The 115343-nt window shown below is 68.6% G+C and carries 98 protein-coding genes and 1 tRNA gene (2 of these 99 cut by a window edge); 34 read left to right on the forward strand and 65 right to left on the reverse strand.

What is annotated here, in order from left to right:
• Window positions 1-1063, reverse strand: the 5' portion of a protein-coding gene (locus AAHA49_RS07285; RefSeq protein ID WP_342037805.1) for an N-acetylmuramoyl-L-alanine amidase. The gene continues 665 nt to the left of window position 1, outside the view; 1063 of the gene's 1728 nt are visible here — the first part of the coding sequence; its start codon is at window positions 1061-1063; its stop codon lies beyond the left edge, outside the window.
• 151 nt (window positions 1064-1214) lie between these two features.
• Here AAHA49_RS07285 and AAHA49_RS07290 point away from each other — a divergent pair, with 151 nt between their 5' ends.
• On the forward strand, window positions 1215-2141 hold the full coding sequence (locus tag AAHA49_RS07290; RefSeq protein WP_342037806.1) for a DUF817 domain-containing protein: 927 nt from the start codon (window positions 1215-1217) through the stop codon (window positions 2139-2141).
• Window positions 2142-2164: 23 nt separating this feature from the next.
• Window positions 2165-4921 (forward strand): penicillin acylase family protein, encoded by a 2757-nt coding sequence (locus AAHA49_RS07295; RefSeq protein ID WP_342037807.1) that lies wholly within the window; start codon window positions 2165-2167, stop codon window positions 4919-4921.
• Window positions 4922-5036: 115 nt separating this feature from the next.
• Here AAHA49_RS07295 and AAHA49_RS07300 read toward each other — a convergent pair whose 3' ends face one another.
• Window positions 5037-6236, reverse strand: a complete 1200-nt coding sequence (locus AAHA49_RS07300) for an alpha/beta hydrolase family protein (protein WP_339392831.1) — start codon at window positions 6234-6236, stop codon at window positions 5037-5039.
• Window positions 6237-6387: 151 nt separating this feature from the next.
• Between AAHA49_RS07300 and msrB the strand changes: the two genes are divergently transcribed.
• Both msrB and AAHA49_RS07310 read left to right on the forward strand, forming a co-directional pair.
• Entirely contained in the window at window positions 6388-6804 is a 417-nt protein-coding gene (gene msrB / locus AAHA49_RS07305; protein ID WP_342037808.1) for a peptide-methionine (R)-S-oxide reductase MsrB, read from the forward strand.
• Window positions 6805-7323, forward strand: a complete 519-nt coding sequence (locus AAHA49_RS07310) for a GNAT family N-acetyltransferase (protein WP_342037809.1) — start codon at window positions 6805-6807, stop codon at window positions 7321-7323.
• Between the two features lie 61 nt (window positions 7324-7384).
• On the opposite strand, the gene AAHA49_RS07315 is transcribed toward AAHA49_RS07310, so the two are convergent.
• Window positions 7385-7855 (reverse strand): MarR family winged helix-turn-helix transcriptional regulator, encoded by a 471-nt coding sequence (locus AAHA49_RS07315; RefSeq protein ID WP_342037810.1) that lies wholly within the window; start codon window positions 7853-7855, stop codon window positions 7385-7387.
• Window positions 7856-7968: 113 nt separating this feature from the next.
• Here AAHA49_RS07315 and AAHA49_RS07320 point away from each other — a divergent pair, with 113 nt between their 5' ends.
• Entirely contained in the window at window positions 7969-8184 is a 216-nt protein-coding gene (locus AAHA49_RS07320; RefSeq protein WP_339392835.1) for a hypothetical protein, read from the forward strand.
• A 128-nt stretch (window positions 8185-8312) separates the two neighbouring features.
• Here the strand turns inward: AAHA49_RS07320 and hemQ are convergent, their stop codons facing one another.
• From hemQ to hemE, 3 genes are read right to left on the reverse strand one after another with little or no spacing between them, the layout of a single operon-like run.
• Window positions 8313-9023 (reverse strand): hydrogen peroxide-dependent heme synthase, encoded by a 711-nt coding sequence (gene hemQ, locus AAHA49_RS07325; protein ID WP_342037811.1) that lies wholly within the window; start codon window positions 9021-9023, stop codon window positions 8313-8315.
• A 59-nt stretch (window positions 9024-9082) separates the two neighbouring features.
• Complete coding sequence (gene hemG, locus AAHA49_RS07330) at window positions 9083-10504, reverse strand: protoporphyrinogen oxidase (protein WP_342037812.1); 1422 nt, start codon at window positions 10502-10504, stop codon at window positions 9083-9085.
• Window positions 10501-11556 (reverse strand): uroporphyrinogen decarboxylase, encoded by a 1056-nt coding sequence (gene hemE, locus AAHA49_RS07335; RefSeq protein ID WP_342037813.1) that lies wholly within the window; start codon window positions 11554-11556, stop codon window positions 10501-10503. The genes hemG and hemE overlap by 4 nt, the downstream gene beginning before the upstream one ends.
• A gap of 190 nt (window positions 11557-11746) precedes the next feature.
• On the opposite strand from hemE, the gene AAHA49_RS07340 reads away from it, so the two are divergent.
• The 3 genes from AAHA49_RS07340 to AAHA49_RS07350 are packed head-to-tail and all read left to right on the forward strand — an operon-like array spanning window position 11747 to window position 14120.
• Window positions 11747-12361, forward strand: coding sequence for a DUF3000 domain-containing protein (locus tag AAHA49_RS07340; RefSeq protein ID WP_342037814.1), 615 nt, complete (start codon window positions 11747-11749; stop codon window positions 12359-12361).
• Window positions 12358-13530: an HRDC domain-containing protein gene (locus AAHA49_RS07345; RefSeq protein ID WP_342037815.1), complete on the forward strand. Its 1173-nt coding sequence runs from the start codon at window positions 12358-12360 to the stop codon at window positions 13528-13530. The genes AAHA49_RS07340 and AAHA49_RS07345 overlap by 4 nt, the downstream gene beginning before the upstream one ends.
• Window positions 13527-14120 (forward strand): P-loop nucleotide/nucleoside kinase family protein, encoded by a 594-nt coding sequence (locus AAHA49_RS07350; protein ID WP_342037816.1) that lies wholly within the window; start codon window positions 13527-13529, stop codon window positions 14118-14120. The genes AAHA49_RS07345 and AAHA49_RS07350 overlap by 4 nt, the downstream gene beginning before the upstream one ends.
• Window positions 14121-14181: 61 nt before the next feature.
• Here the strand turns inward: AAHA49_RS07350 and dxs are convergent, their stop codons facing one another.
• Window positions 14182-16122 (reverse strand): 1-deoxy-D-xylulose-5-phosphate synthase, encoded by a 1941-nt coding sequence (dxs, locus tag AAHA49_RS07355; RefSeq protein WP_342037817.1) that lies wholly within the window; start codon window positions 16120-16122, stop codon window positions 14182-14184.
• A 704-nt stretch (window positions 16123-16826) separates the two neighbouring features.
• Window positions 16827-19511, reverse strand: coding sequence for an aconitate hydratase AcnA (gene acnA, locus AAHA49_RS07360; protein WP_342037818.1), 2685 nt, complete (start codon window positions 19509-19511; stop codon window positions 16827-16829).
• A 294-nt stretch (window positions 19512-19805) separates the two neighbouring features.
• Here acnA and AAHA49_RS07365 point away from each other — a divergent pair, with 294 nt between their 5' ends.
• Window positions 19806-20000: a hypothetical protein gene (locus tag AAHA49_RS07365; RefSeq protein ID WP_339392843.1), complete on the forward strand. Its 195-nt coding sequence runs from the start codon at window positions 19806-19808 to the stop codon at window positions 19998-20000.
• 96 nt (window positions 20001-20096) lie between these two features.
• Here AAHA49_RS07365 and AAHA49_RS07370 read toward each other — a convergent pair whose 3' ends face one another.
• Both AAHA49_RS07370 and AAHA49_RS07375 read right to left on the reverse strand, forming a co-directional pair.
• Window positions 20097-21497: a class I SAM-dependent RNA methyltransferase gene (locus tag AAHA49_RS07370; protein WP_342037819.1), complete on the reverse strand. Its 1401-nt coding sequence runs from the start codon at window positions 21495-21497 to the stop codon at window positions 20097-20099.
• A gap of 1 nt (window position 21498) precedes the next feature.
• A complete protein-coding gene (locus AAHA49_RS07375; RefSeq protein ID WP_342037820.1) occupies window positions 21499-23409 on the reverse strand; it encodes an APC family permease in 1911 nt (636 codons plus the stop codon).
• A gap of 138 nt (window positions 23410-23547) precedes the next feature.
• Here AAHA49_RS07375 and AAHA49_RS07380 point away from each other — a divergent pair, with 138 nt between their 5' ends.
• Complete coding sequence (locus AAHA49_RS07380) at window positions 23548-24222, forward strand: potassium channel family protein (RefSeq protein WP_339392846.1); 675 nt, start codon at window positions 23548-23550, stop codon at window positions 24220-24222.
• Window positions 24219-24884, forward strand: a complete 666-nt coding sequence (locus AAHA49_RS07385; protein ID WP_342037821.1) for a potassium channel family protein — start codon at window positions 24219-24221, stop codon at window positions 24882-24884. Before AAHA49_RS07380 ends, AAHA49_RS07385 begins: the two co-directional genes overlap by 4 nt.
• 134 nt (window positions 24885-25018) lie before the next feature.
• On the opposite strand, the gene AAHA49_RS07390 is transcribed toward AAHA49_RS07385, so the two are convergent.
• Genes AAHA49_RS07390 through dut form a run of 3 tightly spaced genes read right to left on the reverse strand, consistent with a single transcriptional unit; the run spans window position 25019 to window position 26715 of the window.
• The gene (locus AAHA49_RS07390) at window positions 25019-25393 is read right to left on the reverse strand and encodes a single stranded DNA-binding domain-containing protein (protein ID WP_342037822.1); all 375 of its coding nucleotides are present in this window, start codon (window positions 25391-25393) and stop codon (window positions 25019-25021) included.
• Window positions 25394-25398: 5 nt separating this feature from the next.
• Window positions 25399-26235: a DUF3710 domain-containing protein gene (locus AAHA49_RS07395; protein WP_342037823.1), complete on the reverse strand. Its 837-nt coding sequence runs from the start codon at window positions 26233-26235 to the stop codon at window positions 25399-25401.
• A 6-nt stretch (window positions 26236-26241) separates the two neighbouring features.
• On the reverse strand, window positions 26242-26715 hold the full coding sequence (dut, locus tag AAHA49_RS07400; protein ID WP_339392850.1) for a dUTP diphosphatase: 474 nt from the start codon (window positions 26713-26715) through the stop codon (window positions 26242-26244).
• A 65-nt stretch (window positions 26716-26780) separates the two neighbouring features.
• On the opposite strand from dut, the gene AAHA49_RS07405 reads away from it, so the two are divergent.
• Window positions 26781-27236 carry a DUF3093 domain-containing protein gene (locus AAHA49_RS07405; RefSeq protein WP_342037824.1) on the forward strand — a complete coding sequence of 152 codons (456 nt, stop codon included), beginning with the start codon at window positions 26781-26783 and terminating at the stop codon, window positions 27234-27236.
• A 96-nt stretch (window positions 27237-27332) separates the two neighbouring features.
• Here AAHA49_RS07405 and AAHA49_RS07410 read toward each other — a convergent pair whose 3' ends face one another.
• Window positions 27333-27632: a DUF4193 domain-containing protein gene (locus AAHA49_RS07410; protein ID WP_009376994.1), complete on the reverse strand. Its 300-nt coding sequence runs from the start codon at window positions 27630-27632 to the stop codon at window positions 27333-27335.
• Window positions 27633-27922: 290 nt separating this feature from the next.
• On the opposite strand from AAHA49_RS07410, the gene AAHA49_RS07415 reads away from it, so the two are divergent.
• Window positions 27923-28162 carry a hypothetical protein gene (locus AAHA49_RS07415; protein ID WP_339392852.1) on the forward strand — a complete coding sequence of 80 codons (240 nt, stop codon included), beginning with the start codon at window positions 27923-27925 and terminating at the stop codon, window positions 28160-28162.
• 188 nt (window positions 28163-28350) lie between these two features.
• On the opposite strand, the gene AAHA49_RS07420 is transcribed toward AAHA49_RS07415, so the two are convergent.
• Window positions 28351-29460, reverse strand: coding sequence for a ferrochelatase (locus tag AAHA49_RS07420; protein WP_342037825.1), 1110 nt, complete (start codon window positions 29458-29460; stop codon window positions 28351-28353).
• A 168-nt stretch (window positions 29461-29628) separates the two neighbouring features.
• On the opposite strand from AAHA49_RS07420, the gene sepH reads away from it, so the two are divergent.
• Window positions 29629-30738, forward strand: coding sequence for a septation protein SepH (sepH, locus tag AAHA49_RS07425; protein ID WP_342037826.1), 1110 nt, complete (start codon window positions 29629-29631; stop codon window positions 30736-30738).
• Here the strand turns inward: sepH and cydC are convergent.
• From cydC to AAHA49_RS07440, 3 genes are read right to left on the reverse strand one after another with little or no spacing between them, the layout of a single operon-like run.
• A complete protein-coding gene (cydC, locus tag AAHA49_RS07430; RefSeq protein ID WP_342037827.1) occupies window positions 30713-34240 on the reverse strand; it encodes a thiol reductant ABC exporter subunit CydC in 3528 nt (1175 codons plus the stop codon). The genes sepH and cydC overlap by 26 nt on opposite strands.
• Entirely contained in the window at window positions 34237-35259 is a 1023-nt protein-coding gene (gene cydB, locus AAHA49_RS07435; protein WP_342037828.1) for a cytochrome d ubiquinol oxidase subunit II, read from the reverse strand. Before cydB ends, cydC begins: the two co-directional genes overlap by 4 nt.
• Before the next feature lie 14 nt (window positions 35260-35273).
• A complete protein-coding gene (locus AAHA49_RS07440) occupies window positions 35274-36845 on the reverse strand; it encodes a cytochrome ubiquinol oxidase subunit I (protein ID WP_425286506.1) in 1572 nt (523 codons plus the stop codon).
• Between the two features lie 253 nt (window positions 36846-37098).
• On the opposite strand from AAHA49_RS07440, the gene AAHA49_RS07445 reads away from it, so the two are divergent.
• A complete protein-coding gene (locus tag AAHA49_RS07445) occupies window positions 37099-37461 on the forward strand; it encodes a BlaI/MecI/CopY family transcriptional regulator (RefSeq protein ID WP_342037920.1) in 363 nt (120 codons plus the stop codon).
• Window positions 37462-37480: 19 nt separating this feature from the next.
• Window positions 37481-38374, forward strand: coding sequence for a M56 family metallopeptidase (locus AAHA49_RS07450; protein ID WP_342037829.1), 894 nt, complete (start codon window positions 37481-37483; stop codon window positions 38372-38374).
• 38 nt (window positions 38375-38412) lie between these two features.
• Here the strand turns inward: AAHA49_RS07450 and AAHA49_RS07455 are convergent, their stop codons facing one another.
• Entirely contained in the window at window positions 38413-40524 is a 2112-nt protein-coding gene (locus AAHA49_RS07455) for a DNA gyrase/topoisomerase IV subunit B (protein ID WP_342037830.1), read from the reverse strand.
• A gap of 149 nt (window positions 40525-40673) precedes the next feature.
• On the opposite strand from AAHA49_RS07455, the gene AAHA49_RS07460 reads away from it, so the two are divergent.
• Entirely contained in the window at window positions 40674-41495 is an 822-nt protein-coding gene (locus AAHA49_RS07460; protein WP_342037831.1) for an N-acetylmuramoyl-L-alanine amidase family protein, read from the forward strand.
• A 164-nt stretch (window positions 41496-41659) separates the two neighbouring features.
• On the opposite strand, the gene AAHA49_RS07465 is transcribed toward AAHA49_RS07460, so the two are convergent.
• Window positions 41660-43174 carry an RNA polymerase sigma factor gene (locus AAHA49_RS07465; RefSeq protein WP_342037832.1) on the reverse strand — a complete coding sequence of 505 codons (1515 nt, stop codon included), beginning with the start codon at window positions 43172-43174 and terminating at the stop codon, window positions 41660-41662.
• 651 nt (window positions 43175-43825) lie between these two features.
• The gene (locus tag AAHA49_RS07470; RefSeq protein WP_342037833.1) at window positions 43826-45055 is read right to left on the reverse strand and encodes a DUF4192 family protein; all 1230 of its coding nucleotides are present in this window, start codon (window positions 45053-45055) and stop codon (window positions 43826-43828) included.
• A gap of 164 nt (window positions 45056-45219) precedes the next feature.
• Between AAHA49_RS07470 and AAHA49_RS07475 the strand changes: the two genes are divergently transcribed.
• Complete coding sequence (locus AAHA49_RS07475; RefSeq protein ID WP_342037834.1) at window positions 45220-46008, forward strand: spermidine synthase; 789 nt, start codon at window positions 45220-45222, stop codon at window positions 46006-46008.
• 143 nt (window positions 46009-46151) lie between these two features.
• Window positions 46152-48362, forward strand: a complete 2211-nt coding sequence (locus AAHA49_RS07480) for a HelD family protein (RefSeq protein WP_342037835.1) — start codon at window positions 46152-46154, stop codon at window positions 48360-48362.
• A 299-nt stretch (window positions 48363-48661) separates the two neighbouring features.
• Here the strand turns inward: AAHA49_RS07480 and nrdR are convergent, their stop codons facing one another.
• The 22 genes from nrdR to mraZ all read right to left on the reverse strand — a co-directional run bounded on the left by nrdR (window position 48662) and on the right by mraZ (window position 74249).
• Window positions 48662-49159 carry a transcriptional regulator NrdR gene (nrdR, locus tag AAHA49_RS07485; RefSeq protein WP_339392864.1) on the reverse strand — a complete coding sequence of 166 codons (498 nt, stop codon included), beginning with the start codon at window positions 49157-49159 and terminating at the stop codon, window positions 48662-48664.
• A gap of 1 nt (window position 49160) precedes the next feature.
• The gene (gene hisD / locus AAHA49_RS07490) at window positions 49161-50462 is read right to left on the reverse strand and encodes a histidinol dehydrogenase (RefSeq protein ID WP_342037836.1); all 1302 of its coding nucleotides are present in this window, start codon (window positions 50460-50462) and stop codon (window positions 49161-49163) included.
• A 42-nt stretch (window positions 50463-50504) separates the two neighbouring features.
• A complete protein-coding gene (gene dnaE / locus AAHA49_RS07495) occupies window positions 50505-54014 on the reverse strand; it encodes a DNA polymerase III subunit alpha (RefSeq protein WP_425286509.1) in 3510 nt (1169 codons plus the stop codon).
• A 181-nt stretch (window positions 54015-54195) separates the two neighbouring features.
• Window positions 54196-55122, reverse strand: a complete 927-nt coding sequence (locus AAHA49_RS07500) for an RluA family pseudouridine synthase (RefSeq protein ID WP_342037838.1) — start codon at window positions 55120-55122, stop codon at window positions 54196-54198.
• Window positions 55115-55651: a signal peptidase II gene (locus AAHA49_RS07505; RefSeq protein ID WP_342037839.1), complete on the reverse strand. Its 537-nt coding sequence runs from the start codon at window positions 55649-55651 to the stop codon at window positions 55115-55117. Before AAHA49_RS07505 ends, AAHA49_RS07500 begins: the two co-directional genes overlap by 8 nt.
• A 130-nt stretch (window positions 55652-55781) precedes the next feature.
• Complete coding sequence (locus tag AAHA49_RS07510) at window positions 55782-56579, reverse strand: DivIVA domain-containing protein (protein ID WP_342037840.1); 798 nt, start codon at window positions 56577-56579, stop codon at window positions 55782-55784.
• Window positions 56580-56749: 170 nt separating this feature from the next.
• Entirely contained in the window at window positions 56750-57049 is a 300-nt protein-coding gene (locus tag AAHA49_RS07515) for a YggT family protein (RefSeq protein ID WP_339392870.1), read from the reverse strand.
• A gap of 82 nt (window positions 57050-57131) precedes the next feature.
• A complete protein-coding gene (locus AAHA49_RS07520) occupies window positions 57132-57626 on the reverse strand; it encodes a cell division protein SepF (protein WP_342037841.1) in 495 nt (164 codons plus the stop codon).
• Between the two features lie 125 nt (window positions 57627-57751).
• Complete coding sequence (gene pgeF / locus AAHA49_RS07525) at window positions 57752-58483, reverse strand: peptidoglycan editing factor PgeF (RefSeq protein WP_342037842.1); 732 nt, start codon at window positions 58481-58483, stop codon at window positions 57752-57754.
• A 1-nt stretch (window position 58484) separates the two neighbouring features.
• The gene (gene ftsZ, locus AAHA49_RS07530; RefSeq protein WP_342037843.1) at window positions 58485-59687 is read right to left on the reverse strand and encodes a cell division protein FtsZ; all 1203 of its coding nucleotides are present in this window, start codon (window positions 59685-59687) and stop codon (window positions 58485-58487) included.
• 217 nt (window positions 59688-59904) lie between these two features.
• Window positions 59905-60651 (reverse strand): cell division protein FtsQ/DivIB, encoded by a 747-nt coding sequence (locus AAHA49_RS07535; RefSeq protein ID WP_342037844.1) that lies wholly within the window; start codon window positions 60649-60651, stop codon window positions 59905-59907.
• 5 nt (window positions 60652-60656) lie between these two features.
• Window positions 60657-62057, reverse strand: coding sequence for a UDP-N-acetylmuramate--L-alanine ligase (murC, locus tag AAHA49_RS07540; protein ID WP_342037845.1), 1401 nt, complete (start codon window positions 62055-62057; stop codon window positions 60657-60659).
• 2 nt (window positions 62058-62059) lie between these two features.
• Entirely contained in the window at window positions 62060-63160 is a 1101-nt protein-coding gene (locus AAHA49_RS07545; RefSeq protein WP_342037846.1) for a UDP-N-acetylglucosamine--N-acetylmuramyl-(pentapeptide) pyrophosphoryl-undecaprenol N-acetylglucosamine transferase, read from the reverse strand.
• A gap of 1 nt (window position 63161) precedes the next feature.
• Entirely contained in the window at window positions 63162-64679 is a 1518-nt protein-coding gene (ftsW, locus tag AAHA49_RS07550) for a putative lipid II flippase FtsW (RefSeq protein WP_342037847.1), read from the reverse strand.
• A 1-nt stretch (window position 64680) separates the two neighbouring features.
• Window positions 64681-66210, reverse strand: coding sequence for a UDP-N-acetylmuramoyl-L-alanine--D-glutamate ligase (gene murD, locus AAHA49_RS07555; RefSeq protein WP_342037848.1), 1530 nt, complete (start codon window positions 66208-66210; stop codon window positions 64681-64683).
• A complete protein-coding gene (mraY, locus tag AAHA49_RS07560) occupies window positions 66200-67291 on the reverse strand; it encodes a phospho-N-acetylmuramoyl-pentapeptide-transferase (protein WP_339392879.1) in 1092 nt (363 codons plus the stop codon). The genes murD and mraY overlap by 11 nt, the downstream gene beginning before the upstream one ends.
• Window positions 67288-68751: a UDP-N-acetylmuramoyl-tripeptide--D-alanyl-D-alanine ligase gene (locus AAHA49_RS07565; RefSeq protein WP_342037849.1), complete on the reverse strand. Its 1464-nt coding sequence runs from the start codon at window positions 68749-68751 to the stop codon at window positions 67288-67290. Before AAHA49_RS07565 ends, mraY begins: the two co-directional genes overlap by 4 nt.
• Window position 68752: 1 nt before the next feature.
• Window positions 68753-70318 carry a UDP-N-acetylmuramoyl-L-alanyl-D-glutamate--2,6-diaminopimelate ligase gene (locus tag AAHA49_RS07570; protein WP_425286507.1) on the reverse strand — a complete coding sequence of 522 codons (1566 nt, stop codon included), beginning with the start codon at window positions 70316-70318 and terminating at the stop codon, window positions 68753-68755.
• Entirely contained in the window at window positions 70315-72078 is a 1764-nt protein-coding gene (locus tag AAHA49_RS07575; RefSeq protein WP_342037851.1) for a peptidoglycan D,D-transpeptidase FtsI family protein, read from the reverse strand. Before AAHA49_RS07575 ends, AAHA49_RS07570 begins: the two co-directional genes overlap by 4 nt.
• Window positions 72079-72150: 72 nt before the next feature.
• Window positions 72151-72690, reverse strand: a complete 540-nt coding sequence (gene ftsL / locus AAHA49_RS07580; protein WP_342037852.1) for a cell division protein FtsL — start codon at window positions 72688-72690, stop codon at window positions 72151-72153.
• Window positions 72687-73649 carry a 16S rRNA (cytosine(1402)-N(4))-methyltransferase RsmH gene (rsmH, locus tag AAHA49_RS07585; RefSeq protein ID WP_342037853.1) on the reverse strand — a complete coding sequence of 321 codons (963 nt, stop codon included), beginning with the start codon at window positions 73647-73649 and terminating at the stop codon, window positions 72687-72689. The genes ftsL and rsmH overlap by 4 nt, the downstream gene beginning before the upstream one ends.
• A 168-nt stretch (window positions 73650-73817) precedes the next feature.
• A complete protein-coding gene (gene mraZ / locus AAHA49_RS07590; RefSeq protein WP_339392885.1) occupies window positions 73818-74249 on the reverse strand; it encodes a division/cell wall cluster transcriptional repressor MraZ in 432 nt (143 codons plus the stop codon).
• 442 nt (window positions 74250-74691) lie between these two features.
• Here mraZ and AAHA49_RS07595 point away from each other — a divergent pair, with 442 nt between their 5' ends.
• The 3 genes from AAHA49_RS07595 to AAHA49_RS07605 are packed head-to-tail and all read left to right on the forward strand — an operon-like array spanning window position 74692 to window position 79284.
• On the forward strand, window positions 74692-75681 hold the full coding sequence (locus AAHA49_RS07595; RefSeq protein WP_342037854.1) for an AAA family ATPase: 990 nt from the start codon (window positions 74692-74694) through the stop codon (window positions 75679-75681).
• Window positions 75682-75685: 4 nt separating this feature from the next.
• Window positions 75686-76834, forward strand: a complete 1149-nt coding sequence (locus AAHA49_RS07600) for a DUF58 domain-containing protein (RefSeq protein ID WP_342037855.1) — start codon at window positions 75686-75688, stop codon at window positions 76832-76834.
• Window positions 76798-79284 (forward strand): transglutaminase TgpA family protein, encoded by a 2487-nt coding sequence (locus AAHA49_RS07605; protein ID WP_342037856.1) that lies wholly within the window; start codon window positions 76798-76800, stop codon window positions 79282-79284. Before AAHA49_RS07600 ends, AAHA49_RS07605 begins: the two co-directional genes overlap by 37 nt.
• Before the next feature lie 45 nt (window positions 79285-79329).
• On the opposite strand, the gene AAHA49_RS07610 is transcribed toward AAHA49_RS07605, so the two are convergent.
• From AAHA49_RS07610 to dinB, 3 genes are all read right to left on the reverse strand, one after another.
• On the reverse strand, window positions 79330-79944 hold the full coding sequence (locus AAHA49_RS07610) for a YdcF family protein (protein WP_342037857.1): 615 nt from the start codon (window positions 79942-79944) through the stop codon (window positions 79330-79332).
• A 117-nt stretch (window positions 79945-80061) separates the two neighbouring features.
• Complete coding sequence (locus tag AAHA49_RS07615; protein WP_342037858.1) at window positions 80062-80475, reverse strand: DUF3040 domain-containing protein; 414 nt, start codon at window positions 80473-80475, stop codon at window positions 80062-80064.
• Between the two features lie 177 nt (window positions 80476-80652).
• Window positions 80653-81891, reverse strand: coding sequence for a DNA polymerase IV (dinB, locus tag AAHA49_RS07620; RefSeq protein WP_342037859.1), 1239 nt, complete (start codon window positions 81889-81891; stop codon window positions 80653-80655).
• 102 nt (window positions 81892-81993) lie between these two features.
• Between dinB and AAHA49_RS07625 the strand changes: the two genes are divergently transcribed.
• Together AAHA49_RS07625 and AAHA49_RS07630 are read left to right on the forward strand one after the other, a co-directional pair.
• Window positions 81994-82488, forward strand: coding sequence for a hypothetical protein (locus tag AAHA49_RS07625; RefSeq protein WP_342037860.1), 495 nt, complete (start codon window positions 81994-81996; stop codon window positions 82486-82488).
• The gene (locus tag AAHA49_RS07630; RefSeq protein ID WP_342037861.1) at window positions 82485-83615 is read left to right on the forward strand and encodes a polyprenyl synthetase family protein; all 1131 of its coding nucleotides are present in this window, start codon (window positions 82485-82487) and stop codon (window positions 83613-83615) included. Before AAHA49_RS07625 ends, AAHA49_RS07630 begins: the two co-directional genes overlap by 4 nt.
• A 54-nt stretch (window positions 83616-83669) precedes the next feature.
• On the opposite strand, the gene AAHA49_RS07635 is transcribed toward AAHA49_RS07630, so the two are convergent.
• Window positions 83670-84020 (reverse strand): Rv2175c family DNA-binding protein, encoded by a 351-nt coding sequence (locus AAHA49_RS07635; protein WP_342037862.1) that lies wholly within the window; start codon window positions 84018-84020, stop codon window positions 83670-83672.
• Window positions 84021-84150: 130 nt separating this feature from the next.
• Between AAHA49_RS07635 and AAHA49_RS07640 the strand changes: the two genes are divergently transcribed.
• Both AAHA49_RS07640 and pknB read left to right on the forward strand, forming a co-directional pair.
• A complete protein-coding gene (locus AAHA49_RS07640) occupies window positions 84151-85314 on the forward strand; it encodes a lytic transglycosylase (RefSeq protein WP_342037863.1) in 1164 nt (387 codons plus the stop codon).
• Window positions 85311-87254 carry a Stk1 family PASTA domain-containing Ser/Thr kinase gene (gene pknB / locus AAHA49_RS07645; RefSeq protein WP_342037864.1) on the forward strand — a complete coding sequence of 648 codons (1944 nt, stop codon included), beginning with the start codon at window positions 85311-85313 and terminating at the stop codon, window positions 87252-87254. Before AAHA49_RS07640 ends, pknB begins: the two co-directional genes overlap by 4 nt.
• Window positions 87255-87343: 89 nt before the next feature.
• On the opposite strand, the gene AAHA49_RS07650 is transcribed toward pknB, so the two are convergent.
• From AAHA49_RS07650 to gcvH, 4 genes are read right to left on the reverse strand one after another with little or no spacing between them, the layout of a single operon-like run.
• Complete coding sequence (locus tag AAHA49_RS07650) at window positions 87344-88738, reverse strand: class II 3-deoxy-7-phosphoheptulonate synthase (RefSeq protein ID WP_342037865.1); 1395 nt, start codon at window positions 88736-88738, stop codon at window positions 87344-87346.
• 13 nt (window positions 88739-88751) lie between these two features.
• Window positions 88752-89234: a bifunctional nuclease family protein gene (locus tag AAHA49_RS07655; RefSeq protein WP_339393731.1), complete on the reverse strand. Its 483-nt coding sequence runs from the start codon at window positions 89232-89234 to the stop codon at window positions 88752-88754.
• Window positions 89235-89244: 10 nt separating this feature from the next.
• Window positions 89245-90222: an FHA domain-containing protein gene (locus tag AAHA49_RS07660; protein ID WP_342037866.1), complete on the reverse strand. Its 978-nt coding sequence runs from the start codon at window positions 90220-90222 to the stop codon at window positions 89245-89247.
• On the reverse strand, window positions 90222-90626 hold the full coding sequence (gcvH, locus tag AAHA49_RS07665; protein ID WP_339393732.1) for a glycine cleavage system protein GcvH: 405 nt from the start codon (window positions 90624-90626) through the stop codon (window positions 90222-90224). Before gcvH ends, AAHA49_RS07660 begins: the two co-directional genes overlap by 1 nt.
• 233 nt (window positions 90627-90859) lie before the next feature.
• On the opposite strand from gcvH, the gene AAHA49_RS07670 reads away from it, so the two are divergent.
• Window positions 90860-90933: transfer RNA gene (locus AAHA49_RS07670), tRNA-Pro, on the forward strand.
• Between the two features lie 133 nt (window positions 90934-91066).
• Here the strand turns inward: AAHA49_RS07670 and AAHA49_RS07675 are convergent.
• Together AAHA49_RS07675 and AAHA49_RS07680 are read right to left on the reverse strand one after the other, a co-directional pair.
• A complete protein-coding gene (locus AAHA49_RS07675) occupies window positions 91067-92272 on the reverse strand; it encodes an integrase core domain-containing protein (protein WP_342037867.1) in 1206 nt (401 codons plus the stop codon).
• A 232-nt stretch (window positions 92273-92504) separates the two neighbouring features.
• Entirely contained in the window at window positions 92505-93722 is a 1218-nt protein-coding gene (locus AAHA49_RS07680; RefSeq protein ID WP_342037868.1) for an MFS transporter, read from the reverse strand.
• Between the two features lie 297 nt (window positions 93723-94019).
• Here AAHA49_RS07680 and AAHA49_RS07685 point away from each other — a divergent pair, with 297 nt between their 5' ends.
• Window positions 94020-95450, forward strand: coding sequence for a sugar porter family MFS transporter (locus AAHA49_RS07685; protein WP_342037921.1), 1431 nt, complete (start codon window positions 94020-94022; stop codon window positions 95448-95450).
• Between the two features lie 69 nt (window positions 95451-95519).
• On the opposite strand, the gene AAHA49_RS07690 is transcribed toward AAHA49_RS07685, so the two are convergent.
• Window positions 95520-96089, reverse strand: a complete 570-nt coding sequence (locus tag AAHA49_RS07690; RefSeq protein ID WP_342037869.1) for a DedA family protein — start codon at window positions 96087-96089, stop codon at window positions 95520-95522.
• Window positions 96090-96153: 64 nt separating this feature from the next.
• Window positions 96154-97368: a metal-dependent hydrolase family protein gene (locus AAHA49_RS07695; protein ID WP_342037870.1), complete on the reverse strand. Its 1215-nt coding sequence runs from the start codon at window positions 97366-97368 to the stop codon at window positions 96154-96156.
• A gap of 165 nt (window positions 97369-97533) precedes the next feature.
• Between AAHA49_RS07695 and AAHA49_RS07700 the strand changes: the two genes are divergently transcribed.
• A complete protein-coding gene (locus tag AAHA49_RS07700) occupies window positions 97534-101487 on the forward strand; it encodes a Pls/PosA family non-ribosomal peptide synthetase (RefSeq protein ID WP_342037871.1) in 3954 nt (1317 codons plus the stop codon).
• Entirely contained in the window at window positions 101426-102790 is a 1365-nt protein-coding gene (locus AAHA49_RS07705) for a M1 family metallopeptidase (RefSeq protein WP_342037872.1), read from the forward strand. Before AAHA49_RS07700 ends, AAHA49_RS07705 begins: the two co-directional genes overlap by 62 nt.
• On the opposite strand, the gene AAHA49_RS07710 is transcribed toward AAHA49_RS07705, so the two are convergent.
• From AAHA49_RS07710 to AAHA49_RS07730, 5 genes are all read right to left on the reverse strand, one after another.
• On the reverse strand, window positions 102761-103549 hold the full coding sequence (locus tag AAHA49_RS07710; RefSeq protein WP_342037873.1) for a GNAT family N-acetyltransferase: 789 nt from the start codon (window positions 103547-103549) through the stop codon (window positions 102761-102763). The two genes, AAHA49_RS07705 and AAHA49_RS07710, sit on opposite strands and share 30 nt — an antisense overlap.
• Entirely contained in the window at window positions 103546-104862 is a 1317-nt protein-coding gene (locus AAHA49_RS07715) for an MATE family efflux transporter (protein ID WP_342037874.1), read from the reverse strand. The genes AAHA49_RS07710 and AAHA49_RS07715 overlap by 4 nt, the downstream gene beginning before the upstream one ends.
• A 55-nt stretch (window positions 104863-104917) precedes the next feature.
• The gene (locus AAHA49_RS07720) at window positions 104918-106117 is read right to left on the reverse strand and encodes an acetyl-CoA C-acyltransferase (protein ID WP_342037875.1); all 1200 of its coding nucleotides are present in this window, start codon (window positions 106115-106117) and stop codon (window positions 104918-104920) included.
• A 101-nt stretch (window positions 106118-106218) separates the two neighbouring features.
• Window positions 106219-106962, reverse strand: coding sequence for an SDR family oxidoreductase (locus AAHA49_RS07725; protein WP_342037876.1), 744 nt, complete (start codon window positions 106960-106962; stop codon window positions 106219-106221).
• A 135-nt stretch (window positions 106963-107097) separates the two neighbouring features.
• Complete coding sequence (locus tag AAHA49_RS07730) at window positions 107098-107847, reverse strand: IclR family transcriptional regulator (protein ID WP_342037877.1); 750 nt, start codon at window positions 107845-107847, stop codon at window positions 107098-107100.
• 163 nt (window positions 107848-108010) lie between these two features.
• Here AAHA49_RS07730 and AAHA49_RS07735 point away from each other — a divergent pair, with 163 nt between their 5' ends.
• From AAHA49_RS07735 to AAHA49_RS07750, 4 genes are read left to right on the forward strand one after another with little or no spacing between them, the layout of a single operon-like run.
• A complete protein-coding gene (locus AAHA49_RS07735) occupies window positions 108011-109099 on the forward strand; it encodes an amidohydrolase family protein (protein WP_342037878.1) in 1089 nt (362 codons plus the stop codon).
• The gene (locus AAHA49_RS07740) at window positions 109083-109457 is read left to right on the forward strand and encodes a Rieske (2Fe-2S) protein (RefSeq protein ID WP_342037879.1); all 375 of its coding nucleotides are present in this window, start codon (window positions 109083-109085) and stop codon (window positions 109455-109457) included. The genes AAHA49_RS07735 and AAHA49_RS07740 overlap by 17 nt, the downstream gene beginning before the upstream one ends.
• Window positions 109454-110668, forward strand: coding sequence for an NAD(P)/FAD-dependent oxidoreductase (locus tag AAHA49_RS07745; RefSeq protein ID WP_342037880.1), 1215 nt, complete (start codon window positions 109454-109456; stop codon window positions 110666-110668). Before AAHA49_RS07740 ends, AAHA49_RS07745 begins: the two co-directional genes overlap by 4 nt.
• Complete coding sequence (locus AAHA49_RS07750; protein WP_342037881.1) at window positions 110665-110874, forward strand: ferredoxin; 210 nt, start codon at window positions 110665-110667, stop codon at window positions 110872-110874. Before AAHA49_RS07745 ends, AAHA49_RS07750 begins: the two co-directional genes overlap by 4 nt.
• A 50-nt stretch (window positions 110875-110924) precedes the next feature.
• Here the strand turns inward: AAHA49_RS07750 and AAHA49_RS07755 are convergent, their stop codons facing one another.
• The 5 genes from AAHA49_RS07755 to AAHA49_RS07775 all read right to left on the reverse strand — a co-directional run.
• Entirely contained in the window at window positions 110925-111551 is a 627-nt protein-coding gene (locus tag AAHA49_RS07755) for an L-threonylcarbamoyladenylate synthase (protein WP_342037882.1), read from the reverse strand.
• A gap of 227 nt (window positions 111552-111778) precedes the next feature.
• A complete protein-coding gene (locus tag AAHA49_RS07760) occupies window positions 111779-112870 on the reverse strand; it encodes an AI-2E family transporter (RefSeq protein ID WP_342037883.1) in 1092 nt (363 codons plus the stop codon).
• Window positions 112871-114382, reverse strand: a complete 1512-nt coding sequence (der, locus tag AAHA49_RS07765) for a ribosome biogenesis GTPase Der (RefSeq protein WP_342037884.1) — start codon at window positions 114380-114382, stop codon at window positions 112871-112873. It lies immediately after the preceding gene.
• Window positions 114379-115038 carry a (d)CMP kinase gene (gene cmk / locus AAHA49_RS07770; protein WP_342037885.1) on the reverse strand — a complete coding sequence of 220 codons (660 nt, stop codon included), beginning with the start codon at window positions 115036-115038 and terminating at the stop codon, window positions 114379-114381. Before cmk ends, der begins: the two co-directional genes overlap by 4 nt.
• A protein-coding gene (locus AAHA49_RS07775; RefSeq protein ID WP_342037886.1) for a prephenate dehydrogenase crosses the window boundary here: on the reverse strand, window positions 115035-115343 show its end. The gene runs 789 nt beyond the window's last position; only the last 309 of its 1098 coding nucleotides appear in the window; its start codon lies beyond the right edge, outside the window; its stop codon occupies window positions 115035-115037. The genes cmk and AAHA49_RS07775 overlap by 4 nt, the downstream gene beginning before the upstream one ends.

Genomic DNA, 115343 nt, shown 5'->3' on the forward strand with positions numbered 1-115343 from the left:
TCATCGACCCGGTGGGCGAGAAGGCGAACATGTTCGCCTTCCAGGCGACGACGCGTTCGACGGCCCGCTGTGCCGCGGAGCTCGGGGCGGAGCTGTTGTAGGTGCCGAGCACGGCCACCCCGATCGTGTACGAGTTGAAGCCCGAGGCGTGGGCACCGGTGATGGCTTTGTCGATGCTGCCCGCCCGGCCTTCGTAGATCGTGCCGAAGCGGTCGACGAGGAAGTTGTAGCCGATGTCGCACCACCCGCGGGACTGCGTGTGATAGGTGAGGTAGCCGCGGATGATGCCCGGCGCCTGCGCCTGCGTGTACGAGTTCGACCCGGCGGTGTGGTGGAGGAAGACGCCCTTCGCACTCGAGGTCTGGTCGGACCGGCAGCGCACGAGGCTCTCATCGGCACCCCACTCCTTGCGGGTGACGATGTTCGCCTTGAGCTCCTGATCGTAGATCTGCGGGGAGAGACCGTCGGCAGGATCCGGGGCCGGCGGCGGGGTGATCGCCTTGTCCGCGGCGGTCACCGGGGTCGAGACCGTGGTGATCTTCAGGTCCTTGGTCGCGGCCGACCCGTCGGTCGAGCGGACTTCGAGCTTGGTGGAGTCGAGGACGGGCACGGCTTCGGTCTCGGCGGGGCTCGCGGTCGCCTGCTTCGCCTCGGCGGAATCCTCATCGGGTCCGCCTTCGTCCTCGACGCCGAGCTCCTGCCAGTCCGACCACGCACCCGACTGCTGGGAGCGGAACTCGAGCTGCGGGTCCTCCCCCGACCATCGCGCGCCGAGGATGGTCACCTCGTCGGACTCGAGGTCGATGCTCGTGACGTCGCCCGGCTGGGCGGACTGCGTCTTCAGTGCGGTCCCGCCGGCCTGCTGCGCGGGTGCGGACGGACCGGTGCTCGTATCCGGCGCCGAGGTCGCAGCCGGGTCCGGCGCGGAATCGCTCGGGCTCGCGGGGGTGGTCGGATCGTCGGGGCTGCCGAGTTCGGCGGCGAGCGCCGAGGTGCCCACCGAGGCGGTGAGGACGAGTGCGGTGACGGCGGAGACGGTCAGGGACAGGGCTGAAGTGCGCATGATGCTTCCTCTCGGTGACGCCTGCGATGATACGCGGCTGAGAGTCCCTTGTGAAGACGATCACGGTGTGGGCGCACCGAAGGGGCACCTCGGTGGCCTGGGACGATGCCGGTAGTCTTGAGGTCCCGGACCGACCTGCCGAAGGACTCCCATGACGACCGACCGCACCGGCTCGCGGCCCGAACTCACGCGCTCGGAGATGCTCCTCGACCGCTTCGCCAACCGCTGGCTGACCCGGGTGCCCGCCGGGGTGCGCGAGTTCCTCGTCTTCGGCATCAAACAGGCCTGGGCGTGTCTCTTCGGCGCACTCATGCTCGCCGCCATCATCGCGACCTCCTGGTGGTATCCCGACGGTGCCGCACTCGACCGCAACGATCTGCTCGTCATCATCGCCGTCCTCATCCAGGCGGGCATGCTCGTCTTCCGCCTCGAGACCGGCCGGGAGTTCCTCGTCATCATCCTCTTCCACCTCGTCGGCACGGGGATGGAGATCTTCAAGACCTCGGTCGGATCGTGGAACTACGCCCCCGGCGGCGTCCTCCACATCGGCGCAGTCCCCCTCTTCACCGGGTTCATGTACGCCGCCGTCGGGTCCTACCTCGTCCGCGTGCACCGGCTCTTCGACCTCCGGTTCAGCCATTACCCGCCGAGGTGGATCACCGCGGTCATCGCCGCAGCGATCTACGTCAACTTCTTCTCCCACCACTGGCTGCCCGACATCCGTCTCGTCCTCGTCGCCGCCACCGTCGTCGTCTACGCCCGCTGCATGATGCACTTCCGCGTCCACACCCGCACCCTGCGCATGCCGGTACTCCTCGCCTTCCTCCTCGTCGCATTCTTCATCTGGCTCGCGGAGAACATCGGCACGGCCGCCGGCGCCTGGCTCTACCCGTCGCAGGCAGGCGGCTGGGAGCTCGTGCCGCTGACGAAGCTCGTCGCCTGGTTCCTGCTCATGATGATCTCCGTCGTCCTCGTCACGTTCGTCTACCCGCCGAAGCCCCCGGTGACCGGGACCCCGGCACCCGAACCCGCCGCGAGGAAGGCCGACCGCGGCAGGGGCGGAGCGCCTATACTCTGAGGTGACGACGTCGAAGGAGACTCATGGCTGCCGCGGATCCGGATGCGCAGAGCCCCCTGGAATCGGCCATGCGCCCGCCCAGCGGAACCTACCTCCACGTCAGCGGCAGGATCGTGCTCCGCGTCGCCGCCGGGGTCGTCGTCCTCCTCCTCATCGCGGTGCTCCTCGGCATCGGCGCAGTCCGCCGTTCCTTCCCCGTCACCGACGGGGAGATCAGCATCCCCGGACTCGACTCTCGGGTCACGGTCACCCGCGACGCCAGCGGCATCCCCCGCATCGAGGCCGACACCGCCCGCGACCTCTTCCTCGCCCAGGGCTTCGTCCACGCCCAGGACCGGTTCTGGGAGATGGACTTCCGCCGCCACGTCACCGCAGGCCGCCTCTCCGAGCTCTTCGGCGCCTCCCAGTTCCGCACCGACTCCTTCATCCGCACCCTCGGCTGGCGGAAGGTCGCCGAGGAGGAGGTCTCCCGCCTCGATGCGACGACGCTGAGCTATTACCAGGCCTACGCCGACGGGGTCAACGCCTACCTCGCCGACCGCTCCCCCACCGAGGTGTCCCTTGAGTACGGCATCGTCGGCCTCCAGGCGGGGCCGGTGACGATCGAGAAGTGGACGCCCGCCGACAGCGTCGCCTGGCTCAAGGCGATGGCCTGGGATCTGCGGTCGAACCTCGAAGATGAGATCGACCGGGCGATCTCGGCTTCGACGCTCGATGCGCAGCAGATGGCCGACATCTACCCCGACTACCCCTACGACGAACGCCCGACGATCATCGACGGCACAGTGCCGGACTCGGCCGAGCCGGCCGGTCCGACCCCGGCGTCGCCGCCCGGGCCGGGAGCCGCCTCGGCGAATGACAGCAACGCCGGCGACGGGACGGACGGCGAGGCGAACGCCGGAGGCACTGTGTCGGCCCCCACCGAGGCGGCCCCCTCCGAGACGGCACCCGCCGGCGGCGCCCCTCCCGGGCCGGGCACAGACAGCCCGGCCTTCGGGTCGCTGCCGTCCGACCTCGGGGAACTCGACGATCAGCTCCGCAGCCTTCCGGCCCTGCTCGGGAGGAGCAGTCACGACCTCGGGTCGAACTCGTGGGTGGTCTCCGGGCAGCACACGGCCACGGGCAAACCCCTGCTCGCCAACGACCCGCACCTCTCCCCGGCCATGCCCTCGGTCTGGTATCAGGTGGGGCTGCGGTGCCGGACGGTGGGCCCCGAATGCCCGTTCGACGTCTCCGGGTTCTCCTTCTCCGGCCTGCCCGGCGTCGTCATCGGGCACAACCAGAACATCGCGTGGGGGATGACGAACCTCGGCCCCGACGTCACCGACCTCGTCGTGGAGAGGATCGACGACGCCGAGGTGCTCTCCGACGCAGACAACGAACGCGTGCGGACACGGCAGGAGACGATCAGGATCGCGAAGGAGAAGCCGCGGACGATCACGGTGTGGGAGACGAAGCACGGGCCGATCATCTCCGACCTCGACAGCACATACCGCCGGGTCCTCGACACGACGACCGGAGAGGACTCGGCCACAGCCGGTGAGGGCATGGCCGGGCTGCGCTACCGGCTGGCCCTCGAATGGACGGCGCTCAAGCCCGGACGCACGGCGACGGCGATCTTCGCACTGAACAAGGCGACGAACTGGACGGAGTTCCGCGCCGCCGCCGAGCTCTTCGACGTTCCCAGCCAGAACCTCGTCTACGCCGACACGTCCGGCAACATCGGCTATCAGGCACCGGGGAGGATCCCCCGCCGCGGCACCGCCGACGGCATGATGCCCCGGCAGGGCTGGGAGTCGGCCCAGGACTGGCAGGGGTGGATCGGCTACGACGAACTGCCCTCCCTGCTCAACCCCGAACGCGGGTGGATCGTCACCGCGAACAATCCCGTCACCCGTCCCGGACAGTCCGTGCGGTTGGGCGATGACTTCGACGACGGCGATCGTGCGAAGCGGATCACCGACCTCCTCACCGAGGCGATCGATGCCGGTCCCGTGACCGCGCAGGACTTCGCCCGGATCCAAGGTGATGACCTCAACCCCATGGCCGACACGCTCCTGCCCCGCCTGCTCGCCGTCGACGCCGGTGGTGATGAGGACATCGCGGCCGGGCAGGAGCTGCTGCGCGGGTGGGACGGACGGGATTCGGCCGACAGCGCTCAAGCCGCCTATTTCAACGTCGTCGTCTCGACGATCCTCGACGAGGTCTTCCGCCCCAAGCTGCCCAAAGGCGTGGCGCCGTCGGGAGGCAGCCATTGGTACCGCGTCGTCGACAACCTGCTCACCGAACCAGACTCGCCGTGGTGGAAGGAAGGCGAGGTTGAGAACCGCGACGAGGCGCTCGCTCGGGCGCTGGGCTCGGCGTGGAACCGGACCCAGGACCTGCTCGGGCCGGAACCGGTGACCTGGCGGTGGGGCACCCTGCACGAACTGACGATCCGCAACGCCAGCCTCGGCGAATCCGGGATCTCGGCCGTCGAGAAGCTCTTCAACCGCGGGCCCTACGAGGTCTCCGGCGGCTCCGGCGTCGTCAACGCCACCGGCTGGGACGCCTCGGTGGGCTTCGCGACGGACTGGGTACCCTCGATGCGCCAGATCGTCGACCTCGGTGACTTCGACGACTCCCGCTGGATCAACCTCACGGGGGCGTCGGGACACGCGTTCAGCCCGCACTATGCGGATCAGACCGAGGACTGGGCGGCGAACCGGACGCGGCCGTGGGCGTACTCACCGGATGCCGTGGCCCGGAGCACCGTCGACACCCTCGTCCTCACGCCCTAGAGCGGCGTCGCGCAGTGTGCGATGACCGCGTCCTGATGCCTGCGGTCATCGCGGTGCCCGCGCCGAGGTGCCAGCGGTCATCACGGTGACAGGGCTCGCCGAGGTGCGGGCGGGCTCAGTCGTGCGGGAGGACCTTCGTCTCGAGGAAGTTCGCGACATCGTCCTCCCAGCGCACCGGGTCGATGTTCCATTCCTTCGTGTGCCTGGCCTTCGCGTACGGCGGCATCGTCACAAGGTCGCGGCGGACCGAGGCGAGCGCATGCGAGGGCGAGGAGGGAACGAACTCGTCGTCGTCGGAGTGGATGAGCAGGACGGGCACATCGAGCTCCGCGGCCCTGGTCACCCAGTCCATGCGGCTGAGATCGAGCGGGGTCTCGAGCCCGGTGATCGGACGCGCCCACGGCTGAGTGATCATCTCGAGCGTGAGCTTCGCGACGGGGGTCGGGAGCATGTTCTTCCGGGCCTGACCGTCGAGGACGTTGATCCAGTCGACGACGGGACCGTCGAGGACGAGGGCGGCGACGTGCTCGCGGTTGCGCCCCCGGGAGGCGGCCTGGAAGGCGATCGCCCCGCCCATCGACCAGCCGAAGAGGACGACCTGCTTCGCCCCGTGCTCGAACGCGTAGTCGATCGCGACGTCGACGTCGATCCATTCGGTGTCGCCGAGGCCGTAGCGCGAGGACGACTCGACCCTCACCTCGGCGTCGTTACGATACGACATCGCGATGGCGGGGACGCCGAGCGTGTTGAGTACGGGGGCGGCCCGAAGCCCTTCGGCGCGGGTGCTCGCCCGGCCGTGGATGAGGATCGCCCACGTGTCCGAGGGGTCGGGGTGATCGGTCGGCAGCAGCCAGGCGGGTAGGGAGCCGGCATCCGATTCCAGGGTGATGTCCTCGAACTTCACTCCGGCGGCGAGCGGATCGGGGTAGACGACGCCGGTCCACCGGCCGCGGCGGGCGCGGCGGATGTCGCCGCGGGTGACGGAGAGGATCTCACGGGAGACGGTGCGCGAGCGCGGATCGTATTCGACGATGTCGCCGATCACCGCGTGTCCGGCGCCCTGGTTGAAGTAGAGACCGTAGGTGCCGGGGACCGTCGTCTCCTCATCGGCGGGCAGGTGGATGCGCATATTGGGCGAGAAGCCGTCGATGTGGAGGATGTCGAGCTCTTCGGGCGCGTTCTCGGGAACGACGATGCGCCGTGCGAAGTACGCGGCGAGTCCCGAGGAAGCCACTGAGATCACGGCCCCGATGCCGGCGCCGACGCCGACCGCGGCGAGCAGCAGACGAGTGGGGAACTGAGAGTCGCGGACCATGTAAACCTCCTGGCATCATTGTCTCCCACGGAATGAGATCTCTCCAAACGCTGTTGAGCTCATGGAGGGGTCCGCCGAGGCGTCCGACCGGGACGATGGTCCGCACCGTCGTCGGTCCCCGACACCCACCCACACGACATCGGAGGTCACCATGAGCGAATCGAATGCCCGCACCGCTGACGGCGAGGAGGTCCGCTGGCAGGACGTGCTCAGCCCCGAGGAGTTCGCCGTGCTCCGCCAGGGCGGCACGGAGAGGCCGTTCACCGGCGAATACGTCGATACGACGACGGCGGGGATGTACCAGTGTCGGGCGTGCGGCGCCGACCTCTTCCCCTCGGACACGAAGTTCGCCTCCCACTGCGGGTGGCCGTCGTTCTACGCCCCTCTCGCCGAGGATCGGGTGCGCTACATCAAGGACTCCTCCCTGGGCATGGACCGCATCGAGGTCCGGTGCGCGAACTGCGACTCTCACCTCGGCCACGTTTTCTCCGGTGAGGGCTACGACACGCCGACCGATCAGCGCTACTGCATCAACTCGATCTCGCTGCGGCTCAATGAGGAGGGCTGAGTGTCCGATCTCGTCCTCAAGCGCTTCTCGGAACTGACGACGAGGGAGCTCTACGGCCTCCTCCAGCTGCGCTCGCAGGTCTTCGTCGTCGAACAGGACTGCGTCTTCCTCGACCTCGACGGCGTCGACACCCTCGAGGGCACACTCCATGCGTTCTATCCTGGTGAGGGAAGGATCATGGCGGACACGCACGGTGAACAGGGCGGTCGCAGTCTCATGCCCGCCGCGTACGCGCGGGTGCTGCCCGCCGACTTCACCGACGGACCGGCGGCGGAACCCGGAGCCCGCAGCATCGGTCGGGTCGTGACCGATCCGGACCTGCGCGGGGGCGGCTGGGGCAGGCGACTGCTGACCGACCTCGTAGCCGCCTTCCCCGGTGAGCCGCTCACCCTCAACGCGCAGTCTCACCTCGAGGGCTTCTATGCGGGGTTCGGGTTCTCGCCGAACGGTCCGCGCTTCGACGAGGACGGGATCGAGCACACGCCGATGTCACGGCCCATCGTCGCCGAGGTTCGCTGAGCGAAGCGCCGCACTGAGCCGGTCGGCCCGCTGAACGGGTCGGCCCACTGAGCGGGAAGGCTCAGGCCTTCTCCGCCGCTGCAGCTTCGGCGGCGTTCGAGGCGTCGACGGCGGCGATGAGGTCGGTCATCGTCGCATGGAGCGCGCGCAGGCCGGCCTCGTCCATGTCGAGCTTCTTCATCATCGCCGGCGGGATCGCTTCGGCCTGCGCGCGCAGCGCGGCCCCGGTCGCAGTGAGGTCGACCTCGACGATGCGCTCATCGGCGGCGCTGCGCGTGCGGGTGACGTAGTCGAGCGCCTCCAAGCGCTTGACCAGCGGCGAGACCGTGGCCGGTTCGAGGCGCAGCATCTCCGCGATCCTGCGCACAGGCAGGCGACCGTGCTGCCAGAGGGCGAGCATGACGAGGTACTGCGGATGGGTGAGGTGCAGCGGGTCGAGCACCGAACGGTACGCGCCGATGACGCTGCGCGAGGCCACCGCGAGGGCGAAGCAGATCTGGCTCTCCAGATCGAGTGGATCATGGTCGGTCATCGTGTCATTCCCCCAATTAGTTAGTGCACTAATATTCAGTGTACTATTGAACTGTCGGAGCGTCCGTGCACACCGGGATCCACCCGGTCGGAGAGCCCGAGGAGGACAGCCCCATGACCGAGGAACACGATCCCCAGCGCCACGTCGCGTGGCTCAATCGATTCTTCCGCAAGATCGTCGGACCCGCCCAGGTCGACAGCACCCGTCCCGGCGGCTACTTCGAAGACGCCGACCGCAGCGCCGAACGACTCGAGGCCCTCGGCCTCGAAGTCCGCACGGACGCCGCCGGCCATTCCTACGTCGTCAAGCGCACAGCGCAGACCGAGTGAGCGCTTGAGCAGCACCCAGGGTGAGCGCTTGAGCCGCGCCTGAGCTGAGTGCGACGCGGATCAGCGAAGAAGGGGGCCGAAGCCATGATGGCTTCGGCCCCCTTCGGCGTCTCCGCCGGCGCGAACCCTCAGCGCCAGTCGGTGATGATGTCGACGAGCTCGCGGCGCCGTCCCGTGTAGAACGGGATCTCCTCGCGCACGTGGAGGCGGGCCTGCGTGTTGCGCAGGTCGCGCATGAGGTCGACGATGCGGTGGAGCTCCTCGGCCTCGAACGCGAGCAGCCACTCGTAGTCGCCGAGTGCGAACGCCGAGATCGTGTTGGCCTTGATGTCCTTGTACGGCGCCGCGGCGATGCCGTGGTCACGCAGCATCTGCGACCGCTCCGCCGGGTCGAGGACGTACCAGTCGTAGGAGCGGACGAACGGGTACACGCAGATGTAGGAACCGGGTTCGTCGTCGGTGAGCAGGGCGGGCAGGTGGGCCTTGTTGAATTCGGCGGGACGGTGGAGTCCGACGACCGACCACACGGGTTCGAGGACTCCCCCGAGCAGGGTCTTCCGGAGTGCGGAGTACGCGGCCTGGACGAGTTCGATCGTCGGCGCGTGGTACCAGAACATCACGTCGGCGTCGGCGCGCAGGGCGGAGACGTCGTAGATGCCGCGGACGACGAGTCCCTGCTCACGCAGGGGCGCGAGCGCCTCGTCGACCTCGGCGGCGAGTTCGGCCCGGTCGGCGTCGCCGAGTTCGGCGGCCGCAGCGAAGACCGAGTACGCGATGTAGCGGGTCTCCTGGTTGGCGCGTTCGATCTGCTCTTCGGTGGGCTGCGTGTAGTCGCTCATGGCGTCTCCTTCGTGTCGTGTGTCTTCTCTGCGGTTAATCAGGCCGGGCTCGGTGGTGCTCAGGCGGTCCGGGCGAGCGTCAGGCGCTCGGCGACGGTGTGCGCGCGGGCGATGCAGGCGGGGATGCCGACACCGGCGTAGGCGGATCCGACGAGTTCGAGGCCGGGGATCCCAGCGATCTGCGCATCGAGGTCGTCCATCGCGCCGAGGTGGCCGGGCACGTACTGCGGCAGCGCGCGGTCCCAGCGTTTGACCTCGGAGACCGCGATCCGGTCGCCGGGGCGTCCGGTGATGCGCTGCCAGTCGGCGAACGCCCGGGCGGTGAGATCGGCGTCATCGAGGTCCTGCCAGGTGCCCGGGGCATCCCCGAACCGTCCGATGCTCATCCGCACGAGCGCGGTGTTCGCGGGAAGTCGATCGCGCATCCACGGCCACTTGTTCGAGGCGAACGTCGACGCCTTGATGAAGGACTCCTCGGTGGGCGGAACGAGGAACCCCGAGCCCTCGAGGTCACCGTCTCCGAGTTCGACGAGGGCGACGACGAGCGCGGTCGAGGCGTAGGGCACCTGACCCAGCGTCCGGGCGGGGCCGGGCGCCGCCTCGGCGAGGAGACCTGCCGTGACGTCGGCGGGGGTGGCGAGGATGACGATGTCGGACTCGATCGGACCCTCCGGGGTCTCGACGCTCCAGCCGTCACCGGACCGGCGCAGCCCGGTGACCGGGGTGTCCGTGCGGATCCGACCGCCGGCTGCGGTGATCGCCTCGGCGAGGGCGGGGATGAGAGCCCCGATGCCGCCGACGAGGCTGAGGAAGACCGGTTCGGGTTCGGGGTGCGCGGACTCAGTGCGGGATCCCTCGGTCCGCGCTGCCTCGGCGCGCGCGGCGAGCAGGGTTGCCGCCCGGTCGAGCACGGAGGTGCCGTCGAGGGCCGCGGGCAGCAGGGCGGGGACGGTCGCTGCGAGGGAGAGGTCGCGGCAGCGGCCGGCATAGACACCGGCGAGCAGCGGGTCGACGAGCGTGTCGACGAGGGCGTCGCCGAGGCGGTCCGCGAGGAACTCCCCCACCGAGGTGTCCTCACCGGGGATCGGTGCGGTGAGCTGTTCGGCGGCGACCCGGGCGGTGGCCTCGGGGCCGAGGAGTTCGGCGACGGTCTCGGGGTCGCCGGGCACACCCATGATCGTGGCCCGTGGGATCGGCTGGAGTCGACCGTGGCTGAGCACCTGCGAGCTGTGCTCCCGGGACGGGAAGACCGGGTCGAGTCCGAGAGCGGCGACGAGCTCCCGCGTCTCGGGACGGCGGAAGAGGCTCGCCTCGGCGCCGAGGTCGATGCCCTCGGTCACGGTTCCTCCCAGCGTCGAGGATTCCAGGCACCCGCCGAGGCGGGGGGCGGATTCGAGGACGAGGACCTCATGGTCGGGCGCGAGTCGGTGAGCGGCGACGAGACCGGAGACTCCGCCGCCGACGATCGTGATGCGGCTCATCGGTTCGGGTTCGCCTCCCCGAGGATCTCCGCGGACACGCGGTGGACCTCGGCGACGACGCGGCCGGGCACCTCGGGGTCGGTGTCGGGCAGGACGCCGTGGCCGAGGTTGAAGACGAAGCCGGGGTCGTGGGCGAGCCCGGCGCGCACGATCTCTCCGATGCGCGGGGCCAGTGCCTCCCAGGGGGCGAAGAGCAGCGCGGGGTCGAGGTTGCCCTGCAGCGCCTGGTCCGGCTTCACGCGGGTTGCGGCGTCGGCGAGGTCGACGCGGAAGTCCACGCCCATCGCGCTCGACCCGGCCAGTGACATCGAGGAGAGCAGCTCCCCGGTCTGGACGCCGAAGTGGATGCTCGGCACATCGTGGTCGGCCAGTGCCGCGAAGACGGCGGTCGAGTGCTCGAGGACGTGCTCGTCGTAGTCGCGGCGGCTGAGGTAGCCCGCCCACGAGTCGAAGAGCTGGAAGGCTCGGGCGCCGGCGGTCAGCTGCACGTCGATGAAGGTCGCGGAGATCCGGGCGAGCTTGGACAGGAGGAGGGCGAAGGTCTCCGGGTCGGCGATCATGAGCGACTTCGTCTTCTCATGGTTCTTGCTCGGTCCGCCTTCGATGAGGTAGCTCGCGAGCGTGAAAGGGGCTCCGGCGAAGCCGATGAGCGGGGTGGCCTCGCCGAGCTCTGCGACGATGCGGCCGATGGATTCGGCGATGTCGGGGATCTGCGCGGGATCGAGCTCCGGCAGGGCCTCGACGTCGGCGCGGGTCCGGATGGGTGAGGCGAGGACGGGGCCGCGTCCGGCGACGATCTCGACCTCGACCCCGGCAGCCTGGAGGGGGACGACGATGTCGGAGAAGAAGATCGCGGCGTCGACGCCGTGCCGGCGCACCGGCTGGAGGGTGATCTCGGTGACGAGTTCGGGGTCCCGGCACGAGGCGAGCATCGAGGTGCCTTCGCGCAGCTGCCGGTACTCGGGAAGCGAACGTCCGGCCTGCCGCATGAACCAGACGGGGGTGTGGTCGATCGGCTCTCCGCGGAGGGCAGGCAGCAAGGTTGAAGTCATGGCCCCATCCTCCCATTCCAGGTGCCTCGTCGCCCAACCGCGCGCGGTTTCAAGACGCAGCGTCTTGCGTCCGTCGGGCAGGGTCGGGCGAACCGGCGCAGGGCCGGCCGGTGCGGCGTCACACGATGACTTCGTCCCACCTCGGCGTGGATGATTCCGCAGGCTCGCACGCTGTTCTATCGTGTCGAGTGTGGTCAACACCTCGCCTCTCAACCGCATTCCGGCGGAGTTCAGCGCAGTGACATCGGTCCTGCGCGAAGCCCGGGACACGAACAACGTCTCGATCTCGGAGATCCCGGCTCCCGCGAAGCTCGCCCCCTACTCCTACGCCCTCGGCGCCGAGGTCACGGCCGATGAGAACTTCATCGCCGCGAGCGGCGAATCCATCGAGGAGCTCGCGACGGGACGCATCGTCGTCCTCTTCGACCCTGAGGCCCCCGAGGAGTGGGAGGGGTCGTTCCGGATCGTGTCCTACATCCGGGCCGAACTCGAACACGAACTCGGCAACGAGACGATGCTCGGCCATGTCGCCTGGTCGTGGCTCGAAGACGCCCTCGAAGCCAACGACTGCGAACTGCTGGCCGCGGGCGGGACGACGACGCGAGTGCTCTCGGAGAGCTTCGGCACCTTGGCCACGCGGCCGGCGACGATAGACTTGGAGCTGCGCGCCTCGTGGACCCCGATCATCACGGAACCGGAGATGATCGGCGATCACCTCGAGGCGTGGATCGACCTGCTGTGCACCGTCGCAGGTCTCCCACCGCTTCCTGAAGGAGTATCAGCCCTGCCCGGGCGCCGTCGATGACTACCGAACCACCGCTTCTCACCGCGCCCGCCCACGGCGTTCCCCCTGTCGTCGACTCTCCCTCGGCCTTCGCCGCGGCCCGGGAGGCTCTGGCTGCGGGGTCCGGGCCCATTGCGATCGATGCCGAACGTGCGTCGGGCATCCGCTACGGTCAGCGCGCCTTCCTCGTCCAGCTGCGCCGGGAAGGCTCGGGCACCGTGCTGCTCGACTCCGAGGCGCTCGGCGACCTGTCCGGTCTCAATGCCGCCCTCGGGGACGACGAGTGGGTCATCCATTCCGTCACCCAGGATCTCCCGTGCCTGCAGGACCGCGGCATGGTGCCTGCCGCGCTGTTCGACACCGAACTCGCCGCGCGGCTCCTCGGGTGGGAGAAGTTCGGGCTCGCCGCCGTCGCCGAACGCACCCTGGGCGTGCGACTGGCCAAGGAGCATTCGGCGGCGGACTGGTCGACCAGGCCCCTGCCCGAGGAGTGGCTCAACTATGCCGCCCTCGACGTCGAGGTGCTCCTGCCGATCCGCGACGTCCTCGCCGTCGAGCTCGTCGAGGCGGGACGGTGGGAGTATGCCCAGCAGGAGTTCGCTCATCTGCTGTCCTTCCAGCCGAAGGTCCACGCCGAACCGTGGCGGCGCACGCACGGTCTGGCGAAGCTGACCTCCCGGGCCGATCTGGCCAAAGTCAGGGAGCTCTGGCAGACCCGCGACGACATGGCTGCCGAGACCGACACCGCGCCCTCGAAGGTGCTGCGCGACCGGGAGCTCATCGACCTCGCCCGCTCCCGCGCCCGGTCGAGCGATGACATCCTCGCCCGCTGGCCCAGGCTCTCCCGCGCCGATTCCGCGAGGCTCTTCCGTGCCCTGCGCCGGGCGGGACGGCTGACCCCCGATGAGCTGCCGCCCAAGCGCGAACCGAGCCGGCTCCCCCGCTCGCCGTTCAGTCACACGGAGATCAAGGAGCGCACCGCCGCGCTCAAGGCGTCCGTCGCCGAGGTGGCCGAAGCCGAGGAGATGCCCCACGACGTGCTCCTCCAGCCGGCGCTCGTCAAGTCGTTGGCGGCGTCGGGACGTACGGATGTCGAGGTGTTCCTCACCGAGCACGGCGCCCGCCCGTGGCAGGTGGGGCTCACCGCACCGGCGCTGAGCGCGGCCTTGGATCAGCTCCCACGCGGATGATCGCGCACAGCGAGGGAACGCCCTGTCCGGGCGGCTCCGCAGCACGGCGACCAGCTGGCATCCGCCCGCCCGAACTCGTCCTCATGGTCGGTCTCGCCGGCGCCGGGAAGTCGACCCGGGCCGCGGAGCTCGCCGCCGCGCTGCCCGCCGTCCGGCTCTCCCCCGATGAGTGGATGCGCCCGCTCTTCTGTGACCCCGACCCGGACGGTCAGCGCCCGGTGCTCGAGGGCAGACTCATCGCTACGGCTGTCGAGATCCTCCGTGCCGGCGCCTCGGTGATCCTCGATTTCGGGCTGTGGAGGAGACAGGAGCGGATCGCACTGAGCTGGCTCGCCGCCCGCGTCGGTGCCGTGGCGCGCACGGAGTACCTCCCGATCGGTCGGGAGGCGCAGGCCGAACGGATCGCCGAGCGCCACCGCCGGTCCCCCGAGCGGGAATGGCCGGTCACGCAGGCCGAACTCGATGAGTGGCGGGAGATGCTCGATGAGCCGGGGCCCGCCGAGGCGGCCGGCGACTTCGGTGCCCGAGCTGCCGAGGACTGGAGCGAGTGGATAGCCGAGAAGTGGCCGACGGCGTTCGCCGAGACCTGAGGCTGCTCGGATGTCGCTGAGGTTCAGCCGACTGTCGCTGAGGTTCACACGACGCTGAGGCTCAGACTGCGCGGCGGCTGCCGTGTTCGGCGCGTCCGCGGACCTCTGCGGGCAGGGCGTTGACGATCTCGGAGACCATCGAGTCGACGTCGAGTCCGATGTACTCGAGGATCTCATCGCGGGTGCCCTGCGGGAGGAATTCGTCGGGCGCACCGAGTTCGACGACGCCGATGCGCGAGTCCGCGGCCCGCAGGTCGCTGCGGATCCGCGAGCCGATGCCGCCGAGGCGCACCCCGTCCTCGATGACGGCGACGAGGCTGTGCTCGCTCGCGAACTCGATGACGCTGTCCGGGACCGGCAGGACCCACCGGGGGTCGACGATCGTCGAGGACAGACCCTTGGCGGCGAGCACCTCGGCGACTTCCTGGGCACGGGCGGCGAAGGGTCCGACGGAGACGATGAGGATGTCCTTGGCGGCCCCTGCGGGGATCTCGCGGATGACGTCGACGCCGTCGGAGGTGCGGGACAGGGCCGGGATGTCGGCGCCGACGCTGCCGCGGGGGAAGCGGATGACGGTCGGGGCGTCGGTGACGGCGACGGCTTCGCGCAGCTCTTCGGTCAGGCGGGCGCCGTCGCGGGGGGCGGCGAGCTGGAGGCCGGGGACGATGCGCAGCATCGCCATGTCCCACACGCCGTGGTGGCTGGCACCGTCGGGACCGGTGATGCCGGCCCGGTCGAGGACGAAGGTCACGCCCTGCCCGTGGAGGGCGACGTCCATGAGGATCTGGTCGAAGGCGCGGTTGAGGAAGGTCGCGTAGATGCACACGATCGGGTGGAGTCCGCCGTAGGCGAGGCCGGCGGCCGAGGCGACGGCGTGCTGTTCGGCGATGCCGACGTCGAAGACCCGCTCCGGGTAGGCCTCGGCGAACTTCGCGAGCCCCACGGGCAGGAGCATGGCCGCGGTGACGGCGACGACGTCGTCGCGGTCGCGGGCGATCTCGAGGACTTCGTCGCCGAAGACCGAGGTCCACGAGGTCTGCTTCGACGGGGTCGAGCGGCCGGTGACGGGGTCGATGACGCCGACGGAGTGGAACTGGTCGGCATCGTCGTTGACGGCCGGGTCGTAGCCCTGGCCCTTCTGCGTGATCATGTGGACGATGACGGGGCCACCCTCGTACTGCTTGGCCAGGGTGAGCGCCTTCTCGACGCTGGTGAGGTCGTGGCCGTCGACGGGGCCTAAGTATTTGATGCCGAGTTCGTCGAACATCCCTGTCTGCTCGGCGCTGACCATGTCTTTCAGCCCCTTCTTCACTCCGTGGATCGCGGAGTAGGCGGCGCGGCCGGGGGCACCGGACTGCTGCAGGGTCGACTTGCCCCAGGACAGGAGCTTCTCGTAGCTCGACATCGTCCGCAGCTCGTCGAGGTGGGCGGCGAATCCGCCGACGGTGGGCGCGTAGGAACGGCCGTTGTCGTTGACGACGATGATGAGTTTGCGCGGCGGGGTCGAGGTGTCCGCGGCGATCGTGTTGAGCGCCTCCCACGCCATGCCGCCGGTCAGGGCTCCGTCGCCGATGACGGCGACGACGTGGCGGTCGCTCTCCCCCTTGAGCTGGTGGGCCTTCGCGATGCCGTCGGCCCAGGACAGCGACGCCGAGGCGTGCGAGTTCTCGATGACGTCGTGTTCGCTCTCGGCCCGGCTGGGGTAGCCGGAGAGGCCGTGGCGCTGACGCAGGCTGGAGAATTCGCTCATCCGCCCGGTGAGGAGTTTGTGGACGTAGGTCTGGTGGCCGACGTCGAAGAGGATCGTGTCGTGCGGGGAGTCGAAGACCCGGTGCAGTCCCATCGTCATCTCGACCACGCCGAGGTTGGGGCCCAGGTGGCCGCCCGTGCCCGCGACCGTCGTGACGAGGAAGTCACGGATCTCCTTCGCAAGGACCTCGCACTCGGCCGAGTCGAGTCCGCGCAGGTCCGCAGGGCTCTCGATCGACTCAAGGAATGTCATGCGGCCTCGCTTCTCGGGTTGGACGGCGATCGACGATCGGTCGACCGCTTTGGTGCGGGTGTTTCCACTCGGAACATTTTAGCGCGTTCGCTTGTCTCCACCCATCCCACCCGGCAGGATGTTCGCCCCGTCACACATTCCGCGCTTATCTGGGCCGGCGAGGCCGCGCACAACGCACCCTGCGTTAAGCACGCGGAGCACCCCCACCTCGGCGAATGTCCGGAGCAACTCACCCTACCCGGGGCTCCACAAACCACCCGGAGCACCACAACCTCGGTGGCGCTCCGCATCTCCTACCCGCAGCTCCACACACCACCCGTGGAAAGGTGGTTTATAACGCTAAGCATGACGGCTGCGATTCCGTGCTCTCCCCTATCCCACCTCGCCGAGGCGGACTGCGTCACCGCGCACCCGCAACCGCACGCACCACCCGGGGCTCCACACACCACCCGGAGCACCAAAACCTCGGTGGCGCTCCGCATCTCCTACCTTCAGCTCCACACACCACCCGTGGACAGGTGGTTTATGACGCTAAGAATGACGGCTGCGATTCCGTGCCCGCCACAGGCCCACCCCGCCGAGGCGGTCGTCCGTCCCAGCGTCAGCCCGCCGAGCCCAGGGGTTGCGTTCCATCACGCCGCCCGCACACGCGAACGTCCCCCGCCCGGGCCAAGGGCCTGGACGGGGGACGTCGGTGAAGCGGATCAGGCAGTCGCGAGCTGACGCAGCACGTACTGGAGGATGCCGCCGTTGCGGTAGTAGTCGGCCTCACCCGGGGTGTCGATGCGGACCACGGCGTCGAAGTCGACGGTCGTGCCGTCGTCCTTGGTCGCCGAGACCTTGACGGTCTTCGGGGTCGTGCCCTCGTTGAGCTCGGTGACACCGGAGATCGAGAAGGTCTCGGTGCCGTCGAGGCCCAACGACTCGGCCGATTCGCCGACGGGGAACTGCAGCGGCAGAACGCCCATGCCGATGAGGTTCGAGCGGTGGATGCGCTCGAAGCTCTCAGCGATGACCGCGCGGACGCCGAGCAGCTTCGTACCCTTGGCCGCCCAGTCGCGCGAGGATCCCGAACCGTACTCCTTGCCGCCGAGGACGACGAGCGGGATGCCCGCGGCCTGGTAGTTCACCGAGGCGTCGTAGATCGTCGTCTGCGGACCGTCGGCCTGCGTGAAGTCACGCGTGAAGCCGCCCTGGACTCCGTCGAGGAGCTGGTTCTGCAGGCGGATGTTGGCGAACGTGCCGCGGATCATCACTTCGTGGTTGCCGCGACGCGAGCCGTAGGAGTTGAAGTCCTTGCGCTCGACGCCGTGCTCGACGAGGTACTTGCCGGCCGGGGTGTCGGCCTTGAACGAACCTGCGGGCGAGATGTGGTCGGTCGTCACCGAATCGCCGAGCTTCGCGAGCACGCGGGCGCCCTCGATGTCGGTGACCGGCACGGTCTCGAGCGTCATGCCGTCGAAGTAGTTCGGCTTGCGCACGTACGTCGAGTTCTCGTCCCACTCGAAGATCGCACCCTCAGGCGTCTGCAGCGCCTGCCAGCGCTCGTCGCCGTCGAAGATCCGACCGTACTCGGTGTCGAACATGTCCGTCGAGATCGAGGAGTCGATGACCGACTGGACTTCCTCCGGCGACGGCCACAGATCCTTCAGATAGACGTCGACGCCCTCGGAGTCCTTGCCCAGCGGCTGGTTCTCGAAGTCGAAGTCCATCGTTCCCGCCAGCGCGTAGGCGATGACGAGCGGAGGCGACGCGAGGTAGTTCATCTTCACATCGGGGCTGATGCGGCCCTCGAAGTTGCGGTTGCCCGAGAGCACCGCGGTCACCGCGAGGTCGTTGTCCTGGATGGACTCGGAGATCTCCGCGTCGAGCGGGCCCGAGTTGCCGATGCAGGTCGTGCAGCCGTAGCCGACGACGAAGAAGTTGAGCGCCTCGAGGTCCTCGATGAGCCCGGCCTTCGTGTAGTAGTCGGTGACGACCTTCGACCCCGGTGCGATCGAGGTCTTCACCCACGGCTTCGAGTTCAGTCCGCGCTTGCGGGCATTACGGGCGAGGAGGCCGGCGGCGAGCATGACCGAGGGGTTCGAGGTGTTCGTGCACGAGGTGATCGAGGCGATCGCCACGGCGCCGTTGGCGAGCTCGAAGTTCCGTCCGTCACCGGTGGACACGGGAGCGGACTTCGACTCCTCGCCGGGGGCGGCGTAGTTGTGGATGTCCTTGGCGAACTGGTTCTTCGCATCCGTGAGCTCGATGCGGTCCTGCGGACGCTTGGGTCCCGAGATCGAGGGCACGACCGTGGAGAGGTCGAGCTCGAGGTACTCGGAGTAGGCGACCTCGTTGGCCGGATCGTGCCACAGACCCTGGGTCTTCGCGTAGTCCTCGACGAGCTGGATCTGCTCGGGCGAGCGACCGGTGAGCTTGAGGTAGTCGATCGTGACGTCGTCGATCGGGAAGATCGCGGCGGTCGAACCGAACTCGGGGCTCATGTTGCCGATCGTCGCACGGTTGGCCAGCGGCACCGAGGCCACGCCCTCACCGTAGAACTCGACGAACTTGCCGACGACGCCGTGCTGACGGAGCATGTCGGTGATCGTGAGGACGACGTCGGTGGCGGTCACGCCCGAGGGGATCTCCCCGGTGAGCTTGAAGCCGACGACGCGCGGGATGAGCATCGACACGGGCTGGCCGAGCATCGCGGCCTCGGCCTCGATGCCGCCCACACCCCAGCCGAGCACGCCGAGGCCGTTGACCATCGTCGTGTGCGAGTCGGTGCCGACCAGCGTGTCGGGGTAGGCGCGGAGGACTCCGCCGACCTCGCGCGGCATGACGACGCGGGCGAGGTATTCGATGTTGACCTGGTGAACGATGCCCATGCCCGGGGGGACGACCTTGAAGTCGTCGAAGGCGGTCTGGCCCCAGCGGAGGAACTGGTACCGCTCGCCGTTGCGCTGGTACTCGATGTCCATGTTGCGCTCGATCGCATCGGCCGTGCCGAAGGCGTCGATCTGGACGGAGTGGTCGATGACGAGCTCGGCCGGGGCGAGCGGGTTGACCGTGTCCGGGTTGCCGCCGAGTTCGGCGACCTTCTCGCGCATCGTGGCGAGGTCGACGATGCAGGGCACGCCGGTGAAGTCCTGCATGACCACGCGGGCCGGGGTGAACTGGATCTCCGTGCTCGGGTCAGCGCTGGGATCCCATGAGGCGAGGGCCTTGATGTGGTCCTCGGTGATGTTGGCACCGTCCTCGGTGCGCAGCAGGTTCTCCAGCAGCACCTTGAGGCTGAACGGAAGCTTCTGTGACCCGTCGACCGCGTCGAGGCGATAGATCTCGTAGTCCGTATCGCCCACGGTCAGGGTGCTCTTCGATTTGAACGTATCGACGTTGCTCATCGTGATTCTCCTGTTTCATTCGACACTCATCCAAGAAACCGGGCACAGCCCTGCGCGCGCACCGATTTACGCGACACAAATGTTTCCAAAAGTATCTTGACGTCAAGATAAATTCTAGCGCATCGTCGTGCTCTTGACCACCTCGGCGAGTCGCCATTCGGACAGTGCGGAATCGGGTTTTCCTCCCCTGGGTCTCCGGTTCGCACGAGCGCGCGGACCGTGGTCGCGCGCCTACGCTGGAGGCAGATCCTCACACCGTCCGCCCCTTTCGCGGGACCCGACCAAGGAGAGACCATGGATCCGTTCACCCTCGGCGCTGGCTTCGGCTTCGGCGCCCTGCTCGTCGGCATCATCTTCGCCGTCATCTGCAGCACCATCGCCAAGGAGAAGGGCCGCTCGGGTGGTTGGTGGGGCCTGTGGGGCTTCCTCACGACGTTCATCGCGCTCATCGTCTTGGTCCTCATCCCCCGCCGGTCGCGCGTGCACTGAGGCGCACCCTCGCCGAGGCGGTCGCCTGGGACTGCGGTTCATCGCCGCCCCAGGTGCGCAGGGGTCCGCCGAGGCGGTCCGCCCGGATCCTGTCGGTCACCGCCTGAGCACGGTGACCGTTTCGACGTGTGCGGTGAGCGGGAAGAGGTCGAGCCCCTCGAGGCTCTCGATCTGGTATCCGCCGGTGGTCAGCGCGGCGAGATCGCGGGCGAGTGTGCCCGCATCGCAGGAGACGTAGACGATCGTCTCCGGACCCTCATCGATGAGGCGCCCGGTCACGGCGGGACCGGCGCCCGCGCGCGGCGGGTCGAGGAGGACGACGTCGGAGGCCGGCACGGGCACAGCGTCGACGCGACCTGCGGCGAACTCGGCCTCGATGCCCACCGCATTCGCGCGTGCGTGCTCGATCGCCGGTCCCACTCCTTCGACACCGAACAGCGACGCTCCGGTGGCCGCTGCAGCGCCGATGCCGAGGAGCCCGACCCCGCAGTAGAGATCGGTGATGGTGCGCACGTCGCTCGGCAGGGCCGCGGTGACAGCACTGCTCAGCAGCCCGGGGGCGGCCCGGTGCACCTGCCAGAACCCGTCGGCTGAGACCCGGAAGTCCCGTCCGCCCACGGTCTCGAGAAGACTGTCCTGCCCACGGACGACGCGCAGTCCCTGAGCCTCATTCCCACCTCCGCGAGCGCGGCGGTCCCGGCGGCCGCGACCTCTGCGGCGGTCGCCGCCTCGACCGTGACCTCGGCGGGCGGCAGAGCGCGCCGGTGCGCTGGGCCCGGTGAGCAGCGACCAGTCAGCGGGCAGCCGGGCCGCGAAGTCCTCCAGTGCCGCGGCCTCGACCGCGCCGCGGACGATGACGGCCCCCGACTCCCCCGCCGAGGCGAACTCGACGCGATCGGCGCCGCGCAGACGCAGGGAGGGCAGGTCCACCTCGGCGATGGGATCGACGGCGAGCGGAGCGGAACTCACGGCCACGACGTCGTGGCTGCGGGCCCGGAGCATGCCGAGCTCACCATCGGGGCCGACGGCGAGCTGGACACGGGTGCGCCAGTCCATGCCCGTCGTCTCCCCCGGCGCCGCAGCGACACTCACCTCACGTTCGATGCCGCCGATGCGCTCGAGCTGGTCGGCGATGATGCGGGCCTTGAGCTCACGACTGTGGGCGAGGTCGACGTGGGCGTACTCCATGCCCCCGAAGAGGACATCCCCGGCAGACTCCTCGGCGGCTCGGCCGGAAGGGTCGACCGCCTCGGCGAGGAGACCGGCGCGCCGGTCGGGCACCCGGTGGGGCGAGGGTTCGAGCACCTCGGTCACCTCGGCCCGGAGCACCTTCCCCGGTCCCGGCACGGTGCGCGCCCGGACGAGTTCGCCGGGCAGGGCACCGGAGACGAAGACGACGCGGCCCTCGATCCGGGCGATGAAGGCACCTCCGGCGGCAGGACCCTCGATGCGCAGACGGAGGTCCTCCCCGCTCGGATGTTCGGGGTGGGCGGTCATCTCATACCTGTCCGTAGAGGGGAGGCTCGGAGTCGGGGCCGTTGCCACGGTGCTGGCGCGAGAACGACCGCAGCCGCCACGGCACGGAGACGACGACGACGTTGGGCACGAGCAGCAGCCTGGTGCGCAGCTTGATGGCGACCTGGTTGTGGAGGATGTGCTCCCACCAGCGGCCGACGATGTACTGCGGGATGTAGACGATGACGAGGTCGCGCGGGGAACGCCGGCGGATCGCGAAGACGTGCGCGAGCAGCGGCCGGACGAGTTCGCGGTACGGGGAGGCGAGCACCGTGAGCGGCACCGGCAGCTCCATCTCGTTCCACCTCCGCTGCAGCTTCTCAGCGGCCTCCTCGTCGACGGCGACGGTGACGGCCTCGAGCTGGCTCGAGCGGGTCACCCTCGCGTACGCCAGCGCCCGCAGGGTGGGCTTGTTGATGTCGTTGACCACGACGATCGCGTGCGTGTTCGACGGGATCGTGCGCGAGTCGATCTCCGCGTCGGGGGCGAGTTCGCTCGCGACCCGCGCATAATGGCGGTGGATGGCGCCCATGACGAGGAAGAGCACGGCCATCGCCGCGACCGCGATCCACGCGCCGGCGAGGAACTTCGAGACGATGACGACGATGAGGACACCCGCGGCGATGATGCAGCCGGCCCCGTTGATGAGCCGGTTGACCCGCATCCGCAGCCGCGCCTTCGGGTCGATGACCAGACGCAGCCGCTTGTTCCAGTGCAGCACCATGCCCAGCTGACCGACGACGAAGCTCGCGAACACGCCGACGAGGTAGAGCTGGATGAGGGTCGTCGCCGAGGCGCGGGTGGCGATGACGAGGACGATCGCTGCGACGGCGAGGAGGAGGATGCCGTTGGAGAACGTCAGCCGGTCACCCTTGCTCGCAAGCTGCCGCGGCAGGAACCCGTCGCGGGCCAGGCGGGAGGCCAGACCCGGGAAGCCCTCGACGGCGGTGTTCGCCGCGACGATGAGGACGAGGGCGGCGACGAGGACGACGACGAAGAACATGATCGGGGTGTCGGCGAAGATCGTGTGGGCGAGCTGCCCGAGCACGGGCTCCTGCTCGTACTCCGCGGAGACCGGGCTGCCGTCGGCGCGGACGAGGTAGAGGTGCGGGTCGTCGACGTACTTCACCCCCGTCACCGAGGCGAGGTACGTCAGACCGGTGAGCATGATCGCGGCGAGGAACCCGGAGAGGACGAGCGTGTTGCCCGCGTTCTTCCCGCGCGGCTTCTCGAACGCGGGTACCGCGGTGGCCACGGTCTGGACGCCGGCGAGTGCCACCGAACCGGAGGAGAACGCGCGCAGGACGATGAGGACCGTGGCCAGTCCCAGGGTCGCCTGGTTGGTCACGGCGTCGTGGACGATCGTGTAGTCCGCGGTCTCCGCCTGCGGCACGTCGCCGAGGGCGACCATGACGAGGCCGACGATCATCGTGAGGAACACCGCGCCGAGGAAGAGGTACGTGGGGATCGCCAGCAGCACGGGCCTGGCCCGCGAACCGCGCAGCCCGAGCAGGGAGATGACGACGATGCCGACGATCGCCACCGGCACGCGGTAGGGGGCGAGCAGCGGGAAGGCCGTGGTGATGTAGGCGGCGAAGACCGTCATCGACACGGCCAGGGTGAGGACGTAGTCGACGAGGAGGGCGGCGGCGACGATGAGTCCGGCCTTGGGTCCGAGGTTCTTCGACGCGACCTCGTAGTCGCCGCCCCCGGACGGGTAGGCGCGGACGTTGAGCCGGTAGCACGCGACGATGACGAGGATGACCGCGCCGACGGCGATGCCGATCCACGGGGCCGCCGTGATCGAGACGAGCGTCGTCAGCGACAGGGCGAGGAGGATCTCGTCGGGGGCGTACGCGACCGAGGAGAGCATGTCCGAGGCGAAGACGGGCATGGCGATGCGCTTCTTGAGCGCAGGCGCTCGCCTGTCCTCACTGCGGAACGGCCGTCCAACGAGTAGTCTTTTGACGGCATCAGAAAAACTGCTGGCCACGAGCACCAATGGTAGAGCACATGCCAAGAAGGGATACCCATGCACTTCGTCATCATGGGCTGCGGCCGAGTCGGCGCAACGCTGGCCAAAGCACTCGATGGCAATGGTCACTCGGTCGCCGTCGTCGACCGTGACCCCGACGCCTTCCTCAAGCTCGGACCCGACTTCAAGGGTGCGACGATCACGGGCCTCGGCTTCGACCGGGAGACGCTCACCCAGGCCCGCACCGCCGATGCCTTCGCCTTCGCCGCCGTCTCGAGCGGAGACAATTCCAACATCCTCGCCGCGCGTGTCGCCCGGGAGACCTTCGGGGTGCCCAATGTCGCCGCCCGGATCTACGATCCCGACCGGGCCCAGGTCTTCGAACGTCTCGGCATCCCCACCGTCCCGACGGTGCGGTGGACGGCGGAGCAGGTGATGCGCAAACTCGTCCCGCAGGGGTCGATCACGGAGTACCGGGAGCCCTCGGGCAACCTCGTCCTCGCCGAGGTCCACCTCGACCCCGGCTGGGTGGCCCGACCGATCGAGGAGATCGAAGAGGCCACCGGGGCCAGGGTCGCCTACGTCACCCGCCTGTCCGAGGGCATCGTCGCCGCCGACGACCTGCTCATCCAGGACGGCGACCTCGTCCACATCATGTGCCCGGTCGACCGCCTCGCCGAGATCGAGCGCATCCTCGACAAGCCCGTGACCGCCAGGGAGGAAGAAGAATGAGAGTCGTCATCGCCGGCGCCGGATCCGTCGGCCGCTCCGTGGCCAGGGAACTGCTCGACAAGCATCACGACGTGCTGCTCATCGACCAGAGCAAGGAGGCCCTCGGGCACGAGAAGATCCCGGGGGCTCAGTGGCTGCTCTCCGATGCGTGCGAGCTCTCCGGCCTCGGTGAGGCCCACCTCGAGGAGGCCGACGTCGTCGTCGCAGCGACCGGAGACGACAAGACCAACCTCGTCCTCTCCCTGCTCGCGAAGACCGAGTTCGGGGTCCCGCGCACCGTCTCGCGGGTGAACAACCCGAAGAACGAATGGCTCTTCGACGACAACTGGGGCGTCGACGTCGCCGTGTCCACGCCGAGGCTGATGACCGCGCTCGTCGAGGAGGCCGTCGAGGTGGGCGGGCTCGTCCACCTCATGAGCTTCGAACGCGGGCAGGCCGGGCTCATGGAGTTCACCGTCAACGAGACCTCCGAGCTCGTGGCCTCCCGGATCGGCAGCATCAGCTTCCCCGTCGACACCGTGCTCGTCGCCGTCATCCGCAATGCCAGGGCGTTCGCTCCGAGCCCCGACGACGTCATCGAGGCAGGCGACGAGCTCTTCTTCCTCTCCTCACCCGATCAGCAGTCGGCGCTGCTCAGCCTGCTCCAGGCCACCGCGAAATGAGCTGAGACCCGAGCCCGCAGACGGACGCAGCCGTGACCTCACCGGTCACGGCTGCTCTGCTATTCAACGTTGACGTGCTCCTGCGGAGGACATGTCCGTCGCGTGCGCAGGGTCGTCAGTCGTTGCTCAGATCGTCAGTCGTGGTCGTCGCGGGCCGCGACGAGTTCGTAGACCGGGTTGTAGGCCCGCAGCACCCCGTCGCGGTCGCAGAAGCGGCCTTCCAAGACGATGAGCGCCCCGGGCTTGACGCCGCTGATCTCCCGGCGTCCGAGGAACTGCGCCTCGACGTCGCCGGTGCCGTCGGAGACGGTGATCGTCAGTCGCGGATTGTCCAGGTTCGTCGACCGGGTGAGTGCGCTGACGACGCCGGCCACCCGCACACTCGACCGGGAAGGGACCGTGTCGATGCATGAGACGCCGGGGATCTGGCTGGCGGTGCGCAGATCCTCACGGGCGTCGTCGTCGCGGGAGCCGAAGCCGTGGGAGAGACGGGAGATGAGTCCGCGCATCGGAATCAGCGGACCTCGGTGATCTCTGGTCCGCGGGCGAAGGGGTTGATGTCCTCGGTCTCGTCCGCGGTCTCTTCGGCGGCCTCGACCTCGGGGGCGGTGAGGACGATGAGTTCGCGGGGAGCCATCGCCTCGCTTCCACGGTCGACGACGACGCCGCGGACGAGGGCGCTGAGTTCGGCCCGCACCTCGGTGTCGGTGACGGCTTTGCCGGAGAACACGGCGCGGATGAACCACCGGGGCCCGTCGATGCCGGCGAAGCGCATCGCACGCTTGCTCGGGCGCCCGTCTTCGCTCTTCGCGGGAACTTCGACGGCGAGTTCGCGACCGAGGCCGGTGTGCAGCTCCGTGCACTCCCCGCCCTGGGATTCGACGCTCGTGGTCAGCTGCTGGCGCACCGTGTTCCACAGCCCTTCGGACCGGGGGGTCGCGAACGCCTGGAGCTGGACTCCGCCGCCGTCGTGGATGAGGGTCACGGCGAGCACCCGCTCGGATTCGTCGTCGGTGTCGAGACGGATCTGCATGCCGTCGACGACGGGCACCTTGAGCGCGCCGAGGTCGAGGCGATTGAGCTCGGGGTAGTCCTCGGCTGCATCGAACGGACCCTTCTCGGCCCGGTCGAAGGGAGCGGACTTCTCGAGCATCTCGTCCTCGTCGAGATCCTCGGGGTCGACCTCGGTCTCATCGACCGTCACCGTGTCATCGCTGTCGTCGGAGGCGTCATCGCCGACGCTGCTGTCGGAGAGTTCGGTCTCATCGACCTCGGTCTCATCGACCTCGGTCTCATCGACCTCTGCGGTCTCGTCGGTGGTCTTCTTGGAGAAACGTGAAAACAGTCCCATGGTCCTTCACTCCACTGTATTGCCGAGGCCGGACACGACTCCGCCGGTGGAGCCGAAGCCGCCGACGCCGCGATCGCTGTCGTCGAGGCTCTCGACGACGCGGAAGTCGGCCTGTCTGACCTCTTGGATGATGAGCTGGGCGATGCGGTCTCCGCGGGAGATGCGCATCGGCACCGTCGGGTCGAGGTTGATCAGCGGCACCTTGATCTCACCGCGGTATCCGGAGTCGATGGTCCCCGGCGCGTTGACCACGGTCACCCCGTGCCTGCTCGAGAGACCCGAGCGGGGGTGGACGAAGCCCGCATGTCCGGCGGGCAGTGCGATCGCCACTCCGGTGGGCACGACTCTGCGCTCGAAGGGTTCGAGCGTGAAGTCGATCGCGGAGCACAGGTCGGCTCCTGCGTCCGATGCGTGCGCGTAGTTCGGCGGGGTCATACCCTCGTCGACGAGTGTGATGTCGATCTGCAAGCCTTCTGTCACAAGGATGCACTCTAGTCCCCCAGCCTGAACGCTTCAAAAACCTGCCCTGTGGGACAATGGAGCACATGGCTCAGACTCATACCGAACCGCAGGTCGCCTACCAGGAGAAGGTGCGCCCCTCCGTCGGCGCGTGGGTGCTCGTCGCGATCGGCGCAGGCTCCACGGCCCTCATGGTCCTTCCCGTGTGGACGCTCGGCGCCTTCGTCCTGCCCGTCATCACCTTCGCGCTCCTGGGCTGGTGGATGCGGTCCCTGACCGTGACGATCATCGTCACCGCACAGAGGCTCTACGTCGGCGAGGCCCATATCGACCGCGCGTTCATCTCCGGTGCCCTGGCGCTCGACACCGAGGCGGCCCGCACCGCCAGCGGCACCGGCCTCGACGCCCGCGCCTTCCTCGTCACCCGCCCGTGGGTGAAGACGTCCGTGCGCATCGACATCGACGACGTCAACGACCCCACCCCGTACTGGCTCGTCTCGAGCCGTCACCCGCGCGAACTCGCCGCCGCCCTCCAGCCCTGACGGTCCCGCAGGCGCGGTTGCCTCCCCCGGACGGACTCCCCCAGGAAACGAAAACGCGCCCCGGAAGGGCGCGTTCGTGACGTCGAGAAGTGAGGCTCAGCCTGCGCAGTCGGTGCAGATGAGAATTCCGCCCTCATCGCTGGCCAGCTGCGAGCGGTGACGGACGAGGAAGCACTCCATGCACGTGAACTCGTCGTTCTGCTTCGGCAGCACGCGGACGGAGAGCTCTTCGTTCGACAGATCGGCACCCGGGAGTTCGAACCCTTCGGCCGCCGCCGTCTCGTCCTCGTCGATCTTGCTTGCCTGCGCCTGCGAGCGCTGCGCCTTGAGCTGCTCGATCGAGTCGCTCTTGATTTCGTCGTCGTGCTTGCGAGGTGCGTCGTAATCGGTTGCCATATGGCCTCATCGCTCTCTGTCGGGTGTGCTGAAAAGGAGATTCAGCCCCTGTCGCCTATCGTGTCCCCAGCATTGTGCACTGTATGGTACCCATTGGCAAGGGCAGATGATACCCTGTCGCAGTGATTCTCGTCACCATGTGACGGACACACATACGACTCTCGAAAAGCTCTGCGACAATGCAGAAGCCGATGCTGTGCGTGCGCGCCGGCCTCGGAGAGCTACGAACACACGTCGGCGATGACTCAACCCCATCCCCGACCGCCTATCCCCGGAAGGACGGATGCACGATGAGTGAATTCGCAGACCAGCTGGACAGCAGGATCGACGATGTTCGTCACCGCTTACAAGACGCCAGGTCCGCCGGAGACGACTACCTCGTCGAGAACCTCATCGACGACCTCGAGAACCTCCTCGAACTCGCCGATCGCAACGATGTCGACACCGGACCCATCGTCGAGGTCATCAAGGCCGAAACCGGCGCTCTGCCGATCATCCCGGAACCCGAGGATCCGCGCATCCAGGGCTGACGCCCGCCGAGGCGGCAGCACAGAAGGCGGGAGCCCTCCGAAATCGGAGGGCTCCCGCCTTCGTTCGTGCGCGGCGCGGCCAGCCGGCTCAGGCACTCACCCAGTTCGCTGCCTCAGGCGCGCGCCCAGTTCGCTGCCTCAGGCGCGCGCCCAGTCCGCTGCCTCAGGCACTCGCCCGGCCGGTTGCCTCAGGCACTCGCCCAGTTCGGCAGGGTGGGCTTCTCGACCCGTCCGCGGCAGCACGCAATGCTGCAGGCCCCGCTGCCCGGGCTCAAGGCCGTGGTTCCGGCGATCGCCGGCGTCTCGACGCTTTCTCCGCTCAGCTGCGCGATTCGCTCCTCGACGAGGTCGACGAGACCGGCGACGAAGGTCGGGTGCGTGCCGACGGTGGCCACGCGGGTGAACGCGAGACCGAGTTCGGCCGCGGTCTCCTTCGCCTCCGTGTCGAGGTCGAAGGCGACCTCCATGTGGTCGGAGATGAACCCGATGGGCACGAGGACGACCCCGGTGACGCCTGCCTCGGCGAGCTCTGTCATCCGGTCGTTGACGTCGGGTTCGAGCCACGGCACCGACGGCGGGCCGGACCTGGAGCAGTAGACGAGTTCGGCGGGCAGACGCTGCCCGTCATTGAGGCCCTTGAGCAGCCAGCCCATGAGCTCCTCGTGCTGCGCCTGGTAGCCGACGGTCTCGACCGCCGAGGCGTCCTGCATGACGTCGGGGATCGAATGGGTGACGAAGAGGATGCGGTGGCGCTCGGGATCGAGCGCGCCGACCTGGGCGGCGAAGTCAGCCAGGCCCTCGGTGAGCAGGGCGGCGCACGCCTCCGCATAGCCGGGGTGGTTGTAGAACTGGCGGATCTTGTCGAAGCTCACCTCGACCCCCTCCTCGGCGAGGGCGGTCACGGTGCCGGCGAAGTCCTCGCGGTACTGCCGGCACGAGGAGTACGACGAGTACGCGGAGGTGTCGATCGCGAGGAAGCGGCTGCGGCCGTCGGCGGCCTCGGCGCGGGCGACGTCGGTGAGGTACGGGGCCCAGTTCCGGTTGCCCCACACGAGCGGAAGGTCGAGGTCACGGCGGGCGAGCTCGTCGCGCAGCGCGGCCAGCAGGGCCTTGTTCTGGTCGTTGATCGGGGACTTGCCGCCGAACCCGTAGTAGTGCTCACCGACCTCCACGAGCCTCTCCTCAGGGATGCCGCGGCCCGCGGTGACGTTCTTGAGGAAGGGGACCACCTCCTCGGGAGATTCCGGTCCGCCGAAGGACATGAGGACGATGGTGTCGATGGGAGCTGTCGTATTCACGACAGCGATTTTACAGGCTGTAGAGATCCCCTGCCCGTTGTCCGCACCCTGAGCGGAAACGACTCACGGGCGGCCCGGATTTCGCGACTCGCGAGGAAATCTGCGGGCCTGCGGGGCCCGGACGTGACACGATGCAGGGTGAGACGCGATGACAAGGAGCGAAGGCGAATGCGTGAACTGATCTTGCACGGGGTCGACGCCGACGGCACCCATCTGCTCCTCGGCGATGACTCCGGGGCGCAGTACCGATTGGCACTCGACGAGTCGCTCTATGCGGCTGTGCGCAGGGACAGGGCCGTGGTGCGCTCCGATGCGCCCGTGCGCCCCCGCGACATCCAGGCGATGATCCGCGGCGGAATGAGCGCCGAGGAGGTCATCGCGGCCACCGGCGCCGACGCCGAGCAGGTCCGCACCTACGAACGCCCGGCGCTGGCCGAACGCGCCCACATGGCGCACACCGCGAGCCGTCACCCCATCTACTCCGACCACGACCCCAATGGCGATCCGACTCCGCTCGTCGAACTCGCCCAGACGCGCCTGGCGATGCGCGACGTCGACATCGAGACGATGGACTGGGATGCGTGGAAGCAGCAGGACGGCAACTGGTATGTGGAGCTGAGCTTCATCGCCGCCGACCGCAAGCGCACCGCCGGCTGGAACTACTACCGGGGCTCGCTCACCGCCCTCGACGACGAGGCGAAGTGGCTGGCCGATTCCGGGCCGACGGACACCGGTCCGATCCCCGGCTACAGCTCCAACGGGTCCCGTCGGACGACCGAGGAGATCGAGACTCCGCAGCCGGAGGCTCCCGCCGAGGCGCGGGCCGAGCGCCCCGCCACACTCAGCGACCATCAGGCCGAGACCGGCCGCATCCTGGAGAACCTGCGCCGCCGTCGCAGCCGCTCCGAGGACGACGACGAGCCGCGGGGACGTCTGCGCGCGGTCACCGAGGATCCCGAGACTCACCCGCAGGGCGCCCACACCGCGCCGGGACGTCCCGAGGACGCCACCGACGACGAGGTCATCGCCCTCGAGGATCGTGCTTCGACCCCCTCCTCGGCGTCCGGTGACGACGGTGCCTCCGGCGACGACGAGCAGGAGCCGACTCAGGAGGTCGGAACCTTCGACGACGACAACCAGCTCTCCCTGCTCAATGAGCCCGGCGTCAGCGACGGCGTCGATGCGCCCAAGGAGAGCGAGTCGCGGTCGAAGAAGAAGGGCAGCCGCGCCTCGATCCCGAGCTGGGACGAGATCATGTTCGGATCGAAGCGGGACTGACCTCGGCGCCGAGGCGGATCACCCGGTCAGCCGGCTCGATGAGGCTGCGGTCGTGGGTGACCATGATGACTGTGCGATCGTTCAGGCTTGAACGCAGATCGCCGATGAGGCGGTGCGCGGTCTCCGCATCGAGGTGAGCGGTCGGTTCGTCGAGGACGATGACCTCGGCGCCGGTGAGCAGTGTGCGCGCCACGGCGAGCCGCTGCCTCTCTCCGCCGGAGATCTCCGCACCGTGGTCGCCGACCCAGCGGTCGAGCCCGGCAGGCGTCGCCCAGTGTCCGAGTCCGGCCGCCCGCAGCGCGGCGAACATCGCCGCATCATCGGGGACCGTCTGTGGGGCCAGGGCGAGGTTGCCGCGCACCGTCGAGCGGAACACGTGCGCTTCCTGCGGGCACCACGCGACCCGACCGGCGAGCTCTTCGGGTCCGAGGTCGAGGACGTCGATGCGCTCTCCGCCCCCCTCCCCTGCCTCGTAGGTTCCCGCCCACGGGTCGATGAAGCGCAGGAGGACGCTCACCGACGTCGTCTTCCCGCTTCCGCTGTCACCGCACACGAGCGTCCACGCGGAGTCGTCGGCGGTGAGGTCGAGGTCCTCGAGCACGGGCACACCGTCCCAGCCGACCGTGATGTCGGTGAGTTCGAGGTCGGTGAGGGGTGGGCGGGACTCGATAGCGTCGCTGCCGGATTCCGATTCGGCCTCGGGTTCGGCCTCCGTGGCGAGAGAATCGGCGGTCCGGGGATCGCCGGTGACCGGGGGCAGCCGGTCGAGGGCGATGCCGAGCGCCGGCATCTGCCGCCACGCCCCGAGCGCCGAGGCGAAGACGTCGGCGAGGCCGAAGGTGATGAGGACGACGACGGCGAGGATCTCCGTCGCGGCGTTCGAGGTCAGGGCGATGACGATCGCCGCCAGCACCGTCGACGCCTCGATCCACAGCTGGGCGATTCCGAGGTGGAGCGCCGAGGCCCGCTGTGCCGATTCGAGTTCGTCCTCTGCCGCGGCGAGGCTGCGGCTCACGGCGGCGTCGGCACCGTTGGCGCGCAGGTCGGCCTTCGCCGAGAGCGCACGGGTGAGCAGGGACAGGATCCGGGCTCGGCCGGCGTGCATGCTGGTCGACAGGGGCGCCTCGGCGCGAACGTAGACGAGCGGGACCACGACGACGTTGACGAGCGCGAGAAGCAGGAGGATCGGCACCGATTTCGGGTCGAGGATCGCTGCGGCGATGATGACCGCGGTGACGACGAGCACGGTGACCACAGGCGGGAAGAGCGTGCGCGGCACGAGATCGCGGACCTCGTCGGCGTCGGCGACCATCGTCGTCAGCGCCGAGTCGGAGGAGAGCATCTTCCGGTCGCTCATCCCCGCCCGTTCGAAGTGCGACCACAGCACCGTGCGCAGACGCCCGAGCGAGCCGAAGACCGCCGAATGCAGATTGAGCCGGCTGACGTAGAGGAGCACGGAGCGGCAGAGACCGAAGAAGCGGACGCCGACGATGGCGACGAGCAGAGTCATGATCGGGGGCCCGTAGGAGGCCTCGACGATGAGCCACGCGGAGACCGCGGTCAGGGAGATCGCGGCGAGGCTCGCCGCGCACGCGGTGAGCAGGGCGATGACCATCGTCCCGGTGAACAGGGGCAGAGTCGCGTGCAGCTTCCGCCAGCGGGTGCCCCAGGTGTCCGGGTTCGCCGAGGCGGTCCGGGGCGGATGCTCAGGCGCGACGTTGTCGCTGGGGTGGACCGAGTCCAGGGTGGCTGAGCCCGCAGCGACGTCTGCGCCGGCGTGCCCGGCCTCGGAGGCGGTGGCCGTCGCGACCGGGACGGGATCGGTTCCGGTCCGGCCGGGGGCCGACGACCGGACTTCGGTCGGGACCGACGCGGTCGAGGACTGCCCGGCCACGGACCCGTCGGCCGCGGAGACTTCAGCCTCGACGGTGTCCTCGCCGGAGGAGAGCACCGGCGTGATCGTGTCGTCGGCCAGCGCGAGGACCCGGGGATCATGGCTGGCGAGCACGACACGGGTGTGCACGGCCGCCTCGGCGATCACGCTGATGATGATCTCGGCGTTGTCGTCGTCGAGGTGGGCGGTGGGTTCGTCGAGGACGAGGAGGTCGGCGTCGTCACGCATCCGGGCGAGCAGACGCACGAGTGCCAGCCGGCGCAGTTGTCCGGGGCTGAGCGCCGCGGTCGCCACCGAGGTGTCGAGGGGCAGCCGAGCCGAGGCGAGGGCGGGGGCGGCTTCGTGTTCGCCCACCCCGAAGGCTGCGAGCTCTTCGGCCACGGTCGTCCCGTAGGTCCGCGGGCTCTGCGGGACGAGGGCGGAGGGCACCGGGGCGATCGTCGTCTCGGCCCCAGCGGGCAGGCTGCCGGTGAGCGCGGAGAGCAGGGTCGTCTTGCCCGCCCCGGAGGGTCCGAGCACGGCGGTGATGCCAGGAGTTCGCGGCACAACCTCTGACCAGGAGACACTCGTCCCGTCGGCGTAGACGACCCGGTGGTCGGCCTCGGCGGCGGACGGACGAGACCCGGCGGCGACCTCGGCAAGGCGGTCGGATCTCGGACGTGACCCGGCGGAGTCGCCGTCGGAAGCGGAGTCACCGTCGGCGATGAGCGTCTGCGCCCGGTCGAAGGCCTCCCGACCGTTCTCGCTGGCGTGGAATCCGGCGCCGAGCGCCCGCAGCGGGATGAAGCATTCGGGGGCGAGCAGGAGGGCGAGGAGTCCGGCGCTGAGATCCATCGACCCGGAGACGAGGCGGACGCCGATGACCACGGCGACCAGCGCCACGGAGATCGTGGCGATGAGTTCGAGGGCGAGACTCGAGAGGAAGGCGATGCGCAGCGTGGCCAGGCTCGCCGAATGGTAGTCCGAGCTCAGCCGGCGCAGGGTCCGGGCATGCTCGCGGGAGCGACCGAGGCCGATGAGGACGGGCAGGCCCTCGGCGAGTTCGGCGAGATGGTCCGAGAGCCTCTCGAGGGCGCGCATGCTCTGCTGCGTCGTCTCCTCGGTGTAGCGGCCGATGAGGATCATGAACAGCGGCACGAGCGGGAGGCAGGCGACGATGATGATCGCGGAGAGGACGTCGGCGAAGACGATGCGCACGAGCAGGACCACGGGCACGACCGCGGCCTGCGCGAGGGCGGGGACGACGGTGGTGAAGTAGTCGTCGAGGTCGTCGATGCTGCGGGTCACAGTGACCGCGGCCTTCGCCCGGGGCTGGCCGGGCCGGCGCATGAGGGTGCCGAGGATCCGGGAGCGCAGGCCCCGCTTCGTCTCAGCGGCCTGAGCGGTGCTCAGACTCTGATCGGCCCACAGGCTCGCCCCGCGCAGGCAGGCACCGAGGACGCCGAGGACGACCCAGAGCGAGACGTCACCGAGGTCGAGGATGGTGCGCACGAGCGCCTCGGCGATGAAGACGATGCCGATCGCCCGGGCACCGGCAGAGGTGACTGCGAGAAGGAGCGACCTCCTGCCCCTGGGCAGGGACAGGAGGATCGACAACGGCGAGCTCACGAGCGGATCGCCACCGGCACCCGATGGGCGTCGGGGATGTGCGATTCGGTCAGCCTGCCGAGGAACTGGCGGTAACTGTAGATCTGGTAGCCGAGGACGATCGGCAGGAAGATCACCGTGACGACGAGCATGACGCCGAGCGTGTAGTCCGAGGACGACGCGGTGGTCACGGTCAGCGAGAACGCCGGGTCGAGCGACGACGGCAGCACGTTCGGGTAGACGCTGGCGAACACGGAGGCCATTCCCGCGAGCAGGAAGAGCCCGTGGAGGAAGAACGCCCGCTTCTCGGCTCCGGCCCGAATCGAGACGTAACCGGCGATGAGCGCTGCCAGCGCGATCCCGACCGGGATGACGAGCCAGGTGCGGCTGAAGATCGAGAGCGCGAACCAGATGAGCATCGGCACACCGCAGACGAGCATCGCCTTCGTCGCCCAGCGGCGCGCCTTCTCCCGCAGCTCGCCGTCCGTCTTGAGGGTGAGGAACAGCAGTCCGTGGACGAAGCAGAAGGTCACTCCGGCCAGACCGCCGAGGACGGCGGGCCAACCGAACCACGCGAACGCTCCGCCCTCCATGTCGCCGTACTCGTTGAGCGGGAGACCGGTGGTGGTGATGACGAGGAGCGCGCCGACGAGGAAGGCGGTGACGAACGAGCCGATGGCCATCGCCCACGTCCAGAAGTTGAGCCACCTCTGCGAGTTGCCCTTGCCGCGGTATTCGATCGCCACGGCACGGAAGATCAGCCCGAGCAGGGCCAGAGTGAGCGGAATGTAGAGGGCGCTGAAGAGCGAGGCGTACCAATGCGGGAACGCTGCGAACATCGCCCCGCCGGCGGTGATGAGCCACACTTCGTTGCCGTCCCAGACCGGACCGATCGAGTTGAGCAGGACGCGCTTGCCGCGCTCGTCCTTGGTGAAGATCGGCATGAGCATGCCGACGCCGAGATCGAAGCCGTCGAGGAAGAGGTATCCGATCCACAGGACTGCGATGAGGACGAACCAGATCGTCGCAAGAATCTCCATCTGTCTTCTCCTCCTCAGTACGCGAACGACAGCACGTCGTCGTCGTTTCCGGTGATCGTGGGCTTCTTGTTGGTCTCAGCGAGTTCGGGCATCGCCGAGGCGACACCTCCCCTGATGTACTTCGTCAGCAGCTTGAGCTCGACGACCATCAGGCCTCCGTAGACGAGGGTGAGGCTGATCAGTGAGAACAGCAGCATCGCGGGTGTCACCTGCGGTGAGATCGCCGCTTGGGTGAACATGTACACCCCGTCGAGCTGGGCCGGGTTAGGGGCGACGACGAAGGGCTGGCGGCCCATCTCGGTGAACACCCAACCGGCGGAGTTCGCGATGAACGGCGCGGTGATCGCCAGCAGCGCTCCCCGCATCATCCAGGCGGATGCGGGCACGGTGCCCTTGCGGGTGATCCACAGGGCCAGGGCGCAGACGCCGGCGGCGATGATGCCGAAGCCGATCATGGCCCGGAAGCCCCAGTAGGTGACGATCATGATGGGCTGGTAGTTGATCTCCTCGCCGGCCCTGTCGCCGTAGCGCGGATCATCGGGGATGGTCGTGCCGTAGCGCTCCTGGTATTCCGGCAGCAGGGTCGTCACACCGTGGACGGGCGTGGTGAAGTCGCCCTTGGCGAGGAACGAGAGGAGACCGGGGATCTCGAGGACGTTCTGGACCTGCGAGCAGTTGTTCGACGCGGGGTCGCCGATCGTGAGCACGGAGAACTCGGTGCCGTCGTGGCACGCACCCTCGGCCGAGGCCATCTTCATCGGCTGCTGCTCGAACATGAGCTTGGCCTGCACGTCGCCGGTGATCGCGACGCCGGCGAACGCGATGATGCCGGTGATCGCGCCGATGCGCAGCGACTTGATCCACACCTTGTAGTCGATCTTGTCGCGGCCGGGGACATCGGGGGCGGAGCCGACGACGACTCGACCGTCCTTGCCGACGGTGTCGATGCCGTCCTTGCGGCGCCGGTAGAGGTGGTACCACGCGATGCCGACGAGGAAGCTGCCGCCGACGGCGACGGCGCCGAAGAGGGTGTGGGTGTAGGCCGCGATCGCGGTGTTGTTGCTCAGCACCGCCCAGACGTCGGTCATCACGGGTTTGCCGTCGACGAGTTCGACGCCGACGGGATGCTGCATCCACGAGTTCGCGACGATGATGAAGAACGCCGAGATCCACGAGCCGATGACCGCACACCACAGCACGGTCAGGTGCACGGGACGGCTGAGCTTGCCCCAGCCGAAGATCCAGAGTCCGAGGAACGTCGATTCGAGGAAGAAGGCGATGAGCGCCTCCATCGCCAGCGGAGCGCCGAAGACGTCGCCGACGAAGCGCGAGTACTCGCTCCAGGCCATGCCGAACTGGAACTCCTGGACGAGGCCGGTGACCACGCCCATGATGAAGTTGATGAGGTAGAGCTTGCCGAAGAACTTGGTCGCCCGCAGGTAGACCTCGTTGTCGGTCCGGTGATACATCGTCTGGAGGATCGCCACGAGCATGCCGAGCCCGAGCGTGAGGGGAACCATCCAGAAGTGATAGACCGTGGTGATGCCGAACTGCCAGCGACCGATGAGCACCGGGTCCAGTTCCATGGGCTTCTCCATATCTGTCGTCGAGGGGAATCTTTCTACAACACGTAGAATTCTACGCCTGGTAGAAGTCTGACAATCACCGTCTCACAGTGCGACTCGTCACGTCCCGCCATCTGCTCCGTCGGCGGAAGACACTCCGCGGGACCAGGCGGAATCCCGCCCGCGCCGAGGCCGACCTCACATGGAATTCGACACCGTGTAGAGGTAGAATGGCAGGGCAAGTCGGATGGTCGGCACAAAGGACAAGGACACCGTGGGAACACTGGGCGAACTCGAACGCAGCGTCATGGACGCCATCTGGGTGCATGACGACGGCTTGAGCGCCGCTGAGCTGCGTGACGCGCTCGCCGATCGCGATCTCGCCTTGACCACGATCCACACCGTGCTCACCCGGCTGGAGAAGAAGGGCTTCGTCACCCGCGATCGGAGCATCCGCCCGCACCGCTACCTGGCCGTGTCCACGCGCGAGGACCACGTCGCCGAGCTCATGACCGAGGTGCTCTCGCAGGCGCCCGATCGCCAGGCCGTGCTCGCCCGCTTCCTCGGCACCGTGACCGAGGCCGATGAGAAGACCCTGCGCAACCTCCTCGGACGCAACCACACCTCCCGTTCCTGACAGCGGGGCGGGTTCCACCATGATTCTCGTGGGATGCCTTCTGGCGATCCTCGCTTTCCTGCTGGCCTGGCCCGTGCCGGCGCTGCTGCGACGCTTCCGCAGCGACCCCATCTCCGAGGTGATCCTCTGGCAGGCCGTCGGCCTCTCAGGTGGTCTCTCGCTCATCGGCACGGCACTCGCCTTCGCCGTCGACCCGGCCGCCTCGAGTCTGCCCCAGGGTCTGTGGGATCTGGTGCGCGGCGAGGCCCACGCGAAGCTGTCGATCTTCGCGTGGATCTTCCTCATCATCGCGCTCGTGCTGATCGGACGCCTCCTCGGGTGCCTCGCGCTGACGTTCTTCTCAGCGCGGCGGACTCGACTCCGTCATGCCGAGATCCTACACCTGCTCAGCGAGCCGTCCCAGAACTATCCCGACACGCGCATCATCAGTTCCGATGAGGCCGTGGCCTACTGTCTGCCGCAGGGTCCGCGGAAGGGCACAGCCGTGCTCTCGACAGGGCTGCTTGAGGTCCTCAGCGAAGACGAGCGCTCAGCGGTGATCGCCCACGAGAAGGCGCATCTCGATTTTCGTCACGATATCCTTGTCATTCCCTTCGCCGCCTGGCACCGGGCGCTCCCGTTCTTCTCGGCCACGGCGATCGGGCTGAACTCGGTCAATCGGCTCATCGAGTTCATGGCCGACGATCAGGCCCGCGACCGCATCGACCCGGAGGTGCTGGCCCGGGCCGTGGCAGCGGCCGCACGGATCAGCCCGGACCATCGTGAGGCGCTGAGCGCCGAGCGGATCATGCGGCTCTCGCAGCCGCGCCACCCGGCGCGGGCGATGGTGAGGCTGTTCTCGTGCATGGCGGCCGCCGGACTGCTCCTCATCCCGACGGTCCTGCTCTTCGTTCCCGTTCCGTCCCTGCCCTGAGTTCTCCCGCGGCGAGGTGACGCCGCCGCGGCGGTGCCTCAGCTGTCGATGCGCTCGGCGTCGAGGATCGCCGCACCGGAGACGATGAACTCCTTCCGGGGACCCACCGAGGAGCCCATGAGGAGTTCGAAGGTCCGCTCCGCCGCCTCGGCGTCGGCCATCGTCACCCTGCGCAGGGTGCGGTCGGCGGGATCCATCGTCGTCTCCGCCAACTGGTCGGCGTCCATCTCGCCGAGTCCCTTGTAGCGCTGGATCGGCTCCTTGTACGTCTTCTTCGACTTGTCGAGCTTCTTCAGCAGCGCGTGGAGCTCGGCCTCGGAGTACGTGTAGACGATCTCGTTGGGGGTGCCCCGCTTCGTGACGATCTCGACGCGGTGCAGCGGGGGGACGGCGGCGAACACGCGGCCCTCCTCGACGAGGGGCTTCATGTAGCGGAAGAAGAGCGTGAGCAGCAGTGTGCGGATGTGCGCGCCGTCGACGTCGGCGTCGGTCATGATGATGACCCGACCGTAGCGCGCGGCTTCGAGGTCGAAGCTGCGACCGGAGCCGGCGCCGATGACCTGGATGAGCGCCGCGCATTCGACGTTGGCGAGCATGTCGGCCAGCGACGCCTTCTGCACGTTGAGGATCTTGCCGCGGATCGGGAAGAGCGCCTGGTAGTCGGAGTTGCGGGCTGCCTTCGCGGTGCCCATGGCCGAATCGCCCTCGACGATGAACAGCTCGGTGTTCCCTACCCCGCTGTCGCGGCAGTCGTAGAGCTTCGCCGGCAGGGACGAGGCTTCGAGCGCGGTCTTGCGCCGTTGGTTCTCCTTGTGGGTGCGTGCGGAGATCCGGGACTTCAGCTCCGCGACGACCTTCTCCATGAGGACGGCGGCCTGCTGCTTCTCCGCGCGCTTGGTCGAGGAGAGGATGCCTCCGAGCTGCGTCTCGACGGTCTTCGCGACGATCTGACGGACCGCGGCCGTGCCGAGGACCTCCTTCGTCTGGCCTTCGAACTGCGGTTCGGCGAGCTGGACTGTGACGACGGCGGTGAGACCGGCGAGGACGTCGTCCTTCTCGAGACGGTCCTTGCCGAGTTTGAGCTTGCGGGAGTTGGCCTCCACAGCCTTGCGCATCGCTTTGAGCGTCGCCTGTTCGAACCCGGCGAGGTGGGTGCCGCCGTGCGGGGTCGCGACGACGTTGACGAAGCTCTTGATCTTCGTGTCGTAGCCGGTCCCCCAGCGCAGGGCCACGTCGACGCCGACCTGGCGTTCGACCTCCTTGGACACGAGGTGTCCGGAGGAGTCGAGTACGGGGACGGTCTCCTTGAACGACCCGGTCGACTGCATCCGCCACGTGTCGGTGATCGGCGGGTCGATCGAGAGATGGTCGACGAACTCGGTGATGCCGCCGTCGAAGCGGAAGTCCTCGACGCGTTCGGCGATGACCGCCCCGGTCTCGTCCCGGGCGACCCCGCGACGGTCGACGATCGTGAGTTCGAGGCCGGGGACGAGGAACGCGGTCTGGCGGGCACGTTCGACGAGGTGCTGGTAGTCGAACTGGGCGCTGCCGAGGAAGATCTGCGGATCGGCCCAATAGTGGACCTTCGTCCCGGTCACCCCGCGCTTGGCCTTGCCGACGATCTCGAGGCCGGTGGCCTCCTGGAACTCCTCGAAGGGGTTGTCGGGGCCGGGAGTGCCGGAGGAGTCGTCGAAGCGGCCGGGCACACCTCGGCGGAAGGACATCTTGTGGATCTTCGATCCGCGGGTGACCTCGACGTCGAGGCGGGCGGAGAGGGCGTTGACGACGGAGGCGCCGACGCCGTGGAGGCCGCCGGAGGCCGCGTACGAGCTGCCGCCGAACTTGCCGCCGGCGTGGAGCTTGGTCATGACGACCTCGACGCCGGTCAGTCCGGTCTTCGGTTCGATGTCGACGGGGATGCCGCGGCCGTGGTCGGTCACGGCGACGGAGCCGTCGGGTTCGAGCTCGATGAGGATGGAGGACCCGAACCCGCCGAGGGCCTCGTCGACGGCGTTGTCGATGATCTCCCACAGGCAGTGCATGAGCCCGCGGGAGTCGGTCGTTCCGATGTACATTCCCGGCCGCTTCCGCACGGCCTCAAGGCCGGACAGCACGGACAGATGGCGGGCGCCGTAGCTTTCCTCTTCCACACTCTTCCTCTCGTTCGATTGAATTCTAATCGCCTGCCGTCCGCTCACGCGGGTGCGGGGCCGCCGTGTCGGCGATCAAGCGCAGCATCGGGGGGCATCCTCGGCGCCGACACGGTCTGCGCGGACAACATCCCTGGGACAATGGGTCCATGACCGATCGACGGCCGACCCTGCGCGCGGCACTCGCCCTGTGCGGGTGCGGCGTCCTTCTGCTCACCGGCTGCGCCTCTCCCACCCCTGCCTCCGACGAACCGACCCGGGTCTCCCCCGAGTCCATGGGCACGAGCGCCTCGGCGAGTCCCACCGCTTCGGTCGGCGTTGTCGGAGCGGACCTGTCGGGGAGGACGATCGCGATCGATCCCGGTCACAACGGCGGCAACGCGAAGGATCCGGAGGCGATCGCGAGTCCCGTGCCCGACGGCCGGGGTGGGACGAAGGCGTGCAACACGACCGGCACGGCCACGGACTCCGATTACGGGGAGTCCGAGTTCGCGTGGTCGGTGGCGGGCTTCCTCAGAGACGATCTCGAAGCCGCGGGGGCGAGCGTGATCCTCAGCCGCAGCGGCGACGACGGCGTCGGGCCCTGCGTCGACGAGCGCGGCACCTTCGCCGATGACGCGGACGTGCTCGTGAGCATCCATGCCAACGGCAGCGAATCGACGGAGCCCAAGGGCTTCCACATCATCGTCGCCGACCCCGGGAAGTCCCGGAAGCTCGAGGACGAGTCGACCCGCCTCGCGAAGTCTCTGAGTGGGTCGATGGCCGCGGTATTCACACCGAACAAGGCCTATGGGAAGGACGCGATCAGTCCGCGTCCCGACCTCGCGGGTCTCAACAACGCCTCGGTACCCGCCGTCATCGTCGAGTGCGGGGAGATGCGCAACCCCGATGAGGCGGCGGTAATGGAGTCCGAGGACGGACGACGGCGGTACGCCGAGGCGATCGCCGCCGGCATCGGCGACTGGTTCTGATCGCGTCGCCGGGGCGTGTCGTCCGCAGCCGGCATGGGCGAGGCCGGAGATGGGTCCACGGCTGTGTCTGCGCCGGCAGGTGACATTCCCGTTCGCATATGCGACGACGTCGGGCACAGCGCCGAAAGGCGCTGTGCCCGACGTCGTCGGTCGGCTGAGGGTGATCAGTCGAGGTAGTCGCGGAGGACCTGCGAGCGGGACGGGTGGCGCAGCTTCGCCATCGTCTTCGACTCGATCTGGCGGATCCGCTCACGGGTGACGCCGTAGACCTTGCCGATCTCGTCGAGCGTCTTCGGCTGACCGTCGTTGAGTCCGAAGCGCATCGAGACGACGCCTGCCTCGCGCTCCGAGAGCGTGTCGAGGACAGAGTGGAGCTGCTCCTGGAGGAGGGTGAAGCTCACGGAGTCCGAGGGCACGACGGCTTCGGAATCCTCGATGAGGTCGCCGAACTCGGAGTCGCCGTCCTCGCCGAGCGGGGTGTGCAGGGAGATCGGCTCACGGCCGTACTTCTGCACCTCGACGACGCGTTCGGGCGTCATGTCGAGTTCCTTCGCGAGCTCCTCGGGGCTCGGTTCGCGGCCGAGGTCCTGGAGCATCTGGCGCTGGACGCGGGCGAGCTTGTTGATGACCTCGACCATGTGGACGGGGATGCGGATCGTGCGCGCCTGGTCGGCCATCGCACGGGTGATGGCCTGGCGGATCCACCACGTCGCGTAGGTCGAGAACTTGAAGCCCTTCGTGTAGTCGAACTTCTCGACGGCGCGGATGAGACCGAGGTTGCCTTCCTGGATGAGATCAAGGAAGAGCATGCCGCGGCCGGTGTAGCGCTTCGCGAGTGAGACGACGAGGCGGAGGTTCGCCTCGAGCAGGTGGTTCTTCGCGATGCGCCCGTCGTGGATGATCCACTTGTAGTCCATCGTCACGCGCGGGTCGCTGACCTCGCCCTCCTCGAGGAGGTGCTCGGCGTACATGCCGGCCTCGATGCGCTTGGCGAGGTCGACCTCCTCGGCGGCGTTGAGCAGGGCCACCTTGCCGATCTGCTTGAGGTAGTCCTTGACCGGGTCGGCGGTCGCACCGGCGGAGACGACCTGCTGGGCGGGGGCGTCGTCCTCGTCGGCATCGGAGACGATGAAGCCGCCGGCCTCGGTGACCGCGGCGTTCTTCTCCTTCTCCTCGGAGTTCTTCGTCTCCGTCGACTCGGAGGGGCTCTGCTCGGTCGCGAGCGCATCCGCGGTGGGTTCGACCTCTTCGGTCGACTCGATGTCCGCGTCGGACTTCTTCTTCGTGCTCGCGGTCTCGGCCTTGGTCTCAGCCTTCTTCGCTGTGGTCTTCTTCGCGGTGGTCTTCTTGGCCGCGGTCGTCTTCTTCGCGGGAGCCTTCTTCGCCGGCTCGGTCTCCTCGGCTGCCGCCTTCGCAGTCGCCGACTTCGCGGTCGTCTTGGCTGCGGTCGTCTTCGCGGTCGCGGACTTGGTCGTCGAGGCCTTGGCGGTCTCTGACTTGGTCGCCGTCTTCTTCTCCGTCGTCGACTTCTTCGCCGCGGTCGTCTTGGCTCGCGTGGTCGACGACGCCTTCGTCGTCTTCTTTCCCTTCGCCGCTGTGGTCGTGGATCCACCCGTGGACGCCGTGGCGGACGATGCCTCCGACTCCTCAGTCACCGTTTTCCTGTCGACTGTCGGCACGTGTTCACCTTTCGCGAGCGTTCATACTTCCCGATTGCACCAGGACATTACTAAGACCCTTGTCAAGGGGGCGCAGAGTTCGTGCCCGTTGGGGCGAGCGCACAGCTCTCCCAATATGCAATGACAGGGTCAACGCACAATCCTCGCACGTTATTCCTTGCCCTGTCCATTCCTTCGGGACACATCGACATGGTGTGCAGACGGTGCCCAGTCGGTGCGCGACTATTCATACCTCCAGCAGGACGTCCCACCTTCCGCGCGACTTGCAACGTCGGGCACGACAACCTCGGTGGAGCTTTGCATGAACCACCCCCAGCTCTGCTTCCTACCCGTGCAAAGGTAGGAAATGCGACTGAGGGTGGCGTGTGATCGTGCGGTCCCTCGCCGAGGTGGTCCCACCGGGCGGGCGTCGCGCATCCTGCAGGGCGTCGGCCGTCCGTGTCGCGGCGGCGCAACCTCGGCGGAGCTCGGCACACACCACCCTCAGCAGCAATTCATACCCTTGCAAAGGTAGGAAATGCAGCTGGGGGTGGTGTGTGGTGATGGGACCTCGCCGAGGTGGTCCCGGGCTGAGGGTGGTGTGCAGTCGAGGGGTACCTCGCTGGGGCGACGTGTGACGCGGCGGCGCAGCCTTGGTGCTCCCGTGCGAGGTCAGTGCCGGAGGGGGCGGGCGCCGGTGCGCTTCGACATCAGCCACTGCGGCAGATAGCCCTGACTGACGGCGGAGATGATGAGCTGCGCCATGGCATGGTCCGGTTCGAGGGCGAGCGCGGCGAGCGCATACTGCTCGGCCATCGTCGACCCGCCCAAGGTCCAGTGGAACCACGCGATGACCCCGTACGCGGTCGGAACGACCGCCGGATCCGCCCACCGCACGTACGCCTCGAGGAAGTCGATGGAGAGCAGGAGGTCCCGCGTCCGCGGGGCTCTGGGCGAGAGGCCGATCATCTGCTCGACCGCCAGCCGCGAGGTGCCGCAGCGCCGGGCATGCCGGGCGAGCTCCCCGGGACCGAATCGGCACATCCGCTTGGGCAGGAAATCGGGATGGTCGAAGCTGAGGATCATCTCGAGCACATCGCGCGACCATTTCGCCGCGAGCAGCCGATCGAGGACGCGGACCGCATCCGGGGTGACCAGCGACCTGAGCCGCTCCCGATCGATGGTCTCCTCCCCTCCCCGCAGCTCGAGCAGGTGAGGGTAGAGCTCGCCGAGGCGGTCGAACGCGGTCGCGATGCTCAGCTCTCCCCCGTGGCTCAGCTCTCCCCCGTGTCCGGCCGACCGGAATGCCGCGGCCTCGGCGGCATCGGCCGGCTTGACGACGAGGGCGTCGGGTCCGGCGGCCGGGGCCGAACCGGTCGAGACGAGTTCGGTCGCGCACGCCGAGGACTGAGCGAGTCCGATGTCGGTGCCCATGTCCGCGCTGTCGTCGATGCGCCCGAAGAGACCCCCGCTGACCCACCATGCGCACAGCGTGGTGATCCCGCCGTCGGCGAGCGCCGTCGCCATCTCATCCGTGGCCGCGCGCACGAGACCGCGGTGCATCCGCGCATAGTCGTCGTCGGTGCCGTCCTCGTCGCGGTCGGTCCAGTCCCGTTCCGGTCCCGACCCGGCCGGGGTGTACGCCTCGTCGTAGAGGACGAGGAAGACCCCACTGGGTTGGCAGGCCCGGCACACCAGGTCACGCAGCCACTCACCTCCCTCCGCAAGGGTCATCGCCGCCGTCTCGAGGTCGAAGTCGACGCGCAGGGTGGTCCCGCAGGACTGCACGCCGTCATCGTCGGTGACGACGAGGATCGCGACGAGGCTGCTCTCCGGGGTGTATCCGAGGGTGTGCGGCACGATCCCGATGAGATCTTCGGCCGTCTTCGCTGGAGTGTCCATGCCACCAGTCGACGCCCGCACCGCCGACGCACACCAGACCCCGATTCGGCCCTGTGGATACCGCTGGTGCATGCACAGCCGATCCGCACACGAGTGGGCGGCGCCGTCCACACGCCCCATCGGGGCGAATTGCCCTCGGGACCGATCTGACATACAAGTGTGGGGTGGCGAAGAGACGGATATTCACAGCACCGAGCACACAAGTCGTCGACATCGCGACCGGACAGGCGCGGTTGGAGAAGGTCGACGGGGAACCCGACAGCTATGTCCTCCACGTCAACGGCGTGCCGTCGTCGTCGATCACCTTGAGCGATCCCGCGCGCCTCGACTTCGAATACCTCGACTGGATGGCCCGGATCATCGACGTCGTCACCGACGGCTCTCTGCGGGCCATCCACCTCGGCGCCGCCGGGTGCGCCCTGGCCCGCGCCCTCGATGCGACGCGTCCCGGCTCGCGGCAGACGGCGATCGACATCGATCCGATCCTCATCGATCACGTCCGGCAGTGGTTCGATCTCCCCCGCTCCCCCGCACTCGCCCTGCGGGCAGGCGACGCGGCCGCAGAGATCGCGACATTCCGGGACGACACCGCCGACGTCATCGTCCGTGACGCCTTCTCCTTCGACTCCGTCCCCGAGCAGCTGGCGACCGAGGAGTTCTACGCCGACTGCGCCCGGGTGCTCAGACCGTCGGGCCTCTTCCTCGCCAATGTCCCCGACTCCGGTGACCACAAGGTGCTGCGCGAGGAGATCAGGGCCGCCGCCTCGGCGTTCAACCATGTCGCCGCCGCCTCCGAGTCCGGGGTGCTCAAGGGGCGCCGCCGTGGCAACGTCGTCATCGCGGCCGCACAGGATCCCCTGCCCGATGCCGCCCTCGATCGGAGCCTGCGGACGGCTCCGACGATGGCGGTCTGGCTCGACGAGGCCGCACTGCTCAGTCGTATCGGCCGGTGAGCGCATCCGCGTGAGCGGCCACGATCCGAGCGGGTCACCGACCGCCCACCGGCCGGGTCTCCTATGGCGACGCGTCCGTGTGACGGCTCGACTACTCCCCTCGGCGAAAGTTCGGCATAATTGAATGCCGATTGGAAGGTGAGATGAGCGAGACTTCAGAAATCCACGTCGAACAGAACAAGCTCGACGAACTCTACGCCCGGCTCGACGAACTGCGCGATGAGACGACCGCCCGCTTGGGGACCGTCCGGATCTCCGAGGTCGGAGGGAACCACCAGCACCGCAGCGAACGCGACGCCTTCGCCACCATGTACGAGGACCAGCTCATCCGCCTCAACAGCGCCGAAGACGGCCTGTGCTTCGGTCGCCTCGACTTCAAGGACTCGCCCGAGCCGAGCTACATCGGCCGCATCGGCCTCACCGACGCCGACCGCAAGCAGATCCTCATCGACTGGCGGGCGCCGGCCTCCGAACCCTTCTACCAGTCGACAGCGGCGAACCCGGAGGGCGTCGTCCGCCGCCGCCACCTCGTGACGAAGAACCGCCAGGTCACCGATGTCGAGGACGATGTCCTCGACATCGACGCGCTCGACGACTCGCAGCGTTCGGCCCTGCAGGGCGAAGGTGCGCTCATCGCGGCGCTGACCACCCACCGCACCGGTCGCATGGGCGATATCGTCGCCACGATCCAGGCCGAGCAGGATGCGATCATCCGGCAGCCGCTCCAGGGCGTCCTCGTCGTCCAGGGCGGACCCGGCACTGGCAAGACCGCGGTCGCCCTCCACCGCGCCGCCTACCTCCTCTACCGCCACCGGGAGCGGATCGCGAAGTCCGGCGTCCTTCTCGTCGGGCCCTCCCCCGTGTTCCTCAAGTACATCGAGAAGGTCCTGCCAAGCCTCGGCGAGACCGGAGCGCTGCTGCTCACCCCCGGACAGCTCTACCCCGGCCTCGACACGGAGATCTCCGACGACCCTGCGGTCGCCGAGGTCAAGGGCCGATCGGTCATGGCGCGGGTGCTCGCGAGCCACATCGCGAACTACGAACGCGTCCCCGACCACGACGAACGTCTGCGCGTGGGGTCGCACACAGTGCTGCTGCGCCGGCGCGATGTGCGTTCGGCTCGGGAGCGGGCCCGCCGCAGCGGGGATGCCCACAATGCGGCGCGCACCGGCTTCGTCTCCGGCCTGCTCAAGACCCTCGCCGAGGATCTCGCCCAGCAGATGGGCCTCGACGGCGCGGGCGAACGCCTGCCCGAACTCATGGACGAGCTGCGTTCGAGCGTCGACGTCCGCCGGGCGCTCAACCTCGCATGGTTCCCCATCAGCCCCGGTGACGCCCTACGGTCCCTGCTGTCGAAGCCGCACAAGCTCGAGGCCGCGGCCGCCCGCCTGCTCACCCCGGCCGAGCAATCGCTCATCGTCCGCGCCCCGAACGCACCGCTGACCATCGAGGATGCGCCGCTGCTCGACGAACTCGCCGAACTCCTCGGCACGACCCCGCAGCAGACCGCGGCCCGTGACGAATCGGCTCGCGAGTACGCCGAGGCGGTCGTCGACATGACCGAGACCTCCGCGATCGTCAGCGCCGAGACGCTGGCCGCCCGCTGGGAGGAGGCGGGACCGGCGACGACCCTGGCCGAACGCGCGATCGAGGACCGGGAGTGGACCTACGGCCACCTCGTCGTCGACGAGGCCCAGGAGCTCTCGCCGATGCAGTGGCGTGTGCTCTTCCGCCGGGTGCCCTCGAAGTCGGCGACCCTCGTCGGCGACCTTGCGCAGGCCTCACACGCCGACAGCTCCCGGACCTGGGCGTCGATCCTCTCCGAGTTCGTCGGCGACCGGTTCGCCCTCGAAGTGCTCACGGTCTCCTACCGCACCCCGCAGGCCGTCATGGATCTGGCCAACCGCTACCTCCACCGGCACTTCCCGCAGCTCGAGCTCGTCGAATCCGTCCGCCAGGGCGGCCATCCGCCGACGCTCACGCGCTTCGCGGACTCCCCCGCCCTGCTCGCCGCGCTCTCCGTGGCGACCGCCGAGGAGGTCGCCGCTGTCGAGGGCGGGAAGATCGCCGTCATCGCGCCAGAGGTCCTCATCGATCCCGTCGCCGAGGCGCTCGCAGGCTTCGACATCGGACGTTCAGCGGCCGGTCTCGACCACCAGATCGCCGTCATCACCCCGCAGCAGGCCAAAGGCCTCGAGTTCGACTCCGTGCTTCTCGTCGAACCCGGTCTCATCGCCCCGCCCGGCGGTGACGACGGGGTGGGCGCCCTCTACGTCGCGCTCACCCGCACGACCGATCGCCTCGGCGTGCTCGCCTCGGTACCGACGGAGCTGAGCGAACTCGGACTCGACTGAACAAGCTCGGATTCGACTGAGCGAACTCGCGCTGACCTGCCGGCGCGACTGCGACCGCTCGCAAGAAGTCCCCCTGTCACGGACACGTGCCGTGCGCTGGGACCTCCTGCGAGCGGTCGTCCGCATTCAGGGTGTCTCACCAGGGCCGACAGTGAAGGCCCCGGAGACGTAGAAGGCCGCTTGACGGTTCGGCTTCCCCTCCGAACCGCAAGCGGCCACGCGCCATAAGCACGCACTGACAATGGTACACAACTATGGACGTAATCGAGGAATTTCGTCAGAGAATTTCCGCGGAGATCTCAGTCCGCGAAGTCCTCGGGCACTGCTTCGCGCGAATCGCCCGAGCGCAGAGCGGCATCGGCACGCAGGGAGTCGATCGCCGCTTCGAAGTCCTCGAGCGAATCGAAGCCCTGGTAGACGCTGGCGAAGCGCAGGTAGGCGACCTGGTCGAGCTCACGCAGCGGTTCGAGGATGGACAGGCCCACCTCGTCGGCGTCGATCTCCGCGATTCCCTTCGACCGGATGTCCTCTTCGACCTTCTGTGCGAGCTTCGCGAGGTCGTCATCACCGACCGGGCGTCCCTGGCAGGCCTTGCGCACCCCGGACATGATCTTCTGGCGGGAGAACTCCTCCGTCACGCCTGAGCGTTTGATGACGGAGAGGCTCGTGGCCTCCATCGTCGTGAAGCGGCGTCCGCAGTGCCGGCACTGCCGCCGGCGGCGGATCGCCGCACCGTCTTCGCTCGTCCGCGAATCGACCACCCGGGAATCGGACTCCCGGCAGAATGGACAGCGCATATCACTCCTCGAAGCGGATGCTCACGGCACGTCCGTGAGCCGGAAGGTTCTCGGTCTCCGCCAGTGCGGCGACGTGGCCGGCGACCTCGCCGAGGGCGGGAGCCGAATAGTCGATGACCTGGCTGACCTTGAGGAACGAGTGCACCCCGAGCCCGGAACCGTGTGCGGCGGTGCCCATCGTCGGCAGCACGTGGTTGGATCCGGCACAGTAGTCGCCGAGCGCCACCGGCGAGTACGGTCCGACGAAGACCGCTCCCCCGTTGACGATCCGCGCGGCCACGGCGCGGTCATCGGCCGTGTGGATCTCGACGTGCTCACCGGCGTACGCGTTGACCACGGTCACCGCGTCGTCGAGGTCGTCGACGAGGACGAGCGCCGACTGCGCACCGGAGAGCGCCGTGCGGATCCGCTCGGCGTGCGCGGCTTCGGGGGCCTGGCGGTCGAGCTCGGCGGCGACGGCCTCGAGCATCGCTTCGGAGTCGGTGACGAGCACCGAGGCGGCGAGCTCGTCGTGTTCGGCCTGGCTGATGAGGTCGGCTGCGACATACGCCGGGTTCGCGCTCGCATCGGCGAGCACAATGATCTCGGTGGGTCCGGCGACGGCGTCGATGCCGACGTGGGAACGCACGAGGGACTTCGCAGCGGCGACGTAGGCGTTGCCGGGACCGGTAATGAGGTCGACCGGTTCGAGGACCTCGGCGTCGTCGAAGCCATAGGCCAGCGCCCCGATCGCCTGGGCTCCGCCCATCGCCCACACCTCGTCGACTCCGAGCATGTGCGCGGTCGCGAGCACCACCGGGTGCGGCAGGCCCGAGGCCTGCGGGGGGCTGGCGATGGCCAGGGACGACGATCCAGCCGCCTGGGCGGGCACGACGTTCATCACCACGGTCGACGGGTAGACGGCGAGGCCGCCGGGCACGTAGAGGCCGACGCGTTCGATCGGCAGGCTGCGGGTCGTCACCCGGGCGCCGGGGGCGAGCTCGGTGACGACGTCGGCGGGCCGCTGGGCTTTGGCGACCGTGCGCGTGCGGGCGATGGTCTCCTCGAGAGCCGCCCTGACCACGGGATCGAGATCAGCGGCCGCCTGCTCGAGGGCCGCCGGGGGCACCCGCAGCGCCGCCGGCCGCACACCGTCGAAGCGCTCCGTGAGGTCGAGGACCGTCGCGGATCCGCCGGCGGCCACCTCGGCGAGGAGGTCGGCGACCCGACGTTCGACGTCGGCATGGGTCTCCGCCGCCCGAGGCAGTCGCTGCCTTAAGAATCGTCTGCTCAGGGTCTCACCGCGGAAGTCGAGAATATTCACCAGACCATTCTAGTCCCGGGCCCACGTGCCCCCGACGCCTCCTCAGGCGCTGAGACAGCGAGAGCCCAGCAGCGCCTTGAGGTCGCCGTAGAGGCTCGGGTTCGGGTCGACCCGGATCGACCGGTCGAGGCGCATCACCGTGTGCCGTCCCGGTTGGGTGAGGACGAGGTGGACATCGGTATGCCCCTTGTTCGCTTCGAGAATCCTGCGCAGCTTTTCTGCCATCTCCTCCGTCGCCTTCTCCATCGGCACGATGAGGTTGAGCGGCCGGTCACCGGGGTCGGTGATGTCGGGGATCGTCATCGACATCGCCATGAGCGAGGTCGGCCGGTCATCGGACTGCCGGATCCGCCCGGTCAGGGAGATGACGAGGTCGGTCGCGAGCAGGCTCGCCACCGGCTCGTACGTGTCGCCGAAGAACATGACTTCGACCTCCGCGTCGAGGTCCTCGAGCGTGACGATCGCGTACGGTTTGCCCGAGTTCTTCGACACCTTGCGGGTGACCTGCGTGATCATGCCGCAGACCTTGATCTGCGAACCGTCGGGGCGATGCGATTCGGGGTCGACCACCTCGGCGATCGAGGCATCGGATTCCGCGGCGAGCACCCCTTCGAGCCCGTTGAGGGGGTGGTCGGAGACGTAGAGGCCGATCATGTCGCGTTCGAACGCGAGCTTCTCCTTCTTCTCCCATTCGGGCCGGTCGGGGATCGCGACGGAGAAGCTCGGTCCGTCGTCGCCGGCGTCGAGACCCGCGAAGAGGTCGAACTCCCCGATCGCCTCCTTGCGCTTGACGCCGATGACGGAGTCGACGGCCTCCTCATGGACTTCGACGAGGGAGCGCCGGGAGTGCCCGAGCGAGTCGAAGCCGCCGGCCTTGATGAGCGATTCGATCGTGCGCTTGTTGCACACGTGGCTGGGCACCTTGTCGAGGAAGTCGGTGAACGAGGTGTAGGCGCCCTTCTCGTCGCGGGCCTCGACGATGCCGTCGACGACGTTCGCTCCGACGTTGCGCACCGCCCCCATGCCGAAGCGGATGTCCTCCCCGACCGGGGTGAAGTGCAGGGCGGAGTCGTTGACGTCGGGCGGCAGCACCGTGATGCCCAGGCGACGGCACTCGTTGAGGTAGATCGCGAGCTTGTCCTTGTTGTCGCCCACCGAGGTGAGCAGGGCGGCCATGTACTCCGCCGTGTAGTGGGCCTTGAGGTAGGCCGTCCAGTAGGACACGACGCCGTAGGCCGCCGAGTGCGCCTTGTTGAACGCGTAGTCCGAGAACGGCAGGAGGATGTCCCACAGCGCCTGGGCGGCGGCCTCCGAGTAGCCGCGCTCCTTCATGCCGCCGAAGAAGCCGACCTGCTGCTTGTCGAGCTCCGACTTCTTCTTCTTGCCCATCGCACGGCGGAGGATGTCGGCCTGACCGAGCGAGTACCCGGCGACCTTCTGCGCGATCGCCATCACCTGCTCCTGGTAGATGATGAGGCCGAACGTCGTGTCGAGGATGTCCTTGAGCGGCTCCGCGAGCTCCGGGTGGATCGGGGTGACCTCCTGGAGCCCGTTCTTGCGCAGCGCGTAGTTCGTGTGCGAGTCCGCACCCATCGGACCGGGACGGTAGAGGGCGAGCGTCGCCGAGATGTCCTCGAAGTTGTCGGGCTTCATCAGCCGCAGCAGGGCGCGCAGTCCGCCGCCGTCGAGCTGGAACACACCGAGGGTGTCACCGCGGGTGAGGAGTTCGTAGGCTCCCCGGTCGTCGAGTTCGAGGTGTTCGAGGTCGAGGTCGAAGTCGCGGTTGGCTTTGATGTTCTCCACCGCGTCGGAGATGATCGTGAGGTTCCGCAGCCCGAGGAAGTCCATCTTGATCAGCCCGAGGCCCTCGGAGGTCGGGTAGTCGAACTGGGTGATGACCTGGCCGTCCTGGAAGCGGCGCATGATCGGGATGACGTCGATGATCGGGTCCGAGGACATGATGACCCCGGCCGCGTGCACACCCCACTGGCGCTTGAGCCCTTCAAGGCCCTTCGCGGTCTCGAACGTCTCCCGGGCTTCGGCTTCGGTGTCGACGAGCTCCCGGAACTCCCCGGCCTCCTTGTACCGCTTCGCCTCAGGGTTCTCGATGTCGGCGAGCGGGATGTCCTTGGCCATCTCCGCCGGCGGCAGCGCCTTCGTCAGCCGTTCGCCGAGCGAGAAGGGCTTGCCGAGCACGCGGGCGGAGTCCTTGAGCGCCTGCTTCGTCTTGATCGTGCCGTAGGTGACGATCATCGCCACGCGCTCGTCACCGTATTTGCGGGTGACGTACTCGATGACCTCGCTGCGGCGGCGATCATCGAAGTCGACGTCGAAGTCGGGCATCGAGACGCGGTCCGGGTTGAGGAAGCGCTCGAAGTAGAGGCCGTGCTGGAGCGGATCGAGGTCGGTGATGCGCATCGCGTAGGCGACCATCGACCCGGCGCCGGAGCCGCGGCCGGGGCCCACCCGGATGCCGTTGTCCTTCGACCAGTTGATGAAGTCGGCGACGACGAGGAAGTAGCCGGGGAAGCCCATCGAGATGATGATGTCGAGTTCGTAGTCCGCCTGCTTGCGGACGTCGTCGGGGATTCCGTTGGGGTACCGGTACTCCAGCCCCTTCTGCACTTCCTTGATCAGCCACGAGGTCTCGTCCTCGCCGGGCGGGCACGGGAACTTCGGCATGTAGTTCGCCGAGGTGTCGAAGGAGACCTCGCACATCTCCGCGATCCGCAGCGTGTTGTCGCACGCCTCGGGCATCTCCTTGAACAGCGCCCGCATCTCCGCGGGCGTCTTGAGGTAGTAGCCGGAACCGGAGAAGGCGAAGCGGGAGCCGCCCTGATCGTAGGTGGGTTCGATGAGCTTCGAGCCCGACTGGATCGCCAGCAGCGCCTCGTGCGCCTTCGCATCGGATTCGTGGGTGTAATGGAGGTCGTTCGTGGCCACGAGCGGGATGTCCATCTCACTCGCCAGGCGCAGCAGATCCTTCGTCACCCGCTTCTCGATCGACAGACCGTGATCCATGAGCTCGCAGAAGTAGTTCTCCGCACCGAAGAGATCCCGGTACTTCCCGGCCGCGGCCTTCGCCTCCTCGTACTGGCCCAGACGCAGCCGGGTCTGGATCTCGCCCGACGGGCAGCCGGTCGTCGCGATGAGGCCCTCGGAGTAGGTCTCGAGCAGGTCCATGTCGAGCCGAGGCCATTTCGCGGTCACCGAGTCGAGGGAGGCGTGCGAGGAGGCCTTGAAGAGGTTGCGCATGCCCGTGTTGTTCTTCGACAGCAGGGTCATGTGCGTGTACAGCCCGCCGCCGGAGAGGTCGTCGGACTTCTGCGATTCGTCGGTGCGCCACTTCACACGCGTCTTGTCGTCACGAGCCGTGCCGGGGGTGACGTAGGCTTCGACGCCGATGATTGGTTTGACCTCGGCCTTCGTCGCCTGCGACCAGAAGTCGAAGGCCCCGAAGAGGTAGCCGTGGTCGGTCGTCGCGATCGCCGACATCCCGGAGGCCTTCGTCGCCGCCATGAGATCGCCGAGGCGGGCCGCCCCGTCGAGCATGGAGTACTCGGTGTGGACGTGGAGATGGACGAAATCGTCGTTCGGCACTGACTGCCTTCCCTCGGATGCGGGCCTGGTTGCCCACTCAGCTTAGACCATGCCGCGGACACCGCAGCGGTGATCTTCCCGACCCCGGATCGGGCCCGAGCTCAGCCGGGTCAGGTGTGATCCGGGTCCCGGATCACGAGCCTGCGCGGATGGTGTCGAGTGCGTGCTGGAGGTCCTCGGGATACTCGCTCTCGAACTCGACCCACTCCCCCGACTCCGGGTGGTGGAAGCCGAGCCTGACGGCGTGAAGCCACTGCCGCTGCAGTCCGAGGTCCTTCGCGAGCACCGGATCGGCACCGTAGGGCAGATCGCCCGCGCACGGATGCTTGAGCGCGGAGAAGTGGACGCGGATCTGATGCGTGCGACCGGTCTCGAGGTGGATCTCGAGCAGGGCGGCCCGCCGGTGGGCTTCGAGCACCTCGTAATGGGTGATCGCGTGCTTGCCCTCGCTGTGGACGGCGTAGAGGCCGTCATGGCGCGGATGCCGGGCGATGGGGGCGTCGATCGTGCCGAGCACGGGATCGGGCAGCCCCTGGACGAGCGCGTGGTAGGTCTTCGACACCGTGCGCTCCTTGAACGCGCGTTTGAGCACGCTGTAGGCGTACTCGCTCTTCGCGACGACCATAAGGCCCGAGGTGCCGACGTCGAGGCGCTGGACGATGCCCTGCCGTTCGGAGGCCCCGGAGGTCGCGATCCGGTACCCGGCGGCGGCGAGACCGCCGACGACGGTGGGACCGGACCAGCCCAGCGCCGGGTGCGCGGCCACGCCGATGGGCTTGTCGACGACGACGAACGAATCGTCGTCGTAGACGATGCGCATGCCGGGCACCGGGTCGGGGACGACCTCGAGGGGTCGCCTGGGTTCGGGCATCATGACGTCGAGGCGGGCACCGGCGACGACGCGGTCGGACTTGCCGACGGGGCTGCCGTCGAGTTTGACTCCCCCATCGGCGCAGATCTCGGCGGCCGCGGTGCGGGAGAGGCCGAGCAGCTTCGAGAGCGCGGAGTCGACCCGCTGCCCCTCGAGTCCCTCAGGGACGAGTATCGAACGCTCAGTCATGGGTCTCCTCCTTGGTCCGCTCCGCGGTCTGCCGGTGCGATCCGTCGAGTTCGATGCCCCGCAGGCTGGCGATGACGAGGGTCACGGCCGCCGCGGAGATCGCGATGTCGGCGAAGTTGCATACGAAGAGCGAGAGATCGATGTAGTCGACGACGGCACCGCGGAGGAATCCCGGCTGACGGAAGAGCCGGTCGACGAGGTTGCCGAAGAGTCCCCCGAGCAGCAGACCCAGGCCGATCGCCCAGACCCGAGAGCCGATCTTGCGGGAGAGGACGAGGATGGCGATGAAGACCGCGATCGCGATGAGCGGGAAGATCCAGGTGACCCCCGAGCCGAGTCCGAGGGCGGCACCCGGATTGCGGTAGAAGGCGAAGCCGGCGAGCGATCCGATGACAGGGATCGGCGGCTGCCCTTCGAGGTAGGTCACGGCGAGGAGCTTGAGCACCTGGTCGATGACGAGGATGCCTGCGGCGAGGCCGAAGAGGATGACGAGCAGCCGCCGTCGCGGCTCCGGGCGGTGGTCGTTCATTCGGATCATTCTAGCCGACCGACGACACCGCATCGTGCCGTCAGCGTATCTCGAGCATGTGTCTCAGCTGGGAGTACGACGAAGGGGCCGGACGACCGCGGTCGTCCGGCCCCATCGGGGTGATCGGTGATCAGAGCTTGCTGCTCGAGGATCCGAAGGAGTTGCCGTCGAGGGTCTCGGGAGCGAGGCTCGTCGAGTTCTCGAGGTCACGCAGCTGATCGTTGAGGTAGCTCTTCAGACGCGTGCGGTACTGGCGTTCGAAGTTCGAGAGCTGGTCGATCGAGCGCTCGAGCTGCGACTTCTGGGTCTCGAGGCTCGAGAGGGTCTCATCGCGCTTGGCCTCGGCCTTGGTGACGATGTCCGAGGCTTCCTTCTCGGCACCCTTGATGAGTTCGGCGCGCTTGCGCTCACCTTCGGCGACATGCTCGTCGTGGACGCGCTGGGCCAGGGCGATGAGGCCGTGCGAGTCGTTCTCACCGGCAGCGGCTCCGGCACCGGCCACGGCGGCCGGGGCGGCGGCGGAGACGGCAGGAGCGGAGTCGTTCGACTTCGGAGCGGGGGCGGCTTCCTTGACGACGGGAGCCTTGGGCTCTTCGGCGACGGGAGCCGACGGTGCCTCGGGGGCCTTCTCCGCCTTCGGCGCAGGTGCGTCCTTCGAGGTGTCCGGGGCGGGCACAGCGGCAGGCATCGCCTGGGTGGCGTCGATGTCAGCGGCCGGAGCGGCCTTGGCTCCACCGGCTTCGAGTTCCTTGACGCGCTGTTCGGCGGCCGAGAGCTTCTGACGCAGTTCGTCGTTCTCCTGGTAGAGACGGCGGAGCTCGACGACGACCTCGTCGAGGAAATCGTCGACCTCATCCTGGTCGTACCCGTCGCGGAACTTCACATGCTGGAACCGCTTGTTTACTACGTCTTCAGGCGTGAGCGCCATGAGGTCACCTTTGGTCGATCTGCATTCATTTCACTGCCGTCCGCACGGGACGGCTTCAACGTCACATTAGCGTAACACCTGCCGCTTTGTCGTGCAGTGATGCTGCGCCACGCCGATCCGGGGAAAGTTTTCCTCACAGGTTCCCTGTCCTCGGCGGAGAGCCTCTCGGCTCAGACGCCCGCGCGGGAGAGTCCGAAGAGGAACGACGCGAGGATCTGGATGCCGATGAGGAGGACGATGAACCCGAGGTCGAGTGAGATCTGCCCGAGTCGCAGCGGCGGGATGATCCTGCGCAGGAGCTTGAGCGGCGGGTCGGTGAGCGTGTAGACGATCTCGGCGAGGACGAGGAAGAACCCCTGCGGCTTCCACTCACGTGAGAACACCTGCACGAGGTCGAGGACGACCCGAGCGAGGAGAACGTACACGTAGAGGCTCAGTGCCGTGCCGAGGATGTAGAAGATGATGGCCACGTGGGATCCTCGTGCCTTTCGTCGTTGCGGACCGGTGGACCACCAGACTATACACCCGACCTGAGCATCAGCTCAGACCGGCTCAGCTCTGGTTGAAGAAGCTCGCCTGCGAGTCGGCGTCGGACTCGTTCTCGCCGCTGACCTCGATGTTCTCCGGGGTGAGGAGGAACACCTTGTTCGTCACCCGCTCGATGGATCCGTGGAGGCCGAAGATGAGTCCCGCGGAGAAGTCGACGAGGCGCTTCGAGTTGTTCTCGTCCATCTCCGAGAGGTTCATGATCACCGGGGTGCCCTCGCGGAAGGCGGCGCCGATGACCATGGCGTCGTTGTAGCTGCGGGGGTGGATGGTCTTGATGCGATTCATGGAGGTTCCTGGCGCCGGAGTGTCAACGGGACGAATCGGTGTCGGGTGGATCGGCGTCACCTGGGCGGGCGGACGCTCGTCGACCGGGGCGGGCTCCTTGACGCGTTCGGGCTCGTCATACGTCTCGACGACCTCGCGGTTGCGGCGCTCGGGCGTCTCGTCGTCCTCTTCGACGAATCCCAGGTACTCGAGAGTTTTCTTGATTGCTGACATTCTCACTGCTCCTCAGGCCTGCGGCACTTCGACATCTGCGGCCAAACTATCGCACTCGGGCCGACAGTCCCGGGTGTCCGTGCGGTGTGTCGTGCGGAAATCTTGACTGACCCACCGCACAGCGGTCACTGGAGCCAGATGACCCCGGCGAACCGCCCCGTCCGCCGGTTGCGCCGGTATGAGTAGAGGTCCTCGGATTCGCGGGTGCAGGTGCGGGAGAAGTGGTCGATGACGACGCCTTCGCGGCGCAGCTGTTCGGCGACGGCACCGGCGACGTCGAGGGCGGGAGTGCCAGACACCGACACCGAGGCGGCGACGGGTTCGAGGCCTGCGACCTCGTCGCGCAGCTCGGCCGGGACCTCGTAGCAGCGCGGGCACACGGACGGTCCGATGACGGCGTGGATCTCGGCGGCCCCGAGCTCGCGCATCGCCTGCAGGGTCGCCGGGACGACGCCTGCGGCCATGCCCGGTCGCCCCGCGTGGACGGCGCCGATGACACCGGCCTCGGTGTCGGCGAGGAGGACGGGAGTGCAGTCGGCGACCATGATGACGAGTCCGACTCCGGGTTCCGCGGTGACCTGGGCGTCCGCCTCGGCGCCGGACCGCGCATCAGCGGGACCGGTGAGCGTGTGCACGGCGGTCCCGTGGACCTGGGAGACGAAGCTGAGGCGTTCGGCGCTCAGCCCGAGCACCTGGGCCAGGGCCGACCGGTTCGCGGCGACGAGCTCCTCGTCGTCGCCGACGTGGCGGGCCAGGTTGAAGGAGGAGAAGTCCCCGCTCGAGTATCCGCCGTGCCGGTCGGTGAACGCGACATGCGCGGTCGATCGACCGGGGACGACGAACCTCGAGTGCAGCATGTTATTTGAGGAAGTCCGGGATGTCGAGGTCGTTGTCGAGGCTCGACGTGCTCCGCTCGTTCGGCAGCGAGGTGGGGATCTGGTGCTCCTCACGGCGCGGCTCGTCACGACGCGGCTCGTCGCGGCGCGTGTCCGTCTCCGGGGCGTCGGGCTCGAAGGACTCGACGCTCTCCGACTCGGCCTCGATGACCGGGGAGGAGGATGCGGCGGCGACTCCCGCGGGGACCGCTTCGACGACGTTGGACTCCTGGTTGGGCACCGTGTTGTCGAAGCCGGCGGCAATGACCGTCACGCGGCATTCGTCACCGATGTTGTCGTCGATGACGGCGCCGAAGATGATGTTCGCCTCGGGGTGTGCGGCCTCCTGGACGAGGCGGGCGGCCTCGTTGACCTCGAAGAGGCCGAGATCGGCGCCGCCCTGGATGCAGAAGAGCACACCGTGGGCGCCGTCGATGCTCGCCTCGAGCAGCGGGGAGGCGATCGCGGACTCGGCGGCCTGGACGGCGCGGTCGTCGCCGGTGGCGGCGCCGATGCCCATGAGCGCGGTGCCCGCGTCCTGCATGACCGACTTGACGTCGGCGAAGTCGAGGTTGATCAGCCCGGGCACGGAGATGAGGTCCGTGATGCCCTGGACGCCGGAGCGCAGGACCTCGTCGGCGGAGCTGAACGCTTCGACGACGGAGACGCTGCGGTCGGAGATCGAGAGCAGGCGGTCGTTGGGGATGACGATGAGGGTGTCGACCTCTTCGCGCAGCGCGGCGATGCCGGCTTCGGCCTGGGCCGAACGGCGGCGGCCCTCGAAGGTGAAGGGGCGGGTGACGACGCCGATCGTCAGTGCCCCGAGCGACCGGGCGACCCGGGCGACGACGGGAGCCGCGCCGGTTCCCGTGCCGCCGCCCTCGCCGGCGGTGACGAAGACCATGTCGGCGCCTTCGAGGGCGTCGCGGATCGCGTCCTCGCTCGACTCGGCGGCCTTGCGGCCGATCTCCGGGTCGGCTCCGGCGCCGAGACCGCGCGTCTGGTCGCGGCCGATCTCGAGCTTGACGTCGGCGTCGGAGAGGACGAGCGCCTGCGCGTCGGTGTTGATGGCGATGAACTCCACGCCCCGCAGGCCGACGTCGATCATCCTCTGCACAGCGTTGACACCGCCGCCGCCGGTACCGGCAACCTTGATGTCCGCTCCGGATTGTGGGAATTCAGCCAAGTCGGTTCCTCGTCTCACGTGCATCGTCCACGCTGTCTCAAGCGTGCATTGTTCGAAGTCTTAGCCCAGAGGCTATTTGCCCGGGCGCTGCCACTGCAACCATTCTCCCCGGAGTGTCGGACATCGGAAAGTCTCAGCCTCGGTGTGTCGGGGCCAATCGCGCCGGTCGGCGCGTCGGTCGCCGGTCTGCGCCTCGGTCGGGGTCCCGGTCGGCATCTCAGTCGGTGACCGGCACCGAGGGCACGGAGACGTCGATCTCCGACCGTCCGTCGGCGGCGAGCTGGATCGCCGTCTGCATCTTCAGGCTCGCATTCGCGCTGTCGCCGAAGATCACCGAGGCCTTATCCTTGCCCGTGTCGATCGTCCCGGACAGTCCCTCGCTGCCCGTGGCCGCGACGGTGCTCAGCTGCCCGCGCAGCTGCGGGCTGAGCGCGGACATGAAGCGCACGACTGCGGCGATCGTCTCCTCGTTCGGCGCGGCCGTCTCGAGGACGGTCAGTCCCTTCGGGGCCTTCTCGACGGTCCCGAGGTCGACCGCCTCGGCGTCATAGAGGGTGAACCCGCCGGCTTCGGCGATCGCGATGACGGGGGTGCGGTCGGTGATGTCGATCCGGATGCCACGCGGGCCCGAGTAGTGGACGGAGGCGTCCTCGGCGCGGGGGAACTGCTTCTCCACCTCGGCCTCGATCCGCCCCGGACGCAGCTGCGGCAGCGGGGTGCCCTGGTGTTCGGCGAGGACGAAGTCGGAGACCTCGGCCCCGGACACGAGGTCGGAGTCCTTCACCGTGACCGTCTCGAGGGCGAGCAGCGGGGAGAACCAGGCCACGGCGGCCACGCCCAAGAGCAGGAGCACAAGGCCCGCGGCGATGAGGCGGCGCTTCCAGACCTCACGGCGGCGGGCCCGGATGACCTCGGTGAGGTCTGCCGTGGACTCGTCGCCGACCCGCGGGGGTGAGAGCGGCACGGGGCTCACTTCTCCAGGACGGCGAGGAGTTCGGGTCCGAGGATCGTCACGTCGCCGGCGCCGACGGTGAGCACGAGGTCGCCGGGGCGCACGCGTTCGGCGACGAAGGGCACCGCGTCGGCGAACGATTCGAGGAACGTGACATGGGAGTGCGGGACGCGTTCGGCGATGAGGTTGCCGGTCACCCCGGGCACCGGATCCTCACGGGCGGGGAAGACGTCGAGGACGACGACCTCGTCGGCGAGTCCGAGGGCCTGTCCGAACTCCTCCTTGAACTCCATGGTCCGCGAGTAGAGGTGCGGCTGGAAGATCGCCCACACCCGTCCGTCCTCGGCGACGACTCCGCGGGCGGCGGAGAGCACGGCGCGCAGCTCGGTGGGGTGGTGGGCGTAGTCGTCGATGACGCGCACTCCCCCGGCCAGGCCCCGCTCCTCGAAGCGGCGGCGGGTCCCGCCGTAGCCGGCGAGTCCGGCCGCGGCCTTCTCGACGTCGGCGCCGAGGCTGAGCGCCACTGCGATCGCGGCCGTCGCGTTGCGCGCGTTGTGGGCTCCCGGCTGTCGCAGGGTCACCGGCAGCGGGGTCTCCCTGCCGGGCAGGGCGAGCGAGAACTCCGAACCGAGCCCGGAGACGAGGTCGAGGATGCGCACATCGGCGCCCTCGGCGGTCCCGTAGAGGATGACTGTCGTGCCGGCGGCGCGGGCATGCTCGGCGACGTCGAGGGATCCGGGATCGTCGGCGCACGCGATGACCGTGCCCCCGCGCGATCCGATCCCGTCGCAGAACTCGATGAAGGCCGCCCGGACGTTCTCCGCGGTGCCGTAGTGGTCGAGATGGTCGGCTTCGACGTTGGTGAGGATGCCGATGGCCGGTTCGTAGAGGAGGAACGAACCGTCGGACTCGTCCGCCTCGGCGACGAAGACGTCCCCGGTGCCCAGGTGGGCGTTCGTGCCCGTCGTCGAGAGCACCCCGCCGATGACGAAGGAGGGGTCGAGCCCGCAGGCCTGGAGGGCGACGGTCGTCATCGACGTCGTCGTCGTCTTCCCATGGGTGCCGGCCACGGCGACCCCGGTCGAATCCGCCATGAGCGAAGCGAGTGCCCCCGACCGGTGGAGGATCCGCAGGCCCCTGGCCCGGGCCGCGACGAGTTCGGGATTGTCCTCCCGGATCGCCGAGGAGACGACGAGGGTGTCGGCATCGCCGAGGTGGTCCGCGGAGTGGCCGATGCTCACCCGGGCGCCGAGGGCCCGGAGGATGTCGACGACGGCGGACTCCTTCGCATCGGAACCCGACACCTTCACCCCGTTCATCGCCATGATCCGGGCGATGCCGGACATGCCCGAACCGCCGATGCCGATGAAGTGGACGGCTCCGAGTTCGGCGACGGGGACGATCTGCGCTGTGCTCATGGTCAACCTCTCAGGGCGGAAACGGTGATCTCGGCCATTCTGGCCGCGGCATCGGTGGGGTAGGCGAGGTCGGCGGCGGCGCGGCTCATCCGACTCAGGGCCGCAGGATCGGCCAGCAGGGGCAGGACGACCTCGGTCACGGTCGCCTCGGTGAAGGCCGCGTTGTCGATGACCTGCGAGGCACCGGCCTCGAGGCTGCCGGAGGCGTTGAGCCGCTGCTCGCCGTTGCCGATCGGCAGCGGGACGTAGACCGCGGGCACCCCGGCGACCGTCGTCTCCGCGACCGTCGCGGCCCCGGAGCGGGCGACGAGGAGGTCGGCGGCCGCGTAGGCCCGGTCCATGCCGTCGACGTAGTCGACGACATGATAGTCGGGCAGGTCGGCGGTCGCGGCCTGGAGCGCCTCGCCCTTGCCTGCGCCGGTGATGTGGAGGACCTGGACTCCGGCGGCCTGGCACGCGGCGGCGGCTGCGAGGAAGGCCTCGTTGATCCGCTGCGCTCCCGACGACCCGCCGGTGACGATGAGCACGGGCTTGCCCTCGACCAGGCCGAGTGCCGCCCGGGCGGCTGCGCGCACGGATTCGTCGCTGCGATCGAGTCCCGTGATCGAGGAGTGCATGGGCATCCCGACGAGGGCGGAGTTGCGCAGCTTGGTCCCGGGGAACGTCACCCCGACCCGGCCGGGTCTCGTCAGGGTCGCGCCGAGGCGGTTGGCCATGCCCGGCTTCGCGTTCGCCTCGTGGATGACGATGGGGACCTTCGCCTGCTTCGCGGCGAGGTAGGCGGGCGGGCACACGTAGCCGCCGACGCCGACGACGGCGGTGACGCCCCGGTCCGCGATGATGCGGCGCACGGCTGAGATGTTGCCGGCGAAGCGCTGGGGGAAGCGCAGTAGGCTGCCCGAGAGCGAACGCGGCATCGGGACCTTCTCGATCGTGAGCAGCTCGAAGTCCGCGGCGGGCACGATCGTCGTCTCGAGGCCGTCCTCGGTGCCGAGCGCGAAGACGTCGACATCGGGGAGGCGGTCGCGCAGCTCACGGCCGATCGCGAGCATCGGCGAGATGTGGCCGGTGGTGCCGCCGCCGGCGAGCAGGATGCTTCTCACGTCATTTCCTCACTTTTCTGGCGAGTACGCCGAGGGAGGACCGCACACGGTCCTTGTGGGCACGGATCGCCTCGGCGGCGCCCTCCTCGGTGCGGGCGAAGGAGAGGATGATGCCCACGGCGAGCAGGGAGGCGATGATCGAGGAGCCGCCGTAGGAGACGAAGGGCAGGGGCAGGCCGATGACGGGCAGGAGGCCCGCGACGACGCCGATGTTGATGGCGGCCTGGCCGATCAGCCACGCGAAGAGGCCCGCGGTCGTGATCTTGACGAACAGGTGCTGTGAGCGCAGCATCACGCGCAGCAGCCCGAAGGCGAGGATCGCGAAGACGAGGATGACGGCGATGGTGCCGAGGAGGCCGAGCTCTTCGCCGATGATCGCGAAGATGAAGTCGTTGTGCGCCTCGGGCAGCCACGACCACTTCTCCCGGCTGGCACCGAGGCCGACGCCGAACCAGCCGCCGGAGGCCAGGGAGAAGAGCCCGTGGTTGGACTGCCACGCCTGACCGGTCGTGTCGATGGCCGCCTGGTCGGCGTGACCGGTCAGGGCCAGGGTGAGCCGGTTGAGGCGGTTCTCGGAGCTGAGGACGAAGAACGCGGTGACCGCGACCAGACCTGCGGCGAGCAGGGCGAAGTACTTGCCGGGGAAGGCACCGACGAACAGGCAGGCCAGGGCCATCGCCATGAGCACGAGCGCAGTGCCCAGGTCGTTGCCGGCGACGACGAGGCCGATGGCCGCGGCGATGCCGGGGACGACGGGGATCATCGCGTGGGTGAATGTCGTCATCTTCCCGAACTTGTTCGCCAGCACGCACCCGAGCCACACGGCGAGTGCCACCTTGAGGAACTCCGAGGGCTGGAGCTGGAAGGCGCCGATCTCGATCCAGTTCGCGTTGCCCTTCGTCGATTTGCCGAGGCCGGGGAGGAACACCGCGGCCTGCATGACCAGGCCCAGGCCTATGGCCGGCCACGCGAGCTTCTTCCAGACGGGAAGCGGCACGAGGGAGGCTGTGACGAGGAGGACGAGGCCGATCCCGACGAATCCGGCCTGCTTGTTGAAGTAGGCGAACGACGAGCCCTCTCCCCCGTCGTACGAGGTGATCGAGGACGCGGAGAGGACCATGACGAGTCCGAGTCCGGTGAGCAGGAGGACGGAGAGGAGGATGATGTAGTACGTCGCCAGCGGGTGGGAGGACACGCGCGAGTACTCGGTGCCGATCGCCCGCAGCAGGGCCCGGCCGGGGAACCGCTTCCGCGTCTTCGCCTTCGTCTGCGAAGTCGCCGATCCCGCCGAGGCGGTCGTGCCGGCCGTCTGTGCGCTGGACCTCGCCTTCGCCGAGGCGGCCTTTGCCGAGGCGGCCTTCGTCGTCCGCGGCTTGGTCTTCGCTGCGGAGGTCTTCTTCGCGGGCGATTTCACCTTCGCGGCCTTCTTCGCGGGGGCTTTCGCCGCCGTCGTCGCGGCGGCCGCAGAGGACGTCGGTCGGCGGCGTGCTCCCGGTTTCGCGGTGCTCTGCCGGCCCATGTCAGCGATCCTTGACGGCTCGGGCGAAGAGATCGCCTCTCGTGGTGTAGTCGAGGAACTGGTCCATGCTCGCCGCGGCCGGGGCCAGGAGCACGGTGTCACCGGGTTCGGCGATATCGGCGGCGGCGTCGACGGCAGCGGCCATGACTGCGGCTCCGCGGTCGCGCGGATCCTCAGGGTCCGCCTCGGTCAGCGCCGGATCGATGCGGACGATCCGCAGATCGGGCGCGGCCGCTGCAGCAGCCGTGCGGAACGCGGTGTCGTCGGCGCCGATGAGGACGAGCGCCTTGAGCCGCTGCCAGTGATCGGTGAAGAGCTCGGTGAAGTCGGCGCCCTTGGGCAGTCCGCCGGCGATCCATACGATGTCGTCCAGACTGCTCAGCGAGGCGTCGGCGGCGTGCGTGTTCGTCGCCTTCGAGTCGTCGACCCAGCGGATACCGCCGGAGTCTGCGACGGTGACCATCCGGTGCGCCCCGGGCGCGTGGTCGCGCAGCCCCTGCGCGATCGCCTGCCCGGGCACGTCGATGCTGCGAGCCAGGGCCGCGGCCGCCAGGGCGTTGGCGATCTGGTGGTTCGCGGGCCGCACGCCGGGGGTGCCGGCGGCCTGGGCGACGTCGGCCAGCGACGCGAGTTCGGCGGCGGCGGTGTAGCGCTGCGGGATGAAGGCCCGGTCGACGAGGAGGTCGTCGACGACGCCGAGCTCCCCGGCTCGAGGGATCTCGGTGGTGAAGCCGATCGCGCGGGCCCCGGCGACGACCTCGGCGTCCTCGACCATGCGCAGGGTCGCCTCGTCGGCTGTGTTGTAGACGCAGGCCGTGGTGACGTCGTGGTAGATCTTCGCTTTGTCCGCGGCGTACGCGTCGGCGCTGCCGTGCCAGTCGAGGTGGTCGGGGGCGATGTTGAGGACGACCGCGGAGGTCGCCGACATCGAGAACTCCCAGTGCAGCTGGAAGCTCGAGAGTTCGATCGCGAGGACCTCGAGTCCGGGTTCGAGCACGGCTTCGAGCAGCGGGGCGCCGATGTTGCCGCAGGCTTTGGCCCGCAGTCCGGCGGCGAGCAGCATCGATTCGAGCATCGTCGTCGTCGTGGTCTTGCCGTTGGTGCCGGTGATCGCGAGCCACTTGGCGTCGTTCGTCCCCCGGATCCGCCATGCGAGTTCGACCTCGCCGATGACGGGGATGCCGGCTGAGATCGCAGCGGCGAGCACGGGCTGCTCCGGTGCCCAGCCGGGTGAGGTGACGACGAGGTCGAAGCGTCCTTCGGGCAGGGCGGCCACGACGTCGGGTCCGCGTCGGATGTCGACGTCGAAGACCTCGAGGATCTGGATCCTCTCGCTGAGGTCGCGGTTCGCGTCGCCGTCGATGACGACGACCTCGGCGCCGCGTTCGGCGAGGTGCACGGCGGCGGGGAAGCCGGTCACGCCGAGGCCGGTGACGAGGATCCGCAGACCTGCCAGGGATGAGGACGGTCCGGTCAGGGCCGCCGGGACGGAGTCGGCGAGCGGATAGCTCAGGGCGGGGTCAGTGGCCAACGCGGGAGACCCATTCGGCGTAGAAGAGGCAGATGCCGGCGATGACGAAGAGGGCCGCGATGATCCAGAAACGGACGACGATCGTCACCTCTGCCCACCCTTTGAGTTCGAAATGGTGCTGCAGCGGGGCCATCCTGAACACCCGCTTGCCCGTGGTCTTGAACGAGGCGACCTGGATGATGACGGAGAGCGTGATGATGACGAAGAGTCCGCCGATGACGAGGAGGAGCAGCTCGGTGCGCGACATGATCGCCAGCCCCGCGATGGCGCCGCCGATCGCGAGCGAGCCGGTGTCTCCCATGAAGATCTTCGCCGGGGAGGTATTCCACCACAGGAACCCGAAGCACGCCGCGGCCATGGCCCCGGCGACCATCGCGAGGTCGCGGGGGTCGCGCATGTAGTAGCACGCGTTCGTCGCCTCGGACATGAGGTTGCAGTTCTGCGTCGACTGCCAGGTGCCGATGACGACGTAGGCGGCGAAGACGACCACCGAGGCGCCCGCGGCGAGCCCGTCGAGGCCGTCGGTGAGGTTGACGGCGTTGGAGACGGCGGTGACGATGAGGTTCGCCCAGATGACGAAGAGGATGAGCCCGAGGACTCCCCCGGCGAAGGCGAGGTCGAGGTTGGTGTCGCGGATGAACGAGATCTTCGTCGACGCCGGGGTCTCTTCGAACGAGTTCGGGAACTGCAGGGCGAGGACGGCGAACGAGATGCCGACGAAGGCCTGCCCGAGCAGCTTCGGGACCGGGCGCAGACCCAGCGAGCGCTGCTTCTTGATCTTGATGAAGTCGTCGAGGAAGCCGACGACGCCGAGACCGGCGGCGAGCCAGAGGACGAGGAGGCCCGAGGCGGTGGGCACCGAGCCGGTGAGCAGATGCCCGAGGAGGTAGGCGATGATCGCGGCGCCGATGATGACGACGCCGCCCATCGTCGGGGTGCCGCGCTTCGTCGCATGCGTGGTCGGACCGTCATCGCGGACGAACTGACCGTAGCCGCGCTTGACGAGGACCCGGATGAACAGCGGGGTGCCGACGAGCGCGAGGATGAGGCTGACACATGCTGCGAGCAGAACCGCGATCATTGGGCCCCCGAGACGCCGGCGATTTCGTCCCCGAGATACCGCAGACCGGCATCGCGGGAGGACTTGAACAGGACGATGTCACCAGCGGCGAGCTCCGTGGTGAGCAGATCCTTCGCCTCGGCGACGGTGGCCACCCACGTCGCCTCGTTGCCCCACGAGCCCTCGAGGTTCGCGGAGTTGAAGATCGGCTTCGCACCTTCGCCGACGACGATCGTGCGGGTGATGTTGAGGCGGACGACGAGTTCGCCGATGTCCGAGTGCGCGGACACGCTCTCATCTCCGAGTTCGAGCATCTCGCCGAGGACGGCGAAGGTCCGCCGCGGTCGGCTGTCCGCATCGCCGCGGCCCATGGCCGCAAGCGCCTTGAGGGAGGCCCGCATCGACTCGGGGTTGGCGTTGTAGGCGTCGTTGAGCACGGTCACGCCGGAAGGCGAGTCGATGAGCTCCATCCGCCACCGGCTCGCCGCCGAGGAGGTCGCGAGCGTCGTGACGATCGACTTGACCCCCACCCCGCACGTGCAGGCCACGGCGGCCGCGGCCAGGGCGTTGCCGACGTGGTGTTCGCCGACGAGCGCCAGGCGCACGTCCTGCGGTTCCTCACCCGGCAGGTGGAGGACGAAGGAGGGATGTCCGGAGGCGTCGGTGGAGATTCCCGTGGCGCGCACGACCCGGTCGTCTCCGACCCACTCGGGCAGCGACTCGCGCTGGGAGAACCAGAGGGTCTCGACGTCTGCGGCCAGGACTTCGCGCATCGCCGCGACCCGGGAGTCGTCGGCGTTGAGCACGGCCGTCGACCCGGCGATGAGCGATTCGACGAGTTCGGCCTTCGCTCGTGCGGTGTTGTCGATCGAGCCGAAGACGCCGGAGTGGGCGGTGCCCACGGCGAGTTCGACGGCGACGTCGGGGCGAATGAGGCCAGTGAGGTAGGCGAGGTTGCCGATCGACCGGGCGCCCATCTCGAGGACGAGGAACCGTGTGTCCTCATCGGCGCGCAGCGCGGTCAGCGGCACGCCCACCTCGTTGTTGTACGAGTTCGGCGGCCACACGGTCGGTCCGACGCCGGCCAGCAGGTCCGCGGTGAGGTCCTTGACGGTGGTCTTGCCGACGGAGCCGGTGATCGCGATGACCGTGAGCTCCCCGCCTGACCGCAGCGCCTCGACACTGGCGCTGGCCAGCTGCCCGAGCGCTTCGGTGGCGTCGGTGACGAGCACGGTCGGCAGGGGGCTGTCGTCGACGGTGGGGACGGATTCGCCGATGATCAGGGCCGCTCCCGCCTCGACGGCGGCGGCGGCGAATTCGATGCCGTCGACGTTCTCACCTCGGCGGGCGACGTAGATGTCGCCGGGTCCGATTTCGCGGGAGTCGGTGACGACTCCGGCACTCAGCAGGGTTTCGGGGTCAACGCCGTACAACTCGCCGCTGACGGCGGTTGCGATCTCGGCTGCACTCAGTCGCTTCATATCAACTGTGAACTTTACCTGTTTCCGAGCCGCCGAGTCGCGCGCTCAGGGCTCTGCGTGTCCTCGACCGGTCGTCGAATTCGGTGACGACGCCGGCGATCGACTGCCCGGTCTCGTGCCCTTTGCCCGAGATGAGGACGGTGGTCTCCGGGGCCGCCGCGGCGACGGCTTGGTCGATGGCCGCACCGCGATCGGCGATTTCGATGACCTTCTTCACACGGGCGCCTCCGGCGGCGATCTCCGCGTCGATGCCCGCGCGCACGGCCGCGCGGATCGCGGCGGGATCCTCGCTGCGCGGATTGTCGTCGGTGAGAACGATCACATCGGCGCCGCGTGCCGCGGCGGCTCCCATTCCGAAGCGCTTGCCGGGGTCGCGGTCGCCGCCTGCGCCGAAGACGATGACGAGCTCCTCACTGTCGGCGGCGAGCGAATCCAGCGCCTTCGCGACCGCGTCGGGAGTGTGCGAGTAGTCGACGATCGCCCGCGGCAGCTGCGCGAGCGCCTCGGCGCCGGCCTCGGTCTCAACCGGCGCCTCGGCCGTGATGATCTCCATGCGGCCGGGAACGGCGGCGGAGAAGGACCGGCCGATCGCTGCGAGTTCGTCTGCGGACACGCCGGATTCGAGGAGCATCGCGGCAGCCAGGGCGGTGTTCGTGACGTTGAAGTCCCCGGGAAGCGGCGATCGCAGGGGCACCGAGGCACCGTCGGGCAGCACCAGGCTGAAGTCGGCTTCGCCCGGCACGTGCGCGATGCGCATCTCGGCGCGGTCGTCGCGGCCGAGCGTGCGGACGGGGATCTGGCTGGCGGCGGCCATCCGCTCCCCCCACTCGTCCTCGACGACGATGACGCCCAGGTCGGAGAAGGCCCGCGTGAACAGGGCGGCCTTGGCCGCGAAGTACTCGTCCATCGAACGGTGGTAGTCGAGGTGGTCCTGGGAGAGGTTCGTGAAGCCCGCGACGGCGAAGTGCGCTCCGTCTACGCGGTGCTGGCTGAGCGCATGGGAGGAGACCTCCATCGCGCACGTGTCGACCTCAGCGGCGCGCATCCGGGCGAACAGGGCGTGGAGTTCGGGGGCCTCAGGGGTGGTGCGCACGCTGGGCACGGCCGTGCCGGCGATGAGCGTGGCGACGGTGCCGATGACCCCGGTGCGCCGCCCGAGGGCCTCGAGCATCCCGGCGAGCAGGTAGGTCGTCGTCGTCTTGCCGTTCGTGCCCGTCACGCCGAGGAGTTCGGGTCGGACGTCGGTGCCGTAGATCGCCGCGGAGACGTAGCCGAGCACGGCCCTCGGGTCGTCGACGACGAGGCCGCTCACACCCGCCAGGGTCTCGGCATCGACGTCGGCTGCGATGATCGCCCAGCCTGCGGGGTCGGTGAGGATCGCGTCGACGCCGCGGGTGATGAGCTCGGCGGCGAAGCGGGCCCCGTGAACGTTGGCGCCGGGCAGGGCCGCGTAGAGCTGGCCGGGTGTCACGGTGCGCGAATCGTGGGAGACGCCGGTGACGACCCGGTCCGGGTCGCCATGGATCGTGCCGGGGGCTGCCGGGAGCAGCTGGGAGATGCGCATCATTTCCATTCTCGAGCAGGAAGGTCGGGTTCCGTCTGCGACGGGGGGATCTTGTAGTGCCGCATCGCGTAGCCGGCGACATCGGAGAACACCGGCGCGGCGGCGGTACCACCGTAATAGCCCTTGCGCGGGCGCTGCAACGTCACCGAGATCGCATACTGGGGGTCTTCGGCGGGGATGACCCCGACGAACGAGGCGGTGTAGCCGTCGTAGCCGCCGCCTTCGGCCGCGGGAGCCTGGGCGGTGCCGGTCTTGCCCGCGACCCGGTAGCCGGTGACGGCAGCGGACTTGCCGGTGCCTTCGGCGACGACGCCTTCGAGCATGGCCAGCGTCTGATCGGCGGCCTTCTCGCTGACCACGCGCGTGGTCTGGCCGGGCGGCACCGGGATCGTCTTGCCCGAGGGCGAGATCGTCCCGTCGACGAGGCGGGAGGGAACGTAGACGCCGCCGTTGGCGATCGTCGCGACGACGTCGGTGGTCTGGATCGCGTTGGCCGCCACACCCTGGCCGAACATCACGGTGTACTTCGTCCGGCCGTCCCAGTCCTGGTAGGGGTGGAGGATGCCGCCGGTCTCGGCGGGGAAGCCGATGGGCGACTTCGACCCGAAGCCGAACTTCTTCATGTACTCATAGCGCTGCGCCTCGGTCAGGGCCTGCCCGGCGAGGATCGTGCCGGTGTTCGAGGATTCGGCGAGGATGCCGGCGAAGGTGAGCTTCTGGTCGGGGTGCGGCGAGGAGTCGCGGAACTCTTCGTCGTTGGGCGCCTTCCACTTGTCGGGGACCGTGAACTGCTGGTCGGGGGTGACGAGTCCCTGGTCGAGCAGGGCAGCGGCGGTGACCATCTTCGCCGTCGATCCCGGTTCGAAGACGTCGGTGAAGATACGGGAGCCGCGGTCGGCGCCGTCGACCTTGCCCGGATTGTTCGGATCGACGCTCGGTGCGTCGGCGGCGGCGACGAGGTTGCCGGTCTTGATCTCCTTGACGACGACCGACCCGGACTCGGCTTTGTTCTTCTTCACCTGCTCGGTGATCGCCTGCTGGGCGTAGTACTGCATGTTCGTGTCGATCGTCGTGCGGATGCCGTCGCCGTCCTTGGCCGCGCGGATGTTGTTGTCCCCGAGCGGGATGATCTCCCCGCGGGCCCCGCGTTCGTACTGCTGCTGGCCGTCCTTGCCGGAGAGCTGCTCGTTGTAGGAGAGTTCGAGTCCGGCCTGGGCCTGGCCGTCTGAGCTGAGGAACCCGACGAGGTTGCCGGCCACCGCACCGGACGGGTAGGAGCGGACCGCGTACTCCTCGGCGGTGATGCCGAGGATGCCGAGGTCGTCGACCTCCCGCCACGTCTCCGAGGTCAGACCCTTGGCCACGGGATTCCAGCGTTTGTCGCCGACGAGTTTGGGGTAGAGGACCCCGGGATCGGTCTTGAGCGGCCCGGCGAGCGCCTCGGCGGCACCCCAGGCGCCGAGCAGCTTGCCGTCCTTCTTGTACTTGGCGACGTTCTCCTGGTCGACGACGAGCTGGTAGCGCGAGACGCTGTCGGCGAGCACCGTGCCGTCGGCGGCGACGATCTGTCCGCGGTCGGCCGGCAGGGTGCGGGTGACGAGTCGGTTCTCCAGCGCCTTCTCCGCGAGCTTCATCGAGTCCATGCCCTGGATGGAGAACAGGCGCACACCGGTGACGACGAGGACGATGACGGAGATCACGGCGAGGATCGCGATGCGGCGGCGCAGATTGGGTGTCTTCGCCTCGCGTGTGCGCTTGGCCATGCCTGGTACCTCTTCGGCTCGGGTGTGTCTCGGGCGCGTCCCGCCTGGCGCAGTGAGTGCGGCGGGCGAGGATCAGTTGGGGGATTTCTGCGCGGGAGGAGCGATGTCCTTGCCCGGGCTGCCGCCGACGACGGGAAGCTTCTCATCCGATCGTAGATTGGGTCGGAGGTCATCGCGGGTATCGGCGCGCGGGCCGGGCACGACTGTCGGCTTCTTCTCACCGCTCTCGTCGATGGGCGGGGCGTCGATGACCTTCCCGGTCTTCGCGTCGAGGAACTCCGGGGAGGAGTCGCGGACGAGTCCGAGCTTCTCGGCGGTCTGCGCGATGTTCTGCGGGGATTCGCGGTAGGAGTTGTCCTCGACGAGGCGGTCCTTCTCCTCGACGAGCTTCTCCTTCTCCGCCCCCAGCTGTTCGATCTCGAACGAAGTGTTGGAGATGAAGATGTTGAGCAGGAGGACGGCGACGAGAGTGGCAACGATGATGCTCAGGCACAGCAGGGTGAAGGGCAGCTTCGACTTGGGCAGTTCGAACTTGAGCAGGCGCAGCGGCGTCGGGGTCGCCGTCACCTGCCTGCGGCGCTGGGGTGATGCGGTGGCGTGGGCGTGGCTCACGGCTGGTCCTCCCTGATCTTCTTCACGGCGCGCAGTCTCACGCTCTTGGCTCGCGGGTTGGTCTCGGCTTCCTCATCGCCTGCGACCTCGGCGCCGCGCACGATCTCCGTCAGCCACGGCTGCAGGTGCTCGGGCACGACGGGCAGGTCGGGCGGGGCCTGGCTGGTGGTGCCCGCCCGGAAGATCTTCTTCACGATCGTGTCCTCGAGCGACTGGTAGGACTCGATGACGGCCACCCCTCCGAGGTGGAGGGCAGCAAGTGCAGACGGCAGCGCCGTGCGGAGGACGCCGAGTTCGTCGTTGACCTCGATGCGCAGGGCCTGGAACGTCCGCTTCGCCGGATGCGAGCGCTTCTTCCCCTCCGGCAGCACTCGGGCGAGCATCGCGGCGAGCTGCTCCGAGGTCTCCCACGGGGTCGTGGTCCGGTCGGTGACGATGATCTTCGCGATCTTCCCCGCCATCCTCTCCTCCCCGTATTCGCGCAGGATGCGACGCAGCTCGGCCTCCGGGTAGGTGGCGAGCACCTCGGCGGCGGTGATCCCCGTGCTCTGGTCCATCCGCATGTCGAGCGGGGCCGGGCGGGAGTAGGAGAAGCCGCGTTCGTCCTCGTCGAGCTGGAGGGAGGAGACGCCGAGGTCGAGGAGGATGCCGCTGATCGCTGTGACGCCTAAGTCGGAGAGCACGGCGGGCAGTTCGTCGTCGACGGCGTGGACGATGTCGGTGCGGTCGGAGAAGGGCGCCAGGCGCGTCCCGGCGATGTCGATGGCCTCGAGGTCGCGGTCGATGCCGACGAGGTGGACGTCCGGGTAGGCCTGAAGCACCGCCTCGGCGTGTCCGCCCATGCCGAGCGTGCCGTCGACGATCACGGGGGTCAGACCCTGCTCGCGGGCGGCGGTGACGCCGATGCCCAGCAGCTCGACCACGCGCTCGAGGAGCACTGGCACATGCGGTGCGTTCATCCGTGGGTCCTTCGTGCGTGTCGGTCGTTCTCGGGGGTCCTGCTGGAGTCGGAACCTTGTCCGCCGCGGCCCTGGCACCGGGGAAGTGTGTCAGGACGGTGAGCTTCGGAACCGGGGAAGTGCCCCGAATCTCAGCACACGGCGGGCAAGGATCGAACCCGAGCAGAATCAGATCACTCCGGGGATCACCTCGTTCTCGCGTTCGGCGAAGGCCTGCTGCGCTCCCACAAGGTAGTCCTCCCATGTCGGGGCGTCCCAGATCTCGACTCGGTTTCCCATGCCGATGACCGCGACCTCCCGATCGAGTGAGGCGTACTGCCGCAATATGTGCGGAACGGTGATCCGTCCCTGTTTGTCCGGCTGATCCGCAAATGCCGCCGACAGGAACACGCGCTGGTAGTCGCGTGCCTCCTTGTTCGTCTTCGGCGCGTTCTGGATCCGCTCATGCTCGGCCTCGAACTCCGTGGTGGGGAACAGGGTGAGGCAGTTCTCCTGGCCACGGGTGAGAACGAGTCCTGGCGAGAGCTCGTCGCGGAACTTTGCGGGCAGGATGAGGCGACCCTTGTCGTCGAGCTTCTGCATATGAGTGCCCAAGAACATGTCGTCTCACCCCTTTCGAAACCAATCGGCTCCGATAGCAACCACCCTACTCCACTTCCCTCCACCCTATCCAGCACCTCACCCCTATTTCCTTCTCTTGACCTACAAAATTCCAGGTCAGACCCGTGGAGGAAAGTGGAGAATAATTCCCATCGGCGCGTTCATCGGGCCCGTCGGGCGGGTGGATCGACCCGCCTCGGCGCCGGGGTCCTGCCCTGAGATCCCCGGATCTCCGCGGATCCTCGCCGAGGTGGTGGGAAGTGGGGAGGGAAGTGGGGGTCCCGGTGGAGCGAAGTGGGGAGGAGAGTGGGGAGGACGATGGAGCCGGGTGGGGAGGAGAGTGGAGTGCGCCTCGTCGCAGGGCCCGCGTGCCCAGGTGGGACCCGAGTTCCTGAGAGGCTCCCGTGTGGATGCCGGGGGCGCGATAGGGAAGAATGGAGGCATGTCGACCAGCCAGGAAGCCACTCAGACCAATCCCGTCATCGGCACCGAGCACATCGAATGGGTGCAGCAGCTGACCTCCCGCGCTCGCACGGCCATGAACTCCGTGCTCGAAGGCAAGGACGAAGCCGTCGGCCTCTCCCTCATCGCCCTCCTCGCCGGCGGGCACGTTCTGCTCGAGGACGTGCCGGGCGTCGGCAAGACGCTGCTGGCTCGCGCGATGGGCAAGGTCGTCGACGGCTCGGTCCGCCGCATCCAGTTCACCCCCGACCTGCTGCCCACCGACGTCGTCGGGGTCAACCTGTTCAACCAGGAGACCCGCCACTTCGAGTTCCGCCGTGGTCCCGTCTTCGCCAACATCGTCATCGCCGACGAGATCAACCGCGCCTCCCCTAAGACGCAGTCGGCGATGCTCGAGTGCATGGCCGAGGGCCAGGCGACGATCGACGGTGAGACGCACACAATGCCCTCGCCGTTCATCGTCGTCGCCACCCAGAACCCGATCGATATGGAGGGCACCTACGCCCTGCCCGAGGCCCAGCGCGACCGGTTCATGACGCGGATCTCGCTCGGCTACCCGTCGGCCCGTGACGAGGTCGACCTGCTCGACAACCAGATCGAACACGACCCGCTCGCCGCAGCGCAGGCGGTCACGAGCCTCGAGCAGATCGGTCAGGCCCGCGACATCGTCCGCCACGTCGGCGCGAGCCGCGAGCTGCGGGAGTACATCGTCGCGATCCTCCAGGCCAGCCGCAACGATCAGGCGATCGTGCTCGGCTGCTCGCCCCGCGGCGGCGTCCACCTGCTGCGGGCGGCGAAGGCCCGTGCCGCACTCTCGGGCCGGACGTTCGTCACCCCCGACGACATCCAGGCACTCGCCCCCTTCATCCTCGCCCACCGCATCATTCCCCGCGACGGTGACGACTCCGAGCTCGCAGCCGAACTCATCGGCCGCGTGCTCGCCCGGGTGCCCGTCTCGACGAATCAGTGACGGCATGCGACTGAGCACGTCGGGAATCATCTTCGTCCTCGCCGGCGCCGCCCTCATCGTCGGCGCCTACCGGTTCGCCCTGCCCGGCCTGCTTCCCGCCGGTCTCCTCCTCATCGCCCTCGTGCTGCTCTCGGCGGCGCTCATCGGGTGGGGCACGCGGCGGATCGCGGTGACCCTGCGCACTCCCCTGCCCGAAGTCAGGCTCACCCCCGGAACGGACCGCTACCCGCTGGCGCCGGAGGGCAAGGAGGTCGAGCTCGAGGCGATCGTTGAGAACACCGGCCACCTCGCGGTGCCCGCCTCGACGATCGACTTCGTCGCCGCCGCAGGCTTCGGGGACTCCACGGTCGGCGAGGTGCCCCCGCTGCCCGGCGGGCGCGCGCAGACCGTGCTCACCTCCTTCACCCCGGGTCGCCGCGGGGTCAGCGGCATCGAATCCGTGCTCATCACAGTCGCCGGTCCCTTCGGGCTGGTCACGACGAAGAAGAAGGTCCTCGGTGCCTTCCCCATCGCCGTGGCGGTGCCGACCCTCGGCGGCCGGATTCCGCGCGAATCCGCGAACCGTCCCGCCCGCCTCGACGAGGGCAAGGTCCGGTCGGGTCACACGACGCGTGACTTCCACACCCGCGAATACGTGCCCGGCGACGATCTGCGCCACGTGCACTGGCCGACGACGGCCAAGTCGGGTGAGCTCATGGTCCGCCACGAAGCCGAGGAGGAGACGCTGCATGCGCTCATCGTCGTCGACCTCGCCGGGCCGGAAGGGCCCCCCGACGACCTCGAGACGGAGTTCCTCCTCGCCGCGGCCGCCGCGGCCGGGATCGCCTTCCTGCGCACCGACTACGAGGTCTGCATCGTCGCCCCCGGCCACGAGATCCGCTTCCGCGGGCAGCGCGACATCGACCGCCTGCGTCTGCTCACCGCGCTCATCGAGCCCGGGACGGCCAAGCTGCCCGCCCACGACAATCCCAACCACGTCGTCATCTGCGCCGCCGACGACTCCCGCGCCGAGGCGATGGCTGCCCAGTTCTCGAGGCGGATCCCCATCACGGTGCGCAGTCTCTCCGAGATCGACGACATGACGATGCTCGGCCTCAGCGAGGACCTGCCGGAATCGTGGACGACCTTCGAGACGAAACGGGTGAGCCGATGACCGCCGATGTCTCCCAGACCACCGAGACGAGGGCCTCGACCTGGCTCGAATCGCTCTCCGTGCTCCTCGCGATGATGCTCACCGCGATCGGCATCTCCGCGGTGTTCGCAGACTTCGACTGGCTGCCCTCGGTGCTCATCGCCGTCGTCCTCATCGTCGCAGTCGGTGCGATCTTCCGCAGCATCGGCGGCCTGCGGTCGACGGGCACCGCCGTCATCGCGCAGTGCATCGTCGGCGTCATCGCCGTCCTCGTCCTCTGCGCACCGCAGACCCTGCTCTTCGGCGTCATCCCCACGGGCTCGTCGTTCGTCGCCGTCATGGACCTCCTCTCCTCCGGGGTGAGCGACCTCTACTCCTCGACGCCGCCGGCGGCGAGCACGCCCGGGTTCACGACGATGCTGACCATCGCGTTCACCCTCATCACGATCCTCATCGACGGCCTCGTCTCCGACCTCCGCGCACCGAAGGTCAGCGGCGTCCTCCTCCTCGTGCTGTGGATGATCCCCGTCTTCTTCGCCCCCGCCGAGGTTCAGTGGTGGCATGTCGCGGCCATCCTCGCCGCGTTCCTCCTCCTCATGCTCAGTCCCTACTTCCCGGCGACGAAGTGGCGCGGCGGGCTGACCGCGCTCGTGGCCGGCGCGATCGCCGTCGTCCTCGGCATCGGCCTGCCGACGATCCTGCCGACCGTGCCGACCCTGCCGGATCGGGCGTCGAACAACCAGGGCGACCTCACGGTGACGAACCCGTTCCTCGATCTGCGCTCGGACTTGGGCGATCGCTCCGATGCGACGCTGTTCAGCTACACGACGAGTGCGGCGGATCCCGAACCGATCAGGCTGACGTCGATCAACTCGTTCGACGGTCAGACCTGGGCGCCGACCCCGTTCGGTCTCGACCAGTTCGCGATCGCCGCCGAGGGCCTGCCGTGGCCGCAGGGTCTGCCGCGGAACCGCAACTTCAATGAGGAGCGCATCGACGTCACGATCGGCGACGACTACGACCAGCAGTACCTGCCGACCCCCTACGCCCCGCAGCAGCCCACGGGGCTCAACCGCCGGTGGATCTACGACGAGAAGTCGCTGACGATCGTCGGCAACGGGGAGAGGTCCGCGGGGCAGAAGTACTCGATGGACTACCTCTCGATCGACCCGGCCGTCGAGGACCTCCAGTCCGCGGCCCCGGTGAACGCGAGCGACTTCGAGACCGAACTCGAAGTCCCGGCGAGCCTGCCCTCGAGTGTGCGGCAGACCGCGGAAGACGTCACGGCCGGGGCGAACAACCAGTGGGAGGCCGCGGTGCTGCTGCAGGCGTACTTCCGCAGCGGCGAGTTCGAGTACTCCCTCGACGCCCCCGAGGAGGCCAGCGGCGATGCGATCTCGGACTTCCTTTCCGAGAAGAAGGGCTACTGCGTCCAGTTCTCCTCCGCCATGACGATCATGGCCAGGACCATGGGAATTCCCGCCCGCATCGGCGTGGGCTTCGGCGCCGGCGACAAGTCCGGTGACGGCTTCGAGGTCTCGATGCAGGACTCGCACGCCTGGCCCGAACTCTACTTCGACGGGGTCGGCTGGGTCCGCTTCGAACCCACCCCCGGCGGACCGGCGGGAGCCCCGCCCGCGTGGACGCTCGCCGACGGCAGCACCGGGAACTCCGAAGAGGAGACCGAGGAGACGGCTTCGCCGACCGAGGAACCCACGGAGACCGCCGCGGAGTCCGCCCCGGCCGAGACCGAGGAGCCGACGACGGCGGCCACGGACACCGCGGCACAGCCGGCGGCCGCGGACTACTCCACGATCGTCTGGGCCCTCGTCATCGCCGTGGCCATCCTCCTGCTCCTCGCGATCCCCGCGATCTGGAGGGCGATCCTGCGCAGCCGCCGTACCGGTTCGCCCGTCGACGTCGAGGCCGTGTGGACGGAGATCCGGGCACTGGCCACCGACTACGGTCAGAGCCTCGACCCGAGCCGTACCCTGCGCCACGACGAGCTCGTCCTCGCCGGTGGTCCCGCGCTCGCCGATCCGGTGGCACGGTCGAGTGCCGGCGGTGCCGATCGTCCCGCTGGGACGGATGCGGCGTCTGCGGGCGCGGCGTCTGCAGACGGCCGTGACACCGACGGGCGCGTGCCTGCCGCTGCGGCGGCCACCGGATCCGAGAACTCGCCGTCCGGTAGCGGCGAAGCGCCGCGGTCGGCCTCCGCGCTCGGACTCGATGCCCTGCGTCGCCCGGTGCCCTCGGGTCCCGCGGCCGGACGCGGTGCCGATACGGCTCTCGCCGGGTTCATCGACGCCCTCGAAGCGAAGCGCTACGGCACGCAGCCGGTCGACCTCTCCCCCGCCGAGGCCCGTGCGGTCGTCGACGAGGTGCAGACGGACCTCTCCGAGCACGCGACCCCGGGCGCTCGGATCCGGGCGAAGATCTGGCCCGCGAGCATCTTCAACCCACCGAAGTGACCCGCGCAGCCTTCGGAGTGAGGGTCTCAGCCTCCGGAGTGGGCGTCACATCCTGCGGAGGCTGCGCAGGCCCAGCACCGCTTCGACGGGTTTGATCCACGGGATCTCGCCGAGGCGGTAGTCGGCTCCGCGGACGAGTCGCTCGGCGAGATCGGGCCGCAGGCGGTACAGGTGGAGGCGTGCCTTCTGCGCGTGGTGGGAGTTCGAGACGATCGCGATCGTCTCCGCGTCCTCGATGAGCGGGATCGCCGCGATGATGTTCTCCCATGTGCTCGTGCTCGCGGAATCGAGTCGGATGGGCCCGGTGAAGCCGAGTTCGTCCCGGGCGTAGCGCCGCAGGAGTTCGGCCTCGGGCACCAGACCTGCGACGGCGCCTCCGCAGAGGACGAGCACGCTCGACGAGGCGGCCGGATCGAGGGTGCGGACGCCGGCTCGGACCCGGAAGCGGTTGACGGCGTTGATGCGCTCGCTCGGGTTGCGGTATCCGAGGACGACGACGGCCTGGCGCCCGGTGCTTCGGCGTCCGCGACCGGAGGGTGCGCCGCCGTCTGCGGTACCAAGTGCCCGCCGGCTGGCCACCCATGCCGCGACCTCCCCGAAGGCGACGAATCCGAGGACGAGCACCCCGAGCGCGGCACCGACGGCCCACCTGCGACGCATGCGGATTCCTCCCGAGTAAAGCGGAATGTACTTTCCGGGGAAAGCGAAATGCGCCCTCCGTGGAGGACGCATTCTCTCAGTCATCAGCGAGCGGATCGCTCACGACGACATGGCTGCTCATTCGCCGCGCTGGCGCTTCTCCCACCGGTCTTCGATCCGGCTCATGAAACCGCCCGAGGTTCCCTTGGAGTTCGACTTCTGGGCCGAACCACCCGTGGCGCCCTTCGACGCATTGCCCACGCGGGCGGGGCGGCTGAACGCCCAGTACATGCCTGCGACCATGAGGCCGAAGCCGACCACTCCGAGCGCGATCCAGGCGACGGCCTCATTGACCATCGAGATCGCGAAGATCGTTGCGGCGAGACCGAGGAGCGCGACGAGGATGCCCACGACGAAGCGCTTCGCGGAGAACCCGGGACCGCTCACTGCCGCCTGGGTTTCCGAGATGTTGCGTGCGAACCGGGGGTCTTCGCTGCGCAGCTGCTTCTCCAGCTGATCGAGAAGCTGCTGTTCGTGATCGGAGAGTGGCATGTCGAACCCCCGTTTCCTTACTCTGGTCCAGTGCCTCAATCATAGTCTCTGAACACTGAAAAAACATCTCAGGAACGGGGCCGCCCCCGGTATTCCCATCCCGCCCACAGACTCAGTAGTCCCGGGTGCGAGCGGCGCCGCCGGGCCCGCTGCCGCCGGTGCCACAGCACCGGCTCCTCACCTGGGCTTGGACTGCCTGCGCAGGAGTGAGGCCTGGGAGATCGCCGCGGTGCCGAACCGTCGCCGGACATCGTCGAGGGCGATCTCCGCCTCCCGTCCCGCATGCTCGGGTTCGTCCAAGCGGGCTTGTCTCCCGCTGACGGCGAAGTCCATGAGCCCCGCCGCCCTCACCCCGAGCAGCCGCACGCCCTTGTGCCGCTGTGCGCGCAGACCGCGCAGCGCCGGACCGAGGGCTTCGTACATCTCCCGGGCGAGATCGGTGGGGGCATCGAGGGTGATCGACCGCGAGAGCGTCGTGAAGTCGTCGAGGCGGTATTTGAGACCGAGCGTCGTCGCGACCTTCTCCTCCCGTCGGACCCGACGGGCGACCTTGTCGCACAGGCGCAGCAGTTCGTGTTCGAGTTCCGACAGCTCCCACACATCCGCACCGAAGGTGTGCTCGGCGCTGATCGAGCGGTCCTTGACCTGCCGGTCGGCGCCGCGGGAGTCGAGTCCGTGCGCACTGCGCCACAGATGGTGGCCGTGGGCGCCGAAGACCCGTCCGACCCAGTCCTCGTCCATCGCGGCGAGGTCGCCGATGAGGCGGATCCCGTACTTCGCGAACCCCTCCCGGGTCTTCTCTCCCACCCCCGGCAGCGCCTCGAGCGGCATCGGGTCGAGGAAGTCCTGCGTCGCTGTGAGCGGGACGAGGAGCTGGCCGTGGGGCTTGGCCCGCGCGGAGGCGAGCTTCGCGACGACCCGGGAGCCGGCGATGCCCACCGAGGCGCTCAGTCCCGTCCGCGCTTCGATCTCCGCCCGCAGCGCAGTGGTGATCGCCACCGGTGAGCCCAGACGGCGCACCGCACCGGAGACGTCGATGTAGGCTTCGTCGACGCTGACCTGGGCGACGTCGGGGGTGACCTGGGCGACGAGATCGAAGACCTGGCGCGAATACTCGGAGTAGAGGCCGTGGGAGGGCGGGATCACCTCGGCGATGGGGCACAGGCCGAGCGCCCGGGACATCGGCATCGCGGCATGCACGCCGAACTCGCGGGCCTCGTAGCTCGCGGAGACGACGACGCCCCGACCGGCCCGACCGCCGACGATGACCGGCCGGCCGAGGAGTTCGGGGCGGGTGAGGAGCTCGACGGAGACGAAGAACGAATCCATGTCGAGATGGAGCGTCGTCGCACCGGTGTCGTCCGTGCCCAGATGCTCCAGGTCGCCGCCGGAGCGGGCCAGCTGTTTGCGGCTCATGTCCCACCCATGGGTCGGTCGGAGCCGAATCGGATCGTTCGGCTCCCGCGGGGGTCTGCGGGTAATCTGTCAAACATGGTATCGCGCAGGACTGTCACGACGATGACTCTCGCCCTCGGTCTCGCTCTCGCCGGCTGCACCGGCCAGACCGGTTCGACCCCGGAGGCCTCTTCCACTGCTTCTCAGACCGCCTCGGCGGGCGCATCCGCCGACCCGGCGGCCGACCCCTCGGCCTCCGGCAGCCCGGCACCGACGGAGGCCGCGGCCGAGGACGCCGCACTCCCCGACTTCATGGCGCCCTACCCCGACGCCGAGGTGATCTCGAGTTCGCGTGCCCAGGCCGAGTCCGGCAAGCTCGACGCCGTCAGCCTCGTGATGAAGGCGAAGGCCGAACCGAAGGACATCGTCGCCTTCTACACCGACCGGCTGGAGAAGGCGGGCTTCGAGACCTTCGGCAAGGAGTCGATGACGAAGTCCGCGCAGGTCGTGAACTTCCGCCACAAGGACAACGACGGCATGCTCGTCATCACCGTCAGCGACGACCCCGACGACCCGCAGTCGTCGATCGTCTCCGTCGGCGGGAACATCGCTCCGTGAGCGCCGTCGAGCGCCTCGACGATCCCTCCGACATCGCCGCCGAGGTGGCGGCCGTCCTCGAATCCTTCCTCCGGTCCAAGGCGGCCGAGTTCGAGGCCATCTCGCCGGAAACCGCGGAGATCGGGCAGAGCCTCATCGCGTTCACCCGCGGCGGCAAGCGCATCCGCCCGGTCCTCCTGTGGTGGGGGTACCAGCTCGTCGCCGGCCCCGAGACCTCCCCGGGTACGGCTGCGCGGACCGGGCTCGCCGAGGCGGCCGCCTCCTTGGAGCTCCTCCATGCCGCCGCGCTCATCCACGACGACGTCATCGACCATTCGGACACCCGGCGCGGGTCACCCGCCCTGCACCGGCAGTTCGAGGCCCTCCATGCGGATCTCGGCTATGAAGGCGATGCGGAGGCGTTCGGGGTGGCCGCGGCGATCGTCATCGGCGACATCTGCCTGGCGCTGAGTGAAGAGCTCTTCGAATCCGCCCAGGACCGCCTCGGCGCCTCGATACCCGCGCAACGGCTGCGCGCCCAGATGCGCCGCGATGTCATGGTCGGTCAGTTCCTCGACGTCCGCGCCGAAGTGATCCCGCTGACCGATGAGCGCATCGGGGCCCGGGCGTGGGAGGTGCTCAGCTTCAAGGCCGCGAAGTACTCGGTCGAGCAGCCGCTCCTCCTCGGGGCGGCCCTCGGCGGGGCAGACGAGGCCCAGCTCGCAGGCCTGACCCGCTTCGGCCTGCCCTTGGGTCAGGCGTTCCAGCTGCGCGATGACGTCCTCGGCATCGTCGGGGATCCTGCGGCCACGGGCAAACCCGCCGGCGACGACATCCGGGAGGGCAAGCGCACGGTGCTCATCGCCGAGAGCCTGAAGAGGATGAGCCCGGAGCAGACACGGCTGCTGGCCTCCCGCCTCGGCGATCAGAGCCTGAGTGAGGACACGGTGGCCGAGACGGTCGCGATGCTGCGTGCCGTCGGCGGACTCGACGCGGTCGAGGAGATCATCGCCGCCCGCCACGATGCGGCGCTGAGCGAGCTGGACTCGTGGACCGCCGACAACGGCCCGGCGGCGTTCCGGCTCGGCGAGGCGGCAGAGTCACGGCTGCGGGACTTCGCGCAGGCGCTCAGCTACCGGCAGCGGTGAGGCTCTGGAGGAGGTGACCTGTCGGCAGCGGTGAGCCGTCGGCAACGGTAGGGCTCAGAAGGCGAGTGCCTGGGCGCGTCGGCGGACTTCCTTGCGGTTGCCGGCACGCAGCAGATCGATGGGGCGACCGGGCAGGGAGTCGTCGGGGGTGAAGAGCCACTTGATGGACTCCTCCTCGTCGAAGCCGGCATCCTTGAGCGTGCTCAGCGTCCCCTTGAGCGGGGTGAGGACCTCGCCGTCGACGAAGAAGGCGCTCGGCACGCGCAGCACCTTGGGGTCGCCGTGCTTGTATCCGCAGATGGCGCCGTCTTCGAGCAGGCGGCGCACCTGGCTGACGCCAAGGCCCGTGGATTCGACGATGTCGGGCAGCGTGGACCAGTCCTGGACGAGTTCTTCGGTATTCACGCCCCCAAGCGTAGCAACTCGGCGAAGAAACACGCCGCCATGCCCGCCGCAATCCCGGGCTGGGCAGGGGGCAGTGGATACGCTGGAGGGTGAAACTTCCCCGCACGATATGCAGCCGAACAGGTGACAGATGACACGCTCGCGACGGACTCCTCCGAAGCCGATCACCGCCGCCCCTGACATCCGCGCGGCCTCCCGGGTGAACTCGACCGGTCCCGTCCCCCGCCCCGAGACTCAGCCCGCCGAGGCGGCCTCGCAGGCGACCCCGGAACCCACCGATTCTCCTGCCTCGAGCGACCGTTCGACCCGGACAGCCGCCTCGGCGCGCGCAGAGACGTCGGCAGACGGTTCGACGTCGGCGCGTTCCGAGACCTCGGCGTCCGCGGGACCGCAGTGGCTGACGGGCACGAAGAGCGAGACCGTGCCCGTGACCCACGGGGGCCGCACGTACAAGGTCAAGGCCGGTGACACCCTCTACGCGGTCGCCAGTCGGCACGGCGTCTCCGTGCCCGCGCTGGCCGAACTCAATCGGATCTCACCCCGACAGAACCTCTCCCAGGGCCAGGTGCTCTCGCTGCCGGAGAAGAACGACCTGCCAGAGACCGACCCCTCGCACATCGTCGCGCCCGGGGAGACCCTGCAGTCGATCGCCGCCTCGCACGGGATCTCCCCGTCGACCCTGCGGCGGGCGAACGCGATGGGCGAGGATTCCCTCATCCGCGTCGGCGAGCTCCTCCTGCTGCGCGACACCGGCACCCGTCCCCGCAGGCAGGCGCCCGAGGTCCCCGAGACCCTCCCCCATGTGTCCGTGGGCGCATGGGGCGAAGCGCTGCAGGCCGGCGTCGTCCACGCGGCCCGACTGAACAAGGCCACCCTGCTCGGCCGGGTCCATCCCACCCCGGAGCAGGCGCGCTTCCTCGTCGCGCAGATCGCCGAGGAACTCGGTGCCGAACCTGCGCTCATGCAGGCGGTCGCGGCCCAGGAGTCCGGGTTCCAGCACGCGACGGTGTCTGCGGGCAATGCGATCGGCATCATGCAGGTCACCCCGCGCTCGGCCCGGTGGGCCAGCGACATCGTCGGCCGGGGGCTCGACGTCCTCGACATCGCCGACAACATCGTCGCCGGCACCGTCATCCTCGGCTGGCTCATCGAATCCACTGACTCCGAGGACGAGGCGCTGGCCGGCTACTACCAGGATCTGCGCTCGGTGCGTGACGATGGGCTGCTGCCGGAGACGAAGGCCTTCGTCCGCGGCGTGCAAATGCAGCGGGGACGTCTGGAGGTCGCCCGATGAGCTCCCTTCCGGATCCGCTGCTCGGCGTCGTCCTCAACGACCGCTACCGGATCGATGCGAAGATCGCCCGGGGCGGCATGGCGATGGTCTACCGCGGCACGGACCTGCGCCTCGACCGCGAGATCGCGATCAAGGTCATGCACGAGCACCTCATCTCCGATGAGACCTTCGTCGAGCGCTTCCGCAGGGAGGCGATCAACGCAGGTCGGCTCACCCACCCCAACCTCGTCGCGATCCACGACCAGGCTCGTGACGGGGACATCGTCTACCTCGTCATGGAGCATCTGCCCTCGGTGACGCTGCGCCGCGAGCTCAAGCACCGGGGGTCATTCACGCCGAGGCAGGCCATCGTCGTGCTCGACGCGATCCTCGCCGCCCTCGAGGCCGTCCATTCGACGGGCATCATCCACCGCGACCTCAAACCCGACAACGTCCTGCTGGGAACCGACGGCCAGGTCAAGCTCGCCGATTTCGGACTCGCCCGGGCCGTCACCTCGGCGACGACGACGAAGACGCTCATCGGCACCGTCGGCTACGTCGCCCCGGAACTCGTCACCCGGGCCGGGGCGGATGCCCGCACCGACCTCTACACGGTCGGCATCATGTTCTACGAGATGCTCACCGGCACCCAGCCCTACACCGACGATGTGCCGATTCAGGTCGCCTACCGGCACGTCCACGACACGGTCCCGCCGCCGTCGGAGAGGGTCGACGGCATCAGCCCGCTGCTCGACGCCCTCGTCCTGTGGGCGACGTCGAAGGATCCCGAGGACCGCCCGGAGGACGCCGGGGAGTTCCGCCGTGCACTGGCCGAGGCCAGGGCGCAGATGACGGATGCCGAACTCGACTTCGGCGATCCCGAGGCCGAGGCCGGGAACCACTCCCCTGCCCTGACGGCGAGCATCGACCTCGGGGAGGAGGTGCCGAAGGAGAAGAAGTCGCGCACCGACGAGATCCCCTACCTCGACGACGATGAGACCGCCGAGGCGGGCGCCGGCTCCGTTGACGATGCCGAGTCTGCGAGCACCGGTGACTCTGTGGGCGAGTCCTCGGACGAAGCCGGGCCCTCAGACGCAGCCGAATCGCCGCTGGCAGCCGCTGCAGCCGGCGGTACCGCCGCCGGCCAGGAGGACGACGACGCTGCCGTGGTGGCAGCCTCGGCGCCTGCCCATCCGAAGCGCCGCCGGCGCCGGCGACTGGCGACGACCGTCGGGGCGGGACTCGTCGTCCTCGCGCTCCTCGCGTGGCTGATCATCGCCAACCTGCCCGCACAGAAGTCCATCGTGCCCGGTCAGCTCGCCGGGAAGGAGTTCGCCGAGGCGACCGCCGTGGTCGAGGAGAACGGCCTGAGCCCGAAGAAGCAGGAGGTCTTCGACGATTCGATCCCTGCCGGCACCGTGATCGGCTCCGAACCCGTCGGCGGCACCGAGCTCTCCCCGGATTCGACCGTCACCCTCGTCGTCTCGAAGGGCGTCGAGATGTTCGCCGTGCCCAAGCTCGAAGGACTGAGCGCGGACGAGGCGAAGACCGCGCTCACGGACGCCGGGCTCGCGGTGGGCAAGGTCGATGAGAAGTACGACGACTCCGTGGACAAGGGCACAGTCATCAGCGCCTCGAAGAAGGAGGGCGAACAGCTCGTCCACGATGAGAAGGTCGACCTCGTCGTCTCGAAGGGCGATGCCCCCATCGCGGTGCCGAAGGTCGAGGGACTGAGCTACGATGCGGCGTTCGCGACGCTGACGAAGCGCGGCTTCCGCGTCGGCAAGGAAGAGGTCTTCTCCGACACCGTGCCCAAGGGCGACGTCGTCTTCCAATGGCCCAAGAGCACCGAGGCGAAACCGTACAACTCGCTCGTCATCGTCCGCGTCTCGAAGGGCAAGGAGCCTAAGCCGAAGGATGATAAGCCCAAAGAGGACAAACCCAAGGACTCAGGGAAGTAGCCCTCCAGCGCGGTGGTGACCGCGCACACGACGAAGCGCCGGCGGATAACCGCCGGCGCTTCGTCGTGTCAGTGCTGCAGTGCGAGCCCTCAGCCGCGGCGGGTGAGGTATTCGGCGACCTGGAAGGCCATCTCGAGTGACTGGTCGTGGTTGAGGCGGGGATCGACCAGCGTCTCGTAGCGACGGCGCAGACCCTCGTCGTCGATCTCCGTGGCCCCGCCCATGATCTCGGTGACATCGTCGCCGGTGAGTTCGATGTGCAGACCGCCGGGAATGGTGCCGGCTTCCTGGTGGGCTGCGAAGAACCCTTCGACCTCGGCCATGACGTCTTCGAACCGGCGCGTCTTGTACCCGGTGCTCGAGGTGATCGTGTTCCCGTGCATGGGATCGCTCACCCACGTCACGTGCGGGAGCTGGTCGCCGATCCCGGCGAGGAGCTTCGGCAGGACGTCGTTGATCTTCCCTGCACCCATGCGGGTGACGAACGTCAGTCGGCCGGGTTCGGCGTTCGGATCGAGCTTCTCCGCAAGCGCGAGGGCGTCCTCGGCGGTCGCGGTCGGGCCGAGCTTGACGCCGATGGGGTTCTGCACCTTCGAGAGGAAGTCGACGTGGGCACCGTCGATCTCACGGGTGCGCTCACCGATCCACAGGAAGTGACCGGACACGTCGTAGGGCAGACCCGAACGCGAATCGATGCGGGTGAGCGCGCGTTCGTATTCGAGGAGCAGCGCCTCGTGGGCGGAGTAGAACTCCGTTGTCCGCAGGGCCTCGAAGTCCGCGCCGCAAGCGTCCATGAAGCGGATCGCGCGATCGATCTCGCGGGCGGTCTGCTCGTAGCGCTGGTAGCCGGGGTTCGAGGCGAGGAAGCCGCGGTTCCATTCGTGGACCAGCCGCAGGTCGGCGAAGCCGCCCTGGGTGAAGGCGCGGATGAGATTGAGCGTCGACGCGGAGACGTGGTAGGCCTGCAGGAGCCGGGCCGGGTCATGCCGCCGGGACTCCTCGGTGAACTCGTAGCCGTTGACGATGTCGCCGCGGAACGAGGGCAGGGTGACACCGTCGCGGGTCTCCATGTCCGCCGAGCGGGGCTTGGCGAACTGGCCGGCCATGCGCCCGATCTTGACCACGGGCATCGAACCGCCGTAGGTGAGGACCGCGGCCATCTGCAGGACGGTCTGGACGCGGGCCCGGATCTTGTCGGCCTGGGCGCCGGCGAAGGACTCCGCGCAGTCGCCGCCGGCGAGGACGAAGGCCTCACCGCGCGAGGCTGCGGCGATCCGCTGCTTGAGGACGTCGGCTTCGCCGGCGAAGATAAGCGGCGGGTAGCTGCGCAGCCTGGTCAGCGAATCGTCGAGGGCCGCCGAGTCGAGATAGGTCGGCTGCTGTTTGGCGTCCATCTCCCTCCAGTCGTCGAGACCGGAGAGGTCGTCGGTGCCGGCTGCGGTGATGTCCGTGTGGGCGAAGACCGGATCGATGTGGAGGCTCACGCTTGCTCTTTCTTCATGTCTCTTCGCCGGTCTCGAAGTCCTCGGCCGAGACGTTGTCGAGGAAGTCGCGGAACTGCGCGACCTCTTCTTCGTCTGCTTCGGGGGCTTCGATGCCGGCGTCTTTGAGGAGGTCGGAATCGACGTAGACGGGGCACTCTGCTGTCAGTGCCAGTGTCACGGCGTCCGAGGGTCGGGCGGAGATCGTCTTGCCGTCCTCGGTGTGGAGTTCGGCGAGGAAGATCTGACCGTCGCGGCCGGTGATGGTGACGTCGGAGAGCTCGTCGTCATGGGCGCCGAGGACGTCGAGCAGAAGGGCATGGGTCATCGGTCGCGGCGGGGTGAGTCCGCGCTGCGCGATCGAGAGCGCGTTCGCTTCGATCGCGCCCACCCAGATCGGCAGGTAGTACGCGGGCTCAGTGGCCTTGAGCAGGAGGATCGGCTGGTTGGCGGGCATCTCGATGCGCACCCCGACGACCTCGACTTCGACGTTGGACATTATCTCCTTCTCAGGAGCGCGGACGCTGCTGGAAGATCATCCGGAACTTCCCGATCTGCACGTCTGCGCCGTTCTGCAGTTCGATGGAGTCGATGAGCTGACGACCGACGTAGGTGCCGTTGAGCGAACCGGTGTCACGCAGGGTGAAGCCGCTGGGGGTGCGGATGAACTCGGCGTGCTTGCGCGAGACGGTGACGTCGTCGAGGAAGATGTCCGCGTTGGGGCTGCGGCCGACCGTGACGACATCGGTGTCGAGCAGGATCTGCGAACCGGAGTCCGGTCCCGAGACGACGACGAGGAGCGCATCCGTGTCCTGGAGTCCGTCGAGGTCGGGCACCGGGTGGATCTCACCGGTGTGCGGGTCGAGGATGCCCTGGAACGGCTGCTGGCCCGAATCGCTCGGGTTCTGCCCGCCGGAGACCGGATACTGCTGGTTCTGCTCGCTGCCGGGCTGACCGTACTGCTGCCCGCCCTGGTCGTACTGCTGCCCACCCTGGTTGTCGCGCGGGTCGTAGCCCTGCTGACCGCCCTGGTTGTACTGCTGACCGCCCTGGTTGTCACGCGGGTCGTACTGCTGGCCGCCCTGCTGCTGGTAGCCGGCCTGCTGCGGGGGCTGGTACTGGGCGTGACGACCCTGCTGATCGTCGTAGGCCCGGCCCGGCGCCTGCTCCCCCGTGGGGTGATCGGCGTGACGGCCGCGGCCCTGATCAGCGCCCTGCTGGGGCGGCTGGTACAGCTGCTCGTCCCGCCGAGGCGGTTCCTGCTGGTACTGGCCTGCACCGTTTCCGCCGCCGAAGTTCGGCGCCTGCGGCGCGCTGTCCACGGGAGGCTGCCCGTAGGCAGGGGTGTTCGGATGACCTCCGCCGGGCTGGCTGCCCTCGGCCTCGTCTCCGGTGCCGAAGGGGAACTTCTTCGACTGCGGGACTTCGCCGTTGTCGTACCACGGCTGCGAGGGGTTCCGGCGACCTTGGTCATTGTTCTGCGACATCATGCCTCCTCGCTCTGCACGAGCTTGTGGTACTGCTCCTCGTCCATGAGACCGGTCACCTGCACTGGATCGCTCGCCTCGACGAGGTACATCCAACCGTCCTCGTAGGGGGAGGAATTGACGGTCTCCGGCTTGTCTTCGAGGGCGTCGTTGACTTCCGTGATCGTTCCCGACAGCGGTGCGATGAGATCGGAGACGCTCTTCGTGCTCTCCACCTCACCACAGGACTCGCCCATCGTGATCGAATCTCCGACAGCAGGCAGATCGACATAGACGACGTCGCCCAGCTGGGACTGGGCGTAATCCGTGATACCCACACGGTAGACGACATTGTTCTCCGTGGTGTGGACCCACTCGTGGTCCTTTGAGTACAGGTAAGACACTGGAAACTCCAGTTCCGCCATGTCGACTCCTCTTAGCTTGTCGGTGTTCCAAGCATAGCCGCCTGAAGTGCTTGCATAACAATCACGAAACGGAAATGTTACCGACCCCCTGAACAGGGGTCGGAGAGCACCCGTTTCGCGGGCGGCTACCTGGGATGATACTAGTTTGTCGAAGGTCACGAACGGCAATTTTGGAAGTTGGGCGACGATCGTTATAGGCTAGTCCACGTTGCCCCGGCACAGGTGCTGGACAACGGGCTATGGCGCAGCTTGGTAGCGCGCTTCACTGGGGGTGAAGAGGTCGTGGGTTCAAATCCCGCTAGCCCGACATTTGTGATGTGTCGCGACATCGTTCCTACGATGTCGCGGCACATTTCTCATTTCTGGCCCGGGTCTGTCTCCAGACATCGTTCCGGTCATCGTGCTGATGTCTCACGTCATCGTTCCGGTTATGTCTCCAGTCATCGTTCCGGTTTCTGTTTCGCCTGATAGTCCCTGCTGGGATCGATGATGTGCTCGGCGATGAGCTCACCGCTGCCGGGCGCGATGACCATCGTCTGATCGGCATGGATGAGGACGATGACGCGCACACCGGCCCACCGGCGACCGATCCCCAGATGCCGCAGTCTCCCGGCATAGCGCAGGGACACCTTCCCGTCTCGATCGACTCGGTCGTAGCGGATGCGCCATACCTGGGAGTCGAGCTCGGCGACGGGTTCGGCCTTCGGGGTTGCGTAGTACGCCTCGTCCGGGGTTCGGCGCCCGATCGCCCGGTGGGGGCGTTGGGTGTTGTAGATCAGCATGAAGCGCTGCAGTTGCGCGTTGAGCTCCTCGACGGTGTCGACGAGCCCGTCAGCGGCCAGCCAGCGTTTGAGGGTCTGGTGGAAGCGTTCGATCTTGCCTTGGGTGGTGGGGTGGTTGCGGGCACCGTTCTTCTGGTGGATCTTCAGATCGGACAGGAGTTGTTCGAACGCGTTGGGTTGGGCTCGTTTCCCGTCGTGTCCGCGGGCGAATCGGGTGGTGGGGGTACCTCCCGCTTGCGGGGGAAAGACCATCCCGTTGTCGGTCAGTGTTGATGCTGGTGGGCCGTGTTCGTCCATGGTGGTGGTGAACGTGTCGATGACGATGGGTCCGGTGATCGCGGGGTAGGCGCTGGTGTGGAGGAGTTTGCGGGAGTGGTCATCGAGCCAGGACACGATCTCGACGTCGGTGCCGTCGGTGAGAGGCCAATGGGTGAAGTCGGATTGCCAGGATTCGTTGGGGGCGTCGGCGACGAAGCGGTGCCAGGAGGAGCGGGGGCGTTTCTGGGGTTGGGGTGTGATCAGGTTGTGGCGTTTGAGGGTTCTCCAGATCGTGGACACGCTGGGTCGGGTTTCGGGTGGGAGGCGGTCCCAGATGGATTCGGGGCCGGCGTCGAGTCCTTGGTCGGTGAGTGTGTGTCGCAGGGTGAGGATCGCGTTGACGGTGGACTCGGGGATGGCTCTGGGGTTGGTGTGGGGTGTGCGTGGGCGGGGGTCGACGGCGTCGAGTCCTCCGGTGCGGAACCGGGCGAGCAGGGTGCGGATCCAGCGGGTGGACACGCCGAAGCGGGTGGCTGCTTCGGTGTGGGTGAGGCCTCCTTCGGTGATGGCGAGGATGATGCTGCGGTTCTTGTTGTGTTCGTCCATATCGGAACGATGTCGTGGGACATGGGTGGAAGTATGTCGTGACACATATGGTGGAACGATGTCATGAGAGATCAGCGGAAGGATGTCGGGAGACATACCGGAACTATGTCGTGAAACCAGACACCGCTAGCCCGACATTTTCTCAGGTGCCGTGACGTCCACAGGATGTCACGGCATTCTCGCTTTCCCGAGCGGATCCGACCAGTGCCCGCACAGGCGACGGCCCGGCACCTCACCCGTGATCCGCAGGCGCCTCCCTGCCACCCGGCGTGTCGAGGCGTCCGGCGAAGATCGTCGTCGCCAGCCCGATGACCACGAGCAGTCCGAGCCCCCAGCGCAGGCTGGCTGCCGTCGCAACGATGCCGACGAGCGGGCTCGTGGCCATGAAGCCGACCCGCATGATCCAGTTGACCAGCGTCACTCCGGCCGCCCTGCCCGCACCCGGGATGTGTGAGGCGGCGCTGAGGGCGCCCGGGACGAGCGTGGCCGAGCCGTAGCCCATCGCCGCGAGGGAGACGAGCAGCTGAACGGGACTGGTCGCCGTCGCGAGTCCGAGACCTCCTGCCGCGATGAGGATCCCGCCGAGGCGGGCGATGCGTCCCGGACCGAACCGCTGGACGAGGACGTCGCCGGTGAACCGTCCGAGACACTGTGCGCCGATGACGGTGCTGAAGCCGATGCCGGCCATGGCCACGGGAATCCCCGCGAGTTCGACGGCGGCCAGTGACGACCAGTTGTTCGCGATGTCCTCGACCGCGGTCCCGCACACTGCGACGACCGCGAGCGGCAGCGCGATGAGGAGGATCCGCCTGCGCCGGCCCGGCTCCCGGGTCCCCTGTGCTTCGGCTCCGGACTCGTCGACGAGGCGCCGACCCCAATGCGTGCCCTCGGCCCCGATGAGCCGGCGGCCGATGATGACGAAAACAATGCAGGCGGCGGCGACGATCGCGATGTGGAATCGCATATCGACTCCCGCCGAGGCGGCCGCCGTGGCGAGCGCCCCGCTGACCAGTCCCCCGAGGCTCCACACCGCATGCATCGAGGAGAGGATGACCCGCGAGCGGTTCTCCTGCACGCCGATGCCGACGACGTTCTGGGCCACGTCGACGATCGCGTCGAAGACCCCGGCGAGGAAGAGGCAGCCGGCCATCATCCACCCGCTCACCGACCACGGGGTCGCAGCGATCGCGAGGACGAGGAGGACGGTCCCGACGAGCACAACGGCGTTGGCCCCGAAGCGCGCGATGAGGCGGGCCGGGAGCACGGAGGAGGCGATGGAGCCGATCGCGAAGGAGGCGACGACGAGCCCGAACTGGAAGGACGTCAGCCCCAAGCGGTCGACGAGCATCGGATACCAGGGCAGAAGGGCGGCGAACGCGGCGCCGTTCGATCCGAAGTAGATCGCGGCTCCGGCGATGCCGGCGAATCCCGGCTCGTCCTGCTTGGCCAACCCCGTTTCCTCTCCTCGGTGCCGATGGACCGCGCACCACTCTACCCATGCCCCGCGGCACCACTCGCCCACCTCGGCGGGAGGGAAGGACACCTGCCGGGACGGGCAAGGTCACCTCGGCGAGGAGACGGATCCGGGACCCGAAGAACATTTCCCCGCCGAGGTTGACCCCCAAGTCCGCTGACCTGGCGTAGCCTGGGTCACGATCCGAAGTCGGGGCCCGTCCCGACGCCCCAGCGCCCAAGGAGACCTCCCGTGTCCTCGTCCCAGAACCCAGCCGACAACCGGCTGCACGGAATGGAGCGGGTGTCCTCCCGCATCATCGGCATCTCGATCGCCGCCGCCCTCGGCGGCTTCCTCTTCGGCTTCGACACCGCCGTCATCAACGGCGCCGTCGACGCCCTCGCCGCGGACTTCGACCTCGGAGCCGCCCTCAAGGGCTTCGCCGTGTCCTCCGCACTCATCGCGTGCGCGATCGGCGCATGGTTCGCCGGCAGCCTCGCCAACCGCTTCGGCCGCCTGCCGGTCATGGTCGTCGCCGCGATCCTCTTCTTCGCCTCGGCGATCGGCTCGGGGCTGGCCTTCGGCGTCACCGACCTCATCATCTGGCGCATGGTCGGCGGGCTCGGCGTCGGTGCGGCCTCGGTCATCGCCCCCGCCTACATCGCCGAGGTGTCGCCCGCCCGGGTGCGCGGTCGCCTCGGCTCGCTGCAGCAGCTGGCGATCGTCACCGGCATCTTCGCCGCCCTGCTCTCCAATGCGCTGCTCGCCTCCGTCTCCGGCGGGGCGGCCGCACCGTTCTGGTTCGGCATCGACACGTGGAGGTGGATGTTCATGGTCGAGGCGGTCCCCGCCCTCGTCTACGGTCTCGCGGCCCTCGGCCTGCCCGAGTCCCCGCGCTTCCTCGTCGCCCGTGGCCGGGAGGATGAGGCGGCGAAGGTGCTGCGCGACTTCACCGGCGTCGTCGACACCGATTCCCTCATCGCCCGCATCCGCTCCTCACTGCACCGGGAGGAGCGGGAGTCGTTCCGGGACCTGCTGGGCAAGCGGTTCGGTCTCAAGCCGATCGTGTGGATCGGGATCCTTCTGTCCGTGTTCCAGCAGTTCGTCGGCATCAACGTCATCTTCTACTACTCGACGACGCTGTGGAAGTCCGTCGGCTTCGACGAATCGAGCGCACTGCTGACCTCGGTGATCACCTCGGTGACGAACATCCTCGTCACGATCGTCGCGATCCTCCTCGTCGACCGGGTGGGCCGGCGGAAGATGCTGCTCGCCGGCTCCGCGCTCATGGGACTGTCTCTGGCGACGATGGCGCTCGCATTCTCCTTCGCCGAACTCGTCACCGGCGCCGACGGCACGACGAGCGCGGTGCTGCCCGCCCCATGGTCGATCATCGCCCTCATCGCCGCCAACCTCTTCGTCGTCGGCTTCGGCGCGACGTGGGGACCGCTCGTGTGGGTCCTCCTCGGCGAGATGTTCCCCAACCGCATCCGCGCCGGCGCCCTCGCCGTGGCCGCGGCCGCCCAATGGGTCGCGAACTTCGCGATCTCGACGACGTTCCCCGTATTCGCCGACATCAGCCTCACCTTCGCGTACGGCTTCTACGCGTTCTTCGCCGTCCTCTCCTTCTTCTTCGTGTGGTGGAAGGTGCCGGAGACGAAGGGCATCGAACTCGAGGACATGAGCGAGGACGCCGCCCCCGTCCACCACAAGCGCGGCAGCTGACGCAGGCAGACAATTTTGGGCGCGCCGAGGCGGTGACGCCGGGAGTCTCAGGCGGAGTCGCCGTGAGGCTCAGGCGGTGTCGCCGGCGGCCTTCGCCGAGGTGGTGCCGCGGGAAGCCGCAGGCGAATCTTCCTCGGCGCCGGTCGTCTCGTGCGGAGCCTCGTCCGGCGTCTCGTCCTTGCGCTTGAGGCCGATGATCAGTCCGCCGATCGCGAGGACGAAGCACGCGCCGAGGCCGATCGTCAGTCCCGGCGCCACCTCATAGGCCTTCGCGACGGCGCGGAAGCCGATGAGGCCGACGGTCGAGTAGATGAGCGCCCACACGGATCCCCCGACGATGAGGGCCGGGACGTAGCGCTTCGCACTCATCCCCGAGGTCCCGGCGGCGAGGTTGAGCACCGTCTGCACGCCGACCATGAGGAAGGACACGGCGATGACGGGCGCCCCGAAGCGTTCGATCATCGCCTCGGCCTTGCGGTACTTGCGTCCCGACATGATCCTCTCGACCCGGTCGATGCGCTGCATCCCCTTCCGGGCCAACCGCCCGAGCAGGTAGGTCCCGCCGGCGCGGGCGAGGATGATCCCGAAGAGGATGAGCCACGTGACCGCGATCGGCAACGACCAGTCGAGGGGATTCACGTGCGCCTCCGTGTCGGGTTCGGGTGGGTCTTCGCAACGATTCTACGCCGAAGTTAGCCTCACCTCACACGCGGGTGCCGTCGAGCCACACCTCGCTCACCCGATCCTCGATGCCGCGGACATCGGCGGTGCTCAGATCACCGTCGACGAGGACGAGATCGGCGAGCATCTCGGCGGCGATGCGTCCCCGGTCGTCGTGGCCGAGGAGTTCGGCCGCCGTCGAGGTGCCTGCGGCGAGCGCTTCGGCCCCGGAGAGACCGGCCTCGGCGAGGAGGCTGATCTCCTCGAGGTTCCTCCCGTGCGGTCCCACTCCGGCGTCGGTGCCCATGGCGATCCGCACTCCCGCCTCGTGGGCCTTCGCGATCGACTCGCGGTGGGTCTCGATGACCGAGTGGGCCTTGTCGATGACGGACTGGGGCAGGCTCGCCCCCGCCTCGGCGGCCGTGATCACGGCCTGCGGGGCCTGCAGGGTGGGCACGAGGAAGGTGCCGTTCTCGAGCATGAGGTCGATCGCCTCGTCGTCGAGGTAGATGCCGTGCTCGATCGAGCGGACCCCGGCGCGCACGGCGTTCTTGATCCCTGGAGCGCCCTGGGCATGGGACATGACGTGCGCACCCTGGGCGGCCGCCTCGGCGACGATGACGGTGATCTCCTCCTCCGTGAACTGGGAGTGCCGGGGGTCGTCCCGGGGTGAGAGCACTCCCCCGGTCGAGCAGATCTTGATGTGGTCGGCCCCGGCCCGCAGCAGCTCCCGGGTCTTCCGCTGCACGCCCTCGACGCCGTCGGCGACGCCGGAGGGGCGACCGGGGTGCGGGGAGAGGAACGGGGAGTCGGCTCCGGAGACGAGGTGGAAGTCCCCGTGCCCGCCGGTCTGGGACATGATCGTCACCGCGATCGTCATCCGCGGGCCCCTGACGACCCCGGTGTCGACGGCGACCTTGGCACCGAGGTCGGTGCCGCCGGCGTCGCGCACCGTCGTCACCCCGCCGGCCAGCGTCTCGGACATGTGGCGCACCGAGGAGTAGAACGGCAGGGAGAAGGGATTGTGGAAGTTCGAGGTGCTGTCTGCGCCGGAGCTCATGAGGTGGACGTGGCAGTCGATGATGCCGGGGATGAGGGTGCGCTCGGAGCAGTCGACGAAGGTGTCGCCGGCGTTGTGGGAGCCCTGCCCCGCCTCGGTGATCGCGGTGATCTGCGACCCGTCGACGACGACGTCGCGACGGCCGGGGATGAACCGGGTGCCGTCGAAGACCGCTGCGTTGGAAAAGACCGTGACCATTGTGCTGTGCTCCTCGCCGTTGTGGAATCTCGCCTCCTCACATCTATCACGACCCCCGCGGCCGCGTCATGTTCACTGCTCCGACACCTTGACGCAGTATGATCAGGGCCGATACTGGTCGACCCCTGTGAGAGTCGGCCCTTGGTCGCTCGATCCGGAAGAACTGTGACAGACTACGCCGCGCAATTTCCTGCTCAGCCTCGCCCCCGCGAGGACCGCACCCTCATCGACGTCCTCCTCGAGACGGCGGGCGCCCATGGCGATCAGCCCGCGATCGACGACGGCCGCACCGTGCTCAGCTACGCCGAGCTCATCGCCGAGATCAGGGATCTCGCGCTCTCACTCGCCGACGCCGGCATCGGACCCGGCGACAAGGTCGGCATCCGGGTGCCCTCAGGGTCGGTCGACCTCTACGTCTCGATCCTTGCGACGATGATGCTCGGCGCCGCGTACGTCCCCGTCGACGTCGACGATCCCGATGAGCGGGCGCGCACGGTCTTCGCCGAGGCGGCCGTGACCGGAGTCGTCACCGCGGAGCGGGCCATCGAATCCCGCAACGACCGCGGACCTCTCGACCGGTCCGCCCTGCGCAGCCCCACCCCCGACGACGACTGCTGGGTGATCTTCACCTCCGGGTCGACGGGCACCCCGAAGGGTGTGGCCGTGACCCACCGCTCGGCGGCGGCCTTCGTCGACGCCGAGGCGGCCCTGTTCTGCCAGGACGATCCGCTAGGTCCCGGCGACCGGGTCCTCGCTGGTCTCTCCGTCGCCTTCGACGCCAGCTGCGAGGAGATGTGGCTGGCCTGGCGGCACGGCGCGTGCCTCGTGCCCGCTCCCCGGGCGCTCGTGAAGTCCGGCATGGATCTGGGCCCGTGGCTGTCCTCGCGCGGGATCACCGTCGTCTCGACCGTGCCCACGCTCGCCGCCCTGTGGCCGGCCGAGGCCCTCGACGCCGTGCGCCTGCTCATCTTCGGCGGCGAGGCGGCCCCGCCCGAACTCGGCCGCAGGCTCAGCGATGAGGGCCGGGAGGTGTGGAACACGTACGGTCCCACCGAGGCGACCGTGGTCGCGTGCGCGGCGATCCTCGACGGCACCGACCCCGTGCGCATCGGCCTGCCCCTGGCCGGGTGGGCACTGGCCGTCGTCGACGCCGCAGGAGTCCCCGTGGCCGAAGGCGAGACCGGTGAGCTCATCATCGGCGGCGTCGGCCTCGCCCGCTACCTCGACCCGGCCAAGGACGCCGAGAAGTACGCTCCCATGCCCACGCTCGGCTGGGACCGGGCGTACCGGTCCGGTGACCTCGTCGTCAACGACTCCGCGGGTCTGATCTTCGTCGGTCGCGCCGACGAGCAGATCAAGCTCGGGGGCAGGCGCATCGAACTCGGGGAGATCGACGCAGCCCTCCAGGCGCTGCCCGGGGTCGAAGGTGCTGCGGCCGCGGTGAAGAAGACCCCGGCAGGCACGGACATCCTCGTCGGCTACCTCGCGACCACCTCGGCGGGAGCCGACGAACGGATCCCTGACTGGGAGGAGGCCCTGCGGGCGGAGCTGCCCGCCGCCCTCGTCCCCCGGCTCGCGCTCGTGAGCGAACTGCCGACGAAGACCTCCGGCAAGGTCGACCGCAACGCCCTGCCGTGGCCGATGGGCGGGACCGAGCAGGCCGAGGACTCGGCGGAGGCGTTCGCGCCCGAGACCGAATGGATCGCCGAGCAGTGGACGGCGGTCCTCGGCACCCGGCCGGGCACGGACACGGACTTCTTCACCGCCGGCGGCGGCAGCCTCGCCGCCGCCCAGCTCGTCTCCCGGCTGCGCCAGGAGCACCCGAGCGTGACCGTCGGCGACATCTACGCCCACCCCCGCTTCGGGGCGCTGGCGACCCTGTGCCTCGGCGATGAGGGGGCCGCGGTGCCCGCCGGTCCACAGCGCGACATCGGGCGCACCTCGAAGGGAATGCAGGCGTTCCAGACACTGCTGGCGATCCCCGTCCACATCCTCGCCGGCGTCCGCTGGGTCGTCATCGCCATGGTGCTCGCCAATGTCGCTGACCTCCTCGGCGCGGCCGTCCCCTTCACCCCATGGCCGGTCGTCATCACCCTCTACCTCGTCTTCGTCACCGCGTGGGGGCGGATGCTCATCTCCGCCCTCGCCGCCAGACTCCTCCTCGCAGGCCTCCGCCCCGGGGTCTACCCGCGTTCGGGCTGGGTGCACAAACGCCTGTGGCTGGCCGAGCACATCGCCGACATCGCCGCGGCCGTGTCCGTGGCGAGCGCACCGTGGGTGACGTGGTACGCCCGTCTGCTGGGCAACCGGGTCGGTGCGGGTGCCGACCTCCATTCGGCACCCCCGGTCACCGGGTTCCTCACCCTCGAAGCGGGGGCGGCCATCGAACCCGAAGTCGACCTCAAGGGCTGGTGGGTCGACGGGGATCTGCTGCGCATCGGGACGATCGAGGTCGGTGAGAACGCGACCGTCGGCGCCCGCTCGACGCTCATGCCCGGCACCCGGATCGGGGCGGGGGCGCTCATCGAGGCTGGGTCCGCGGTGACCGGGAAGGTCCGCCGCAACCAGATCTACTCCGGTTCCCCGGCCGTGCGCATCGGCAAGGCGAAGAAGACGTGGCCGGCCCCGCCCGAGCGCCGCCGGCTGCCGTTCCTCTTCTACGCCGCAGGCTCCCAGCTCAACGCCGCCCTGCCCTACCTCGCGGCCCTGCCGGGACTGTGGCTCATGGTCGCCGTCTCCGGCATCGAGGTCGTGGAGAATCCGTGGCTCGTCCTCGCCTGGTCCCCGCTCATCGCGTGCCTGTGGTTCGTCACGGTCGCCCTCCTCATCCTCGCCTCCGTGCGTCTGCTCGCGATCGGCATGGAGGAGGGCGAGTTCCCCGTCCGTTCGGGACGCGGCTACCGGGTGTGGGCGACCGAACGCCTCCTCGACCTGGCCCGCGACCTCCTCTTCCCCCTCTACGCCTCGATGCTCACCCCGTGGTGGCTGCGGGCGCTCGGGGCGAAGGTCGGTCCCGGCACGGAGATCTCCACCGTCGTCTTCGTCCCGAAGATGACGACGATCGCGGCCGGAGCGTTCCTCGCCGACGACACGATGGTCGCCAGCTACGAACTCGGCCACGGCTGGATGCGCGCCGGACGGGCGAAGGTCGGCAAACGCGCGTTCCTCGGCAACTCCGGCATCGCCTCCCCCGGGCGGCGGGTGCCGAAGAACGCCCTCGTCGCCGTGCTCTCCGCGGCCCCGGCGAAGGCGAAGAAGGGCTCCTCGTGGCTCGGCTCTCCCCCGGTGCAGCTGCGCCGGGCCGCCGTCGACGCCGATGAGGCGCTCACCTACGCCCCGAAGTTCGGGGTCAAGGCCGCCCGCGGGCTGTTCGAGACGATGCGGATCACCTCGGTGATGGTCGGCGGTGCCCTCGTCGCCGCGGTCATCCTCACGATCATCGCCCTCCTCGGTGTGCCGGCGGCCCTGTTCGGCGACGCCGGGCAGCAGGAGTTCTTCGCCTCGGTCGGACTCGCCCTGCTCACCTCCGGCATCGTCATGATGGCCGCCGGTGCGGTCGCGGCCGGTCTCGCCGTCATCGCGAAATGGGTGTTCGTCGGCCGCATCTCCCCCGGCGATCATCCGCTGTGGTCGTCGTTCATCTGGCGCGGCGAGGTCGCCGACTGCTTCGTCGAACTCGTCGCCGCCCCCTGGTTCACCCGCAACGCCGTGGGCACGCCTGCCATCGTGTGGTACCTGCGGGCGATGGGCGCCAAGATTGGCCACGGCGTGTGGTGTGAAAGCTACTGGCTGCCCGAGGCCGACCTCGTGCGCCTCGGCGACAATTCGACGGTCAACCGCGGCTGCGTCGTCCAGACGCACCTCTTCCACGACCGGGTGATGAGCCTCGACACCGTCGAACTCGAAGCCGGGGCCACCCTGGGACCCAACAGCGTCATCCTGCCGGCGGCGACCCTCGGGGAGAACTCGACGGTCGGGGCGACCTCGCTGGTCATGCGCGGCGAGTTCGTTCCCCCGCATGCCTACTTCAGCGGCAATCCTGTCATACCCTGGGTGGATGCCCCAGAACTTCCCGAGCGCCACCGGAACGACGACACCGCCGACCGTGTCCATGCTTGATCCCTACACCCCCGGCGTCGGCACCCCAGACCTGCACATCGACCACTACGACATCGACCTCGACTACCGGATCGGACCCAACCGGCTCGCCGGCCGCGCCCGGCTCACCGGTCGGGTGCTCACCGACACGACGTCGATCGTCCTCGACCTCACGGGCATGCGGGTGACGAAGGCGAGCGTGAACGGCCGCAAGGTCCGCTTCACCGCCCGCGGGAAGAAGCTGCGCCTGACGACGGAGCCGCTCGCGCGCAACCAGCCGGTGCGCATCGACATCGCGTATGCGGGCAACCCGCAGCCGGCCATCGGGACGTGGGGCGACATCGGCTGGGAGGAGCTCGAGGACGGGGTCCTCGTCGCCGGACAGCCGATCGGGGCCTCGACGTGGTTCCCGTGCAACGACCATCCCTCGAACAAGGCGAAGTTCCGGATCACCGTGCTCACGGAATCCGAGTACACCGTCGTCTCCAACGGCGAGCTCACCGACAAGGTCCGCAAGGCCGGACGCACCGCGTGGACGTACCAGTCGACGACGCCGCTCGCGACATATCTCGCGACCGTGCAGATCGGCCGCTACCGGCAGGGCCCCATCGCGGTGCCGGTCGGGGCCGCGCCGAGTCCCGTCCCGCTCGGACTCTTCGCCGGACAGCACTGGCACACCGCGGCCCTGCGCCTGCCCGTCCAGCACACGATGATGAATGTCTTCGTCGACCTCTTCGGGCCCTACCCGTTCGACCGCTACGACGTCGTCGTCACCGATGAGGAGCTCGAGATCCCCCTCGAGTCGCAGCCGCTGTCCGTGCTCGGACCCAACCATCTCGGTCCCGAATGGGAGTCCGAGCGTCTCATCGCCCACGAACTCGCCCACCAGTGGTTCGGCAATTCGCTCACCCCCAGGACCTGGTCGGACATCTGGCTCAACGAGGGCTTCGCGTGCTACGCTGAGTGGCTGTGGTCGGAGGCCTCGGGCCGGATGAGCGCCCACGACTGGGCAGTGGCCTGGTACGAGTCGCTGGCGGTCTCGCCCCAGGACATCATCCTCGGCGATCCCGGCGGACCGGGCATGTTCGACGACCGTGTCTACAAGCGCGGGGCCCTGTGCCTCCATGCCCTGCGGGTCAGCCTCGGCGACACCGTCTTCTTCGAGGGGGTGCGGGAGTGGACGACCCGTCACCGCCACGGCAACGTCGACACCGCCGACCTCATCGCGTGCTTCTCGAAGGTCGCCGGCCGGGACATGGCCGAGGTCGTCGATCCCTGGCTCTTCGGTGCAGCCCTACCGCAGCTGCCGCACCAGCAGGTCTGAGTCCCCGTTGCGTCCGACGGTGGCGAAGCCCTCGTCGAGGTAGAGGCTCTTCGCGCCGTTGCCGTCCTCGACGGCGAGGCTGACCGCCTCGACTCCGCTCATCCGTGCCAGGGTGAGGAGGACGGTGAGCAGGGCCCGCCCGATGCCCTCACCCTGGTGGTCGGGCAGGACCGCGATCGAGAGTTCGGGGATGTCGGCGGCCACCCACCCGTAGCCCGCGAAGGGGTCGTCCGCTGGTTCGGAGTCGTCCGCTGGTTCGGGGTCATCCGTCGCCGAGGCGGTCGCGTCGTCGGACTCGGACGTGCCGTCGGACTCGGCGTCCGCCTCGGCGGGGTCGGACTCGGCGTCCTTCCCGGAGCCGGCATCCGCCTCGGCGAGGACATCGGAGGGCACGGTCCGGCCGGCCTCCGAGGGATCCTCACTCAGCCCCGCCGCGAACGCGGCATCGGCCGGGGCGCCGTCTCCGGCGTCGACCCCGCCGTCCTCGGCCAGACGCAGCCAGGCGAGGCCGACGATCTCCTCACCGGTCTCGTCGAAGCAGGCCACGGCGAGATCCCCGGGTCGCCCCCAGCCGGCGAAGTAGTGGCGGGCATCGGCTCGGTGGACGAGATCCTCGCGCGGGATCGTCGGCGCGTCCATCGACCAGTTGAAGCAGAGGTCGAGGAACGGCAGGAACGTCTCCTCGGGGGTGTCGGCCGGCAGGGGACGGATCCGCGCGCGCAGATCCGGCGCGGATTCGGGGGTGTCGGTGCTGCTCATGTGATTCCCTTCTCGACCGCGGTGCGGATCCACCGGTGGTTCCGGACTCGCCACCCGAGCGTGATCGCCCGGAGCCCGACGAAGCCGAGGCAGAACGCCGCCCACAGCCCCTGCGCGCCGGGCACGAGTCCGGTGATCGGACCGAGCAGGAGCACATAGCCGATCACCGCGACCAATTGTGCCAGAGCGAGATAGCGGGCGTCCTCGGCCCCCATGAGGACGCCGTCGAGGACGAAGACGTACCCGGCCACGGGCATGCTCACCGCGAGGATGGGCAGGAGGCCTGTGAGCACGGCAATGACGCCGGGGTCGGAGGAGAACGCGTACGGGATGAGGCCCGAGCCGGCGATGAGGATGAGGCCGACGACGACGCCGAAGCCGATGCCCCAGGCGATGAGGCGACGGTTGATCGCGGCGACGACGTCGACGGCCCTCGCCCCGAGCTGGAGGCCGATGAGCGCCTGCCCGGCGATCGCCAGGGAGTCGAGGGCGAGCGCGAGGGCGAAGAAGATCGACTGGGCGACCTGGATCGCGGCGAGCTGCGTCGTCCCCAGCGCGGTGGCGAGGACGACGAGGATGATGAGGGAGGCCCGCAGGCTCGCATTGCGCAGCAGCAGCCAGCCGGAGGTCTTCGCCGAGGTGAGCACCCCCGCCCAGTCGGGACGGAAGCTCGCGTGGAAGCGGCGGGCCGCCCGCAGGGCGATGAGGATGTAGACGGCGCACATGCCGGCCTGGGCGATGACGGTGCCGAGCGCGGACCCGGCCACACCCATGCCGAGACCGTAGATGAAGAGGGCGTTGAGGCCGATGTTGGCCACGCAGCCGAGAGCGGCGACGACGAGCGGGGTGCGGGTGTCCTGGAGTCCGCGCAGCAGCCCGGTCGCGGCGATGACGACGAGCATGAACGGCAGACCCCACCACGAGATCGCGAGGTAGGACTGGGCTCCTGCGGCGATCGCGGGGCTGGGCCCGAAGGCGGCGATCGCCGTGCCCAGCAGCGGCAGGCCGACGGCGAGGAGGACCACCGAGGTGGCCAGCGCCAGCCAGATCCCGTCGAAGCCCGCCCCGACCGCGCCCCGCGTGTCGCCGGCGCCCATCCGCTTGGCCACCCGCGGCGTCGTCGCATACGCGAGGAAGACCATGAGCCCGAGCACCGTCTGGAGGATCGTCGAGGCGATCGCGAGCGAACCGAGGGCGTCCGCGCCGAGGTGGCCGACCATGGCCGTGTCCGTGAGGAGGAAGATCGGTTCGGCGATGAGCGCGCCGAGCGCCGGCAGCGCCAGCCGGATGATGTCCCTGTCGATCGCTGCCACGACAGCGAGTCTAGCGAATCGGCACCGGGTCGCAGGCTGCCGGGCCCGGCTCGGCTCAGACGACTTCGAAGAGTCCCGCGGCTCCCTGCCCGCCGCCGATGCACATCGTCACGACGACGTACTTCACACCTCGGCGCCTGCCTTCGATGAGGGCGTGGCCGACGAGGCGGGCCCCGGTCATCCCGTACGGGTGGCCCACGGAGATGCCGCCGCCGTCGACGTTGTAGCGGTCGGGGTCGATGCCGAGCCGGTCACGGCAGTACAGGGCCTGGACGGCGAAGGCCTCGTTGAGCTCCCACAGGCCGATGTCGTCGATCGTCAGCCCGTGGGCGTCGAGGAGCTTGGGCACGGCGAAGACGGGACCGATGCCCATCTCGTCGGGGGCGACTCCGGCCACGGCCATGCCGCGGTAGATGCCGAGCGGGGTCAGTCCCCGCCGGGACGCCTCGGCATCGGACATGAGCACGGACGCCGAGGCGCCGTCGGAGAGCTGGGAGGCGTTGCCCGCGGTGACCGAGGGCACCGTCGAGGCGACCCCGGGGTCGAGGACGGGCTTGAGCTTCGCAAGCCCCTCGAGCGTCGTCTCGGGGCGGTTGCCCTCGTCCTTCGTCAGCGTGACCTCCTGCTTGGAGGTCTCTCCCGTCTCCTTGTCGAGAACGACCTTCGTCGAGGTCAGCGGGACGATCTCGTCATCGAAGCGACCGGCGGCCTGCGCGGCCGCGGTGCGCTTCTGCGATTCGAGGGAGTAGGCGTCCTGGTCCTCGCGGGAGACCCCGTAGCGTTCGGCGACGACCTCGGCGGTCGCGAGCATCGGATAGTAGATGCCGGGCACGTTCTCCTCGAGCCACGGATCCTTCGCCCGGTAGGTGTTCATGTGCTCGTTCTGGACGAGGGAGACGGATTCTACGCCGCCGCCGACGGCGATTCGCTGCCCGTCGACGATGATCTGCTTCGCCGCGGTCGCGATCGCCATGAGCCCCGAGGCGCACTGCCGGTCGACGGACATGCCGGCCACGGTGACGGGCAGTCCCGCCCGCAGACCGGCCTGCCGGCCGATGTTCGTGCCCTGGCTGCCCTGTTGGAGGGCCGAGCCGATTATGACGTCGTCGACCTCACCGGCCTCGACGCCGGCCCGCTCCACGGCGTGGGCGATCGCGTGCCCGGCGAGCTCCTGGGCCTGGGTGTCGTTGAATGCTCCGCGGTAGGCCCGTCCGATCGGGGTGCGGGCGGTGGAGACGATGACGGCGTCGACCATGGTGTGGCTCCTTCGTGGACGTGTCTGCGGTACGGGATTCGGCGTTGGTGGGTGCGGGTGCGGCTCGGGCCGGGGTCCGGTCTGAGTGCCCGGGGCCGGAGTCATTCCTTCGGGCCGCCGGCGACGTAGATGACCTGCCCGGAGACGAAGCCTGCGCCCTCGGAGACGAGGAACGCCGCGGTGTTCGCGATGTCCTCGGGGTGTCCTGCCCGGCCGACGGGGATCTGGCTGATCGCGGCCTTCTTGAAGTCCTCGAAGTCGACGCCGACGCGGTCGGCCGTCGCCTTCGTCATGTCGGTCTCGATGAATCCGGGGGCGATCGCATTCGCCGTGATCCCGAACTTCCCGAGTTCGATCGCCCAGGTCTTCGTCATCCCCTGGATGCCGGCCTTCGCCGCGGAGTAGTTCGTCTGCCCGCGGTTGCCCAGCGCCGAGGTCGAGGACATCGAGACGATCCGCCCGAACTTCTCGGCCACCATGTGCTCCTGGACGGCCTTGGCCATGAGGAACGCCCCGCCGAGGTGGACGGAGAGCACCTTCTCGAACTCCTCGTAGGTCATCTTGAACAGCAGGTTGTCACGGAGGATCCCGGCGTTGTTGATGAGCACGGTGGGCGCGCCGAGGCGGTCGGCCACCTCGGCGACGGCACCGTTGACCGAGGTCTCGTCGGAGACGTCGGCATCGAGACCGATCGCCTCTCCCCCGGCGGCGGTGATCGCTGCGACGGTGTCCTCGGTCGGACCCATGTCGAGGACGGCGACCCTATGGCCCTCGGCGGCGAGCTTCTTCGCGATCGCGGCGCCGATGCCGCGTCCGCCTCCGGTGACGATTGCTGTACGTGCCATGCGGGATCCCTCCGGGAGTCAGGTGCTGGGTTGCTCGGGGCCGCCGGGGTGGTTGATACACCGGGGTGCGTGATGCACCTCTCACTGCGGCCACGACTCACTCTAGCCCAGAAACGCTCCTGAACGAATGATTGCTCACTGGCCGGACGGACGCCGCAGACCCAGAGCCTCACTGATCGTCGCCGCGGCCGCCACGACATCGCCGGCGGCAGCCTCCAGTCGCTCGGCGGACAGTCGATACTCGGGCCCGCTGATGCTCAGTGCCGCCACGCACCGCCCGAGATGATCGCGGACAGGGGCCGCGACACCGCTGAGCCCGAGCTCCATCTCGCTCTCGGCTGTCGCCCATCCCCGGCGGCGCACCTCGGCGATCTCAGCGTCGAGCTCCTTCCGCGTGGTCAGGGTGCGGTCGGTCTCTCGGGTGAGCTCGGCGGGTCGGCCCTCGGCGAAGGCCATGAGCACCTTGCCGTCGGAGGAGGCGTGGAGGGGTGCGCGTCGACCGATCCACTGGCGCGCGGAGATGAGGTGGGGGCCGTCGACCTGCGCGACGTCGACCGCCTCGCCCTGGTCGAGGGTCGAGAGCACCACGGTCTCCCCCGTGGCCCCCGCTAGTGCGTCCATCGTCGATCGCGCCGCGGTGATGAGATCGACCGAGCCCCGAGCCATCGTTCCGAGTCGCACGAGCTCGGGTCCCAGACGCCAGGCGTCCCCGCCGGGCACACGTTCGAGGAAGCCACGCTCGGCCAGGGTGCCCACGAGTCGCGACACCGAACTCGGATGGACATCGAGCGCCGTCGCGAGCGCCCTGACCGTCAGTTCGCGGGAGTCGTCGCTGAAGGCCTGCAGCAGCTGCAGCGCACGATCCACCGTCTCCAGTTTCCTCATGGTCTCCAGATCGTAGCATCGGCGCCACCAGGCAGAACGGAACGGCGGTCGCACCCGGCCTGCACCCGATCGGAATTCGCTCTTGACGACCCCTCCCGCGGATGTCACTCTGGTATCGCCATATGTACCCATTGTTGCCCATATGGCAATTAAGGAGTATCCTGTGATCGACTGCGACGTCCACAACAGCTGGACCTCGGCTGAGGTTCTGCTCGACTATCTCGACCCTGCCTTCCGGGAGTATCTCGACCGAGGCGAGATCCCCGGGCCGCGCGGGGCCTTCCCCCACGCGCATCGCCCGTGGCTCCACCCGGAGGGCTTCATGCGCTACGACGCCGTGCCCCCGTCCGGAGTGACCCCGGGTGCCGACCTGCCGTTCTTGGCCGAGCAGCTGCTCGATCGGTACTCGATCGACTATGCCGTGCTCACCGGCGACGAGAGCATCGAGGTCTCGACGCTGGCCAACCCGTACTACGCCCAGGCGCTGGCCAGCGCCTACAACGACTGGATGATCGAGAACTGGCTCTCGGCCGACCCGCGTCTGCGGGGATCTCTCATCGTCGCACCGCAGAACCCGCAGCTCGCCGCCGCCGAGATCCGGCGCCTCGGCGACCATCCCGACATCGTCCAGGTCCTCGTCTCCAGCGGCTCCCAACGGCCGTACGGCGATCCCTTCTTCCACCCCATCTGGGAGGCCTGTTCGGAGTACGATCTGCCGTTCGCGGCCCACCTCGGCGGGCAGGGCGGTCTCAACTCCACGCCGATCGCGTGCGGCCCCACGACGTTCTTCTGGGAGACCCACGCCCTCCTCTGCGAGACCGGGATGGCGCACCTGGGCAGCACGATCGCCCACGGCGTGTTCGAGAAGTGGCCCAATGCGAGGCTGATCCTCATCGAATGCGGCGTCGCCTGGGTGCCCCCGGTCCTCTGGCGCCTCGATGAGGACTTCCGCGCGCTGCGCAAGGAGACGCCGTGGCTCAGACGCCTGCCCAGTGAGTACGCCCGCGACCACATCCGGCTGACCACTCAGCCCCTCGAGGTGCCGAACTCCCCGCAGGCGCTGTGGCCGGCGCTGGCCGACATCGGCGCCCAGGACATGCTCATGTTCGCCTCCGACTACCCGCACTGGGACTTCGACGATCCCAACTTCATCCGACTGCCCGAGGACTGGCGTGAGGCCGTCCTCGACGGCAATGCGCGGTCGGTGTACCGGCTGCCGGCACAGGAGGTCGTCGATGAGCTCGCCGGCTGAGACGAGGCGGGACGGTCATCCGGTGTGCACCGTCGACGAGCTCGCGCCCGGTCAGCGGCGGATCGTCGAGGTGGAGGGCCGCAGCATCGGCGTCTTCAACGTCGCCGGTCGGTTCTACGCCCTCCACAACGGCTGCCCGCACAAGGGCGGCGCCCTGTGCGAAGGCCCGATCTGCGGAACCACGATGCCGACCCAGGGCACGGACTTCGAGTACGGTCGCGACGGCAGCATCGTCCGCTGCGCGTGGCACGGTTGGGAGTTCGACATCACCACCGGAGAGGCACTCGCCGACCCCAAGTTCAGGGCCCGCCGCTACCCGGTTAGAGTCGACGGCGAACAGGTGGTGATCGAACTGTGAGGTCTCAGCGCACCGTCATCATCGGCGGCGGCGTCGCCGCCCATCGCTGCGCGACCGTGCTGGCGGCCTCCGGTCGGGCGGGAGAGGTCACGGTGATCAGCGACGAACGCACCGCGCCCTATGACCGCACCCTGCTGTCGAAGGAGTTCCTCTCCGGGGCAGTCGCGGCGGAGGACACTCTGCTGCAGCCGGGAGGCTACGAGGACGCCGGGGTCGAGATGGTCCTCGGACGCCGGGCTGTGACGCTTGACCCGCAGGCGCATCGCGTCGAGCTCTCAGACAGCAGTGCGATCGGCTACGACAGTCTCGTCATCGCCACCGGGGCCCATGCCCGGCGCACGGTGCCGGGGCTCCTCACCGACCCCCGGATCCATGTGCTGCGCGATCTTCCCGACGCCCGCGCCCTGCGCAGTCAGCTTCCCGGGCTGCGACGGCTCATCGTCGTCGGTGCAGGCTTCGTCGGCTGCGAGGTCGCCTCGACCGCGGCGTCCCTCGGCTGCGAGGTCGTCATCGTCGACCGCAGCGCCAGGCCGCTCGCCGCCGCGGTCGGTCATGCTGCCGCCGAGCGCATGGCGGAACGTCACCATGCCAAGGGGGTGCGCTTCCTCGGCGGTCGTGCGGTCGCCCTGTGCTCGACGGACTCCGGTGTCGACGACATGCTCGGCGACGGCACGCATCTGAGCGGCGACGCCGTGCTCGTCGGCACGGGCATCGTCCCCAACGATCGGTGGTGCCCGACCGTCACCGACCTCGTCGACGAGACCTCCCGCCTCGGCGGCATCAGCGTCGATGCCTACGGCCGCACGGGTGTTGCCGATGTCTTTGCCGCCGGCGACTGCACCCGACGATGGAGTCCCCGGACACGGTCGTGGCTGCCCGGCGGTCACTGGCACACGGCTGCCGAGCACGGTGCGGCAGCGGCGAGGACCGTCCTCGCCGAAGGGGAGGTCGCCGACCTCGAACCGTTCGACCCTGTCCCCTACTTCTGGTCGCATCAGCACGGGCTGCTCGTGCAGTGGTTGGGTCAGGTGCCGCCGGGAACTGACATCGACTGCCTCGACGTCGAGTTCGACGACGGTGAGGCCGAAACGTTCATCGCCCACTACCGGCACCGGGGACGTCCCGTCGCCGCCCTCGTCGTCGGCAGGCCCCGAGAGTTCGCCGCACTGCGGCGGGAGTTCACCGTCCGACACACAGAGAGCGCAGCATGATGTCGAATCCTGAGAAGGTCACCGTCGAGGAGCCCATCTGCATCGGCTCGGGCAGCTGCGCACGGCTCGCCCCCGGCTGGTTCAGGATGGATGAGGCCCGCGGTGTCGCCGTGGTCACCGACGACGTCGACGACCGGGACCCCGCCCGATTGGAACTCGCCGAACGCACGTGCCCGGTCGGGGCGATCATCATCGAGAGCACCTGAGGATCGGTGCCCGGTTCGCCGAGGCGGTCCTGCCACCTCGGCGAGGAACCCTACTCGTCGAGGAAGCGGGAGACGTCACCGGCGCCGACGCGGGCGACCTCCGGGTACTTGCCCGTGAAGTCGATGACCGAGGTGGGCACGACGCCCGGGGTGCCCGACTCGATGACGACGTCGACGTCGTGGCCGATCTGGTCCATGACGTCCTCGGCCTCGGTGAGCGGGTCCTCATCGCCGGGCAGCAGGAGTGTCGAGGAGAGGATCGGCTCCCCCATCGCCTCGACGAGGGCCAGTGCCGTGGTGTTCTGCGGGATGCGCGCGCCCACCGAGTGCTTCTTCGGGTGCATCATCCGGCGCGGGACCTCCTTCGTCGCCTTCATGATGAAGGTGTAGGGACCCGGCGTCATCGACTTGATCGCCCGGAAGTCCGAGTTGTCGACGATGACGAACTGGCCCAGCTGGGCGAAGTCGTGGCACATGAGCGTGAAGTGGTGCTTCGAGTTGAGCTGGCGGATGCGGGTGATGCGCTCGATGCCCTCTTTGTTCTCGAGCGCGCAGCCGAGCGCGTAGCACGAGTCCGTGGGGTAGGCGATGAGTCCGCCGTCGCGGAGGACCTCAGCGGCCTTGGTGATGAGTCGGGGCTGGGGGTTCTCGGGATGGATCTGCAGCAATGTCGCCATAGTCCATGGTAGTCACGCGTGCCGCCGATTGTCAGCGACGCCGACAGCGGCATCCGTCCGTGCCGATCCACGCGGAGCACGGAAATCGACGCCCCCACGATCCGCCGCACCGCCGATCCACGCCAGGCACGAAATCAGCGCCGCCCGCGACGCGGAAATCCGGCCCCGCGTGGATCGACAGAATGTCGCCGAGGCGGCCGACCGGAAACCCAAGTCAGTGCGCCGGGTCAGTGGACGGGGGTGTGGGCCGTCTTGGGGTCGGAGGCGAGCAGGATGTTGACCCACCGCGCCTTCGGGTCGGCGTCGACGAGGAGCGCCTTGACGAGCAGGGTCGCGGGCAGCGCGAGCAGGGCACCGAGCCATCCGAGCACCCACACCCAGAAGAGCAGCGAGAGGAACGAGACGAGCGGGGTCACCCCGACGGACTCTCCCGTGAACTTCGGCTGGATGATCGCCTGGATGACGAAGTTGAGCACACAGTATGCGACGATCACCCACAGCGCCGACTGCCAGCCGCTGTCGACGAGGGCGAGCAGGGCCGGCGGGATGAGGCCGATGACGAAGCCGATGTTGGGGATGTAGTTGGTGAGGAACGCGAGCACACCCCACACCCACACGAGCGGGACGTCGATGATCGCGAGCGCCACGACGTCGAGGATCGCGACGATGAGACCGAAGATCGTCGCGACCACCCAGTAGCGGCGCACGCCGGTGGCGAATCCGCCGAGGGCCTGCGCGAGCGACGGCTTGGCGTCCCGCAGCATCCCCATCCGCATGCCCACGCCCATCGAGTCCATCGCGACGAAGAAGACCGCCATGATCACCGTGGTGAGCAGGCCCGCGCCGAGGGAGATGTTCGTCAGCAGCGGGGTGATCGCATCGAGGATCGACCGGACGTTGAACTGCCGCAGCTGCGCCTCGAGCAGGTTCGAGGTCACCCCGAGGTCCGAGAGCATCGACATGAGACTGTGGTACGTCGCCACGAGCTCGCTGCCGTAGCTGGGGATGAGGATGACGAGTTCGGCGATCGACCACGCCGTGAGCCCGAAGAACGCGAGGATCATGAGCAGCACGAGGACGACGGACACGCACGCCCCGATCGCCCCGGGCACCCCGCGCTTGGTGAGGAGCCGCTGCACAGGATAGACGACGATGTAGAAGTTGAGCGCGAGGAAGACGGGGGCGACGATCTCCTGGAGTCCCCGGAAGAAGGTCAGAGCGTAGGCGAGGCCCGCGATGGTGAGGACGACAGCGAGCGCTCTCGCAGGCGGCCGGGCATGCCATGGTGGGGCTGCCTTCGGCTCAGCGCCTTCGCTCATCTACCGACCTCGTCTCTTCTCCCGAATCCGCATCGAGACCTCGATCGGCGTTCCTTCGAAGCCGAACGTCTCGCGCAGACGCCTGATGATGAACCGACGATACCCTGGTTCGAGGAATCCGGAGGTGAAGAGCACGAACTTCGGCGGCCGGGACTGGACCTGCGTGCCGAAGAGGATGCGCGGCTGCTTGCCTCCGCGCACCGGGTGCGGGTTCGCGGCGACGAGTTCGCCGAGGAACGCGTTGAGACGCCCGGTGGGGATGCGCTTGTCCCAGTTCTCCAGCGCGGTCTCCATCGCCGGCACGAGCTTCTCCGCGTGCCGGCCGGTCTTCGCGGAGATGTTCACCCGCGGCGCCCAGGCGACGTGGGCGAGGTCGCGTTCGATCTCGCGTTCGAGGTAGTAGCGGCGTTCCTCGTCGAGGAGGTCCCACTTGTTGAACGCGAGCACGATGGCCCGTCCCGCCTCGGCGGCGGTGGTGACGATGCGCACGTCCTGTTCGCTCAGGGGTTCCTGCGCTTCGAGGAGGACGACGGCGACCTCGGCGCGCTCGAGCGCCGTCTGCGTGCGCAGGGCGGCGTAGAAGTCCGCGCCGCTGGCCTGGTGGGCGCGCCTGCGGATGCCGGCGGTGTCGACGAAGCGCCACTGCTTCCCGCCGAGCTCGATGAGTTCGTCGACGGGATCACGGGTGGTGCCGGCGACATTGTCGACGAGCACGCGTTCGGAGCCGACGAGCTTGTTGAGCAGGGAGGACTTGCCGACGTTGGGCCGGCCGACGAGGGCGACCCTGCGGGGTCCGCCCTCCTCGATGCGGGTCTCGACCTCGGAGACCTCGGGCAGGACGGAGATCGCCTCGTCGAGGAGGTCGGCGACGCCGCGCCCGTGCAGGGCCGAGACCGACCACGGCTGGCCGAGGCCGAGGCCCCAGAGTTCGGCGGCCATGAGCTCGCCGCGTTCGTCGTCGACCTTGTTCGCGGCGAGGATGACTGGTTTCTTCTTCTTCCGCAGCATCTTCACGACCATCTCGTCGGTGGCCGTGGGCCCGGTCGTCGCGTCGACGACGAGGACGACGGTGTCGGCCATGTCGACGGCGACCTCGGACTGGATCGCGATCCGCGAGGCCATGCCCTTCGAGTCGGAGTCCCAGCCGCCGGTGTCGACGAGGGTGAAGTCCTTGCCGTTCCACTCCGCCCGGTAGCTCACTCGGTCGCGGGTGACGCCGGGAACATCTTCGACGACGGCTTCACGGCGGCCGAGGATGCGGTTGACGAGGGTGGACTTGCCGACGTTGGGCCGGCCGACGATCGCGAGGACCGGATCGGCCCCGTGGGCCTCCTCCTCTTCGATCTCGAAGCCGAGGGTGTCGAGCAGCGCCCGGTCCTCGTCCTCGAGTTCGTAGCTCTCGAGTCCGGCCTCGAGCGCGGTCGCCCGCTGCTCGGCCTCTTCGTCGCTGATCTGCCCGAGGCGCTCGGCGAGCGCCTCGTCGGGGGTCTCGTGGAATTCCTCGTCGGTCATTCTGCGTCCTTCACCAGGTCGAGCACGGTCCCCACGACCTGCTCGAAGTTCAGATCGCTCGTGTCGAGGGTGAAGACGCCCTCGGCGGCGGTGAGGAAGCTCGTCGTGGCCGCATCCTTCGCGTCACGGCCGGTGACCAGGTTCGCGGTGGCGGCGACCGCCTCGGCATCGGCACTGCCGTGGACCTCCTTGGCCCGGCGGGCCACACGGACGTCGTCGCGGGCGGTCATGAGGATGCGCACGGGCGCGTCGGGGGCGACGACGGTCGTGATGTCACGGCCCTCGACGACGATGCCGGGGGTGGCGGCCGCGATGATCTCGCGCTGCCGCTCGATGAGCTCGGCCCGGGCATCGGGGACGGAGGAGACGGTCTGGACGTTCTCGGAGACCTCGGCGCTGCGGATCTCTTCGGTCACGTCGATGCCGTCGACGGAGACGGAGAACTCGTCGGGGTCGGTGGAGATCTCGAGGTCGGCGCCGCGGACCTGTTCGAGGACGTCGACGGGATCGGTGACCCCGCGGCTGAGCGCCAGCCACGCCATCGCCCGGTACATCGCACCCGTGTCGAGGTACGCGTAGCCGAGCCGACGGGCGACCTCCTTCGCAGTGCTCGACTTGCCGACCCCGCTGGGTCCGTCGATGGCGACGACGCTCATGTGGTTCCTTCCTTCTCGATGGCGGATTCGGGGATCCGCCATCCCAGTGACTGCAGTCCGGTTTCGAGGTCGCTCGCGTTCGCCGGCATCACCGAGACGTCGACGATGCCGAGCCTGCGCCCGGGAGCGTGGTCCATGCGGAAGTCCTCGACGTTGATGCCGAGGTCCCCGATGTCCTTGAACAGGGAGGCCAGCGTCCCCGGCGTGTCGGGGATGAGGACCGTGACGACAGCATATGCCGTCGGGGCCTGTCCGTGCTTGCCGGGGATCCGGTCGTGCCCCTCATTGCCGTGCGCGATCGTCCG

This window comes from Brevibacterium ammoniilyticum (genome assembly GCF_038429965.1).
GTDB lineage: Bacteria > Actinomycetota > Actinomycetes > Actinomycetales > Brevibacteriaceae > Brevibacterium > Brevibacterium ammoniilyticum.

Coding starts and splice junctions, on each gene's coding strand:
- AAHA49_RS07290 (WP_342037806.1), top strand. CDS start 1,215: ATGACGACCGACCGCACCGGCTCGCGGCCCGAACTCACGCGCTCGGAG.
- AAHA49_RS07295 (WP_342037807.1), top strand. CDS start 2,165: ATGGCTGCCGCGGATCCGGATGCGCAGAGCCCCCTGGAATCGGCCATG.
- AAHA49_RS07300 (WP_339392831.1), bottom strand. CDS start 6,236: ATGGTCCGCGACTCTCAGTTCCCCACTCGTCTGCTGCTCGCCGCGGTC.
- msrB (WP_342037808.1), top strand. CDS start 6,388: ATGAGCGAATCGAATGCCCGCACCGCTGACGGCGAGGAGGTCCGCTGG.
- AAHA49_RS07315 (WP_342037810.1), bottom strand. CDS start 7,855: ATGACCGACCATGATCCACTCGATCTGGAGAGCCAGATCTGCTTCGCC.
- AAHA49_RS07320 (WP_339392835.1), top strand. CDS start 7,969: ATGACCGAGGAACACGATCCCCAGCGCCACGTCGCGTGGCTCAATCGA.
- hemQ (WP_342037811.1), bottom strand. CDS start 9,023: ATGAGCGACTACACGCAGCCCACCGAAGAGCAGATCGAACGCGCCAAC.
- hemG (WP_342037812.1), bottom strand. CDS start 10,504: ATGAGCCGCATCACGATCGTCGGCGGCGGAGTCTCCGGTCTCGTCGCC.
- hemE (WP_342037813.1), bottom strand. CDS start 11,556: ATGACTTCAACCTTGCTGCCTGCCCTCCGCGGAGAGCCGATCGACCAC.
- AAHA49_RS07345 (WP_342037815.1), top strand. CDS start 12,358: ATGACTACCGAACCACCGCTTCTCACCGCGCCCGCCCACGGCGTTCCC.
- AAHA49_RS07350 (WP_342037816.1), top strand. CDS start 13,527: ATGATCGCGCACAGCGAGGGAACGCCCTGTCCGGGCGGCTCCGCAGCA.
- dxs (WP_342037817.1), bottom strand. CDS start 16,122: ATGACATTCCTTGAGTCGATCGAGAGCCCTGCGGACCTGCGCGGACTC.
- acnA (WP_342037818.1), bottom strand. CDS start 19,511: ATGAGCAACGTCGATACGTTCAAATCGAAGAGCACCCTGACCGTGGGC.
- AAHA49_RS07365 (WP_339392843.1), top strand. CDS start 19,806: ATGGATCCGTTCACCCTCGGCGCTGGCTTCGGCTTCGGCGCCCTGCTC.
- AAHA49_RS07370 (WP_342037819.1), bottom strand. CDS start 21,497: ATGACCGCCCACCCCGAACATCCGAGCGGGGAGGACCTCCGTCTGCGC.
- AAHA49_RS07375 (WP_342037820.1), bottom strand. CDS start 23,409: ATGCCCGTCTTCGCCTCGGACATGCTCTCCTCGGTCGCGTACGCCCCC.
- AAHA49_RS07380 (WP_339392846.1), top strand. CDS start 23,548: ATGCACTTCGTCATCATGGGCTGCGGCCGAGTCGGCGCAACGCTGGCC.
- AAHA49_RS07385 (WP_342037821.1), top strand. CDS start 24,219: ATGAGAGTCGTCATCGCCGGCGCCGGATCCGTCGGCCGCTCCGTGGCC.
- AAHA49_RS07390 (WP_342037822.1), bottom strand. CDS start 25,393: ATGCGCGGACTCATCTCCCGTCTCTCCCACGGCTTCGGCTCCCGCGAC.
- AAHA49_RS07395 (WP_342037823.1), bottom strand. CDS start 26,235: ATGGGACTGTTTTCACGTTTCTCCAAGAAGACCACCGACGAGACCGCA.
- AAHA49_RS07405 (WP_342037824.1), top strand. CDS start 26,781: ATGGCTCAGACTCATACCGAACCGCAGGTCGCCTACCAGGAGAAGGTG.
- AAHA49_RS07410 (WP_009376994.1), bottom strand. CDS start 27,632: ATGGCAACCGATTACGACGCACCTCGCAAGCACGACGACGAAATCAAG.
- AAHA49_RS07415 (WP_339392852.1), top strand. CDS start 27,923: ATGAGTGAATTCGCAGACCAGCTGGACAGCAGGATCGACGATGTTCGT.
- sepH (WP_342037826.1), top strand. CDS start 29,629: ATGCGTGAACTGATCTTGCACGGGGTCGACGCCGACGGCACCCATCTG.
- cydB (WP_342037828.1), bottom strand. CDS start 35,259: ATGGAGATTCTTGCGACGATCTGGTTCGTCCTCATCGCAGTCCTGTGG.
- AAHA49_RS07440 (WP_425286506.1), bottom strand. CDS start 36,845: ATGGAACTGGACCCGGTGCTCATCGGTCGCTGGCAGTTCGGCATCACC.
- AAHA49_RS07450 (WP_342037829.1), top strand. CDS start 37,481: ATGATTCTCGTGGGATGCCTTCTGGCGATCCTCGCTTTCCTGCTGGCC.
- AAHA49_RS07460 (WP_342037831.1), top strand. CDS start 40,674: ATGACCGATCGACGGCCGACCCTGCGCGCGGCACTCGCCCTGTGCGGG.
- AAHA49_RS07470 (WP_342037833.1), bottom strand. CDS start 45,055: ATGGACACTCCAGCGAAGACGGCCGAAGATCTCATCGGGATCGTGCCG.
- AAHA49_RS07480 (WP_342037835.1), top strand. CDS start 46,152: ATGAGCGAGACTTCAGAAATCCACGTCGAACAGAACAAGCTCGACGAA.
- nrdR (WP_339392864.1), bottom strand. CDS start 49,159: ATGCGCTGTCCATTCTGCCGGGAGTCCGATTCCCGGGTGGTCGATTCG.
- dnaE (WP_425286509.1), bottom strand. CDS start 54,014: ATGCTCGACGGGGCGGCCCGCCTCGGCGATCTCATGGCGGCGACGAAG.
- AAHA49_RS07500 (WP_342037838.1), bottom strand. CDS start 55,122: ATGACTGAGCGTTCGATACTCGTCCCTGAGGGACTCGAGGGGCAGCGG.
- AAHA49_RS07505 (WP_342037839.1), bottom strand. CDS start 55,651: ATGAACGACCACCGCCCGGAGCCGCGACGGCGGCTGCTCGTCATCCTC.
- AAHA49_RS07510 (WP_342037840.1), bottom strand. CDS start 56,579: ATGGCGCTCACGCCTGAAGACGTAGTAAACAAGCGGTTCCAGCATGTG.
- AAHA49_RS07520 (WP_342037841.1), bottom strand. CDS start 57,626: ATGTCAGCAATCAAGAAAACTCTCGAGTACCTGGGATTCGTCGAAGAG.
- pgeF (WP_342037842.1), bottom strand. CDS start 58,483: ATGCTGCACTCGAGGTTCGTCGTCCCCGGTCGATCGACCGCGCATGTC.
- murC (WP_342037845.1), bottom strand. CDS start 62,057: ATGAGCACAGCGCAGATCGTCCCCGTCGCCGAACTCGGAGCCGTCCAC.
- ftsW (WP_342037847.1), bottom strand. CDS start 64,679: ATGGGCCGGCAGAGCACCGCGAAACCGGGAGCACGCCGCCGACCGACG.
- mraY (WP_339392879.1), bottom strand. CDS start 67,291: ATGATCGCGGTTCTGCTCGCAGCATGTGTCAGCCTCATCCTCGCGCTC.
- AAHA49_RS07565 (WP_342037849.1), bottom strand. CDS start 68,751: ATGAAGCGACTGAGTGCAGCCGAGATCGCAACCGCCGTCAGCGGCGAG.
- AAHA49_RS07570 (WP_425286507.1), bottom strand. CDS start 70,318: ATGATGCGCATCTCCCAGCTGCTCCCGGCAGCCCCCGGCACGATCCAT.
- AAHA49_RS07575 (WP_342037851.1), bottom strand. CDS start 72,078: ATGGCCAAGCGCACACGCGAGGCGAAGACACCCAATCTGCGCCGCCGC.
- rsmH (WP_342037853.1), bottom strand. CDS start 73,649: ATGAACGCACCGCATGTGCCAGTGCTCCTCGAGCGCGTGGTCGAGCTG.
- mraZ (WP_339392885.1), bottom strand. CDS start 74,249: ATGTTCTTGGGCACTCATATGCAGAAGCTCGACGACAAGGGTCGCCTC.
- AAHA49_RS07595 (WP_342037854.1), top strand. CDS start 74,692: ATGTCGACCAGCCAGGAAGCCACTCAGACCAATCCCGTCATCGGCACC.
- AAHA49_RS07600 (WP_342037855.1), top strand. CDS start 75,686: ATGCGACTGAGCACGTCGGGAATCATCTTCGTCCTCGCCGGCGCCGCC.
- AAHA49_RS07610 (WP_342037857.1), bottom strand. CDS start 79,944: ATGCGTCGCAGGTGGGCCGTCGGTGCCGCGCTCGGGGTGCTCGTCCTC.
- AAHA49_RS07615 (WP_342037858.1), bottom strand. CDS start 80,475: ATGCCACTCTCCGATCACGAACAGCAGCTTCTCGATCAGCTGGAGAAG.
- dinB (WP_342037859.1), bottom strand. CDS start 81,891: ATGAGCCGCAAACAGCTGGCCCGCTCCGGCGGCGACCTGGAGCATCTG.
- AAHA49_RS07625 (WP_342037860.1), top strand. CDS start 81,994: ATGACTCTCGCCCTCGGTCTCGCTCTCGCCGGCTGCACCGGCCAGACC.
- AAHA49_RS07640 (WP_342037863.1), top strand. CDS start 84,151: ATGACACGCTCGCGACGGACTCCTCCGAAGCCGATCACCGCCGCCCCT.
- pknB (WP_342037864.1), top strand. CDS start 85,311: ATGAGCTCCCTTCCGGATCCGCTGCTCGGCGTCGTCCTCAACGACCGC.
- AAHA49_RS07655 (WP_339393731.1), bottom strand. CDS start 89,234: ATGTCCAACGTCGAAGTCGAGGTCGTCGGGGTGCGCATCGAGATGCCC.
- AAHA49_RS07660 (WP_342037866.1), bottom strand. CDS start 90,222: ATGTCGCAGAACAATGACCAAGGTCGCCGGAACCCCTCGCAGCCGTGG.
- gcvH (WP_339393732.1), bottom strand. CDS start 90,626: ATGGCGGAACTGGAGTTTCCAGTGTCTTACCTGTACTCAAAGGACCAC.
- AAHA49_RS07675 (WP_342037867.1), bottom strand. CDS start 92,272: ATGGACGAACACAACAAGAACCGCAGCATCATCCTCGCCATCACCGAA.
- AAHA49_RS07685 (WP_342037921.1), top strand. CDS start 94,020: ATGGAGCGGGTGTCCTCCCGCATCATCGGCATCTCGATCGCCGCCGCC.
- AAHA49_RS07695 (WP_342037870.1), bottom strand. CDS start 97,368: ATGGTCACGGTCTTTTCCAACGCAGCGGTCTTCGACGGCACCCGGTTC.
- AAHA49_RS07705 (WP_342037872.1), top strand. CDS start 101,426: ATGCCCCAGAACTTCCCGAGCGCCACCGGAACGACGACACCGCCGACC.
- AAHA49_RS07710 (WP_342037873.1), bottom strand. CDS start 103,549: ATGAGCAGCACCGACACCCCCGAATCCGCGCCGGATCTGCGCGCGCGG.
- AAHA49_RS07720 (WP_342037875.1), bottom strand. CDS start 106,117: ATGGTCGACGCCGTCATCGTCTCCACCGCCCGCACCCCGATCGGACGG.
- AAHA49_RS07725 (WP_342037876.1), bottom strand. CDS start 106,962: ATGGCACGTACAGCAATCGTCACCGGAGGCGGACGCGGCATCGGCGCC.
- AAHA49_RS07730 (WP_342037877.1), bottom strand. CDS start 107,847: ATGAGGAAACTGGAGACGGTGGATCGTGCGCTGCAGCTGCTGCAGGCC.
- AAHA49_RS07740 (WP_342037879.1), top strand. CDS start 109,083: ATGAGCTCGCCGGCTGAGACGAGGCGGGACGGTCATCCGGTGTGCACC.
- AAHA49_RS07750 (WP_342037881.1), top strand. CDS start 110,665: ATGATGTCGAATCCTGAGAAGGTCACCGTCGAGGAGCCCATCTGCATC.
- AAHA49_RS07755 (WP_342037882.1), bottom strand. CDS start 111,551: ATGGCGACATTGCTGCAGATCCATCCCGAGAACCCCCAGCCCCGACTC.
- AAHA49_RS07760 (WP_342037883.1), bottom strand. CDS start 112,870: ATGAGCGAAGGCGCTGAGCCGAAGGCAGCCCCACCATGGCATGCCCGG.
- der (WP_342037884.1), bottom strand. CDS start 114,382: ATGACCGACGAGGAATTCCACGAGACCCCCGACGAGGCGCTCGCCGAG.
- cmk (WP_342037885.1), bottom strand. CDS start 115,038: ATGAGCGTCGTCGCCATCGACGGACCCAGCGGGGTCGGCAAGTCGAGC.